The following is a 113,508-nucleotide window of genomic DNA, read 5'->3' as shown; positions in this document are numbered from 1 at the left end:
ACCGCAGTCGAGCAGCAGGTCGCACTGCTCGGGCGCCAGCCGCGCGTACCGCCAGATCCGCTCGACGGCGACGGTGGTCGCGTCGGGGCGGGCCCGGTCCTGGCGGATCCGCAGCCGCACGACGGCCCGCCGGGTGTGTGCCCGGGCCACCGCGCCGAGCGCCGCCAACCGCCGCTCACCGTCCGCCAGACCGATCACCGGCACCAGCGGTACGCCCCAGCGAGCCAGCGCGGATTCCGCCGGCTCGGGTAGCGCGCTGATGTCGACGGCCGGAACCAGGCCCGGCGGAAGCCGCGCCACGGTCGCCACGATGGAGCTGTCTAGTTCGGACAGTTGCAGGATCGGGCTGAGCATCGGGGCGAGGGCGTCGTCGAGGTGGCCGAGCGCCTCCAGTTCCCCGCGCCGTGCGGCGAGGACGGGGCGGTAGACGGGATCCTCCGCCCGGCCCCCGGGGGCGGGCATCATAATTCAATGTAGCCAGGCGATTACGCACCTCACAGGGCCTGCGGCGGCAAAATCCCCCGACCGGTGTCAGCTCTCCGACTATCGTCACGTCGGTGCCCGAACCCCCGACCCGATACCGGTCCCCCGACGAGGACAGCGCCCGCTGGCAGGGGTTCCCCCGCCGTCCGGGGGACATCGTGATCAGCACCCGTTCCAAGAGCGGGACGACCTGGGTGCAGATGATCTGCGCGCTGCTGGTGCTGCGTACGCCCGACCTGCCGGCACCCCTGACCGAGCTGTCGCCCTGGTTGGACTGGCTGGTCGAACCCCAGGAGCAGGTGTACGCGCGGCTGGCCGCCCAGCGGCACCGTCGCTTCATCAAGACCCACACTCCGCTCGACGGTGTGCCGAGCGATCCCCGGGTGCACTACGTGGTGGTGGCCCGCCATCCGCTCGACATGGCGGTGTCCCTGCACCACCAGGGCGCGAACCTCGACCGCGCTCGCGTCGCCGAGCTGACCGGCCAGCCCACGGCGCCGGACCGGGACGGGCCGTCGGTCGAGCAGGCGCTCGTACGCTGGATCGACGCGGATCCGGATCCGCGCGAGGAACTCGATTCGCTGCCCGGCGTCCTGTGGCACCTGCGTGACGCCTGGGCCCGCCGGCACCGGCCGAACGTCCACCTCGTCCACTACGACGACCTTCGGGGCGACCTGTCCGGGCAGATGCACCACCTCGCCGACCGGCTGGGCCTCGACCCGCCCGGGCCCGACCTGGTCGAGGCGGCGACCTTCGACCGCATGCGGGCCCGCGCCGACCGGCTCGCGCCGGACCCCGCCGGGGTGTTCAAGGACCGGAGCGCCTTCTTCCGCAGCGGTCGCTCCGGTCAGGGCAGCGCCCTGCTCGACGACGCCGGCCGGGCCCGCTACCGGGCGCGGGCCGCCGCGTTGGCCCCGCCCGACCTGCTCGCCTGGCTGCACCGCGACCGCTGACGCGGCCCGCCCGATGTCCGACCCGCGCCCGGTCGCAGCGACCGGCCCGGTGAAACGGCAACCCCGGCACGGCGGGGATGCCGTACCGGGGTTGCCGGTTGGGTGGGCCGTCACCCGGCCCGGGTGCGCGCGTCAGTCGTCGTACCGGTCGTCGTCGTCATCGTCATCGTCGTCGTCAACCGGCTCCTGCTCGGCCTTGACCACGGTGCCGGTCTCCCGGTCGACGTAGATCTCGTGCTCGGTGTTACCCCTGACGATCTCGACCTCCCAGACCGGCCGGCCCTTCTCCCGGTCCCGCTCGATCTCGGTGATCCGGCCGCCACCGACGTGTGCCACCGCGATCTCGCCGGCCCGCTCCAGGCTCACCGCGTCGGCCGCGGTGGCCGGCGTGCCGGCGTTGCCCGGGTCGGCCGGGGTGGCGGCGCCGGTCGGCTCGGCCGGCGTGCCCAGGGTGCCGCTGTCGTCCGGCGTGGCGTCGTCCGGGACGCCGGCCGTCGTCGGGGCACTGGTCGCGGCGGTCAGGGTCGCCTGCTCTGCCCGGCTGTTGTCCGCCGCCGCGACACCCAACAGCACCCCGGTCACCGCCAGGACCGCCGCCGCGCCGCCGGCCGACGCCAGGATCAGGGGGTTGCGCTTCATCGTCTCCACCTCTCCTCGGTTGTTGCATCGAGGATCGGTGCCGGCGCGATAGCGGCGCGCTGTCCGAACCCTAAGCCCGGGTTAAGCCCTCGCCGGGTCATGGGAATCCCGACGGTCAGGTCTTCGGCGGGCCGAGCCGGAGGATCACCTCGGCTCCACCGCCGTGCCGCTCGCCCAGCTCCAGCCGGCCGCCGCTGGCCTGGGCCGCCCGGCGGGCGATGTCCAGCCCGAGCCCGGTCGACCCGGCCTGGCTGGCCCCCCGGCGCACCGAGTCCGCCGCGATGCCGGGGCCCTCGTCGGCCACCGTCAACACCACCTGGTCGGCGACGGTGGCGAGCCGGACGGCGAAGGCGGTGCCGTCCGGAGTGTGCGCGAAGACGTTGCCGAGCAGCGCGTCCACCGCCGCGGCCAGCTCGTCGGGTGGGACCGCCACCGGCAGCGGACCGGGCGCCAGATCGAGGTCGACCGCACGGCCGGTCTCCTCCGCCAGCACCGACCAGAAGGCCACCCGGTCGGTCACCGTCGCCACGGCGTCGGTGACCACCGTGCCGTCGGCGGGGGCGCGCCAGCGGGCCTGCCGGATCAGACCGGTGACCGCCCGCTCCAGCCCGTCCACCGCGTCGGTGACCCGGGCGGCGTCCTGCGGGTCGCGCAGCGACTCGGCCTCCAGGCGTAGCGCCGTCATCGGGGTGCGCAGCCGGTGCGACAAGTCCGCCACCCGTTCCCGTTCCTGCGCCAGCAGCTCCTGGATCCGGCCGGCCAGGTGGTTGAGCGCCCCGCCCACCTCGCGCAGCTCCGCCGGCCCGGCGGGGACCACCCGCGCATCCAACTCGGCGTTGGCGAGCCGGTGCGACACCGCCGACAGCTCGCCGATGGGCCGGACCAGGGTCCGGGCCAGCCGGTCGGCGACGGCCAGGCCGATCAGCACCAGCAGCACGCCGAGCAGGGCCAGCACCAGCCAGGCCCGACCCACCCCGGCGGTCATCTCGGCGTACGGCACCACTGTCCGGATGACCGCCGTGCCGTCCGTCCGGCCCTGCACCGCGATCACCACCTCCCGGCCGTCGGCCGTCTCCGCGGTGAGGCTCTGCCCCCGGCCGGCCAGCTCCACCGCAGGCGTACGCGGCACGGCCGAGCCGAGCACGGTGCCGTCGGGCAGGAACACGCTGACCGGTCGGCCGGACTCGGCGGCGAGCTGCCCGACGGTCAACCGCACGGTCTCCACGTCGGCGGTGCCGACCACCGGGGCGAGGCTCTGTGCGTCGGCCGTGGCGCGCACCGTCGCCCGGTCCTCGGCGGCGGTACGCAGCAGCAGCGCCAGCGGCACCAGGAAGGCGATCACGATGAGCACGCTGACCGCGGCGACCAGCAGCGCCAGGCGTCTCCTCACCCGCCGACCTCCGGGGAGACCAGCCGCACCCCGACCCCACGGACCGTGTGCAGGTAGCGCGGCTGCTGGGCGCTCTCGCCGAGCTTGCGGCGCAGCCAGGACAGGTGCACGTCGACCGTCTTGTCCGCCCCGCCGTACGGGATCTGCCACACCTCGGTCAGCAGCTCCCGCTTGGTCACCACCTCGCCGACCCGGGTGGCCAGGTGCCGCAGCAGGTCGAACTCGCGCGGGGTCAGCTCGACCGGTTCGCCGTCGAGGCTGACCTGCCGGGACCGGGGGTCGATCCGGAGCCCGCCGACCACCACCGTCGGGTCCTCGTCGGCCTGCCCACCGGGTCCGCGGCGCAGCACCGCGCGTACCCGCGCGTCCAGCTGGGCGGCGGTGAACGGCTTGACTACGTAGTCGTCGGCCCCGGCGTCGAGCACCTGGACGATCTCCCGCTCGTCGTCCCGGGCGGTGGCCACGATGACCGGTACGGCGCTGACCGCCCGCAGCATCCGCAGCAACTCGCGGCCGTCAAGGTCGGGCAGCCCGAGGTCGAGCACGACCAGGTCGGGGCGGTCGTCGAGGGCGTCGCGCAGCCCGGTCATCGCGGTGGAGGCGGCCGCCACCGCATGCCCCCGCTCGCGCAGCGCCCGCACCAGCGGGGTACGGATGGTCAGGTCGTCCTCGATCAACAGCAGGCGGGCCACAGCAGGCAGGGTATCCCCGGCCACGGCCGTCGGCCGCGTTCGTTAACCCTCCCTTAGCGCTGCCCGAAGGTCGGCCCAACCGACGATCGGGGATAGTCGGGTGATGGGCCGTCGTACCTTTCTCGCCGTTGCCGGGTGGCTGGCCACCGCGGTCGCCGCCACCCTGATCGGGCTCGCCGCGATCCAGCTGGTGGGGGAGAGCCTCACCGGGACGCCGGGCGGTGTCCGCAGTCAGGAGGAGATCGCCCGGGCCCTCGCCGAACCCGCGCCGACCGGGGCCCCACCGCCCGGCACCGCGCCGCCGGGCCCGACCGCGTCGCCGGCCAGCCCGAGCGCCGAGCCGGGCAACCGGCGCAGCTTCTCTACCGCAGGGGGAAGCGCGGTCGCCGAGTGCGTGCCGGGCGGGGTGTGGCTGGAGTACTGGTCGCCGCGGCAGGGGTACCGGGTCGACGACGTCGACCGTGGCCCGGACGACGACGCCGAGGTGACGTTCGTCGGCCCGAGCGGCGAGTACGAGTTGTCGGTGCGGTGCGTGGACGGGGTGCCCGTCCAGGACCCCGACGACGATGACTGAGCACCGTGCCGACCGGAGATTCGCGCAGGTCAGCAGCATGATCACGGACGGCTTCTGTCCTTGATCGGACAGTCGTTCGCCTGGTTACCGGCGGGGAACGCGACATACGTTCGATGCACAAAGGGGGCCGATCGGCGCTGATCCCCCTTTAGCTACCACAACCAACTCAACACGCCAGGGCGGCTCGGCCGGCTGGGAAGGAGTGCAATGTCCAGCGCGAGAGCCAGGATCACAGGGGCGGCACAGCCGGTTCCGGGGGACGATGCCGCCGCCCGCGCCGACGCCGCACACACCACCTGTGCCGGTGCCGGCATGCCAATGACCGCGCGGGTGTCGTTCGCGGTGGTCAACGCCGATGGCCTCCTGGTCCGAGGGCTGGGCGCGGCGACGGCCAACCGCTTCAGCACCGGGATGTACCAGGTGGTCTTCGACCAGGACGTCACCGGGGCCAGTCTCGTCGGCACCGTCGGTCTGCCGGGCAGTTCCGGGCTCGCACCCGCCGGCCAGATCGCGGTCGCCGGTCGTACCGGCATCCCGAACGCCGTCTTCGTGACCACCTTCGACGGCGCCGGGGAGGCCGCCGACCGGGCCTTTCACCTGGCCGTGCTCTCCTGACCGCCGGCCGGGGCGCCCGGCCGGGTCGCCCAAGCCGCACGTGAGCGCGCGGCGCCGTCTGACCCGGAGGTCGAAACGTCGCCGCGCTCGGCCGTCTCCCACCGTCGCAGCCGTACGGCGGTACGTCAGCGGGGACCTGGCGTGACCGGTCATGCCGGTCCGCCCGTGTCGATCCCCGAAAGGTGCCGCGCCAAACCCTCCGGCCGTGACCAATTCCACCATCTGCGAAGCCCGGCGTGGGTCGGACCGCGGTGGGGTATAAGGGCGTACATGGAGCACTTCACTATCGCGACCGTCGCCGAGAAGAGCCCGGACTTCCGACGCGTGCTGTGGACCGGCGAGCACACCCAGTTGGTGATCATGACGATTCCGCCCGGCGGCGAGATCGGTGAGGAGGTCCACGAGGAGATCGACCAGATCCTCACCTTCGTCAGCGGCACCGGCGAGGCGCGGGTGGCCGGGGAGACGCGCGAGGTGGTGCAGGGCGACCTGGTGGTCGTACCCGCCGGCACCAGGCACAACTTCGTCAACACCGGGCCGAACCCGCTGGTGCTCTACACCGTCTACGGGCCGCCGGAGCACGCCGACCAGGCGGTCCACCGGACGAAGGAGGAGGCCGACGCCGCCGAGGCCGCCGGCGAGGACGAGCCGCCGACCTCCTGACCACCCGCCGGCCCGCACCGCCGCCAGGCGGCGGTGCGGGCGTGATGAGATCGAGGATCCGGGGTACGCCGGCCGGATGGAGCAGCCGGCGATCTCCGACTACGGGTTCCTCTCCGACTGCCGCTCGGGTGCCTTGGTGAGCCGGGCCGGCTCGATCGACTGGTGGTGCCCGAACCGGTTTGATTCGCCCTCGGTCTTCGGCCGGCTGATCGATCCCGACGGCGGTCACTGGCGGCTGGCGCCGGTCGCGACGGGGAGCCCCGGCCACCGGGTGCAGCGGGCGTACCAGGGGCAGTCGCTGGTGCTGCGCACCGTGCACCACACGCCCGAGGGAAGTGTCGCGGTCACCGACGCGCTCGCCGCCGAGGTGGGCGCCCGCGCCCACCAGTTCGGCCTGCACTCGCCGGCCGTGCTGCTGCGCGTGGTCGAGGGGCTGTCCGGCCGGGTGCGGATGGCCATGGACTTCCGGCCCCGACCGGAGTACGGCCTGCTCACCCCGTACCTGCGGGAACTCACCGATGGCGCGGTGCTGGCCGTTGCCGGCCCGATCGAGCTGGTGCTGCGCTGCGACGGGCTGCGGCTGCGGGCCGACCATGACCGGGTCCGACACACCTTCGAGGTCGACGAGGGGCAGGTGCTCGGCTTCGACCTGGCGTACGCGTCGGCGTTCGGCGGGACACCGGCGCGACTGGAGCCGGTCGGGACGCTGGCGGACACGGTGCAGGCGTGGCAGGCGTTCCGCGAGACCCACCGGTACGACGGCCGCTACCCGGAGGTGGTCCGGCACAGCGCGACCGTGCTCACCGGTCTGACGTACGCCCGCAGCGGCGCGGTCGCCGCGGCGTCGACCACGTCGCTGCCGGAGGAACTCGGCGGCGACCGCAACTACGACTACCGCTTCTCCTGGTTGCGTGACTTCGCGATGACCATGCGTGCCCTCTGGGTGGCGGCCTGCCCGACCGAGGCGTCGCGGCTGTTCGACTGGGCGGTCCGCGCGATCGGGCGGATCGGTCCCGAGCCGGTGCCCGTGCTGTTCGGGCTGGAGGGGGAGCGGGACGTCTCCGAGCACATCTGCCCCCACCTGGCCGGGTACGCCGGCAGCTGGCCGGTGCGCATCGGCAACGACGCCTGGCGGCAGCGGCAACTCGACGTGCCGGGCGAGGTCGTCTCGGCGATCTGGCGACTGCGTGACTATCTCGGCGACGAGTTCGCCGCCGAGCTGCGCGAGATGGTGCTCGGCCTCACCGAGCAGGTGGCCGCCACCTGGCAGCTACCCGACCAGGGGATCTGGGAGCCCCGCGACCGTGAGCTGCACTACCTGTCGTCCAAGGTGCTCTGCTGGGTGGCGATGGACCGGGCGGTGCGGCTGGCACCGCAGCTGGGAGAGCGGGCGGACGCCCAGCGGTGGGCCGGCATCCGGGACGAGATCCGGGCCACCGTGCTCCGCGACGGCTTCCACGAACGCCGGGGCGTCTTCACCGGTGCCTTCGGCTCGCCGGAGCTGGATGCCGCGGCGCTCTACCTGCCGGTGGTGGGCTTCCTGCCGGCCACCGACCCGCGGATGCGGGCGACCATAGAGGCGGTCGAGCGGGAGTTGGGCGGTGACGGTGGGCTGGTCCGCCGCTGGGACTCCGATCCCGCGGGCTTCCTGCTCTGCTCGTTCTGGCTGGTGGAGTGCCTGGTGCTGGCCGGCGAACGGGAGCGCGCCGCGCGGCTGTTCGAGCGGGTGACCGGGCACGCCAACGACGTCGGGCTCTTCAGCGAGCAGATCGACCTGCGCAGCGGGGCGCACCTGGGCAACACGCCCCAGGCGCTGTCGCACATCGGCCAGATCAACGCCGCCTGGCGGCTGACCGACCCCACCGCCGACTGACGCCCGCCCGCCGGTCAGCTGGGCAGGACCGGTACGCCGGCAACGTCGATCGTCTCCGGATACTTCACACCGGCCCCGGTGTTGAGCACCACCACGCGCTCACCCGCGCGGATCCACCCGCCGGCCCGCAGCTTGCGGGCGGCGGTCAGGCAGGCCGCTCCCTCCGGGCAGAGCAGCAGGCCCTCCCGGGCGGCGAAGTCCCGCAGGTCGGTCAGGATCTCGGCGTCGTCCACCGCGATCGCGGTGCCGGCGGTGGCCCGCAGCGCCGTCAGGATCAGCTCGTCGCCCAGCGGCGCGGGAACGGTGATGCCGAACGCCACCGTGTGCGCGTCGGCCCACGGCCGGGCCCGGTCCTCCCCGGCGGCGAACGCCCGGACGATCGGCGCGCAGCCGGTGGACTGCACCGCGACCAGGCGGGGCAACCGGTCCTCGACCCAGCCCAGCTCGCGTAGTTCGCCGAGTGCCTTGTGGATGCCGATCAGCCCCACCCCACCGCCGGTCGGGTAGACGATCACGTCGGGCACCTGCCAGCCCAGCTGCTCGACGATCTCGTACCCCATCGTCTTCTTGCCCTCAAGGCGGTACGGCTCGCGCAGCGTACCGGCGTCGAAGATGGTGCCCGACGAGGCCGCGACGAGCGCGGCGACCTGGCGCCCGGCGTCGCCGATCAGTCCGTCGACCAGGCGCAGGTCGGCGCCGGCGGCGACGCACTCCCGGCGGCAGATGGTCGGCGCGTCCAGCGGCATCGCGATCGTGGCGCCCATCCCCGCGCGTGCCGCGTAGGTGGCCCAGGCGGCGCCCGCGTTGCCGTTGGTCGGCATGGCGATCCGCCGGATGCCCAACTCCCGTGCCCGGCTCACGCCCACGGCGGCCCCGCGTGCCTTGAACGATCCGGTCGGGGTCAGGCCCTCGTCCTTGACCAGCAGGTCGTCGACGCCGATCTCGGCGCCGTAGGCGGGTGCGCGCAGCATCGGTGTCCAGCCCTCGCCGAGTGTGGTGACACAGGCCGGGTCGGCCACCGGCAACAGCTCCCGGTAGCGCCACAGGTCGGCCGGGCGCAGCCCGAACCGCTCCGGCTCGACCGCCCCCGCCACCGCCGCGAGGTCGTAGCGGGCCAGCAGCGGCGAGCCGCACTCGCAGAGATTCTGCGGTACGCCGGCGTCGTGTTCCCGGCCGCAGCGCGGGCACTCGAGATGGGTCAGGTACACGGTGCTCCTCGCCGTCTCAGCTCGCGTCCACGCTGCGCCACGCGCGGCTGCGCCGCCCCGGCTCGTAGACCGAGTCCAGTCGCTTCGCCACCACCCCGGGCAGCCCCTGCTCGCGGGCCGCGCGCATGGTCTCGGTACCGGCGCCGGGAAACCACGGCGGAGTCTGCCAGTGCGGCCCGGCCAGCGCCAGCGAGTCGAGCAGCTCCCGGCGCTGCGGGTACGGCAGCCCCATGCTGGTCGTCCCCTCCAACCAGAGCAGGTCGACCAGCAGGTACTGGGCGTCGGCGGTGCTCCGCCCGCCCCGCGCCGGCCGGACCCGTCCGGCCCGGTCGATGCGGACCAGCACACCGTCGAGCACGGCCTCGGTCGGGGCCAGCGCCTCGGCCATCGGCCGCAGCCACGGGTACGCCCCGGTGATCTCCTGACCGGAGTCGGAGAGCAGCCGCAACCGGCCGCCGGAGACGTACGCCACCGCGCGTATCCCGTCCCAGCGCAGCTCGTACCCCCATTCGGCCCGGTCGGTCGGGAGCCGGCCGGCCGGCGTGGCCCGCATCGGCGCGACCTGCTCCGGCATGCTGGTCCAGCCCTCCGGCGGCGGATCCGTGCGGCGCACCATCCAGTCCCGGCCGTCCCGCCCGCCGGTGGCGAACAGCACGTACCGTCCCGAGGTCCGCCCACCCCGCAACTGCACCACCACCTCGCGGTCCTGCCACTTCTCGCAGTGGTAGGTGCCCCGGTCGTGGATGGTCATCCGCCCGCCGCCGTACTCGCCGGCCGGGATCTCACCGGAGAAGTCGAGATACTCCGTCGGGTGATCCTCGGTGTGCACGGCGAGGTGGTTGCGGCCCGGCTCGCGGGGCAGCCCGCGCGGCACCGCCCAGGAGACGAGCACCCCGTCGCGCTCCAGGCGCAGATCCCAGTGCAGGCTGCGGGCGTGGTGCTGCTGGATGACGAACCGCGCCCGGTCGCCGGCCCGGCGGCGCCGGGGACGGTCGGGCGGCACCGGCTCCGGGGTACGCGCGGCGTCCCGCTTGCGCCGGTACTCCTCCAGCCGGTCAGCCACACCCCGCATTCTCCGGCACGGCGGACCGACGCGCTGGTCGGCGGCGCGTCGCGGGGCCTGATTCGGGCAGATCAAAGTGGATCTTGGTCGTCCGGGTCGGCGTAGCTGTCCCACAAGCTCTGTGCGTTGGCCATCACGCGGAGGGCTTCCACGTCCTCAGGGTCGGGGATGAGCAGCAACACGTCCTGGCCGTTTCGCACGGTGACCCGCCAGCGCTGGTCGGGCGGCACCACCAGTTCCAGGCCCGGTCCAGAGCCGGAATCGAGCCACACGGTGACCGGCTGATCCGGCGGCACGCCGTCACCAACGATCGCAACCGGCACTGACGGCAGTTGACGCGCTCGCATCCCGGCCTCCCGATGTCACTGTGCAGCCATGGCGTTGACGCTAGACCCAACCTGTTCATCCTGTCTAGTAGATGAACACCATCGACAGGTTGAGCTAGGGGGACAGGTGAAAGCCTCGGGGCATGGTCGACCCGTGGCAGCCTCGATCCTTCGCGGCCCAGGTCGCCGACGCGCTACGGGCGAAGATCGAATCTGGCGAGTGGCCGCCTGGACACAAGCTCCCGGGCGAGGTGACGTTGGCGCAGACCTACGATGTGGCACGAGGAACCGTCCGCGCGGCGCTCGACATCCTGCGCGAGGAGAGTTTGGTGGTCACCTTCACCGGGCGGGGCACCTTCGTGAAGCCGGAGACCACCTGAAGGAACCGGCACCCACCGACGCGCCCACGCGCTGGTCGGCGGCGCGTCGCCGGGCCTGATTCGGGCATGGCGGGGGTCATCGGGGGTAGAACCGTCGGTATGGACCATGCTGACCACCCCACCGCCGTTCTTCCCGGCGACGTCCGGATCCCCCTGCTCGGCTTCGGCACCTGGCAGGCCACCGGCGAGGAGGGCTTCAAGGCCGTGCTCGCCGCGCTCGACGCCGGCTACCGGCACATCGACACCGCCACGATGTACGGCAACGAGGAAGAGGTCGGCCGGGCGGTACGCGAGAGCGGGCTGCGCCGGGAGGACGTCTTCATCACCACCAAGCTCCCGCCCGAGCGGGTCGGCCGGGAACGGGAGACGATCGAGGCGAGCCTGCGGGCCCTCGGCGTCGACTACGTCGACCTGTGGCTGGCGCACTGGCCGCCCCGGGACCCGGGTGACCTGATCCCGGTCTGGCGGGAGATGCTCGCCGCCCGCGACGAGGGCCTGACCCGCGCGGTGGGGGTGAGCAACTTCAGCACCGCCCAGATCGACGAGCTGATCCAGGCGACCGAGGAGAACCCGGCGGTCAATCAGATCAAGTGGAGCCCCAGGCTGTACGACCGGCAGCGGCACGTCGAGCACCGGGATCGCGGGGTGGTGCTGGAGGGGTACAGCCCGTTCAAGACCAGCGACCTCTCCGACCCGGTGCTGACCCGGATCGCCGGCGCGCACGATGTCTCGCCCGCCCAGGTGGTGCTGCGTTGGCACATCGACCACGAGATCGTGGCGATACCCAAGTCGGTGACGCCGGAGCGGATCCGGGCCAACGCCGACATCTTCGGCTTCTCGCTGACCGCCGAGGAGATCCGCGACATCGACGCCCTCGGCAACTCCTGACCGTCACCGGTCGCCGCCCGCCGCCCGCCGCTCGCCGTCGGGCTGTTGGGCGGCGTCGGGGCGGCCGGGGCGCGGGGTGGCGTCAGGTGGCCGGCGGCGACGGCTCGGTGTGCGTCCAGCGGTGCAGGGCGTAGCGCCGCCCCTTGTCCTCGACGAAGGCCGGTTCGCCGCCGGCTGGCCGGTAGCCGACCGACCGGGCCACGGCCGCGCTGCCGGCGTTGTCCGCCTCGATGTCGAGATACACGGTCGGCAGGCCCGCCACCGAGTGGGCGTACCGGGTGATCAACCGTAGGGCGCGGCTGGCCAGGCCCTGACCCCGGTGGGCCGGCCCGACCGCGTAGCCGATGGTGCGACCGGCGAAGTTGAGCATCACCTCGCCGCGCGCCAGGTCGTCGCCGCTGGTGATGGCGAGGTAGATCCGGTGCCCGGCCTCCTGTGCCCGCCGGGCGGTGATCAGGTACGCCTCGGCGGCGGCCAGGTCGAACGGCGCGGCCACCGGCAGGCGGTAGGCCATCTCCTCGTGGTCGAAGATCGCCACCAACTGTGCCAGGTCGCGCTCCGACCACTGACGCAGGACGACCCCGTCGCCGTCGAGGCGTACGTCCTCGGCCACGCGTCCCCCCGTCGTCGAGCTTCACAGTTTCCGGCCAGCGCGGAGCGGCGGCAACCGCTAGTTGGAAAACTTCACGGGCGAACCTTCAGGTGAAGACTATCGACATCGATGGGTGTCGCGCTGTAGCGTCTCGGCCAACTATCGATGACCGTCATCGTCCGGAGGTTGTCATGGCCCCTGACCGTCCCGCCCGCCTGCGCCGCCGGGGGTTGCTCGGCGTACCGGCCCTGGTGGCCGCCGCCGCGCTGACCCTGCTCGCGCGGCCCGTCGCCGCCCACGCCGCCGACGCCGCCTCGCCGGTCGAGTGCCTGGCCGACCTGCTCCGGGAGTCCTGATGGCCACGATCCCCTGGCTGGTGGATGTGCTGCGCGGTGCCGGCGTGCAGGTGGTGGTGGAGGGCGACTGGCTCAACCGGATGCGCCCCGGCTCGTTCGACCCGATCGGGGTGCTCTGGCACCACACCGCGTCCACCTCCAGCGCCAGCAACCCGCACCCGGCGCTCAACATCTGCATCAACGGCCGCTCCGACCTGCCCGGCCCGCTCTGCCAGGCGCTGGTCGACTACCACGGCGTCTTCCACGTCATCTCCGCCGGCCGCTGCAACCACGCCGGCGCCAGCGGTGGCAGCGGGCCGATCCCGGCCGGCGACGGCAACACCCTGATGATCGGCTGGGAGATCGACTACAACGGCGTCAGTCAGGAGATGACGGCCGCGCAGTACAACGCCTCGCTGGCCGCCACGGCCGCCGTGCTCACCCGCCTCGGCCGGGACGCCAGCCATGCCCGGGGGCACCGGGAGACCAGCACCACCGGCAAGATCGATCCGTCGTTCATCGACCTGAACGTGATGCGCGCCGACGTGGCGGCGCGAATGGCCGGCGGCACCGCGTGGAGCGCGACGGTCGACAACACCACCGCCGGGCGGTTCACCGCCAGCGCCAACTGGGGCGTCTCGACGTACTCCGGCCAGCGCTACGGCGCCGACTACCGGTACGCCGACCCGGTCGCCGCCAGCGACGTCGCCTGGTACCGGTTCAACGTCCCGGCCAGCGCCAGCTACCGGGTGGAGGTCTGGTATCCGGCCGACGCCGGCTACAACAGCGCCACGCCCTACATCGTCAACACCTCGGGCGGCAACCAGACGGTGTACGTCAACCAGCGCACCGGCGGCGGACAGTGGCGCAGCCTCGGCACCTTCGCGCTGCCCGCCGGCGACGCCAACCGGGTGGCGGTGAGCCGGTGGAGTTCCGCCAGCGGCTATGTCATCGCCGACGCCGTACGCCTGACCAGGGTTTGACCGCTATAGCAGCCTCTCCGTAGACCATCCGGTGACAACATGCAACCCCTGAACGATCGGTTGACGACCGTGAACCCCTCTCATATCTTTTCGTTGATCTTCGATATCGACCAACGGGGGAGCACGTGTTCGTCGATCGATGGTGGCTGCCGGCATCCGTCTCAAGGGCATCCAGAGCATCTGCGTCAGCTGCGACATCATCGCCTGGGAGCGGGCGATCCAGTTTCCGGATCCGGCTTCGGGCCGGGTTGGCGGCGGGCGTGGCGGCGGCCGTGGCGGCATCGGTGACGGTGGTCGCCACCACCGCTCCGGCACCGGCCGCCGCACCCTCGTGCGACGGGAGCGAGAGTATCAGCGTCGGACGATCGGCCGAGAGCAAGGGCCTTACGATGTGGAGACAAACAGTTGTCTGACATACTGTGGCGACGTGCTGCGTGCTGGTGGCGTAGATGTCCCGGATACGTCTACCGGATTAGCTCGATGGCTGATAGTCAATGGGCGAAAGGTCGGGTGACTCGGCGTGAGTGGCGAAATTCGTGAGGGAAAAGGTCTGTTTGCCCTACTTCTAGGGGTAATCGGATCGCCGAAAGCGGGGCTCGAACTCGTTGAAGTGGCTGCGGAGCTGGTCGCCGAGAACGCACGGTTTAACAAGTGGGTGTTTGCCAGGAAGTCCCGCTCCTCTTCGATAGATCTTTGGAACCTGGCCGCGTTGGCAAGACGCCACGAGGAGGATTTGTCGGCCGCATGGAATGGCTACCAGTTGGCTGGCGATGAACTTCGTAACCAAAGATTTCGCGAACTGATTAATTTACTGAACGCCCAGCGAGATTCGTTGCGTGAGTGTCGAGAATATGATTCAGTTGCCTATCAAGATCCGGCAATGCCTCGGGAGCTTCTAGATTGATAATTGCCACATTTGGGTGAAGCAACTTTAGCCCAGTTGCTGCTTCTGCGACGGGGGTTGGTTGGTGGCGTGAGACGGCGTGAAGGTTGAGATCTGGGTCAAGGTCAGGGCCACCGCCCGGGCGGTGGCCCGAGGCCGCGGATGCGACCGGTGGTGGGGGGTGCGGGCTGCGCCGCGCCCCCCACCAATTACACGCTCGTCAGGAGCGGGTGCAGGCGGTGCCGTTGAGGGAGAAGCTGGTGGGGGAGGAGTACGTCCCGCTCAGCGTTCCCTGGTAGCCGAAGCTGGCCGAGCCGCCGGGGGCGATCGTGCCGTTGTGGCCGACATTGCGCGCGGTCACCGACGAGCCGCTCTGGCTGACCGTGGCGTTCCAGGCGTTGCTCACCTGCTGCCCGGAGGGCAGCGAGTAGGTCAGCGTCCAGCCGTTGATGGTGCTCGACCCGGTGTTGGAGATCCGCACGTCGGCGGTGAAGCCGTTGTTCCACGAGTTGGCGGTGTAGCTCACCGCGCAGCTGCTGCTGCCGCCCGGCGGCGGGGTGGTGGGCGGCGGGTTGGTCGGCGGGGGCGTGGTGGGCGGCGGGTTGGTGGGCGGCGGGGTCGGGTTGCCGCCGCCGTTGACCGAGGCCGAGAAGCTGTTGACGGCCAGGCCGACGCCACCCTGCCAGGGCTCGAATCCGGCCTGGATGCTGGTCAGGTACCAGGAGTTGGTGATCCCGCCGCGGCTGCGTACGTCGTTGATGAAGGCGAGCAGGTTGAGGTTCGCGCTGGTGATCGTCGACGGGGCGAGGTACGAGACGACGTTGTTGGAACCGTTGCTGCCCGTCCAGACGTCCCAGGTGCGGCCGTCGATGGTGGCGTTGCCCACCGAGGAGCCGATCGGCTGGATCGGGCCCTGCCGGTTGAACCAGATCATGATCTCCATCTGGTTCACCCCGTCCCGCCGGGGCGACGGGTCGAGCCAGATGTCGTACGCGGCGTTGTACGTGCCGCTGCTGACGTACCGGTAGTTGATGCTGCTGGTGGCGCTGCTGATCTGGCTGACCTGGATCGGCAGGTTGGTGCCGGGGGAGCAGTTGGTGTAGTGGCAGCCCAGGTAGATCGACGGGTACGCGGTGGGCGCGCCGTTGGTCGGGCTGCTGCCGTTCTGGGTGGTGATCTGGAAGCCGGTGTCGGTGACGTTGATGCACTGCTGGGCGGTGGTGCCCCAGCGGTTGTTCTGCACCACGTACCGGTTCTGGATCACGGTGGTGCCGTACTGCTCGCAGATCTGGGTGTCGGCGGAGGCGGTGCCGCCGCCGAAGGCTACGGCGACGATCGTGCCGGCGGCGAGCAGGCCGGCGGCCACGATGGCCCGCAGGGGACGTCTCATGATGCTCCTTGCGCTGCGGCGTCAGGGCGACGCCCGGGACGGATGCGGATGGAGCGGTCGGAAACGTCTACCGGTCAGGGGGAACCGGGAGCGCTCCCATGCTCATCGTCACATTTACATACATGAAACAAGGGGCGCAACCGGTGGGGGTGAATAAGGTGGATTGTGACGTGTGTCGTCGCACCGTCTGCCGCGCTCCGGATCCCCCGGGCGGACGGGTGGAAGCCGTCGGGCGGGCGGCGTCGACGTGCCGAGGGCTGTCCGCGACAGGCCGGTTGCCTCTGGTGTGCGCCGATTGCGCCGAGTAGCCTTTTGCCTTCAACGCGTGCCGCACCCTCCGGAGGCGTACACCCTCATGCGTGGCTCCCCCCTGCGCATCCTCGTCGTCGGCGCGGGCATCGCCGGACTGGCCGTGGCCCGGGCGCTGCGCCTGGCGGGTTTCCGGCCGGACCTCACCGACAAGGCGCCGCCGGGCGACCTCACCGACGCGGGTCTCTATCTCCCGGGCAACGCGGCCCGCGCGCTGCGGCGGTTGGACCTCGACGGCCCGGTCCGCCCGTACGGGCAGGTCATCCACCGGCAACGGTTCCTCGACTCGGCGGGCTCGCCGCTGTGCGAGGTGGACCTCGACACCCTCTGGGCCGGGGTCGGCGAGTGCCGCGCGCTGCCCCGCTCCGACCTGCACCGGGTGCTGCTCAGTGGGGCGGGCGGTGCCGTCCGGCACGGCGCCGAGGTGCGCACCATCGACCTGCTGCCGGCCGCGGTCGGCGTCACCTTCGTCGACGGCACCCAGACCGAGTACGACCTGGTGATCGGCGCCGACGGCCCGCGTTCGTCGATCCGTGCGCTGGCGGCTCTCGGCGGCCCGCCCCGCCCCGCCGGTCAGGTGGTCTATCGCGGCGTCGTGCGCGACGGCCCGGTCGTCGACGAGTGGACCGCGCTGCTCGGGCAGCGCAGTGGCTTCCTCGTGGTGCCGATCGGCGCCGGCCGGCTGCACTGCTACGCCGACGAGGCGGGGACCGACCTGCCGGCCGACCCGTCGGCCCGGCTGCGCGAGCTGTTCGGCGACTACGGCGGGCCGGTGCCGGAGGTGCTCGACGCGCTCGACGGGGTGCACGCCACGATCACCGACGAGGTCGAGCTGGGGCGCTGGTACCGGGGCCGGGTGCTCCTGGTCGGCGACGCCGCCCACGCCACCGCGCCGACGCTGTCGCAGGGGGCCGCGATGGCCCTGGAGGACGCGGTGGTGCTCGCCGAGTCGCTGCGCGCGGCGGGCAGCGTCGACGCGGCCCTGACCGCGTACGAGAGCCGGCGTCGGCCGCGTACCCGATGGGTGCAGGACCGGACCCGGGACCGCAACCGCACCCGCGACGTGCCGCCGGCGCTGCGCGACCCGCTGTTGCGCGGGCGGGGCGACCGCATCTTCGGCGAGCACTACCGGCTGCTCCTCGGCCCGTTGTGATCCACCCTCGGCGACCCCACGCGGCGCTGTCACCTGCCGGGGACTATCCTCCTTGCGGATGACGGCCCGCCGAGACAGCGCGTGCCGAGCGGGACAACCCAGAACCGGAGGCCACTCGTGACCACCGTCGCACCCAAGCCGGTCGTGACCCGGCCCTGGCCGGTCCGGGAGCCGGTCAAGGGGTCGGCCATCGCGCGGCTGCTGCGGACCACGGACGCGAAGCAGATCGGGATCATGTACATGGTCACCGCGTTCGTGTTCTTCATGATCGGTGGCCTGATGGCCCTGATCATGCGGGCCGAACTGGCCCGGCCGGGGCTGCAGTTCCTCTCGCCCGAGCAGTACAACCAGCTGTTCACGATGCACGGCACGATCATGCTGCTGTTCTTCGCGACGCCCATCGTGTTCGCCTTCGGCAACTACGTCGTGCCCATCCAGATCGGTGCGCCCGACGTCTCCTTCCCGCGCCTGAACAGCTTCGCCTACTGGCTGTACCTGTTCGGCGGCACCATGGCCACCGCCGGCTTCCTGACTCCGGGTGGTGCGGCGGACTTCGGCTGGACCGCGTACACCCCGCTGAGCACCGCCGAGCACGCCCCGGGCGTCGGCGCCAACCTGTGGGTGGTCGGCCTGGCCGTCTCCGGTCTGGGCACCATCCTCGGTGCGGTCAACCTGATCACCACGATCCTGACCCTGCGCGCGCCCGGCATGACGATGTTCCGGATGCCGATCTTCACCTGGAACATGCTGGTCACCAGCCTGCTGGTGATCCTGGTCTTCCCGCTGCTGGCCGCCGCGCTGTTCGCGCTCGCCGCCGACCGCCTCCTCGGTGCCCACGTGTACAGCCCCGACACCGGTGGGCCGATGCTCTGGCAGCACCTGTTCTGGTTCTTCGGTCACCCCGAGGTCTACATCATCGCGCTGCCGTTCTTCGGCATCATCAGCGAGATCATCCCGGTCTTCTCCCGCAAGCCGATCTTCGGCTACAAGGGCCTGGTCGCCGCGACCATCGCCATCGCCGGCCTGTCGATGAGCGTCTGGGCGCACCACATGTTCGCGACCGGCCAGGTGCTGCTGCCGTTCTTCAGTTTCCTGAGCTACCTGATCGCCGTACCGACCGGCATGAAGTTCTTCAACTGGATCGGCACCATGTGGCGGGGGCAGATCAGCTTCGAGTCGCCGATGCTGTTCTCCCTCGGCTTCCTGGTCACCTTCCTCTTCGGTGGCCTGACCGGTGTGCTGCTGGCCGCCCCGCCGCTGGACTTCCACCTGCACGACTCGTACTTCGTGGTGGCGCACTTCCACTACGTGCTCTTCGGCACCATCGTGTTCGCGGTCTTCGCCGGCATCTACTTCTGGTTCCCGAAGATGTTCGGCCGGATGCTCGACGAGCGGCTCGCCAAGATTCACTTCTGGCTGACGATGATCGGCTTCCACACCACGTTCCTGATCCAGCACTGGCTGGGCAACGAGGGCATGCCCCGGAGGTACGCCGACTATCTGCCCGGCGACGGCTTCACGACGCTGAACATGATCTCCACGATCGGTGCGTTCATCACCGGCATCTCGACGCTGCCGTTCCTCTACAACTGCTGGAAGTCGTACAAGGCCGGTCCGGTGGTGGAGGTCGACGACCCCTGGGGTCACGGCAACTCGCTGGAGTGGGCGACCAGCTCGCCGCCGCCGCTGCGCAACTTCGACCGGATGCCGCGGATCCGCTCCGAGCGGCCGGCCTTCGACGCGAAGTTCCCCGAGCTGGCCGCCGGGCAGACCATCGCCGGCCCGCCCGAGGGTGGCTCCAAGCCGCTGACCAGCGAGTCCGACGGCGGCGCCACCTACGCCGAGGACACCGCCAGCAACATCGACCGCCCCTGACCCACCGCACCGTACGACGGGCGCCGACCCCTGCCGGGGCGGCGCCCGTCGCGTCTCGGCCCCTGGGCGACCTCCCGGTCACCGTCGCCGGGCCGGCCGCCCATCTCGGCCCTCCATGCCGGGCGCTGCTACGGCTGTACGGGGCTACTTTGTGCAACTGAGTATCTCTCCGGCGTTCTCACTCAGCGTGATGTCACTGGTCCGCCAGTACCGACCGCTCTTTCGCCCCTTTGCTCTGCTTCAACCCACGCAATAGCTGCTGAACTGGTGAGATGCGGGCGATGTGGTGAAAGCATGCCGGCGTTGCCGATACGCACCGTAGTTTGTTGCGTCCGTTGAAGCAGAGCAAAGGGAGCACGGGAGAGGGTGGGGGGAGGGTTGATGGTTACGCACCGCAGTGGGCTGGGCGCGATCACGTGGTGGGGGTGAGGGCCGCTGCGGTGGTGTCGTCGGTGCTCGAGGTGGTGGCCGCGATGTCGGCGCGGCGGTGACGCAGCTCGATCGGCAGCACCGCCAGGGCCACCAGGGCGCCGATCGCGCCGGTGACCGCGAAGCCCCACAGCGGCGCCGAGGCGTCGATGACCGCGCCGGCCAGCGGGGCGCCCAGCGCGATGCCGACGGTGACCGCCGAGCCGTGCAGTCCCATCGCCTCGCCGCGCACGCTGGCCGGGGCGAGCCGGCTGACCGTGTCGGAGGTGGCCGCGATCGTCGGCGCGCAGAGCGCGCCCGCCGGGATCAGCGCCAGGCAGAGCAGCCACCAGTGTGAGCCGCCCAGCCCGACGGGGATGGTGCACAGGCTCAACACGCCCATCAGCGCCACCGGGGAGAACGAGCGGCGGACCGCGCCGTACGCGAAGCCGCCGACCAGCGACGCCACCGCCCAGACGGAGAGCACCGCGCCGGTGAAGGCGACGTCGCCGTTCTCCCTCAGCACGGCGATGACGGCCACGTCGGTGCCACCGAGCACCAGGGTCGCCGCGGTGCTCACCGCGAACACGGCCACCAGCCGGGAGGTGAGCCACTGCCGTCGGGCGATGCGCGGCTGCGGCCCGGTCGACGTCTCGCCGGCGCCGCGTACCGGCGGATCGAGCAGCCACAGCACGACGCCGGCGGCGACGATGCCGGCACCGACCAGGTAGAGCGTGAGGCGGGCGGAGATGGTGGTGACGCCGACCGTGGCCAGGGCGGGGCCGATCATGAATGACAGCTCGACCGACATCGAGTCCAGCGCGTAGGCCGGGCGGCGACGCTCCGGCGGTACCAGCGCGGCGATGGACTGCCGGATCACCGAGAAGATCGGCAACGCGAGCAGGCCGGCCACGAACGCGGCCGGCAGCAGCAGGGTGTACGACAGCACCGGCGCGGTGGACCAGAAGATGGCCTCGGCCACGGTGGTGAGGACCAGGACGGGGCGCAGGCCGCGACGGTCCACCAGGCGGCCGAGCAGCGGGCCGCCGATCGCCGCGCCGACGGTGATCGCGGCACCGACCAGCCCGGCGGCACCGTAGCCGTGCCCGAGATCCTGCACGACGTAGAACGTCAGCGTGATGCCGGTGGCGGTCAGCGGGATCCGCGCCAGTACCGCCACGAGCAGCAGCGACCGCAGACCGGGCAGGGCGAGCGCCTCCCGGTAAGGCTTCATGTTCACGTCGGTCCGTACCTCCGCCGACATCCTCGACGGCAGGTACGACGCTTACCAACGATTTATCGGATCATGCGTCCCTGATCACAGGTGAACCGAGCGTGGTGATCCCGGCGCCGTCGAAGGCGCGCAACGCGACATCGGTGGTGTCCGGCGCGACCGCTGCGGTCAGGTCCAGCAGCACGGTGGTGGCGAAGCCCTCCCGGGCGGAGTCCAGGGCGGTGGCCCGGACGCAGTGGTCGGTGGCGATGCCGACCACGTCGACCCGGTCCACCCCTCGCCGCCGAAGCCAGTCGGCCAGGCGCTCGCCGTCGTCGGCGTGCCCCTCGAACCCGGAGTACGCGGCGGCGTACTCGCCCTTGTGGAAGACCGCCTCGATCCGGTCGGTGGCCAGTTCCGGGTGGAACTCCGAGCCGGGTGTGCCGACGACGCAGTGTCGGGGCCAGGTGCTGACATAGTCCGGCGAATCGGCGAAGTGTGTGCCGGGGTCGACGTGGTAGTCCTTCGTCGCCACGACGTGGTCCCAGCGGTCCGGCTCGGTGGCCAGCAGCCGGGAGATCCCGGCCGCCACGCCCGCACCGCCGGCCACGGCCAGCGAGCCGCCCTCGCAGAAGTCCTGCTGTACGTCCACGATGATCAGCGCGTTGCTCACGTCCATTCCCCTCACTCGGCGGGTACCACGGTGACCGGGATGGCCGGGTCGCCCGCGGAGAGCTTGAGACCCTCCCACGGGATCGAGATCAGGCACTGCCGCAGGTGCTCCCGCGACTCGTCCAGCTTCGGCAGCTCCATCGACTCGCCGTCGACGACGTACGACCGTTGCAGCAGCCGGTCGTTGGGGCGGCGGTCCGGCACGCCCTGCGGGACGACGATCTCCTCGATGGCGGTGCCGGTCGGCTTGTGCCGCCGGACGGCGACCTTGCGGCCGCCGATGGTGGCCTTCTGCTCGGACCGCTTGACCACCGGGCGCCCCTCGACCTCGACCAGCTTGTAGACCAGGCCGGCGGTCGGCGCGCCGGAGCCGGTCACCACGGCGGTGCCGGCGCCGTACATGTCCACCGGCTCGGCGGCCAGCGCCGCGATGGCGTACTCGTCGAGGTCACCCGAAACGATGATCTTGGTTTCGGTGGCGCCGAGCGAGTCCAGCAGCTCCCGGGACTGCTGGGCGATCACGGCCAGGTCGCCGGAGTCGATCCGGATCGCCCGCAGCTCCGGCCCGGCCACCTCGATCGCCGTCCGGATGCCCTGGCTGATGTCGTACGTGTCCACCAGCAGCGTCGTCTCCCTGCCCAGCGTGGCGACCTGCGAGGCGAACGCGGCCCGCTCGTCGTCGTGCAGGAGGGTGAAGGCGTGCGCGGCGGTGCCGGCGGTGGGTATGCCGTACCGCTGGCCGGCGGCCAGGTTGGAGGTGAACCGGAACCCGGCCAGGTACGCCGCCCGGGCCGCCGCGACCGCCGCCTCCTCGTGGGCCCGCCGCGCCCCCATCTCGATCAGCGCCCGGCCCCGGGCGGCGGTGACCATCCGGGCCGCGGCGGCGGCCACCGCGCAGTCGTGGTTGAGCACCGACAGCACCAGCGTCTCCAGCACCACGCACTCGGCGAAGCTGCCGGAGACGGTCAGGATCGGCGAACCGGGGAAGAAGAGTTCGCCCTCGGCGTACCCGTCGACGTCGCCGGTGAACCGGTAGCCGGACAGCCAGTCGGCGCCCTGCTCGTCGACCACGCCGGTGCGGCGCAGGAAGTCGATGTCGGCCTGATCGAAGCGGAACTCGCGGATCAGGTCGACCAGCCGGGCGGTGCCGGCGACCACGCCGTACCGGCGGCCGGCGGGCAGCCGGCGGCTGAACACCTCGAACACGCAGCGCCGGTGCGCGGTGCCGTCCCGCAGTGCGGCACTGACCATGGTCAGCTCGTAGTGATCGGTCAGCAGCGCGGGACGAAGGGTGTGCACACCCTCAGCCTAGGGTTCAGGCCGTCGCCGTGCCGTCATGGCCAGGGATCGTGCGCAGCGCCGCCTTCAGCTCCGCCCGGCTGGTCACGCCGAGCTTGCTGTAGACGCGCTGCAGGTGGTTCTCCACCGTGCGGGCGGAGAGAAACAGCTGCTCGGCGATGGCGCGGCTGGTCCCGCCGTCCGCGGCGAGCCGGGCCACCTGCCACTCCCGGTCGGTCAACGTCGGGGCGGCCGCCAGCAGTGCCGGGGTGTGCACGATGTCACAGTAACCGAGCAGTGCGGCGAGCCGCTCCCGCGCGTGGGCCACCTCGGGCGAGCGCCGCTGCCGCAGCAGATGCACCGCGCCGGCGGCGGCCTCGGCGGCCAGGAGGGCGAGACCCCGCTCCGCGAAGCCACCGGCGGCGTTGAGCAGTTCCTCCGGCAGGCCGTCGGCCGCCGCCCGGGCATGCCGCGCCATCAGCGGCGGCAGCTCCCCGTCGACCTGTTCCGACAGTTCGGTCAGCCGTTGCGCGACCGAGCGGCGGCTGCCGTCGGAGCACCTCGGCCCGGTGGGCGCCGCGGCCTGACCCAGCCGCACCAGGTCGTGCAGGGCCAGCGCCTCGTGCCCGGCGAAGCCGTCGGCGCGCAGCCGCTCCACCAGGCCGTGCAGGTGGGCCACGGCCCCGGGCAGGTCGCCGTCGGCGGCGAGCACCGCCACCCGGGCCTGCTCCAGCCACGGGTACAGCACCCCCATGCTCGGCGAGTGGAGGCGATCGGCTTCGGCCATCGCCGCGGTCGCCTGCCGGGCGTCGCCGCGCAGCGCGGCGGCCTGCGCCCGTTCCGACTGGGCCAGCCCGGCATAGACCCGGCTGGTCGCCAGGACCGCGCAGGCGCTGAGCGCGGCCTGCAGCGCGACGTCGCTGCGCCCGCGCAGCCGCGCCGCGTACGCCCGCAGGATCGCCAGGTAGCCCGTGCCGAGGCGGAAGTCGCCCGCGTCGGCGAGGTCGGCGAACTCGTCGGCGACCAGCGTGTCGATGCCGGCCAGATCGCCGGAGAGGGCCAGTCGGGTGCCGCGGGCCAGCTCCACGGCCAGTTGCAGGTACGGCATGTCCGCCCGCCAGCTGGCCGCCTTCGCCTGCACCAGGTCCACGGCCGCGGAGCTGCGGTTCAGTTGCCCCTGCACCGCCTGGAGGTGGGCGATGGCGCAGCGGGCGAGTTCGCGGGCGGCGACGCTGGCCGCCGGCCGGTCGAGCACGCCCTGCGCGAGCCGGAGCGCGGTCGGCGCGTCCAGCCGGTGCAGGCGCATGATGGCCTCGAAGGCGCGGACCCGGGCCTGGGCGGCGGAGTCGCTCAGCTTGGCGCCCCGGGTGGCGATCTCCTCCACCGTGGACGCCTGGCTCAGCCCCCAGTAGCTCACCATGCCACGCACGGTCAGCCACCGGCTGAGCCGCTCCTCCTGGCCGGCGTCGGTGGCGACGGCATCGAGCACACCGAGCGCCTCGGCCGGCCGGTCGGCGAACATCAGGATGGTCGCCAGCAACTCGGCCGCGTCGAAGCCGCCGCCGGCGTCGAGCGCCGCGCGGGCGAGCCGGGTCGCCAGCGGTACGTCGTAGCGCGCGAACGCCTCACCGGCCGCCGCGATCAGCATCGCCGGGTCCTGAGCGGTGCCGGAGGCCAATCGCCACCTCGCCACCCGCAGCAGATCCTCCCGCCGTCGCTTGCCGACCTGCTCCAACAGGTCGGCGAGGTGCGCCTGCAACCGGCGGGTACGGCTGACGGGGCACTGCCGGCGTACCACCTCGCCGTAGAGCGGGTGGGCCAGCCGGACGTCGAGCCGCCGGTCGGACTCCACCATCGTGATCAGCCCGCGTTCCTCGGCGTACTCCACGTCGTGCTGCTCCACGGCCTGGTGGAGCAGCCGCAGACCGAGCGGCTCGCCGAACGCGACCAGCTCGACCACCGTCCGCACCCCAGGTGTGAGCTGGCCGATCCGGATGTCGATCAGCTCGGTCAGGCTGGGGGCCAGCTCCAGCCGCCCGGTCCAGGTCCAGACGCCGTACTTCTCGATGAGTTCGCCGCTGTTGTTGGCGGCGTGCACCAGCTCGCGCAGCAGCAGTGGGTTGCCGGCGCTGAGCCCACCCAGCCGGTCCGTGGAGCCGCTGTCCACCTGGCCGCCGACGATGGCGGTGAGCAGGCCGGCGGTCTCGGCCGGTGTCATCGGTCCCAGCTCGGCGCGCTCGACCAGGCCGTCCGTCCACAGTGCGCGGATCGGCAGTGGGATCTGCTCCCCGTCGCGCAGCGTGCCGACCACGCAGGCGTTCTCTACCCGGGCCACCAGGTGCACCAGCGCGGCCGACGGCGGATCGAGCAGATGCGCGTCGTCGACCGCGAGCACGATCCGCCGGCCCGCGGCCTGCTGCTGCAACACGTCGACGGCCCACCGCAGGATGCCCGCCGGGGACAGGCCCTGCGGCTGCTCGACGGGAAGCACCTGGACCAGACCGCCGAAGGCCATCGCGGCGGTGGTGGCGCTGGCCGCGATCCGCCAGACCGCGTACTCCTCGCCGGGGAGCGCGTCGACACCCTCGTGCAGCAGTCGGCTCTTGCCGATGCCCGCACTGCCGGTGAACAGGATGCCCCGCCCCTCGGTGCCGGTCACCGCCAGCCGGAGACGGTCAAGTTGCTCAGCCCGGCCCACGAAGCTCCAGCGACTCATTCGCGCAGCATATCGACGGAACTGCCGCCCGGCCGGTAGCCCGCGACGGTGAAGTTGAGTAGTCGCAGAGTTACCCGTGAGTATCGGGGTTGCCTCGTTCCCGGTGCCGGCAGCTTTAGTCTTCCGGAATCCGGGTGTCGTCACCGGAGTTCACCGCGGCCACCTACGCCGGCCGCCTTGCCTCGGAGGCCGCCGCCTGATGAAGCCGGGCCCTCTCCACGATCTCGGCACGCCCGACGACGCGGCCGGGCCGCCTGGTCACGGCCCCTTTCCGGAGCGACTCGGCGTTTCGAGCACCGGTGCGGGCGAGCCACTCGCGGTCGTCGCCGCAGGTCCCGCCGATGCCGGGCGGGCCAGTGTGCTCGCCGCGCTGCTCGACCTCGACGCCGCGATGCTCGCCGTGCCGGCGGGTAGTTGGCTGCTGGTCAGCGACGCCGCGGAACCGGCCCGGGCCGCCTACGTGCCCGGCTACCGGACGCCCCACTCGTACCGGCCGGACCTGCCGACCGCGGGACCGGCACTGGCCAGGCCGCCGCGCCGGGTCGAGCTGCGCCTGCCCCAGCCCTTGTTGAGACACTTCGCCCTGGTCGACACGCCGGACATCGCCACGTTGGGGTCGGCCGGCTCCGGCCTCCTGCGCGACGCGGTGGGTCGGGCCGGCGCACTCCTGTTCGTGATCGCGGCGGACCAGTCCTTCAGCTCCGCCGAGCTGAACCTGCTGTCCGAGATCGCCGGGACTCCGGTCCAGGTCTTCTTCGCGGTCACGCCGGGCGCCGACGGTTGGGCGGCGGGTGAGGGCACGGCGGCGGCGCAGGGTACGGGGGAGCCCGGAGGCTCGGCGGTGGACCCGGTCGCGGTCACCGTCGCGGCACACCGGGCCGCGCTGCTCGCCGCCGTGCCCGAACTGGCCGAGGCCCGCTGGTTCCCGCTGGGCTCCGGCGGCGAGGCCGACCTGAAGCGAGCGCTGGTGGGCTGGGCGTCCCACGAAGGGCTGCGTCGGGCCAGCCTCGAGCCACCGGAGTTGCCGGGCACGCACGGCCGGGTGCCGGTGCTGGCCGAGCCGGGCGAGTGGTCCGAGCAACTGGACCGGCAGGCGCGCACCGCCGCTCGGCGCATCCGCCAGCACCTCGCGCTGGAACTGGCCAACATGCACATGCGGGTGGTGCAGGAGATCGTCTTCGGCGTCGGCTGTGCCGGCCTGCCCCCGCTGCTCGACCGCGAGATGGCGGCGCTGTCGTTGCTGGCCACCGCGCAGTGCGACCACGACGCCCGCGAACTCGTCGACGGCATCGCCGGCCGACTCTTCGGTACGCCGTTGCCCGAGGGAGTCCGCCGGCGCATCGACAAGGCGGTCCGCTGGGGCCTGGTCGACGACGCCACCGGGCAGAAGCTGGAGCGGGCACTCCTCGTCACCAGTGAGGCGGGCGTGACGTCGCTGGCCGGTGCCGAGGCGATCGACATGCTGTCGGTCTATCCCACGCCGCCCCGCATGGCGGTGCTCCCGCCGGTGGCCGTGGCGCTGGCCGGCGGCTGCTGGCAGCACTGGCGTACTCCCGGCAACAACGACCCGAGCGCCGCGCGGGCCTGGGCGCAGCGGGCGCTACGGGAGATCGAACTGGAGTTGTCGCGGGAGGTGGCTCGCAGGTTCGAGGCGGTCCGCCTATCGCTGCGCACGGTGCTGTCCGATGCTGCCGACCGCGGCACCCTGCGCGCCTGACGGTTGCTCCGTCCACCCTGCCGGCCATGCCGGCGGGGCGTCCCCGCACGCCCGGCGGACGACCCGCCGTGGTGACGGTGCGGCCGTCGGTGGCGATCCGGGCCGGTCCGGCGTTCCGGTTCCTCGGTTCCGCGGATCCGGTGGCACGATGGGGGGCATGGCGGCTCCGCAGGTTGCACCGGTCGAGACCCCGGACACCGATGAGGTGCCGGCTCCCGACCGGCCGTGGGTGACGATCGTGTGGGACGACCCGGTCAACCTGATGACCTACGTGACCTGGGTGTTCCAGAAGCTCTTCGGGTACAGCCGGGAGAAGGCGGAGCAGCTCATGCTGGACGTGCACCACAAGGGCAAGGCGGTGGTCTCCAGCGGGGCCCGGGAGCGCATGGAGCACGACGCCTCGCAGCTGCACGCGTACGGCCTCTGGGCGACGGTGGACCGGTCGTGAGCGCGAGGAGTGAGCCGGGTTTGCGAGCCCCGCAGTCGCGAACAGGGATGGCACCGTGAGCGCGAGGAGTGAGCCGGGTTTGCGAGCCCCGCAGTCGCGAACAGGGATGGCACCGTGAGCATGTTCCGCCGCCGGGGTGACCGGTATGTCGCCACCTTCGCCGTGGACGAGGTGCGCGTGCTCCGAAAGGTCGCCTCCGAGGTGGTCGGCCTGCTCACCGACGGTTTCGACCACTCCGACCCGGTCGTGTGCCGGCTCTTCCCCGAGGTCTATCCGGACGACGTGGCGGGCACCGCGGAGTTTCGCAGGTACACCGAGGGCGACCTGAAGACCGCGAAGATCGACCAGGCCGGTGCGGTCCTGGCCGCGCTGCCCGGCGACAGCGGCGGGGAGGTACGCCTGGACGCCGAGGCGGCCGAGGCGTGGCTGCGGGCGCTCAACGACGCCCGGCTGGCGATGGGCGTCCGGTTGGAGATCAAGGACGGGACGGACCTGGGCGAGGAGCTCGACGACGCGGTCGCCGAGGACCCGACCTCCAGCCGGGTGTTCCAGCTTTCGGTCTACGCCTATCTCGGCTATCTCCAGGAATCCCTGCTCAACGCCCTGATCGACTGACTGTGACCGGCGCCGCCTCGCGGTCGGCCGCCGCCGGGCGCTAGGCTTGGCGGCGTGCTGAGCATCGACCGGTCGATCGTTGACGCGATCGTCGCCCACGCCCGTCGGGATCACCCCGACGAGGCCTGTGGTGTGGTCGCCGGCCCCGTCGGCAGCGACGCGCCGACCCGGCACATCCCGATGGAGAACGCCGCCCGCTCGATGACCTTCTACGAGTTCGACTCGATGGAGCAGCTGCGGGTGTGGCGGGAGATGGACGACCGGGACGAGGAGCCCGTCGTCATCTACCACTCGCACACCGCCACCGAGGCCTACCCGTCGCGGACGGACATCTCCTTCGCCGGCGAGCCCGGCGCGCACTACCTGCTCGTCTCCACCCGGGAGCCCGACACGGAGGAGATCCGCTCCTTCCGGATCTCCGACGGGGTGGTGACCGAGGAGCCGGTGCGGATCCTCGACGCGGCGGTGGATCCGCACGCCGTGCAGTCCTACATGTTCGGGCAGAGCCCGGCGACGGTCGACTACGAGTGTTCGGGTCGCTGAGCACCTCAGCCCCCTTACGCCCCTTCCCGTCACCGAGCACGAGCACACCCGATCGAGGAGTACGACACCAATGGCCATCGAGGTTCGCATCCCCACCATCCTGCGCAGCTACACCGGCGGCGCGAAGGTCGTCGAGGGCAGCGGTGACACGCTGGACGGCCTGCTCACCGACCTGGACTCCCGGCACGGCGGGCTGCGCGGTCGGCTGGTCACCGACGCCGGCGCACTGCACCGCTTCGTCAACGTCTACGTCAACGACGAGGACGTACGCTTCCTCGGCGCGCTGGACGCCAAGCTCAACGACGGCGACAGCGTGACCATCCTGCCCGCCGTGGCCGGTGGCGCGTTCGGCTTCGCCGCCGCAGCGGCGATCGCGCAACACGGCGCCGCTGCTGCGGCGATCGCCCAGCGCGGCGCCGCCATGCCGGCCGGGCGCCGGACGCCCGTCGCCGCGAGCTGAGGCTGGCGCGATGGCGCGGTACGACAGCCTGCTGGACGCCTGCGGCGGCACCCCGCTGGTCGGGCTGCCCCGACTGTCGCCGGCGGTGCCCGAGGGGGCGCCGCCGGTGCGGCTGTGGGCGAAGCTCGAGGACCGCAACCCCACCGGCAGCATCAAGGACCGGGCCGCCCTGTTCATGGTCCGGGCCGCCGAGGCGGCCGGTCAGCTCCGGCCGGGCGACACCATCCTGGAGCCGACCAGCGGCAACACCGGCATCTCCCTGGCCATGGTGGCCAAGCTGCGCGGGTACCGCCTGGTCTGCGTGATGCCGGAGAACGTCTCCGCCGAGCGGGTGCAGCTGCTCCGGATGTACGGCGCGGAGATCATCTTCTCGCCGGCGGCGGGCGGCTCCAACCAGGCGGTGGCCACCGCCAAGCAGATCGCCGGCGAGCATCCGGACTGGGTGATGCTCTTCCAGTACGGCAACGAGGCGAATGCCCGGGCGCACTACGAGACGACCGGCCCCGAGCTGCTGCACGACCTGCCGACCGTCACGCACTTCGTGGCCGGTCTGGGCACCACCGGCACGCTGATGGGCACCGGGCGCTACCTGCGGGAGAAGGTCGAGGGCATCCAGGTCATCGCCGCCGAGCCACGCTACGGCGAGCTGGTCTACGGGCTGCGCAACATCGACGAGGGGTACGTACCGGAGCTCTACGACGCCACCGTGCTCACCCGGCGGTTCTCCGTCGGCACCCGGGACGCGGTGCTGCGTACCCGGCAGTTGGTGGAGGTGGAGGGTCTCTTCGTCGGCTTCTCCACCGGAGCGGTCCTGCACGCCGCCCTGGCGGTGGCGCATGAGGCGGTGCGCGACGGCCGCCGCGCCGACGTGGCGTTCGTGGTCAGCGACGGCGGCTGGAAGTATCTCAGCACCGGGGCGTACGGCGGCACGCTCGCCGACGCCGAGGAGGCGCTGGACGGGCAGCTCTGGGCCTGACCTGCGGCGCGAGCGATATCGACGAGGGTCATCGGCGTGCTGCCGGTGGCCCTCGTCGCGTCGGTCCGTCCTGGTCGGCCACTCCGGTGATCCGGCGTCGATCGGACGGGCGAAAGCGGTGTCACGTTGGTGACAACTTCCAGCAGATCATTCTTGCCCCTGTGCAGGCGGGCGTAGGCTGCGCAGCGTGGCGTACGCGTCGGTAGTGATCATGGCCGGAGCGGCGGCCGGCACGACTGCTACCTACCGTGACAGCGAGACAACTCGATGCGACTGACCGTCCTGGGCTGTGCGGGCAGCTTCCCCGGACCCGAGTCCCCCTGCTCGGCCTATCTGGTCGAGGCCGAGGACTTCCGGCTCCTGGTCGACTTCGGCTCGGGCTCGCTGTCCACCCTCCAGCGCTACGCCGGGCTGCACGCACCGGACGCCATCCTCCTGACCCACCTGCACTGCGATCACATCCTCGACGCCGCGACCTACGTGGTGGTGCGGCGGTACGCCCCGGACGGGCCGTACCCGCCGTTGCCGGTGTACGCCCCGGCCGGCGCCCCGGACCGGCTCGCCGCCGCGTACGGGCAGGAGGACAGCACGGTCGAGGACGTCTACCAGTTCTACGCCCTGCAACCCGGCACCTTCCCGATCGGCCCGTTCACCGTCACCGTCGACCGGGTGCTGCATCCCGTGGAGACCTACGGCGTCCGGATGGAGCACGCCGGCCGGGTCCTCTGCTACTCCTCGGACACCGCACCCTGCGAGGCGCTGCTGCGCCTGGCCCAGAACGCCGACGTCTTCCTCTGCGAGGCCAGCTACCTCGACGGTGTCGACAACCCACCGGATCTGCACCTCACGGGCGGGGAGGCGGGCGAGGCGGCGGCCAAGGCCAACGTCGGGCGGCTGCTGTTGACCCATCTCGTCCCCGCCTGGGGCAGTGAGGCGCACACGGTGGCTGCGGCCTCCGCCGCGTACGCCGGCCCGATGGAAGTGGTCCGCCCCGGCGCCAGCTACGACATCTGATCCGCCCGGCCCGGGTTCGTGCCGCACTGTTCGCCGGCCGGTCAACCGGACGTCTCCTGGACCTTCGCTGTCACCCCCACGGTGAGAGGCATGCGGATCGCCATCGTGACCGAGTCGTTCCCGCCGGACGTCAACGGAGTCGCACACTCGGTCGTGCGGGCCGCCGAGCACCTCGTCGCCCGCGGGCACCAGCCGCTGGTGATCGCGCCCGCCCCGCCGGGCATGCTGCGCCGGGACACCGACCGCTACCCCTACCCGGTGGTCCGCATCCCGAGCGTGCCGCTGCCGCGCTACCAGGGCTTCCGGCTCGGCGTACCGACGAACAACCGGCTGGCCGGCGTGCTGCTGGAGCAGTCACCCGACGTGGTGCACCTGGCCAGCCCGTTCATCCTCGGCGCCCGGGCGGCCGTGCTGGCGGCCCGGCACGGGCTGCCCACCGTCGCCGTCTACCAGACCGACGTCGCCGCGTACGCCCGCGCGTACCGGGTCGGTTGGGGGGAGGCCGCGGCGTGGCGACGGCTGCGGGAGATCCACAACTCGGCGCGGCGTACGCTGGCTCCCTCGACCCGGGCCGCGGCCGATCTCGCCGCGCACGGGGTGCAGCGGGTCTGGCTGTGGCGCCGGGGCGTCGACGCCGAGCGGTTCCACCCCGACAAGCGCTGCCCGAGCCTGCGCCGGGCGCTGGCGCCCAACGGTGAGCTCCTGGTGGGCTACGTCGGGCGGCTCGCCCCGGAGAAGCGGGTCGACCTGCTCGCCGCCACCGCCCGACTGCCCGGCGTCCGGGTCGTCGTCGCCGGTGACGGCCCGGCCCGTCGGCAGCTCGAACGGGACCTCCCGGGGGTGCGTTTCCTCGGAGTCCAGCAGGGCGAGGCCCTGGCCCGCCTCTACGCCAGTCTCGACCTGTTCGTGCACACCGGCCCGCACGAGACCTTCGGCCAGACCATCCAGGAGGCGCTCGCCAGCGGCGTGCCGGTGGTGGCGCCGGCCAGCGGCGGGCCGGTCGACCTGGTCACCTCCGGCACGACCGGGATCCTGGTGCCACCCGAGGACGAGGCGGTGGTCGCCGAGGCGGTGGCCGCGCTGGCCGCCGACGGGCCGCGCCGCCGGGCGTACGGCCTCGCGGCGCGGACGGCGGTGAACGGGCGCAGCTGGGCGGCGGTCGGTGACGAACTCGTCGGGCACTACCGGGCCGCCCTGGCCGCCGCGCCGGTCGTCGACCTGCCGGCGGCGTCGTGACCGGCACCATCCCGATCGGCACCACCACCCGCAGCGCCGCGACCCGGTCGACCGGCACACCCACCCGGCCGCTGCGGATCGTCCGACTGGCGACCTTCGTGACCGGACGGTCCGGCGGACTGCGCACCGCGTTGCAGCACCTCGGCGTGGGCTACCGTGATGCCGGCCACGAGCCGGTGCTCGTCGTACCGGGTCGCCGCGACACTGACCAGCGGCACCCGTGGGGCCGGGTCGTCACCGTGGCCGGGCCGCCGCTGCCGCACAGCGGCGGCTACCGCCTGCTCACCGGCCGGCGCCGACTCTCCGGGCTGCTGACCACGCTCGCCCCCGACCGGCTGGAGGTCTCCGACCGTTCGACGCTGCGCTGGACCGGGGACTGGGCGCGGGCACACGGCGTGCCGTCCATGATGGTCTCGCACGAGTCGCTGACCGGCCTGTTCGGCGCGTGGGGCGTGCCCGGCACGCTGGGCCGGCCGCTCGCCGACCGGCTGAACGCCGACACGGCCCGCCGGTACGACCGGATCGTCTGCACCACGCGTTGGGCGGCCGAGGAGTTCGCCCGCCTCGGCGTGCCCCACGTCGACCTGGTGCCGCTCGGGGTGGATCTGGACACCTTCCACCCCGCCCGGGCCGCCCCGTCGATCCGCGAACGGTACGCCGATCCCACCGAGGTGCTGCTGGTGCACTGCGCCCGGCTGTCCGTGGAGAAGCGCCCCGAGCTGGCCATCGACGCGTTGGCGCAGCTGCGGCGGGCCGGCGTACCGGCGGTGCTGGTGATGGTCGGCGACGGCCCGCGCCGGCCGGCGCTGATGCGGCGCGCCGCCGACCTGCCGGTCACCTTCACCGGCTTCCTGCCCGACCGCGCCGCCCTCGCGGCGTTGCTGGCCAGCGCCGACGTGGTCCTGGCCCCCGGGCCGGTGGAGACCTTCGGTCTGGCCGGGCTGGAGGCGCTGGCCTGCGGGACGCCGGTGGTGGTCAACGCCGCCAGCGCGTTGCCCGAGGTGATCGGGGCGGGCGGGCTCGCCGCTGCGGGCAGCCCGTCGGCGATGGCCCGGGCCGTGCTCCGGCTCCTGGAACGTCCCGAGGCCCGACGGCGGGCGGCCGCCCGCGAGCGGGCCGAACGGTTCGGCTGGCCGGCGGCGGTCGCCGGTTTCCTCCGCGCGCACGGGTGAGCGGGACACCCCGGGTCGGTTCGATCAGCGCACCACATAGGGTGCAGGCATGGCGCGACCTGACGGGCGGCGACCCGACCAACTTCGACCGGTGACCCTGACCCGCGGCTGGAGCACCCATCCGGAGGGGTCGGTGCTGGTGGAGTTCGGCGCGACCCGGGTGCTCTGCACGGCGAGCGTCACCGAGGGCGTGCCCCGTTGGCGCCGTGGCTCCGGGCTGGGCTGGGTCACCGCCGAGTACGCGATGCTGCCCCGGGCCACCAACACCCGCTCCGACCGGGAGAGCGTCAAGGGCCGGGTCGGCGGGCGCACCCACGAGATCTCCCGGCTGGTCGGCCGCAGCCTGCGCGCGGCCATCGACCTGAAGGCGCTCGGCGAGAACTCGATCGTCCTCGACTGCGACGTGCTGCAGGCCGACGGCGGTACCCGCACCGCGGCGATCACCGGCGCGTACGTGGCCCTGCACGACGCGGTGAGCTGGCTCGCCGCGCGCAAGGCCCTGGCCGGCAGGCCGGAGAACGTGATGCACCGGTCGGTCGCCGCGATCAGCGTCGGCGTGATCGGCGACGAGCCGCGCCTGGACCTCTGTTACGACGAGGACGTGGCCGCCGAGGTCGACATGAACGTGGTCTGCACCGGCACCGGTGACTTCGTCGAGGTGCAGGGCACCGGCGAGGCCGGCGTGTTCGCCCGCGAACAGCTGGACGCGCTGCTCGACCTGGCCGTCGCCGGCTGCGGGGAACTGGCCGAAGCCCAGCGGAAGGCGCTGTCCTCATGAACAAGGTCCTGCTCGCCACCCGCAACCGCAAGAAGCTCATCGAGTTGCAGCGCATCCTGGACGGTGCGCTCGGCGCGCACCGGGTGGCCCTGATCGGGCTGGACGACGTCGAGGCGTACCCCGAGCTGCCGGAGACCGGGCTGACCTTCGGCGAGAACGCGTTGATCAAGGCGCGGGAGGGCTGCCGGCGTACCGGCCTGCCGACGATCGCCGACGACTCCGGGCTGGCCGTCGACGCACTCAACGGCATGCCGGGCGTGTTCAGCGCCCGCTGGGCCGGCCGGCATGGCGACGACCAGGCCAACCTCCAACTGGTGCTCGACCAGATCGGCGACGTGCCGGACGAGCACCGGGCGGCCTCCTTCGTCTGCACCGTCGCGCTGGTGCTGCCCGGCGGCAAGGAGCACCTGGTCGACGGCCGGCAGGCGGGCCGGCTGCTGCGCGCCCCGCGCGGCGACGGCGGCTTCGGCTACGACCCGATCTTCCTCGGCGACGGGCAGGACCGCACCAACGCCGAACTGACCCCCGAGGAGAAGGACGCCGTCAGCCACCGCGGCAAGGCCCTGCGCGAGTTGGCCGCGCTGGTCGCGAAGGTGCTCCCACCCACCGCCTGACCGGCTGGGCGAGGCACCGGAACCCTCACCGGGGCGGTTCCGCCTCCGGACCGATGAGCCAGTCCTCGACGATGGGGGGCGGTGGAGGGCCGTTACGCAGCCAGGTGTCCAGCGCCTCGATCAGTGGCCCGGGGTTCTTGCGGGAGCGGGGAAACGCCCTGCTGCTGGTGAACAGCAGACCGGGAGCTGTCGCTCCCGTCTGGATGGCCTGAAGCAGGATCGGCCGGAAATCCTTGACGTTCTCGGTCAGCAGCCAGGACTTCTCCTGCGCTGCCCAGCCAAAGACCTCGTTGTCACTCATGGATCTCAGGTCGACTCGCTCGGCGACCGCGACGACGGTGTGCCCCGACTCGCGCAGGGCACTGGCGATCGTCGGAGAGAACATCTCGTCGAGCAGGAGGCGGGAAGGGCTGCGGGAGGTCATGCGATGAGCCGCTGCTGGACACGCCAGGCACGCTCGGCCCGCAGGGAGGCATCCTCGGCCGCTTCGATCTCGGAGTCCACTTCCTCCCGGTAGTCGCCGTAGTAGTTGACCGCTGCGGTGATGCGATTGACATCGACGGCGAAGACGTCGGCGGCCGCGTTCAGGGCCTCTGGTCCGCGTTCGTCGATCTCGCGGAGGAACTTGACGATCTCCCAGACGTCCGGACCGTACGCGAGAGCCGCACGGCGCCCCGTCGGACCGTCCTTGAACAGGATGCCCGGATGGTCCGCCATCCGTAGCCCCTCGTCGACGAGGCGCTGCGCCAGCGCGGAGGTGTTCGCCCCGGTTGTCGCCTGAGCTCTGCGCCGGAGCCGAGCGAGAAGGACCTCGTCAAAGCGGATCGACGTCGGTTTCGACATGTGCTACATAGTATGCTACGTAGCACAGGACTGCCGCTAGCCGAGGGGTCCGATCTCCTGCTCGATGGCGGTCCGCAGGTCGGGCCCGGCCAGCACCGCACGGGCAGCCTCCATGAGGGGGGCGAGGAACACGTCGGGGCCGGGGGCGCCGGCCGCCCCGCCCAGCGCGGTGATCGCCGCCCGGCCGGCCGGGGACGGGGTCAGCGGGGCGCGCAACTGGAGACCGCGTACGGCGGCGAGCAGCTCCACCGCGAGCAGGCTGGTCAGGTTGTCCAGGACGGTACGCAGCTTCTTGGCCGCCGCCCAGCCCATCGAGACGTGATCCTCCTGCATGCCGCTGGTGGGCAGCGAGTCCACCGAGGCGGGAGCGGCCAGCCGCCGGTTCTCGGCGACGATGCCGGCCGCCGTGTACTGGGCGATCATCAGCCCGGAGTTGACCCCCGCGTCGGGGGAGAGGAACGCCGGCAGGTCCCGGGACCGGGTGACGTCGAGCAGCCGGTCCACCCGACGCTCGGCGATCGCGCCGACCTCGGCCGCGGCGATGGCCAGGAAGTCCGCGGCGAAGCCCAGCGGAGCGCCGTGGAAGTTGCCGGTCGACTCGACCCGGCCGTCGGGCAGCACCACCGGGTTGTCCACCACCGAGAGCAGCTCCCGGCCGGCCACCGTACGGACGAAGTCCAGCGTGTCCCGGGCCGCGCCGGCCACCTGCGGGGCGCAGCGCATCGAGTACGCGTCCTGCACCGCGTGCGCCAGGTCGTCGCGGTGCGAGTCCATCACCCGCGAATCCTGCAACAGCCGGTGGATGTTGGCCGCCGAGACGCCCTGCCCGGGGTGCGGACGGATGGCGTGCAGCTCCGGCAGGAACGGCCGCTCGGAGCCGAGCATCGCCTCGATCGCCAGCGCGGCGGTCACGTCGGCCATGGTGAACAGGTGCGCGGCGTCGTGGATCGCCAGCAGCAGCATGCCGAGCATGCCGTCGGTGCCGTTGATCAGCGCCAGCCCCTCCTTGGCGGCCAGCTCGACCGGGGCCAGGCCGGCCCGGCGCAGCGCATCGGCGGCGGGCAGCCGCTCGCCGTCCGGGCCGAGCACCCAGCCCTCGCCGAGCAGCACCAGCGCGCAGTGCGCCAGCGGGGCCAGGTCACCGGAGGCGCCCAGCGACCCGTGTTCCGGCACCCACGGAGTGACGTCGTGGTTGAGCAGGTCCACCAGCGCGGCGGCGACCAGCGGCCGGACGCCGGAGTGGCCCAGGGCCAGCGACCGGATCCGCAGCAGCATCATCGCCCGCACCACCTCCCGGGGCATCGGTGCGCCCACTCCGGCGGCGTGCGAGCGGATCAGCGCGTGTTGCAGTTCGGCACGGCGCTCCGGGGCGACGAAGGTGTTGGCGAGCGCACCGAAGCCGGTCGACACGCCGTACACGGGACGGCCGGCGGCCTCGATGCCGTCCACGATGGACCGGCTGGTGGCCATCGCGTCGACCGTGGCCGGGTCGAGGACGACCTTGGCGGCGCCGCGCGCCACGGCGAGCACGTCGGCGGGGGAGATCCCGGTGGGCTGGATGGTCACGGTCATCGCGTTACTCCGTTGTGCAGGACCTGGCGGATCAGGGGCACCCCGGGCCGGTAGGCCAGGTGCAGGTGGGACGGTGCGTCGAGGATGATCAGGTCGGCGCGGGCGCCGGGCCGCAGCACCCCGACGTCGTCGCGGCGCAGTGCCCGCGCGCCCCCGGCGGTCGCGGCCCACACGGCCTCCGCCGGGGTCATCCGCATCTCGCGTACGGCCAGCGCGATGCAGAACGGCATCGACGAGGTGTACGACGAGCCGGGGTTGCAGTCGGTGGCCAGCGCCACGGTGACGCCTGCGTCGAGCAGCCGGCGGGCGTCCGGATAGGGCGACCGGGTGGAGAACTCGGCGCCGGGCAGCAGGGTGGCGACGGTGGCGGTGTGACCACCCTCGGCGCACATGCAGTCGACCCGGGTCGAGGCCAGCGCGTCCACGTCGGCGTCGGTCAGGTGGGTGCAGTGGTCCACGCTGGCCGCGCCCACCTCCACCCCGAGCCGCACGCCGGGGCCGGGCCCGAGCTGGTTGGCGTGCACCCGCACGCCCAGGCCGGCGGCCTGCCCGCAGGTCAGGATCGCGCGGGCATGGTCGGCGTCGAAGGCGCCCCGCTCGCAGAACACGTCGATCCAGCGGGCGTACGGCGCGGCGGCGGCCAGCATCGGCCCGCACACCAGCGAGACGTACTCGTCGGGGCGGTCGGCGTACTCGGTCGGGACGACGTGGGCGCCGAGGAAGGTGGTCTCCTCGGTGACCTCGGCGGCGATCCGCAGCGACCGGGCCTCGTCGGCGACGGTGAGGCCGTACCCACTCTTGATCTCGATCGTGGTGGTGCCCTGCCGCAACGCCTCGGCGCGCAGCCGACGCACGGTGGCGCGCAGCTCGCCGTCGGCGGCGGCGCGGGTGGCACCGACCGTGGTCCGGATGCCGCCGCCGGTGTACGGCTGGCCGGCCATCCGGGCGGCGAACTCGGCCGCCCGGTCGCCGGCGAAGACCAGGTGGGCGTGGCTGTCCACGAAGCCGGGCAGCACCGCCGCGCCACCGGCGTCGACGCGCCGGTCGGCGGCCGGCGCGTCGACCGCGTTACCCACCCAGGCCACCTCGCCGTCCTCGACGAGCACGGCGGCCCGCCGCCGGATGCCCAGCGGCCCGCCCTCGCCCCGGCCGGCCTCGTTGGTGACCAGCTCGCCGATGTTGTCCACCAGCAGACTCACACCGTGCCTTCTTTCGTTCGCGACTGCGGGGCTCGCAAGACCGGCTCACTCCTCGCGCTCACGGGTTTACCTCCGCGATGGCAGTGGCCAGTTCCGTCGCCACGTCGACGGTCAGGTGGCGGCCGTCGCGGACCAGCACCCGGCCGTCCACGACGACCTGGGCGACGTCGGCCGCGCTCGCCGCGAACCAGGCGCCCGCCGGGGTCACCCCGGCCGTGCGTACGCTGTCCAGCCGCACCGTGACCAGGTCGGCGCGGTCGCCGACCGCGATCCGCCCGGCGTCGGTCCAGCCCAGCGCGGCGTGCCCGGCCGCGCTCGCCGCCGCCAGCAGCTCCGCCGGGGCGAAGTGACCGCGCCGCCGGGTCCGCAGCCGCTCGTCCAGCTCGACGGCCCGCGCCTCCTCGAACGGGTCGATCACGGCGTGGCTGTCGCTGCCCAGGCTGAGCGGGATGCCGGCGTCGGCCATCCGGCGGGCCGGCCCGATGCCGTCGGCCAGATCCCGTTCCGTGGTGGGGCAGAGGCAGACCCCGGTCCCGCTCTCGCCGAGCAGGCTCACGTCGGCGCTGGTCGGGTGGGTGGCGTGCACCGCCGTGGTGGCCCGGCCGAGCACGCCGTGCTCGGCGAGCAGGCCGGTGGGGGTGCGCCCGTGCACCGTCCGGCAGGCGTCGTTCTCGGCGGGCTGCTCCGACAGGTGCACGTGCAGCGGCGCGTCGCGGCGGTCCGCCCAGCCGGCGACCGTGGCGAGCTGCTCGGCCGGTACCGCGCGGACGGAGTGGATGGCCGCGCCGAGGCGGGCGTGCTCGCCGTCGGGGGTGAACGCGGTGACCCGCTCGGCCCAGCGCAACGCGTCGCCGTCGCCGAAGCGCTGCTGCGGCCCGACCAGCGGTTGCCCGTCCACGGTGGCGGTCAGGTAGCACGCGTCCAGCAGGGTCAGCCGGATACCGGCGTGCGCCGCCGCCTCGACCAGCGCCGCGCCCATCGCGTTCGGGTCGGCGTACGGGGTGCCGCCCGGCCCGTGGTGCAGGTAGTGGAACTCGCCCACGCAGGTGATCCCGGCCAGCGCCATCTCGGCGTAGACCGCCCGCGCCAGCGCCAGATAGGAGTCGGGGTCCAGGCGGGTGGTGACGGCGTACATCTGGTCGCGCCAGCTCCAGAAGTCGCCGCGCCCGCCGTGGGTGCGCCCGCGCAGCGCCCGGTGGAAGGCGTGCGAGTGGGCGTTGGCCAACCCGGACAGGGTCAGCCCCGGCAGCCGGACGGCGTCGGCCAGCACGTTGACGCCCGCGTCGGGCCGGCCGCCGGGCGTCAGCGGGGTGACCCCGGTGATCCGGCCGTTGACCGTCTCGATCAGCACGTCCGGGGTCGGCTCGGCGTGCTCGGGCAGCCAGGCGTACTCGGCGAGCCAGCGGGTCGAGGTCACCGGGTCAACTCCGTCAGCACCCGGGCCAGGGCGGTCACCCCGGCGGCGCAGTCGGCGTCGGTGGCCGACTCGGCGGGGGAGTGCGACACCCCGGTCGGGTTGCGGACGAAGAGCATCGCGGTGGGCACCTGCGCCGCGAGCACCCCGGCGTCGTGTCCCGCGCCGGTGGGCAGCACCGGGGCGTCGAGCAGCGCGGCCAACCGGCCGGCGAGTTCGCCGTCGAATCCCACCAGCGGCGTCACCGACTCCTCGGTCAGGGTGACCTCGGTGCCGTCGCGCCGGGCCCGCTCGGCAACCTTGGCCCGTACCGCCTCGACCAGGCCGGTCAGGGTCTCGGGCTCGGCCGCCCGGGCGTCCAGCCAGCCGGTCACCCGCGACGGGATCGCGTTGGTCGCGTTCGGCTCCACCGCCACCCGACCCACGGTGGCGTGGGCGCCGCGCAGCCGGGCCTCCTTGTTCGCCGCGAGCACCGTGAACGCGTAGGTCAGCATGGGGTCGCGGCGGTCGGCCATCCGGGTCGTACCGGCGTGGTTTCCCTCGCCGGTGACGTCGAAGCGCCAGCGACCGTGCGGCCAGATCGCGCTGGCCACCGCGACCGGCGCGTCCTGGTCGACCAGCGCGCGGCCCTGCTCGACGTGCAACTCCACGAAGGCGGCGAGCCGGCCGAGCAGCGCCGGGTCGGCGCCCGCCGGCCGGTCGCCCAGCGCCTCGGCGAAGCTCACCCCGGCCGCGTCGCACAGCAGGGCCGCGCGGTCGGCGTCGATCTGCCCGGTGAGCAGCCGCGAACCCAGGCACGGTACGCCGAACCGGGCCCCCTCCTCCTCGACGAACGCGCCGACGACCAGCGGCCGGGACGGGGTGACGCCCGCCGCGCGCAGCTCGTCCACGGCGAGCCACGCGCTGACGATGCCGAGCGGCCCGTCGTACGCCCCGCCGTGCGGGACCGAGTCGAAGTGGCTGCCGGTCAGGACCGCGTCCCCGGCGTCCGGGTCGCCCCACCAGGCGAACAGGTTGCCGTTGCCGTCGGCGGTGACCGGCATGCCGCGCAGGTCGGCCTGCTCCCGGAACCAGTCGCGCAGCCGCGACTCCGGCTCGGTGAGCGCGTAGCGCAGGTAGCCGCCGCTGCCCGCGTCCCGCCCGATCGGGGCGATCTCGTCCCACAGCTTCCGGAACCGGCCGGCCAGCTCGGTCATGATTACCCCTCCGCCATGGGGACGCGCACGCCGGTGCGCTCGGCGACCTCGCGGGCGGCGTCGTAGCCGGCGTCCACGTGCCGGATGACGCCCATCGCCGGATCGTTGGTGAGCACCCGCTCGATCTTCTGCCCGGCCAGCGCGCTGCCGTCGGCCACGCAGACCTGGCCGGCGTGGAGGGACCGGCCGATGCCCACCCCGCCGCCGTGGTGCAGCGAGACCCAGGAGGCCCCGCTGGCGGTGTTGACCAGCGCGTTGAGCAGCGGCCAGTCGGCGATGGCGTCGGAGCCGTCGGCCATCGCCTCGGTCTCCCGGTACGGGCTGGCCACGCTGCCGCAGTCCAGGTGGTCCCGGCCGATCACCATTGGCGCGCTCAGCTCACCCGAGGCGACCATCTCGTTGAACCGGACGCCCGCCCGGTCCCGCTCGCCGTAGCCCAGCCAGCAGATCCGCGCCGGCAGGCCCTGGAAGGCGACCCGCTCGCCGGCCAGCCGGATCCACCGGGCGAGGGACTCGTTCTCCGGGAACAGGTCGAGGATGGCCCGGTCGGTGGCGGCGATGTCGGCCGGGTCGCCGGAGAGTGCCGCCCACCGGAACGGGCCCTTGCCCTCGCAGAACAGCGGCCGGATGTACGCCGGCACGAAACCGGGGAAGTCGAAGGCGCGGTCGTACCCGCCGAGGCGCGCCTCGCCCCGGATCGAGTTGCCGTAGTCGAAGACCTCCGCACCGGCGTCCAGGAAGCCCACCATCGCCTCGACGTGCCGGGCCATCGACGCCCGCGCCCGGTCGGTGAACTCGGCCGGCTTGGCCGCCGCGTAGTCCCGGGCGTCGGCCAGCTCGACCCCCTCCGGCAGGTACGACAGCGGGTCGTGCGCGCTGGTCTGGTCGGTGACCACGTCGATCGGTACGCCCCGGCGCAGCAGCTCGGGGAAGACGGTGGCGGCGTTGCCCACCACCCCCACGCTCAACGCCCGACGGTCGCGCTTCGCCGCGAGGACCCGCTCGACCGCGTCGTCCAGGTTGTCGGCGACCTCGTCCAGGTAACGGTCGTGCACCCGGCGCTCCAGCCGGCTGCGGTCCACATCCACGATCAGGCAGACGCCGCCGTTCATGGTGACGGCCAGGGGCTGCGCCCCGCCCATCCCGCCGCACCCGCCGGTCAGCGTCAGCGTGCCCGCCAGGGTGCCGTTGAACCGCTTGGTGGCGACCGCGGCGAACGTCTCGTACGTGCCCTGGAGGATGCCCTGGGTGCCGATGTAGATCCACGAGCCGGCGGTCATCTGCCCGTACATGGTCAGGCCGAGCTGTTCCAGCCGGCGGAACTCGGGCCAGGTCGCCCAGTCGCCCACCAGGTTCGAGTTCGCCAGCAGCACCCGGGGCGCCCACTCGTGGGTGCGCAGTACCCCGACCGGCCGGCCCGACTGCACCAGCATCGTCTCGTCGTCGCGCAGCTCGGTCAGGGTACGCACCAGCGCGTGGTACGACGGCCAGTCCCGGGCGGCCTTCCCGGTGCCGCCGTAGACCACCAGGTCGTCGGGGCGCTCGGCCACCTCGGGGTCGAGGTTGTTCATCAGCATCCGCAGGGCGGCCTCCTGCGGCCAGCCGCGGGCGGTGCGCTGCGGGCCGCGCGCGGCCCGGATCGGCCCTTGCGTGGGTCGGGACATCTGGGACCTCCTCCTAACCGAGGAACAACTGACGACGGGCGGCCGAGGCTTCGAACGCCTCCAGCCTGCGCTGGGTCTCGGCCGGTGCGGCGTCGCAGATCGCCTGGAGCAGCACCATGGCCAGGGTCATCGGGGCGGTGTGCAGGTCGAACACGAGCTGTGCGCCGATCGCGGCGGGCAGCAGCACGTCGGCGTGCTCGGCCGCCGGGCTGACCGGCGAGTCGGTGATCGCCACCACGGTCAGCCCGGCGTCGCGGGCCTGGCGCAGCGCCTCCAGGGTCTCCCGGGGATAGCGCGGCAGCACGAACGCCAGCAGAGCCCGTGCCCCAGCCTCGGTCGCCTGCTCCAGACGGTCGACGAGCAGGCTGCCTCCGTCGTCGAGCACCCGCACGTCCGGGTGCACCTTGGCGGCGAAGTAGGCGAAGTACGCGGCCAGCGGCGCGGCGGCCCGCAGGCCGAGCACCGGCAGCGGCCGGCTGGCGGCCAGCAGCCGCCCGGTGGTGGCGACCCGCTCCCGGTCGGTGAGCTGTGCGGCCAGCCGGTCCAGGTTGCCCATCTCGGCGCGTACCGCCTGCTGGAGTTCGTTGCCGGCGGTGGCCGGCCCGGGCGCGGCGGCGGTCAGCTCGCGCAGCCGGCGGCGCAGCGCGGGATAGCCGTCGTGGCCCAGTGCCACCGCGAACCGGGTGACCGACGGCTGGCTGACCCCGGCCAGCTCGGCGACCTCGGCGGCGGAGAGGTAGCCGATCGCCGGAGCGTGCTGCACCAGGCAGTGCGCGATGCGCCGCTGCGTCGGAGTGAGCCGAACCCCGTCGAACAGGCCGACGACCCGCTCGGTCGGCGCCATGGCAGCTCCGTCATTCATTCAGCGACTCTATGCATGAAGACTTTCACGAGGCAAGCGGTCCGCCCTTCAGCTGCGGCTTCGCGGTGATCTCCGGAAGTGCGGCCACCGGTGGACAAGGTGGCGAGCGGCGGATCGGTAGGATCCGCACGGCGGTCGAGCAAGGGAGTTGCCAATGCAGCCGGAGGGCCCCTACCGGTACACGCACCTGCTCGGCGGTTCGCCGGTCGGCAAGGCGTGGGCGGCCGTCGACGGGCAGGGCCGCTTCGTCACGGTGGCCGTGCTCGACGCCACTGTGGCCGATGCTCCGGGCTGGCGCGACGCCTTCGCCGGGACCGCGAACGCGCTGGCGCAGGCCGCGGACGCGATGCCCTACACGTACGCCGACTTCTCGGTCGCCGCGCCCTGGGTGGCCTACCCGGCCGAGGCCGGACCGGGTGCGGAGAAGCTGTTCCGGGCCCTCGGCGTCGAGTACTCGCCGGTGCCGACATCCGCGTCGCCGGCCTCGGCCCCGCCGGTCTCCGGCCCGCCGCGGCCCGTGTCCGGGGCGCCCGAGCCGACCTCCGGCCCGCCGCAGCTGCCCTCGGCGGTGGCGAGCCCGATCCCCGGCCAGCCGGCCCCGCACCCGATCTCGGGCGCTCCGGCCTCGCCCGCGACGCCGGACACCGCGCTCGCCCCGTACTCCCCGGTCCCCGCCACCGCGCCGGACGACGTCGTGCTCCGCGACCCGTTCGCCTCGCCCGTCCGCCGGATCGCGCCATCCGAGCCACCCCGGCGGCGGATCGGGACGTGGATCTGGATCGGGGCCGCCGCACTGGTCCTGGTGGTGCTCGTGGGGGTCGGCGCGGTGGCCCTCCTGTCGGGCTCGGACGACGACCCCGCCGCGCCGGTGGCGTCGGCTCCCAGCACTGTGGCGCCGCCGGCACTGCCGACGGCGCCGCCCCAGTCACCCGGGATCGAGCCGCCGACGCCCGGCGCGTGGCCGACCCAGTGGCCGAGGTTCACCGAGCGGGACCAGGTGCAGACGCTGACCGATCTTGAGGGGGTCGGCTTCCCGGTCAAGCTCCCCGCGGGCTGGAAGTGCACGCCGGCCGCGCAGGCCGACGGGTACGTCCGGCACAACTGTGGCAACTCGGCGACGGGCAACGAGATGGCCGGCGGTGAGTTCATCGTGCGGGACTGCCCCGATCCGTGCAACGAGCAGTGGCAGAACGCCATGCGCGCGGTCGAGGAGGCGTGGGGCGCGCAGTGGATCCGCAGCGGCGAGTACGCCAGCTACGCGGAGCAGATCATCGAGGTCGACGGCGTGAAGCGGCACGGCCTGGTCGTGGTCGCCTACTTCCGCAGCGGCGAGGCTGGGCTGGTGGACCGCCAGGTCGTGATTCGGATGACCTCGCCCGTGCCCGAGGCGTACCAGCTGCGCCGCTTCGCCAGCTACGTCCGCGACGTCGTCGTCTTCTGATGAGCCTCGTCTCGTCCACATCGGACGCCACGACCCGGCCGCTCGCCGGCCGCACGGTCGCCCTGATCCACGAGTGGTTCGGCGCGACCGGCGGTTCCGAGCAGGTCTTCCTGAGCATGGCCGACGTCGTGCCGCACGCGGACCGGTTCGTCCTCTGGAAGGACGACGACGCCACGGTGGGCCGGGACATCAAGGAGTCCTGGCTGGCGAGGACCCCGCTGCGGCGGAGCAAGGCCCTCGCGCTTCCGGTCATGCCGCTGACCTGGCGGACGCTGACCCGTCGGACGTACGACGTGGTCATCTCGTCGAGTCACGCCTTCGCGCACACCGTCAAGATCGGCGATCCGGACCGGACCCGGCACCTGAGCTACGTGCACTCGCCCGCCCGCTACGTGTGGAGTCCGGATCTGGACCAGCGGGGTGGCAACGCCGTGCTCGCGCCGATGCGCGCCGTGCTTCGGGCCGGTGACCGCCGGCTGGGCCGGCACGTGCACAGCTACGCGGCGAACTCCCGGGAGGTGCGGGGGCGGATCCGCCGCTTCTGGGGCCGCGACGCCCGGGTGATCCACCCGCCGGTGGCGGTGGACTACTTCGGGGCGGCCCCGCCGCAGGTACGCGACCAGGACCGCCGCTATCTGCTGGGCGTCGGCCGCTGGATCCCGTACAAGAACTTCGACCTGATGATCGAGATCGCGGCGGCGGCCGGCCTGCCGCTGGTGATCGCCGGTGGTGGGCCGGAGGAGACGAACCTGCGCCGGCTCGCCGCCCGCGTCGACGTGCCGGTCGAGTTCGAGTTCCGGCCGTCGCGGGAACGGCTGCGCGAGCTGTACTGGGGCGCGCTGGCGCTGCTCTACCCGGCGCTCGAGGACTTCGGCATGATCCCCGTGGAGGCGCAGGCCTGCGGCACACCGGTCGTCGGCTGGGCCCGCGGTGGGCTGCTGGAGACCGTGCTGCCGGAGGAGACCGGCCTCCTGCTGAACGCCACCGACCCGGCCGCGTACGTGGCGCCCGTCCGGCGGGCGGCGCAGCTGTCGGGATCGGCGCCGATGACCAACGCCCAACGGTTCACTTCGGAGGCCTTCCAGGCGAACATCGTCGCCTGGTTGACCGACGAGGCGTAGCCGATGCGGGCGGCTCCGGGCCGGTGCCGACGACCGGGTGTTGGTTTCGGCCGCCGCCTCCCTTACCCTTGCGCCGGGCAGCGCACGGCGAGCTGGAGATGACTTATGGTGGCGGCCTCGGTGCCGGAGCATGCCCCACTCAGCGACGTTCCGGTGGCGAACGTGCTGATGCTGGGGACGGCCGAGTGGGACTCCCCGATCGCGACGAACCAGCACTATGTCGCGCGGGAACTCGCCCGTACCACGAACGTGACGTTCGTCGAGTCGCTGGGCCTGCGCCGACCCAAGCTCCGGCGGGACGACATCGTCCGCGTGGCCGCGCGGGTACGCCGGGCGTTCGGCGACCGGGCCGAGACTCCGACGCACCGACCCCGGCCGGCCGGGGCGCGGATCGTGTCCCCGCTCGTGCTGCCGGTGCACCGGACGCCGACACGTCCGCTCAACCGGGCACTGCTGCGCCGGGCCACCAGCCACTGGCTGGCCAGTCCACGACCGCGGGTGCTCTGGACATTCACCCCGGTGACATACGGCCTGGAGTCCGCTGCGGACGTCGTCGTCTACCACTGCGTGGACCTGCTGGCGACCTTCCCCGGCGTCGACGGGGTCGCCGTCGGTCGGGGTGAGCGCGCCCTGTCGAGGCGCACCGCCGTGGCCATCGCCACCAGCCGGGCCGTCCACGAGCACCTCGCCGCCGCCGGCTTCCCCCGGATCGAGTTGCTGCCGAACGTCGCGGACGTGTCGGTCTTCACGGCGGCGAGCAGGCCGGCGGCCGAGCGCCGCCCCGCCGTCCTCTTCTCCGGGAATCTCACCGTCCACAAGCTCGACCTGCGGCTCCTCGAATCGGTCGCCATCGCCCTGCGCGGGCGGGGTGAGCTGCTGCTGGCCGGTCCGCTCGCCGCCGGTGGGGGCAGCTTCGACGCGGAACTGCGGCGACTGGCGGAACTGGGCGCCCGACACCTCGGCGTCCTCACACCCGCCCAGCTGGCCGAGGCCGCCGGCAGCTGCGCGGTGGGGCTCATCCCGTACGCGATCAACGACTACACCCGGGGCGTCAGCCCGCTGAAGTGCTTCGAGTACCTCTCCTCAGGACTGGCGGTGCTGAGCACCGGGCTGCCCTCGGTGACCGAACTGGCCCGCGCCAACCCGCACGTGACGGTGGCCGGGGGCGACGGCTTCGCGGCCCGCCTGGTGGAACTGGTCGAGCCGGTCACCGACACGGTGCTGGCCGACCGGATGGCGAGTGCGGCGGCACACGGGTGGGAGGGCCGTGGCGCGGCGCTGCGGTCGCTGCTGAAGGGCGAGCTGGCCGGTGCACGATAGCGGAGCGCCGGCATGAGCCGGGTGCTGGTGGTCAGCGTCGAGCCGCCCTGGCCGGCGCAGCACGGCGGGCGGATCCGTACCGCCCGGGTGGCCGAGGCGCTGGGCCGGCAGGGCGAGTTGCTGGTCGCCTTCCCCGACCACGGCCGGCGGGAACCGGACCCGCCGGTGCAGACGCACCCGCTGCCCTGGTCGGCACCGTCGGCGCTGCGTACCCGGATCTCCGGCCGGCCGCACCTCGGCGGGCACTACCTGGCGCCGGTCGCCGACTCCCTCGACGCGCTCTGCGCGCGGTTCCGGCCCGACGCGGTGTACTGGTCCCACTCCTACCTGGCGGCGTGGGCGCCGCCGGCGACCCGGCGGGTGCCGAACGTCGTCGAGTTCGCCAACGTCGAGCGTCACCGCCTGCGAACCCTGACGGCCTCGACCCGGGGGTGGCAACGGATGGCCCGCGGTGCCGAGGCGGCCAAGGCCGGCTTCTGGGAGCCCCGGGTGGCCGCCCGCGCCGCCTTCTGCGTCGCGCTCTCCCGGCCGGACCAGACCGTGCTGCGCGAATGGAGCGACGCCGTCGTGCTCGCCCCGAATGGCGTAGACCGCTGGCCGTACCGTCCGTCGCCACCGGATGGTTACGTCCTCGCGCTGGCGTCGTACGACTACGAGCCGAACGTGCGGGCGCTGCGTGCGTTGATCCGCGACGTGTGGCCGCTGGTGCGCGCCGAGTCCCCCGAGGCCCGGCTGGTGATCGCCGGCCGGCGTAGCGAGGCACTGGCCCCGGAGTTCGCCACGGTTGCCGGGGTCACCGTCCTCGGCACGCTCGACGACGTGTCGGAGGCGTACGCCGCCGCCGCGGTGACCGTCGCCCCGGCCACCACCGGCGGCGGCTCGCAGCTGAAACTGACCGAGTCGCTGTCGCGGGCGCGGACCGTCGTGATGAGTCCGTTCGCCGCGTCGGGCCTGCCGGACGCCGTACGCGACGCCGGGGCCCATCGGGTCGGTGCCGAGCCGCCGTCCTTCGCGGCGGCGGTCGTCGACGCGCTGCGGAACGTCCCGGCCCGGCACGAGCGGGAGCACGCCGGATGGCGGGGCTGCGCGGCGCTCGGCTGGTCCCGGACCCTGGGCGGGATGGTCGACGCCGTGGCGGACCTCGCCAGCCGGAGGGTCGTGTCGTGATCCGGCGGGTGCACCTGATCGAGTCGGGCGGCCGGGGTGGCGTCTTCAACCACACCGTCGAGCTGGCCGCCGGCCTGGTGGGGCTCGGTGCGGACGTGGTGGTGCACACCGCTGACGACTGCGACGCGGCGCCGGCCTCGGTGCCCCTGTGCCACTGCGTCACCTGGTATCGCGCGTCGCCCCACCGGCTGGTCAGGCAGGCGGGGACGTCGGCGCGGTACCTCCTCCGGACGCTGCCGCACCTGTACCGGGCGATCGACGCGGCGGACGTCGTGCACGTGCAGGGCATGTTCGCGCTGACCCCGGAACTGCTGTCGGTGGCGCGGCGCCGCAAGGCGACCATCGTGGCCAGCCCGCACAACACGTTCGTCCGGTCCCACGCCCCCGGCGGCGGCCGGGCGCTGCGCAGCGCGCTCGGCGACGCCGACCGGGTTCTCGTCTACTCCGAGGCCGACCGGCGACGGCTGCTCGACCGCGGGGTGGCCAACGTCGCCCGGGTTCCCCTCGTGCAGTGGACCCCACCGGCCGACCCGGCCCTCGTCGAGCGCTGGCGTGCCGAGCTGGCGCCGGACGGGGCACCGCTCGCCCTGCTGCCCGGCCAGGTCCGCGACGACAAGAACCCGGAGCTGTTCGTCCGGGTGCTGGCGGAGCTGACCGGCTGGCGGGGCGCGGTGGTCGGCGAGGACCTCGGACCGGGCCGGCGGGTGGACGCGCTGATCGCGGCGACCGGCGCGGCGGTGGCGACCGCCTACCGCTACCTGGACGTCGACGAGTTCACCGCGCTGGTCGCCGCCGCCGACGTCGTCGTCGCGCCGTATGAGATCGCCAGCCAGTCCGGGGTCGTCGCGGTGGCGGCCCGGCTGGGCGTGCCGACCGCGGTGGTGCCGTGCGGCGGGCTGGGCGAGCTGGCCACCGCGGTGGCTCGGGACACCAGCATCCCGGCGGTCCGCGACGCCGTCGTGACCGCGTACGACACCGGTGCGAGGCCGCTCGACGCCGCCGGCGCCGCCGACCGCTTCCGGCACGAGTACACCGTCGCCCAGCAGAGCCGGACCAGGAGCCGGCAGTGAGGACCGCCGGGTCCACGTCGACCGTCACGGTGATCTCCGTCTCGGACACCGCCGGTGGTGCCGAGGCGCACACCGTCGCGCTCGGGCAGGGGCTGCGGCAGCGCGGCCACGACGTCATCCTGTACGGCCGCTGCCCGGGCTGGGAGGAACACGGCCTCGACCGGCGGGAGATCGCGCTCGGGCCGAAGTGGTCGCGCCGGACGATGGCCGCCGGAATCCTGCGGGTGCCTCTGGAACGGCACCGAATCCGGGAGATCGCCGACTCCTCGCTCTACTACCTGCAGTTCAAGCGGGAACAGATCGCGCTGACGGCACCGCTGGCCCGCCGCGCGCCGGTGGTCTGGACCGAGCACGGGCGATGGATGGGCGGCCCGGCCGGTCGGCTGCTCCTCGCGGGCTACGTGCGCGCCGCCGCGCACGTCGCGCGGGTGGTCTGCGTCAGCGAGGCGGTGGCCGACGACCTGGTACCGGTGATCGGCGGGAGCAAGCTCGTCGTGGTGCCCAACGCGATCGACACCCGGCGCTACACCGCCCCGCCGGCCGCGACCCGGGCGGCGTTGCGCGAGCAGCTGCTGCCGAGCCACTTCCAGGATCGCCGGGTGGCGATCCTGGCCGCCCGGCTGCACGGTGCCAAGCGCCACGACCGGGCGATCGCGGCGGCACTGGCCAGCGGCTGTGCCCTGGTCGTCGTCGGCGACGGGCCGGACCGCGAGCGGTTGGAGCGGCTCAGCGCGGGCAACGCCGATGTGCACTTCACCGGTCACCGGGAGGACGTGCCGGACCTGCTCGCCGCCGCCGACCTCTACCTCTACTGCGGGGCGGCGACCGACGGTACGCCGACCTGCGTCCTCGAAGCCGCCGCCAGTGGGCTGCCGATCGTGGCGTTCCACGGCGACCCCGGCACCGAGCTGGTGCCCCGCTGCGGTGGTCTCGTGATCGCGGATCCGGCGGACCTGACGGTCGGGACGGTGACGGCGCTGCTGGAGCTGCGGGGCAGCGGCGTAGCGTACGTCGAGCATCGGCACGGTCGGCAGGCCTGGCTGGACGCGTACGAACAGATCTTCGGGGAGTGCCGCCGGTGACCTCGCCTGGACCGACGACGGCCGAGTCGGGGGACCGGGGTGCCACCCCGGCCGGCACCGGCCCGGCGGATCCGGGCGCGGCGTCCGTCCCGGCGCAGGCATCGCGGTCGGCGCGCGGGCTCAGCATGGCGACCGGCCTCTCCCTCGGGCTGCGGCTGGTGGGCATGGTCGTGGGCATGGCGACCACCGCCGTGCTCGCCCGCTACCTGAACCCGGAGGGGTACGGCGTCTTCGCCCTCGCGCTCACCCTCGGCACGGCGGCGGCACAGGTCGCCGACATGGGCACCACGATCACCGTGAGTTCGCGGATCGCGCGGGACAGGGAGTCCGCCGGCCGGATCCTCGGCACCGGCCTGGTCATCCGCACGGCGGTGGCGCTGGCGGCGACCGTCGCCCTGCTCGTCGCGGCCGGCTTGGGGTGGTTCGGCGAGTCCAGCGCGGTGGTCAGCGTGATCGCGATCGCCACACCGCTGTCCGCGGCAGCCATCCTCACCGCCGGGGCGACCGCCCGCTTCCGCCCCGAGGTGTCGGCCATCCTCGCTCTCGTGCAGGGCGTCCTCTGGTTGACGGCGGTCGTCGTCATCGCCCGTACCGGCGGCGACGTCGTCCTGCTCGCCTGGTTCTTCGTCGGTGTCGTCATGGTGCAGACCGGCATCGGCGTGCTGATCAACCGGCGGCTGGTGCCGCTCGGCCGGCCGTCCTGGGCGGAGGCGGGTCGGATCTTCGCGCTGAGCTGGCCGCTCGCGATCAGCTCGCTCGCGGTGATGGCCTACTACCGGCTCGGCTCGGTGATCCTGTTCCATCTCCAGGGCGCCGCCGAGGTGGGCTACTACGCGGCCGCCTACAAGTTCCTGGACGTCGCCCAGCTCGGCCCGGCCATGCTGGTGGCGCCGCTGCTGCCGATCGTGGCGACCAGCCTGGCCGGGAACCCCCATCGGCGAAACCTGATCTTCAGCCTGGCGGCGCGTACCGGTGTGGTGATCGGTGCCGGCACGGCGGTCCTGCTCATCGCGCTCGCCCCCGCGCTCGTCGGGTACCTCTACGGCGACGACTACGGCCCGGCGGTCACGCCCCTGATGCTGCTCGCCGTGGCCTTCGTCGGCGTCGCCCTCGGCTACGTCGGCACCACGATCTGCTCGGCGCTCGGCCTGGTCCGGCCGATCGCGGTGCTGACCGTCTCGGTGGCGGTGGTCAACCTCGCGGCCCAGTTCTGGGCGTGCGCCCGCTGGGGGGCAACGGGCGCGGCGGCGGTCGCGGCGGGTACCGAACTGGTCATCGGCGTCTCGACCTGCCTGCTGGCCGCCCGGGTGATGACGTCCCGGCTGCCCGTACGCGAGATGGCGAGCGTCCTCGTCGCCGGGGCCGCCACGATCGCTCTGCTCTGGCTGGTCCGGCTGCCCTGGCCGGTCGAGGCGGCGATGGCCGCCGGGATGTTCGGTGTGGCGGTGCTGGCTTCCCGGGCACTCACCGTGGCGGACCTCCGGCGCGTACTCTCCCGCCGGGCGCTGTGACAAAGCCCGGCTGCGCCCCGGTCAGTACGTGGCGCCGGTGTGCAGGTTCTGCCAGACCAGCCCGGTGCACACCACCGGGCCGAGGCCGCACGGCAGCTGCGCGTTCGTGTTCGTGGCCGAGCTGCCCTCCGCCCGGACGAGCCGGCTGACGTCGACGGCGAGATCCAGCAGGTACGAGGTGACCGCACCGCCGGAGCCGACCGACACTCCCTGGGCACCGGCGGCGGTCCGCAGGGTGTTGCCCCGGACCACCGCCGCGCCCGATCTGTGCACCCTCGCCACTCCGCCGGTGGTGTCGTCGACGGTGACCCGCGACAGCAGCAGTTCGGTGCGGGTGTTCAGGTCGGCCAACCATGCCTTTCCCGTGGTCCGCACGTTGGTGAGGGCGACCCGGGGCAGCCGGTGGGTCGCCGCCCGGGCGGCGACCAGGCCCCCACCCCGGCCGGTGACACCGGCGTCCGACACGCTCGCCTGGCCCACCGTGGCGTCCGCCGCCCACTGGGGAAGCTCCAGCAGGTAGCTGTCGCCGGGGGCGGCGACGCTGACCGACCGCACGGTCAGCTCGTCCACCGCGCCAGCGACCTGCAGGACCCGGGCGCCGGCGTCCGACGCGGCGACGGTCAGCCGGTCGACCCGTAGCCGCTGGATCCGGGCCGTGGCGTCGACGGCCACGACCGGCCCGGCGCCGAGGTGGGTGACATCGACGTCCTCGACGGTCAGCTCCGCGACGGTCGCCGCGGCCAGCGGCGAGATCCGCAGCAGCGCCCCGTCCGCCCCGGGATCGGCGAAGGCCAGGCCCCGGACCAGGACGCTTCCGAGGTGGGAACCGTTGAGGTACACGACGTGCCGGCCGGGCACCGTCTCGGCGCCGACCCGCTCCACGACCAGGTCGTCGACCCGGCCGCCGGTGGTACGCCACTCGGCGGTGTCGTCGCCGACCCAGATGACGTTGTTGGCCGCGCGGCCGGCCACGTCACGGACGGTGGTCCGCAGCGCTGCCGTCTCGGGCGCTCCGCCGAGCACCTTGACCAGCGTCGCGGCCGAGACCACGTCGATGTCCTCGATGACCGTGTCGGTGACCGGGCCGGACACGTCGTCGTAGGCCCGCCAGTCGCGGGGGGTGATGGCGACCGTGTCGTCACCCGTCGCCCCTCGGATCGTGGCGATCCTGGTCCGAGCGGCCGGCCCCTGGAGGTGTACGCCGTCGGACCCCACGTCGAACGCGATCCGGGTGACGGTGGCGTCGGTGACGTCGCCGAGGGAGATGGCGTACTTGTCGCCGGAGGTCCTGACCGCCAGCCCCTGAAGCAGCAGCTGGTCCACCCGCCGGAACCGCATGGTGTGCAGGTCCGGGCCGACGCCGCCCACCCCGTCGGCCCGCACCCAGCTGCCGCCGATCACGGTGATGTCCCGGTCCCGGCCGCCGCCGGTGACCGCCCGGTTGGTCAGGAGGTTGCAGCCGCTGCCCGACGCCAGGGTGACCGTGCACTCCGCCATCATCAGCGTCGTGCCACCGTGCACCACGAGCGGGGCGCTGACCTGGTAGTGCGCGCCCGGGCGGCCGTGGACGAGGCCGCCCGCGCCGGCACGGAGGGCGGTGTTGAGCGCCGTGGTGTCGTCGCCTCCGGAGGGTGCGGGCAGCACCGTGCGCCCCGGTCGCCGGGAATCGCCGGCCAGAACCATGCCGCCGGCGACGGCGAGCAGGCTGCGGCGGGTGATCATCTTGGCTCCGGGAGTGGTCGGCAACCTCGGCGGGAGGCCGTGACGGCGCATTCGGTGGGACCGCAACACGTCGCGGGCATCGTACTGAAACCCTGGCGGCCGTGGGTTCGCCGGGCGAAACTTCCGATGGCGCTCGCCCTCGTCGGGCCTGATACTGTGAGCCCGCGACGGCCGCCGTGCCGTGATGTTCGACTCACCACAATGTCCGATCGCGCCGATCACGGTGGCGCCTCGGTCGTGGTCGTCCCGCGACTGTCACGGCAACCGGTTCGGCGTTGTTGTCAGTGGGTTCCGGGTCGGCACGGGCCGGCGGGATCCGGTCACGGGGCAGAGGCGGCAATGGGTTCCACAGGGACTTCGACTGGTTCGGGCGTCGGCGCCGAGCCCCATCTCCCCGGCCAGCCCGTGAGTTCCCCGAGGTCCGGCGCCGAGGCGGAACACGGGCCGCATCCGGTGTCCCGCGCCCTCGGTCCCGTGGTCGCCACCGTGCGGCATCCGCTCGGATGGGCGTCGTGGGTGGTGGCGGCGTTCTCCGCCGCGTACATCGCATGGGCACTGCCGGCACCGGCCGGGATCGTCCTGGCGGTCGCCCTGCCGCTGCTCGTGCTTCGTCTGCCGGTAGCTGGCATCGTGCTCGTGGCGGTGCTCGCCCAGGAGATCAAGCCCAACGAGCGCTTCGGTGAGCTGACGACGTTCGGCCACCAGTTGCTGATCAGTTCCGGGAAGATCCCCGTCGTCCTGCCGCTCGCGCTGACCGCCGCGCTCGCGGGCGCCGCCCGGTGGTGGCCCGCGGAGCGCCCTCGGCTCCGGTCCCTCGGCGGGGCGCTGCTCGGGCTCGCCGCCGCCCTCGTCGTCGTGGCCACCAGTGTCGGCCTGCTGCACGGCCAGTCGATCTTCTCGGCGGTCAACCAGAACGCCCGACCGTTCGTCCTGCTGGTCCTGGGGCTGGTCATCGGGATGAGCCTGCGGTGGCTACCCGAGGACCGGAAGTCGCTTCCCCCGACGGTCGGAGCGGCGCTGATCGGCCTGCTGGTCGCGGCGGCGATCGCCATTCCCCTCGGTGAGATCGCCGACGAACGCCTGAGCGCCTACTTCGTCTACTACGATTCGGCGTTGCCCGCGATCGCGGCGGCGGTGTTCATCGGCATGCTCGGTTCAGCCGGGTGGCGGTGGGACTGGCGGCACCTGACCGTGGCCGTCGCGGCGCCACTGCTGATCGTCATCAGCTTCCGCCGCAGCGTCTGGCTCGCGGTTCTGGTCGTCGTCACCGTCCTCCTCGTGGTCGCCTGGCCACGGTGGCGGCGGATGGTCCAGCAGCTCGCGTTCGCGGGCCTGGTGGTCGCGGCGGTGGTGTTCGCCGCGCCGGGCCTCGCCGCGGATGTCGGCCTCCGCAGTGCGGGCAGCCTCGGGCTCGGTAACGATTCCGCCCCGACCGACGCGGCGCCCGCGACGACTGCCCCGCCCGCGACCGGTGCCCCGCCTACGACGACCGCCCCGCCCGCGACGACCGCCCCGCCTGCGACCAGTGCCCCACCCGCGACGGGTGAACCAGCCGGGCCGGCCAGCGCCGCACCGCCCGCCGAGCAAGCCCCGCCGCCCGAGCCGCCGAACCCGCCCGCCGAACCCGGCCCGACGCCGCCGGTGAGCGCCGACCACCAGGCCGCGTCGACCGGCGGTCACCTGAGCGATCTCCAACTCGGGTGGGAACACGTACGCGCGAACCTCTGGACCGGGGTGGGACCGCTCGCGCCCCAGATCACCGGCATGGCCGCCGACGAGGCCGAGCGGGTCTACGTGCACAACCAACTGCTGCAGGACTGGCTGCGGTACGGTCCCGTGGCGCCGCTGCTGGTGGTGCTGTTCTTCCTGGTCGCCGGGCTGGCGGCACTGGCGCGTCTGCGCGATCCCGACAGCGATGTCGTCGTTCGCGCGGCGGCCGCGTTCTGCCTGATCGCGCCGCCGTGTCTGATGACCGCGCCGTTTCTGTCCGAGACGAGCCGGTGGCCGCTGGTGACGGGTGTCGCGGCCGGAATCCTCGCCCAGTGGGCCAGCAGCCAGCGCGGAGTCCGGCAGAGCCCGGTGTGGAGCTCCTGGTGACCGGTGCGCCGCTGCGGGACGGTGAGGCGAACCGTCAGGGTGCGGCCACCGTGTCCGTGGTGGTCCCCACCCGGAACCGGAGCCAGCTCGCCGACGGGCGAGCGCGCTGGGCCCTGGGCCAGCCGGTCGTGCGAGAGGTGATCTTCGTCGTCGACGGGAGCACCGACGACACCGTGGCCCGGCTGCGGGCCCTCGCGGGCCAGGACTCGCGGCTCCGCGTCATCGTCAACGAGCGCAACGTCGGCCCTCCGCGGGCCAAGAACATGGGGATCCGCGCCGCGACCTCGGAATGGGTGCTCGTCATCGACGACGACGACATCCCCAGCGACAATCTGGTCCCCGCGCTCCTTCGCGTCGCGCAGGAGGCGGGCGCCGACATCGTCGGCGTGCCCTGGTTCAACCTCGGCGAGGCGGAGGACGTCGAGGCGTTGGTGGCGCGGGCGCAGCGAGCGCCCGGCGGCCCGCAACTGGACCGACCCGGGCTCTTTCCGGAGACGGCCTGGGCGCCGTGCATCTGGATGCCCGCCAACGCGCTGTTCCGCCGATCGGTCTTCGACGGGGTCGCGTACGACGAGTCCTACCGCGGGAACTTCTACCGCGAGGAGACCGACCTGTACGTGTCGGCGGCGCGGGCGGGTCACCGGGTGGTGGTGACTGATCGGGGTTACACGTACATCAGGTCGCGGCGTGGCGGCGGCATCGATCGGCAGTCGACGCTCCGGTACGAGTACTCGGTGCTCCGCAACAACTGGTACTTCCTGCGCAAGCACGGTGCCTGGCTGCGCGGGCAGGGCCTGCTCCGCGGACCGGTCCAGGAGCAGACGGCGCTGCTGGTCCGGCGGATGAAACCGCTGGCCAGGGCCGCCGGACGGCGCCTCACTCGGTGGACGCGACGATGAGGGTCGCGATCGTCAGCCCGAATCCGGCGAGCAACTCCGGCGGCGTCGAGCGGTTCTGTCACACGCTCCGCGATGTCATCGGACGGCTCGGCGGCGTCGCCACCGTCGTCGGTGCCGCCGATGTCGGTAAGGTCCCGCACGACCTGTCGATCACGAACGGGATGGTCAGCCGACGCACGGCGACCCCACGGATCCACGTCTACCACGGATGCTGGGTGGACCACGTGCGGTTGGGGTCGCGGACCAACGACTACTCGCTGCCCTGGAGGACACAGTTCCTGGTCAAGGGTGCGGTGAGGGAGATCTGGGCGGGCGCCAACGCGTACCGGGTGGCCGTCTCGGCGCCGACCGCGGCCGAGGTGGCGCACTGGTACCGGCTCCGGGTCCATCGGGTGATCCCGAACGGGATCGACACCACGACGTTCGCCATCGGCGACCGTGCCGCCGCCCGCAAACAGGTGCGGGTACCCGCGGACGAGAAGCTCGCGCTCTTCGTCGGCCGGGCGGAGGCGCGCAAGCGGCCGGACATCGCGGTGGCTGCCGCGTCCCGCGCCGGCTATCGGCTGCTGACCGCCGGCTCGGGCTCGGTCGACGGCGCGACAAGCCTCGGTGTGCTGTCGCCGACGGAGCTGCGGACCTGGCTCCAGGCGGTGGACTGCGTGCTCGCGCCCAGCGACTACGAGGCGTGTTCACTGGCCATTCTGGAGGCGATGGCCAGCGGCACGGCGGTGGTGACGACCCGGGTCGGCTACGTCCGTACCCTTGTCGCGCACCTGCCGGCCTACCGCGACCTGACCGCACCGGCCGGTGACCTGGACGAGTTCGGCCGGGCGTTGACGCTGGTCCCGTCCCGGCAGCGGGCGGTTGCCGAGGCCACCGCGTTCGTACGGACGGAGAACAGCCTGGAGCGCTTCGCGCAACGCTGGTCGGCGGCGATCGACGAGGCGATGGCGAGGCGGTCGCGGCCGGCCGCTGGGTAGCGACCGGCCGCCGGCCATCCGACCGTCCCGGTCAGCGCCCGCCGGCGCGGAACACCTCCGCGACCGTACGCAGCACGACCTTCACGTCGAGCCAGAGCGACCAGTTCTCGATGTAGTAGTTGTCGAACCGGGCCCGGTCGGAGATCGGGGTGTCACCGCGCAGGCCACTGACCTGCGCGAGGCCGGTGAGCCCGACGGGAACCCGGTGGCGCGCCGCGTAGTTCGGGTACTCCGCCGAGAACTTCTCCACGAAGTACGGCCGCTCGGGGCGCGGACCGACCACGCTCATCTCGCCGCGCAGGATGTTCCACAGCTGGGGCAACTCGTCCAACGACGTGCGGCGCATGAACCGGCCGATCAGGCCCACGCGCCGGTCGTGGGCGATGGACCAGTTGGTCTGCGCCTCCTGCTCGTCCACCGGGCGCATGGTCCGAAACTTGATGACCTTGAACGGTCGGCCGTGCCGGCCGATCCGCTCCTGGCGGAAGAAGATGCCCCGGCCGCCGTCAGCGAGGGTGGCGATGGCGCAGAGCAGCAGCAGCGGGCTCAGCGTGATCAGCGCGACGGCGGAGAACAGCAGATCCGATGCCCGCTTGATGGCCCACCGTGGACCGGAGAACGTGATGTCGCTGATCTTGACGATCGGGATGGCGCCGATGTGGTCGGGATATCCGCCCTGGGAGCGGGAGCCCCACAGGCGTGGCACCGCCCACAGGTCGCAGCGGGAGCTGCGGGGCCGGAGCAGGGTCTCCATGAGGGCGGACTCCGGGCAGTCCGGATCGGCGATGATCAGGACCTCGCAGTCCACCAGCCGGATCAGGCTCTCCAGGTCGTCCAGGCTGCCCGTGAGCGGGAGCGTCCCGGTCTCCTGTCGCGATGGTGCGTCCACGCACCCGACGAACCGGAGGCCGTAGCGCGGGTAGCGGCGCAGCATCCGGGCCAGTTCGAGCCCGATGGGCCCGCTGCCGATGATGATGGCGTTGTGCTCCACCCACCGGCGCTTGCGGGTCAGGATGGTGAGGGCACGACTGAGCGCCCGACCGGCGATCACCAACAGAGCCGAGAGCGCCACGCCCCGCATGAAACCGCCGACGTACGCGACCGACGAGTGCCGCTCCGCCGCGATGATGGCCACCACCGCGGCGGAGGCGAGCAGCCGGCCGCCGAGGCCCGGCAGCTCGTCGAGGATGCTCACGTGCCGGCGGGGGCGGTAGAGCCCGCCGGCCGCGAAGATGGCCACGGTGAGCACGGCGTTGGCCAGCGTCCCGCGCCAGTAGTTCTGGCTCAGCGCCAACGGGGTGAGCAGCGCGGCGACGTCGATGGGGAGCGTCATCATCCACGCGCGCACCCAGCGTGTGCGGGACGAGGCCCGGGACCGGGCGTACGGCAGGACCGCGGTCGTCTGCAGACCGGCGCGTGCCCCGGCGACCCCGGCGGCAGCGGTCACCGGAGCGGTGGCCATGGCCGGGGCGGTCGTCGGAGCGGCGGCCATGGCCGGGGCGGCCCGCGCGGGGGCGGCCAGCTCGGCCAGGCAGGCCTGGTCAGCGGCGATGTCGTGCCGTCGCGGCGTCGCCTGCTCGGGCAGCCCACCGAACGGCCCGGCGGGCGCGGGATGGCTCATCGTCGGTTGGCCTGTCATGGTTGGCGCTCCCCCCGTGGAACCCTCGGCCGCGCAACAAGACTCAGGGCGACCGCAGGATACGGCCGGGCGATATTGACCGCCATCGTAGGAAAGCTCGGTTCACCTTCCTACTTCGCGGCGGACTGGATGTCCGGCACCGAGTCGCGGCGGACCGCGTCGAAGAGCCGCTCTGCCTTTGCCGTGTCGGCCAGCACGACACTTTCGTTGCCGATCCGGCCGGTGCCCTTGGTCGGGCAGGTGTAGAAGTCGAGGTTGCCGCCGCGCAGGTGGCGCAGCTCCATCCCGAGGTCCAACAGGGACATCGACTCGTCCACCGCCACCGCGTCCGCGGTGGCCCGGACGAACGAGTTGAGCTTCGCCGGGCTGGCGAGCGTGCCACCGGAGGCGGCCTTGTCCAGGATCGCCTTGATGACCTGCTGCTGGTGCTTGATGCGGGTGAAGTCACCGTCGGCGAAGGCGTACCGCTCGCGGGCGTAGTCCAGGGCGGCGGCCCCGTCCATGGTCTGCTTGCCCGCGGCGAACTCCCGCCGGCCGTCCGGATTGAGCGAGTGCCGCGAGGTGAAGCCCTTCTCGACGGTGATCTCGATGCCGCCGAGCGCGTCGACGATTTCCTTGAAGCCGGCGAAGTCGACCATCGTTACGTGGTCGATGCGGACGCCGGTGAACTTCTCGACCGTCTGCACCATCAGCGGCACGCCACCCCAGGCGTACGCGGCGTTGATCTTCGCATCCCGGCCGCCCCGCCCCTCGGCGGACCTCGGCACGCTCACCCAGGTGTCCCGGGGGATCGAGATGAGCTGGGCACTCGAACGGTCCTTCGGCAGGTGGGCCAGGATGATCGTGTCGGTGCGGGATCCGGAGGTGTTGTCCGGGTCGCGCGAGTCGCTGCCCAGGATCATGATGTTCATGGCGCCGGTCGCCACGACCTGGGGCCGGGACTCCTCCGGGACGCCCTCGAAGGCGTCGACCCGTTCGATACTGGACTCGACCGAGCGGTAGTACAGCCCACCGGCGACCATGCCGGCTCCGGCGAGCAGCACCACGACCAGGCCACTGATCAGCGCGATCCGCCGCCATCGACGGCGCCGCGGCGGGCTCTCGGTGGTCGGCTCCGGCGTCGACTGCTCGTCGGCGGTCGACGCCGCCGGCGGCCGGTCGAAGAGCAGCGTCTCGGTCTCGATATCCCCGTGGTGTTGGTGCATGCGAAGGATGCTACTGATTTCGGCTTCCCGCGCGCATTCCCCCATCCGTTCCATTCGTGTTTCGGCATATGCCGGGACCGGGGTGCCGGGTGGACATTGTAGAAATGCCCCGATCGACCCGTCCCCATTTGTTACCCCGGTGTTTCCCTCGGTCTGGTAGAACCCAGCGGTGGATGCCGTCAAACTGCGTCGGGCGATCGCGCGTACCCGCCTCGCCCCCGTCGCCGCCTTTCCGAAACGCCTGGTCGCCGTCGCCCGTCACGACGCCAAGGTGCTACGCACCTCGGCCCGCTGGCTGGTCGCCTCCCGGGAACATCACAACTACACGTACGAGCTGACCAAGCTCAGTCGTAGCCATCTCGCCTGGTTCGTCAGCGTCGTCTGCGAGCTGCCGGTCAAGCAGGTCCGCGAATACCTTGCGGAGATCGAGTCGGATGACGCGCTGCGGCAGCACATCACCTCGGCCGTCGCCAGCGCCGCCCGCCGCGGCCTGGCCGACCGGCAGGTCCGGTACGCCCGCCGCATCGGCTGGTACGCGATCGTCCGCGCCCGCCGGCCGGAGCACATCGTGGAGACCGGTGTCGACAAGGGGCTCGGCAGCTGCGTACTGGCCGCCGCGCTGCTGCGTAACGCCGCCGAGGGGCACCCCGGTCGGGTCAGCTCCATCGACATCAACCCCGAGGCCGGGTACCTCGCCCGCACCGCGCCCTGGTCGGACGTGATCGACCTGGTCATCGGCGACTCGGTCGAGTCGATCACCGGGTTGGACCGGCCGGTCGACCTGTTCCTGCACGACAGCGACCACAGCCGGGCGTACGAGCGGCGCGAGTTCGACGCCGTCGAGCCGAAGCTGGCCCCGGGCGCGATGCTGCTCACCGACAACGTCACCCACACCAACGTGCTGGCCGAGCACGCCGAACGCACCGGCCGGCGGTTCCTCGCCTACCGGGAGACCCCCGCGAATCACTGGTACCCGGGGGACGGTATCGGCGTGGCATGGTAGGCGGGTGCGGCTGAGCGAGATCAACACGTACCCGGTCAAGGGTTGTCACGGCCTCGGCCACGACGAGGCCGGCGTGCGACCGTGGGGGTTGGACGGCGATCGTCGCTGGATGATTGTCGACGCCGACGGGGTCGGTGTCACCCAGCGGGACGTCGCGGCGCTGGTCCGGGTGCACGCCCGGTGCGGACCGGACGGGTTGCTGCTGTGCGCGGAGGGCCATCCGGAGCTGCTGGTGCCCGAACCGGCCGGTGCCGCGCCGGTAGCGGTGCGGACCTTCCGCCGCCGGCTGCTGCGGGTTGACGCGCTACCCGCCGGCCCCGCCGCGGATGCCTGGCTCGGTGCGGTGCTCGACCGGCCGGTCCGGCTGGTCTGGCTCGCCCAGCCGGCCCGGCACATCCGGCGGGGCGACAAGGAGTATGACCCCGGTGACCAGGTCAGCTTCGCCGACGCGTACCCGGTGCTGCTGGCCAGCACCGCATCGTTGGCGGCGCTCGGCGACTGGCTCGTCGCGGCGGGCGCGGAGCCGGTGCCGATGGCCCGCTTCCGGCCCAACCTGGTCGTCGACGGCGCCCCCGCCTGGGCGGAGGACGGCTGGGCCGGGCGCGGCCTGCGGATCGGTGCGGTCCGCTTCCGCGCCGCCGGCCCGTCGGCCCGCTGCCTGGTCACCACGATCGACCAGGAGACCGGGGTACGCGACCGGGAACCGCTGCGTACCCTCGCCCGGCACCGCAACATCGACCGCAAGCTCCTGTTCGGGCTGAACCTCGTCCCGCTCCAGGCCGGCCACCTGCGGCTCGGCGACCCGCTGGAGCTGACCGACTGACCACCCGGCTCACCTCCGGCGCCGACCGGCGGGTATCGCTTGCCGTCGACGGTCGGTCGGATCGATGATGGCCGAAGGGAAGCTCGACCGAGGAGTCCGAGATGTCGGTGATCCATCATCCCCGGGTGGCGTGGGACGCGGCCCGGACGCTGGTCGGGGCGGTACCCGACGACGAACGCTTCACCAGAATCGCCGGTGAGCTGGGCGAACTCCTGGGCGACGAGATGGCGCGGTCGCTGCGCGAGACGCGTGACCGGCTGCGCGTGGCCCCGGACGACGGCCGTGACCTGGTCGAGGCCGGCGTGTGGCGGGTCCGGCTCGAGGACGCGCTGCGTGGCCGACCGGACGCGGTCGCGCCGCTGCGTCGCCTGGTCGACACCGCCGGCCGGCAGAGCTGATCTCTCTTAGCTTTCGCTTAGCTCGCTTGTCCGGCCGGCTGCCGCTCAGGCAGCATGTGTCCACGTGACCGACGGAACCGACGGCCCCGCCGGCCGGACCTCGGCCCAGCGTTCCCAGCTGGGTCGTTGGCTGGCCGGCGGGGCCGTCGCCACGCTCGCCACGGTTTTCGGGCTCAGCCTCGCGCTCCGCTCGGGCGCCGCGCCCGCCTGCGCCGCGCCGGCCCGTCCCGGCGGCGCCCTGCCGGCCGCCGGTGCGCTGCTCGCCCCGCCCGCCGCTGGCACCCTCCACAAGGGAAAGGCCACCTTCTACGACTCGAAGGGCGCGGGCGGCAACTGCTCCTATCCCGCCGCCCCCGCCGACCGGCTCTACGTCGCGCTCGGCCCCGACGGGTACGCCGACGGTGCGTCCTGCGGCGGATATCTCGACGTGACCGGGCCGAAGGGCACGGTGCGCGTCATGGTGATGGACCAATGCCCCGAGTGCGCTCCCGGTCATGTCGACCTGTCCAGGGAGGCATTCGCCCGGATCGCCGACCCGGTGCAGGGCGTCGTCGACGTCAGCTACCGCCTGCTCGCCGACCCGCCGCTGCCCGGCCCGCTCACCTTCCGGATCAAGGAGGGCGCGTCGCAGTGGTGGTTCGCCGTGCTGGTCGCCGGCCACGGCAACCCGCTGCGTTCCGTCGAGGTACGCCAGGGCAGCTCGGGTGCGTGGCGGGCGGCCGACCGGGAGAGCTACAACTACTGGGTGATCGACTCCGGTGCCGGTCCCGGCCCGTACCAGATCCGGGTCACCGACACCCGGGGCCACCGGGTCACCGCCACCGGCATCAGGATGGCTCCCGGCCAGGTGCAGCGCGGCGCCGTCCGGATGTACGGCGCCGTAGCGGCCCGACCGTCGTCTTCGCCCCGGTCGACGCCACCGCCCCGGTCGACGACTGCCGCACGGTCGCCCTCGGCCAGCCCGGAACCGGATGCCAGCGCGACGACCGCACCCCCGCCGCTCCCAGCGGCCGCGGCGCCCGCCGACCCCCCACCCCCACCCACCCCACCCCCCACCTGCGCCACCCCCACCCCCACTCACCCAAGTTGATCATGAGGTTGGCGTCGACTTCGATCTCCAAGACACTCGTCAACCTCATGATCAACGGGGTGTGGGGTGGGGTGGGGTGGGGTGGGGCTGTTACGTGTTGGTCAGGTTGAGCCACATGAGGATCTCGTCGCGGTCGTCGCCGGGGGCGACGCGTAGGGCGCGGGGCCAGCGGCCCACCTCCTGGTAACCGAGCCGCCGGTAGAAGCGGTCCAGCCCGAGCCCGTCCCGCACGGTCACGTGCAGGGCGGCCAGCCCGAGGTGACGGCCGATCCGCTCGGCTTCGCGCATCAGCGCCGCGCCGAAGCCGCGGCCCTGCGTGTCGGGGTGGACCATCACCCGGGTGAGGACCCGCAGATGCGTCTTCAGGTGGAAGCGTGGATCGGTGAAGATCGCCATGGCCACCAGCCGGTCATGGTCGTAGCCGAGCAGCAGCCGGTCCGGACCGTCCGCGATGCCGGCGAGCGTCGGGTCGGCGATCGTGCGTACCTGCTCGGCGGTGATCGGAGCAACGAAGCCGACCGCGCCGCCGGCGTTGGTCACGTCGACCCAGAGCGCGACGATCCGTTCACGCAGGTCAGGGGTCAGCTCGGGGTCGAGGACGAAACGCAGACTCACCTCGGTCATCCTCACGGTGCGGGAGAGGGGATTCGAACCCCCACGTCCTCACGGACACAGGTTCCTAAGACCTGCGCGGCTGCCTGTTACGCCACTCCCGCCAGCCTGAGAGAGTCTAGACCGTCGCCGGACAGCGGCGTCCGTCCGGCGCACTGTGGAGCTGAACCGGTTGTGCCGTCACACCGTCTGCGCGGTCGCCCCTCGGTGCGGCCCGGGTCGCGCCGTCAGTCCAGGCCGAGGTCGCGGCGCAGCTTGGCGACGTGACCGGTGGCCTTGACGTTGTAGAGCGCCCGTTCGATCTTGCCGTCCTCGTCGATGACGAACGTCGAGCGGATGACCCCGGTCACGGTGCGGCCGTACAACTGCTTCTCGCCGTACGCGCCGTACGCGGTCAGCACCACCTTGTCGGTGTCGGCGACCAGCGGGAACGTGATCGCGTCGCGCTCGCGGAACGTCGCCAGCTTCGCCGGCTTGTCCGGTGAGATGCCGACCACCTCGTAACCGGCGGCCTTCAGCGAGGCAAACGAGTCGCGGAAGTCGCAGGCCTGCTTGGTGCAGCCGGGGGTCATGGCGGCCGGGTAGGCGTACAGGATGACCTTGCGGCCGCGCAGGTCCGCCAGCGTGAGCTGCCCACCGGTGTCGGTGGGGAGGCTGAACTCGGGCGCCGGGTCACCGGGGGAGAGGCGAGCGGGTGCGGTCATGGCACGACCCTACCGCCGCCCGGCGCGGCCCCCGCGCCCGCCGCCCCGCCCCGGTACGGACGGCAAACATGATCAGGGTCGGTGTTTGCCAACTATTGGCAGGCCGTGTTTCTTGCCAGATATTGGCAACAGCGTGGTATGGGAAATAGGCTCACCCCTGCCGGCGGGCACGGGCCCGCCGACACGTGGGAGGTCGCGTGGACATTCTGGCGATGCACATCTCGAACGGGATCATCAACGGTCCCGTCGCGGCGGTCTTCGCGGCGATCGCGCTGGCGGCGATGGCGTTCTGCGTCGCGCGCGGCCGGCAGGACCTGGACGACCGGCTGGCGCCGATGGCCGGCCTCGTCGCCGCGTTCATCTTCGCGGTGCAGATGCTCAACTTCCCGATCTTCACCGCCGGGGTCAGCGGCCATCTGCTCGGCGGCGCGCTCGCCGCCATGCTGGTCGGGCCCTGGGTCGGCGCGCTCTGCGTCGCGGTGGTGCTCGTGGTGCAGGCCCTCGTCTTCGGCGACGGCGGAGTGGCCATGCTCGGTCTCAACATCACCAACATGGCCGTCATCGGCATCGCGGTGGCGTACCTGCTGATCGCGCTGCTGCTACGGGTGCTGCCGCGTACGCCGACCGGGCTGGCGGTCACCGCCTTCGTCGCCGCGCTGGTCAGCGTGGTGGTCGCGGCGATGGGCTTCGTGCTGCAGTACTGGCTCGGCGGCACCACCGACCTGGGCGGCAACCTGGCCGGTCTGGCCGGAACCATGGCCGTGTCCCACCTGTTCATCGGCATCGGCGAGGGCCTGATCACGGCCACCACTGTGGTCACCGTGGCGAAGGTCCGCCCCGACCTGGTGTACGCGCTGCGCGCCCTGAAGCCGGCCGCGCCGGCATCCGCCCCGGTCGTCGGAGGTGTCAAGTGAGGAAGCGGTCCTGGGGTTTCATCGCCGGTGGCCTGCTGGTGGCCCTGCTGCTGGCCGGCGTGGTGAGCAACTTCGCCTCGTCCCACCCCGACGGGCTGGACTCGTCGCTGCGGGAGGGCTGCACCTTCAACGCCGACGACGAGATCACCGGCGGCAGTTGCCCGGCCGAGGAGGCAAAGGAGCACGAGATCGGCGGGCCGCTGGCCGACTACGGCATCGCCGGCCTCGACAACGACTACCTCTCCACCGGGCTCTCCGGAGTGCTGGGCGTCCTGCTGACCTTCGCGGTGGCCGGCGGCGCCTTCTGGCTGGTCCGCCGGCGCGGCCCGGAGCAGGCGCCGAACGCGACCGGGTCGTCGGGCACGGCCGGGTCGTCGGACGCGGAGCGGCCGGGCGCGCCCGCCCCGAGCCAGGGGTAGCGGTCGGATGGGGGCCGGGCACGCCCACGTGCTGTACCGGGAGTCCGACTCGCCGGTGCACCGGCTGCCGCCCGAGGTCAAGATCGCGGCGATGGTGGCGTTCACCATCGCCGTGGTCGCCACCCCCCGCGAGGCGCTCTGGGCCTTCGGCGCGTACGCCCTGCTGGTCGCGGCCGTCGCGGCGCTGGCCCGGGTGACCGCCCGCTGGCTGCTCCTGCGGTCCACGATCGAGCTGCCGTTCGTGCTCTTCGCCTTCGCCCTGCCGTTCCTCGGCGCCGGCGAGCGGATGGACGTGGCCGGGCTGAGCCTCTCGGTCGACGGCCTCTATGGGGCGTGGAACATCATCGCCAAGGGGACCTTGGGCGTCTGGGCGTCGCTGCTGCTGGCGGCGACCACCACCACCCGCGACCTGATCGTCGGGCTGGACCGGCTGCGCTGCCCGCAGATCCTCACCCAGATCGCCACCTTCATGCTGCGCTACCTGGACGTGCTGGTCGGCGAGGCCGGCCGGATGCGGGTGGCCCGGATCTCCCGGGGTGACGATCCGCGCTTCGTGTGGCAGTTGCGCGGCTTCGCCGCCGGGATCGGCGCGCTGTTCCTGCGCGCCTTCGAGCGGGGCGAGCGGGTCTACCTGGCGATGCTGTCGCGCGGCTACGCCGGTCGGATGCCGGTGTGGCAGGGCGCGGGTGCGGCGACGACCGGCCAGTGGCTGATCGCCGCCACGGTGCCGATGCTGGCGGGCACCGTCGCCGCCACCGCCGCCGTCCTGACATGATCGAAGCGTGCAGCCCACCGCGCCGAGCCTGGACGTCCGTGGCGTCCGGTACGCCTACCCGGACGGCCACGTCGCGCTGCACGGCGTCGACCTGACGGTGGCGCGGGGCGAGCGGGTCGCCCTGCTCGGCCCGAACGGGGCCGGCAAGACCACGCTGGTGCTGCACCTCAACGGCATCCTGACCCCGACCGAGGGCGACATCGTCGTCGGTGGCCTGGCGGTGAACCGGGACCGGGCGCGGCTGGCGGAGATCCGTCGCCGGGTGGGCATCGTCTTCCAGGATCCGGACGACCAGCTCTTCCTGCCCACCGTCGCCGAGGACGTGGCGTTCGGGCCGGCCAACCTCGGGCTGCGCGGGGCGGAACTGACCGCCCGGGTGGACGAGGCACTGGCCGCGGTGGGCATGTCCGAGCACCGTGACCGCGCCCCGCACCACCTCTCCTTCGGGCAGCGCCGCCGGGTGGCGGTGGCCACCGTGCTCGCCATGCGCCCGGAGATCCTGGTGCTCGACGAGCCGTCGTCCAACCTCGACCCGGCGGCCCGGCGGGAACTGGCCGGCATCCTGCGCGCCCTGCCGGTGACCCTGTTGATGGTCACCCACGACCTGCCGTACGCGTTCGAACTCTGCGACCGCTCGATCATCCTCGACGGCGGGCGGATCGTGGCCGACGGCCCGACGCCGGCACTCCTCGACGACGAGGACCTGCTGGCCCGGCACCGTCTCGAACTGCCCTACCCGTTCCGTCCCACCCGGAGGTCCAGCCCGGTCAGGGACTGACGGTCGACGGCGCGCGGCGGCCGGCGGCGTGCAGGCGCAGGTACGCGGCGGCCAGCGCGCCGGCACCGGCGACGACGACGAGGAGGACCAGCACCCGGGCGGCCGTGGCCGGCCACGGCACCGGGAGCACGGCACGGGCGAACCCGGCGGCGTTGGTCACCCCGGCGAACAGCGCCAGGCATGCCCCGGCCAGCGCCACCACGAAGTTGGCGTGGGGCCGGCCGTCCGGGGCCGACGTGCCGGTCATCGCCCAACCACCGGCGACGATCGCGCCGAGGCCGGTCAGCAGGGCCCACACCGGGCCGGTCAGCAGGCCGACCAACACCCCGCCGACCCCCTCCGCTCCGGCGTCCAGCACCCGCCCGACGGCGAGCGCCACCGCCGCCACCCCGCCGACGCCGAGCAGCCCGCCGAGGCCGAGCAGCGCCCGCCGGCCCGGGACCGAGGCCGCCGGCAGCAGGCCGAGCGCGCCCACCGCCAGCGCGCCGAGCGTGGCGGCCACCCACCAGGGGTACGCGTCGGGCGGCGGCACCCAGTCCAGGGTGCCGCGGACCTCCACCGGCCCCTCCGCGTCGCGCAGCGGCACCACCCAGTCGCGTACCCGGTGCTCGCGGTCGGGTGCGGCGCGGACCGCTGCCGGCGGTTCCGGCTCACGCCACAGGGCGCGCTGGTCGTGCCAGCGGACCGTCGTCCCGCCGTCGACGCGTCGCCACTGCGGCGCGGCGGCCGGATCCACCTCGGCGGGCAGCGCGGAGTCCCCGACGATGGTGCGGTTGAGGTACGTCGCGGGCGACCGGGTGTTCTCGAAGACACCGTCCGGACCGACCCGCAGGTACGGCTCACCCGAGTAGCCGATCACCTCGACCGGCTCGCCGCCGGTGTTGGTCAGCTCCAGCCGGGCACCCGCCTCGACCACCCGTACCCGCAGCTCCGGCCGGGCGGGGGCCACCTCGGCGACCTCGACGCGGTAGTCCGTGCCGTTCGGCGCGTCCGCGCCGTGCGCGAGGGCGGGGGCGGCGGTCGCGAGGATCGCGGTGACCGTGCCGGCGAGCAGCAGCCCGGCCCGGGTCAGCAGGGTCCGGGTCACCGGCCGGCCGCCTCCACGGCGGCGGTGATGTTCTCCGGCGTCCACTCCCGTACCGGCTGCCCGTCGACCAGGATGCTCGGCGTGCCGGTGATGTTGGCGCGGCTCGCCTCGGCGGTGACGTGCGCCGTCCACGACCGGTACTTCCCGTCGCGGACACAGGTGCCGAAGGCGTCGCGGTCCAGCCCGACCCCGGCGCCGATGTCGATCAACTCGTCGTCGCTCAGCCCGGCGCCACCCTCCGGCGGCTGCCGCTCGAACAGCGCCTTGCCGAACTCGGTGAACCTGCCACCCTCGGCGGCGCAGCCGGACGCGGCCGAGGACCGGGTCGAGTACTCGGTGCTGGAGAAGCGGTTCAGGTACGCCACCGGGTGGTACACCACCCGCACCTTGCCCTCGCTGACCAACTGCTCGATGGTGCCGCCGCTGGCCTGCTCGAACTGCTTGCAGGCCGGGCAGAGGTAGTCCTCGTAGATGTCGACGGTCACCGGCCCGGAACCGACCACGATGCCGGTGCCGGCGTCGTTGGCGCCCGGCGGCGCGGTGAACTCCTCCGACTCCTGGCTCGACCAGACACTCCAGCCGATCAGGCCGGCGACGACCAGCACGACCACCGCACCGAGTGAGATCCACAGCGTCCGCTTGCGGCGCCGCTCCCGGGCCAGCTGTTCCCGGACCACCCGGGCCGCGTCCTTGCGCCCCTTACGACTACTCATCCTCGTCCTCCACCGGTTTGCCCGTCAGCACACCGTCGGCCGAGACGGCGGAGCGGGGCCAGATCAGCAGGAACCCGGCCAGCGCCAGGAAGCCGATGTCCCGGAGGATCTCCGGGAGGTAGCTGGGGCTCTGCCCGGCCGGCAGGTCGCCGCCCACGCCGAAGCAGCCGCAGTCGATCGCCAGCCCGCGCGACCAGGCCGAGGCGATGCCCGCGATGAAGACCAGCAGCAGCGCCACCGAGACCCCGGCGGCCAGCCGGGTGGCGAGCCCGAGCACCAGCAGCAGGCCCAGGGCCAACTCGACGAAGGGCAGCGCCGCGCCGACCACCATGGCCACGTCGTACGGCAGGACCTGGTAGGCGTGCACCGCGCGGCCGGAGCCGGCCAGGTCGCCGACCTTCGACCAGCCCGCGTACAGCCAGACCCCGGCCAGGCCGAGCCGGACGGCGAGCCCGAGCCACGGGCGCCAGGTGCGCAGCGGGTTCGCGTTCACCCGGCCAGCGCCTCGCCGGCCGCGTCGACCAGGTCGGCCCGGGCCCGCGCGACCCGCGACCGGATGGTGCCCACCGGCACGCCCTCCACCGCGGCGGCCTCGGCGTACGACAGGCCCAGCAGCTGGGTCAGCACGAACGCGCTGCGCCGCTCGGCGGCCAACCGGCGGACCAGGTCGGCCGCGCCGAGCTGTCCGGCCGGGTCGGGATGCGGCACGTCGGTGTACGCGTGCGCGGTGAGCCGCTGGTCGAGCCGCCGCCGCCGGACCACGGTGCGCAGGTGGTCGGCGCAGGTCCGCCGGGCGATGCCGAGCAGCCAGGTGCGGGCGCTGGAGCGCCCCTCGAAGGCGGGCAGCGCGCGCAACGCCCGCAGGTAGGTCTCCTGGGTGAGATCGTCGGCGCTGTCGGCATCGACCAGCGCCGCCGCGAACCGCCACACCTCGGCCTGGGTGGCGCGCACGAAGGCGGCCAGGGCGGCCGGGTCGCCGTCGCGGGCCGCCAGCGCCCAGCCGGTGGCCGACTCGACGGTCGGCTCCGGCGGGTACGCGCCGGTGTCGGTGTCGCGCGGGGGAGTATCGCGCGGAGCGGGGATCACGACAACCCAGGTTACGCGGCGCCACGCTGAGCAGCAGGGTCCTTCGACCCTTCCATGGGCTGCGCCACTTCGGGAACTTCTGCCGGGTTTCGGCCGACTACCCGCATATGACGCCCGGCCCCACGACTGCGCGCTCGCGCTCGATCATGGGGTATCGTCATCCATCGATGTTTGTTGCTCGCTTGAAACGGGTGTTGTCGGCGACGATGGGCGGCATGACTGCCGCCCACCGCCGATTCGCCCGGCTGGCCGCCGCTGCCGGCCTGCTGGTCACCGTCGTCGCCCTGCTGCTCGCCCCGGCCAGCCCGGCCAGCGCACACGCCGTGCTCTCCAGCAGCAGCCCCGCCGCATCCGCCGTGGTGCCCACCGGACCGGCCGAGGTGGTGCTCACCTTCAGCGAGACGGTCCGCAGGGTGCCCGACAGGATCCGGATCATCGCACCGGACGGGTCCCGCGCGGACCGGGGCGAGCCGATCTTCAACGGCGGCGTGGTCAACATCCCCGTCGACTCCTCCGGCGGCAACGGCACCTACCTGGTCACGTACCGGGTGATCTCCGCAGACAGCCACCCGGTCTCCGGCGCGTTCACCTACTCCGTCGGCGCGCCCTCCGAACCGCCCGTGGACACCGGCGACGACGGCCGGGCCGACCCGGCGGTCGGCAATGCGATCAAGGTCGCCAAGTTCGTCGGCTACGCGGGCCTGCTGCTGGTCGTCGGGCCGGCGCTGGTGCTCGCACTGCTCTGGCCGCGCCGACTGTCCCGGCGCGGACCGGCCCGGCTGGCCTGGATCGGTCTCGGGCTGGTGGCGCTCGCCACGGTCGCGGTGACACTGCTGCAGGTGCCGTACACCAACGGCGGTGGGCCGTTCGACGTCACCGGCGACGGGCTGAGGCTGGTGCTCGGCAGTGCCTTCGGCGCGGCCCACCTCGTCCGGCTGGGCATTCTGGCCGCGGCGGTGCTCCTGCTCCGACCCCTGCTGGCCGGCTCGGTGAGCCGCGCCGACCTGGTGGTCCTCGGTGTGCTCGGGGCGGGATCACTGCTCACCTGGCCGCTGTCCGGTCACCCGGCGGCCTCGCCCGCGCCGGCCGTGTCGGTGCTCGTCGACGCGGTGCACGTGGGCGCCATGGCGGTGTGGCTGGGCGGGCTGGTGATGCTCGCCGTGTTCCTGCTGCCCCGGGCGGACGAACGGGAGCTGGGCGCGATCCTGCCGATCTGGTCGCGCTGGGCCGCCCTGGCGATCTCCGCCCTGCTGCTCGCCGGCATCGTCCAGGCGCTGATCGAGGTCGGCACTCCGACGGCACTGATGAACACCTCGTACGGGCAGCTGGTGCTGGCCAAGATCGGGCTCTTCGGTGTGGTCCTCGCGGTGGCCGCGTATTCCCGGCATCTGGTGCGCACCCGGGTGGCGGCCAGCCGACCGGCCCCGGTGCGCCGCGCGATCTGGGTGGAGCTGGCGATCACCACGATCGTGCTCGGTGTGTCGGCCAGCCTGGTGCAGACCACCCCGGCCCGTAGCGTCTCGGGGGACGTGTCCGCCGCCGACAGCGGCTACTTCACCACCACGGTGGACAGCTCCCTCTACTCGATGCAGATCGAGATGTCGCCGGCCGAGCGGGGCAACAACTCCGTGCACTTCTACGCGTACACGCTCGACAACCAGCCGCAGCCGGTCGTGGAGTGGTCCGCCTCCGTCGCCCTGCCGTCGGCCGGGATCGAGCCGATCACCGTCCCGCTGCTCCCGCTTACCGACAACCACGCCACCGGGGAGATCAACCTGCCTGCGGCGGGGGAGTGGGAGCTGCGCGTCACCGCCCGTACCACCGAGATCGACCAGGCCACGGTGACCGCCACCGTGCCCATCCGTTAGAGAGGTTCCATCGATGATCCGTCACCGGCGTACCACTGCCGCCGCTGCCGCCCTGACGCTCGGCGCCGTCGCCGCGGCCGTGTTCGGCTTCGTGGCCCCCGCGTCGGCCCACGTCACCGTCAACCCGAGGGAGGCGACCCAGGGCGGCTACGGCCGGTTCGCGTTCCGGGTGCCGAACGAGAGCGACACGGCGTCGACCACCAAGCTGGAGGTCTTCCTGCCGGAGAACGCCCCGGTCGGCTCGGTGTCGACGATGCCGGTGCCCGGCTGGACGGTGGCGGTGGAGAAGCGCCAGGTCGACCCGCCGGTGCAGGTGCACGGCAGCGAGATCACCGAGGTGGTGTCCAAGGTCACCTGGACCGCCGGCGAGGGGGCCGCGATCGCGCCGGGCACCTTCCAGGAGTTCCCGGTCTCCCTGGGCCCGCTGCCCGAGGTGGACCAGATGGTCTTCAAGGCGCTGCAGACCTACTCCGACGGGGCCGTGGTGCGCTGGATCGACGAGCCGGAGCCCGGCGGCGAGGAGCCGGCCAGCCCGGCGCCGGTGCTCACCCTCACCGCCGCGGCCGCCGACGCACCGACGGCGGCACCGGAGGAGTCGCCCGCCGCAGCGGCCGGCGCGGACGACGGCGATGACGGCAACGGGCTGGCCGTCGGGCTGGGTCTCGCCGGCCTGATCGCCGGGCTCGGCGGGCTGGCGCTCGGCGGGTTGGCGTTCGCGCGTACCCGGCGCGAGAGCGACGCGGTCGAGAGCGGCGCGGCCCAGGGCGACGAGGCGGCGTCGACGTCCTGACCACCGACAGAGCTGCGGGCCCGCCGGGATCACCCGGTGGGCCCGCCCGTTTTCGACGTCCGTGCCGTGGATATCCGCTGATTGGCCGGTCGACATAGGTAAGGTCGGCCGGGTATCTGGCTACGGAGGGGGACAGGGCGGATGCGTTTCGTGTGGGCGCTGACCGGAATGCTGATGCTGACCATCGGTACCACCGCGCTGCTCGGCGCCGCCGCGCTCGGTCTGCTGACCGGCCACGCCGACCCCGGCGGGGCCTTCACCGCCCGGTTCGAGACCGTGCAGACCCCCGGGCACGCGGTGGTGGTGGCCGACCTCGACGCGCTGGTGCGGCAGGAGGTGCCGTTCGCCCGGGGCGGGCAGGCCCGGCTGCGGCTGGATGCGCGCACCCCCGACGGGCCGGCCTTCGTCGGGTTGGCCCCGGCCGAGGAGGCGCAGCGGTGGCTGACGGGGACACCGCACGCCGTGGTCCAGCGCATGGCGCTGGCCAGGGGTCCGCTGCCGGTCCGCCTGGAGCAGGTCACCCCGCCGGACGGTACGCCGCCGACCGTGCCGGCCGGGCCCGCCGCACAGACCTTCTGGGTGCGCGCCGGCGCCGGCGTCCTCGAATGGAGCCCGGGCGACCTGGCCGGTCAGCGGCTGAGCCTGGTGCTGATGCGGCCCGACGGCGGGGCCGAGGTGACCCTGGACCTGCGCGCGGAGCTACGCGCCGGGTGGATCGCCCCGGCGACCTGGGGCTCGCTCGCCGGCGGAACGCTGCTGGTGATCCTGGCCGCGCTGGTGCTGCTGCGCCCGGTTCACCCGCGCGAGGTGGTCTTCGTGGTCGAGCCGGATCAGGTGCCGCTGCTCGCCGGGCGGCTCGGGGTGAGTTCGCTCAGCGGCCTGGGTGCCCCGGCGCAGCCCGGCCCTCGCCGGCTGCCCGAGCGTCAACTCGTCTCGGTGGCCGCGGCGGTGCCCGCCACCACCCGAGCGGCGATCGGCCCCGTACCCCGCCCCGAAACCCTCGCCGACCTCCCCGCTCCCCACCTTCCTCCCCGCTCCCTCCGCCCTTCCGCCCCACCCCGCTAACCTCGCGGAGTGGGCGGCCCTCCGTGCTGCCGACGCGGAGGGCCGCCCCTTCACCGGGGGAAATCGGTGTTATCGGGGGAGATTACCGGTGGATGGGCGTCTCGGGAAGAGTGTCCGTCTTTGTGCCTCGCCGCTGCGGCACGTCGGCCTTGGGGCGCACCGGCAGGACGACCAGCAGCGCCAGGCAGAGCAGCACGTACGCGTTGCGGAGCAGGAACTCCCACGGGCTGTCGGTGGGCGAGGGCGCGACTCCCCAGTCGTAGAAGGACACCACGCCGTACACGATGATGGCGGTGGTGGCGACGGCGAGCGTCACCAGCCGGCGGCGCCGGCGCGCACCGGCGATGGTGCGCGGATCCGCGCCCAACGCCGCGTCGGCAATGATCACCACGGCGGGGATGAACCAGTAGATGTGGTGCGTCCAGGTGATCGGGCTGATCAACGCCGCGACCAACCCGGTCAGCGTCAGGCCGGTGAGCGCGTCCCCGGCCTGCGACGCCCGCACCGCCCGCCACAGCCCGTACCCGACGACGGCCGCGACCAGCGGCAACCAGACCAGCCGGCTCGGCTCCTCCGGCGCGGTGAGCCGGCTCAGCAGGCCGAACAGGGACTGGTTGCCGGTGTAGTCGGTGCGGCCGACCCGGTCGGTGGCCCACAGTTCGTGCGTCCAGAACCGCCAGGAGTCCGCGGGTGCGACCGCGGCGGCGAGCAGGGTCGCCCCGGCGGCGGTCGCCGCGGCCACCGTCGCCGCCCGCCAGCGCCGGCCGGCCAGCAGGTAGACCACGAAGATGCCCGGGAACAGCTTGAGCGCCGCCGCCAGGCCGATGCCCACGCCGGCCCAGCGACTGCCCCGGGGTACGGCGAACAGCAGGTCGGCCAGGATCAGCACCACCAGCAGCATGTTGATCTGCCCGAAGGTGATCGTCTCCCGGGTGCTCTCCACCCCGAGCACGAGCAGCATCCCGACCACGAGGGTGAACAGGTGGGGCAGGCGGTGCCGACGGATCACCGGATCGAGCAGCCACTTCGTGGTGACCACCACGCCGAGCAGGGTCAGCCCGGTGAAGATCGCCACCGTGGCGCCCAGCTTCAGCCAGGAGAACGGCAGCAGGAGCAGCGCGGCGAACGGGGGATAGGTGAAGTACAGCTCCCCCTGCACCCGATCCGGCTGCACGTAGTCGTAGAGCGGGTGGCCGGCCGCCCACCAGTCCATCGCCGACATGTAGATCTTCAGGTCGAAGAAGTTGTGGACGGTCCCCGGAAGGTAGAGCGCCGGAAGCGCCGCCGCGAGCGCCAGCGCCCCCAGAACCCGGCGCGCCATACGGTCACCAGGGCCGTCGAGGTCGACGCTGGGTGGTGTGGCGGGTTCGGCGGGCACGGGGAAGACCCTAGCGGTCGGTGACCCCGGCGGCGCGCAGCCACGAGTCTTGGGCTGCGCGTAGGCTGTCCCGGTGGCTGATCTTCTCGTCTGGATCGACTGTGAGATGACCGGGCTCGACCTCGGTGGCGACAAGCTGATCGAAGTCGCCGCGCTGGTCACCGATCCGGATCTCAACGTGCTCGGTGAGGGTGTGGACGTGGTGATCCACGCTGACGACGCCGCGCTGGACGCGATGCCGGAGATCGTCCGGACGATGCACGCCAAGTCGGGCCTCACCGACGAGGTGCGCCGCTCCACCATCACCCTGGCCGAGGCCGAGGAGCGGGTGCTCGACTACGTCACCCGCCACGTCAGGGATCCGCGGACCGCCCCGCTCTGCGGCAACTCGATCGCCACCGACCGGGGGTTCATCGCCCGGGACATGCCCCGCCTCGACGCCCACCTGCACTACCGCATGATCGATGTCTCCTCGATCAAGGAGCTGTGCCGCCGCTGGTACCCCCGGGTGTACTTCGGCCAGCCGCAGAAGGGCCTGGCGCACCGGGCCCTGGCGGACATCCGGGAGAGCATCCGGGAGCTGGAGTACTACCGGCGTACGATCTTCGTCCCGCTGCCCGGGCCCGACGTGGAGAGCGCCAAGGCGATCGCCGCCGGCCTCTGAGCGCCCGCCGGCAACCCGCTGGACGCGGTCGGCCGTGGTGGGGGTATGATTTCTCCGCACCCGCCCCGGGCAGTCGACCGGGTGCGGCGGCATGGTGGCTGTAGCTCAGTTGGCAGAGCACCGGGTTGTGGTCCCGGTTGTCGTGGGTTCAATTCCCATCAGTCACCCCACACGTCAGGCCCCCTCCCCGCGAGGGGGCCTGACCCGTTCCGTTCCGGTGTCATGTCTCTTTGTCTCTTTCTTTGCGCCACGGTGCCATGGGCCGTACCGTTGTCTCATTGATAGAGACATAAGGACAGCGATGATGATCTACGCGACGCCCGAACTGACCAGCAAAGATCGCTCGGTCCTGGGCGAGATCCACGAGATGCGGCGCACTCTCGCCGACGTTCTCCGGACGCCTCGGCGCTGGACCGGAGGCCTGCGTAAGACCATGCTCGCCCGGGCCATCCTCGGCTCGAACAGCATCGAAGGATACGTGGTGGCCGAGGACGACGCCGCCGCCGCGCTGGACGACGAGGAACCGTTGAGCGCTGACGAGCGGACGTTCGCGGAGATCCGTGGCTATCGGCAGGCGTTGGGTTACGTTCTGCAGAGCGCCGCTGATCCCTATTTCCGTTTCGACACCTCCGTCATCCGCAGCATGCACTACATGATGCTTTCGCATGATCTGTCGAAGAGCCCCGGGCAGTACCGGTCCGGACCGATCTACGTGTACGACGAGCGCACCGACCGCCGTGTGTACGAGGGTGCGGACGCGGGCGACGTACCTGGGCTGCTGGAGGAACTGGCGCGGCATCTGCGCTCTGACGAGCCTGCGGATCCACTCGTCAGGGCGGCGATGGCCCATCTGAACCTGGTCATGATCCATCCGTTTCGGGACGGCAACGGCCGCATGGCGCGTGCACTGCAGACCCTGGTGCTCTCCCGGGAGGCCATCGTCGAGCCGGCGTTCTCCAGCATCGAAGAGTGGTTGGGCAGCAATACCGAGGACTACTACCGGGTCCTCGCCATCACCGGCAGAGGGCGGTGGAGCCCCGAGGGCACGGCGGATCTCTGGGTGTCGTTCAACCTGCGCGCTCATCACATGCAGGCGCAGACGGTTGCCCGGCGATTCCAAGAGGCATCGGCGATCTGGGCCGAACTCGACGCTCTGGTGGCGCAGGAGACGCTTCCAGAGAGGGTGACGGGCCTGCTGTACGAGGCCGTCCTCGGGTACCGGGTGCGGCGTCCCCTCTACATCAAACTCGCCCAGGTCGAGGAGCGTACCGCCAGTCGCGATCTTGCTCGACTTGCCGAGCACGGCCTGCTGGAGGCGCGCGGCGAGCGGCGGGGCCGGCACTACGTTGCCGGTGCCGTACTGGAGCAGGTACGCCAACGGATTCGTCAGCAACGTGCTCCCATCGAGGATCCCTACGTCGGGATGCCCGTGGTACTCGCCACGAAGGCCGCCGCCGCGGTGGGGCCTCAGCCCTCAGCCGATCCGTGAGAAGCTCCGGCTGAGGGCTTCAGCGTCCGTGCCGGGATGGTGCGGCACGGGTTCAGGCGGTGGGGGTCTCGCTCGGCGAGAGATCCGGGTCGTCCGCGTCGTCCGCGCCGTCCTCCGCCGGCTCGTACGGCAGGGCGCTGCCCTTGACGTACTCCTCCCAGCTCACGTTCCAATCGGTCCAGCCGTTGCCGAGCTGCAGCTTGCGCTCGGTGCCCTTGACCACGATCGGGTCACCGACCTTGGTGTTGGTGAACAGCCAGGCGCCGTTGGCCATCGAGACGTTCACGCAGCCGTGCGAGACGTTGGTGGTGCCCTGCTGCCCCTCCGACCAAGGCGCGGCGTGGATGAACTCGCCGCCCCAGGTCAACCGCTGGGCGTAGTCGATCTTCGTCCGGTAGCCGTCCTCGGGGCCCAGCTCGTCGTACGTGTCGAAGACGGTCTTGCGCAGCTTCTCCATCACGATCATCGTGCCGCTGGAGGACGGGGTGCTCTTCTTGCCCAGGCTCACCGGGATGGTCTTGATCGTCGAGCCGTCCCGGGTGACCACCATCCGCTTGGTCCGGTTGTCCACCGTCATGAGCAGCTTCGGGCCGATCTTGATGTCGACGGTCAAGTCGGCCCGGCCGTACCAGCCGTCGCCCAGCGGCAGGCCGCCCGCCTGCACCCGGTACGACACCTTGCTGCCCGCCTGCCAGAACTCCTTCGGCCGGTAACGGACCTCGGTGGGGCTGACCCAGTGCCAGCTGCCCTCCTGGGCCGGCTCCGAGGTCACCGTCATCCGGCGCTGCAGGTCGGCGCGGTACTTCTCCGGAATCTCCCGGCCGAACCGCACGATCAGCGGCATGGCCACCCCGACGGTCTGGTCGTCGCCGAGGAAGCTGCTGATCCGCACCTGCTGCTGCGGCTGTGCCATCACCGTGAAGGCACTGGTGGCGGTCACCGGCCGGCCGTCGTCGCCGGTCGCGGTGACGGTGGCGGTGTACGACCCGCCGTAGTCCAGCGCCTTCGACGGCAGCCAGCTCCTGCCGTCCGCCGCCAGCTCACCGTCGACCGCCGCGCCGTCGGCGCCGGTCACCTCGACGGTGGTGTCCTCGGCCTGCTCGGTGACGAAGGTGATCGCCGTGGCGGCGGGCACGTCCTTCGCGTCGGCGGCCGGCTCGCTGATGCTCACCGACGCCTTCGCGGCCGGCTGGTCGACACCGTCCTGCCAGCCCGGCCCCTTGTCGCCGCCCTTGCCGCCGGTGCAGGCGGAGGTCAGCGCCAACGCCACGGCGAGCATTCCCGCGGCGAGCACCCCCCGCCTCCGGTTGCGCTGGTCCCGAACTCGCATGGTGTCCTCACAGTCATGGTCCGCTGCCCGTCCACATCACTGACGCACGGGAACACGTACCCGTTGCGGAAGGTGAACCGAAACACGTGGAGCGGGGGATGTCCGGATAGTGACATATCTTGCCCGGTTACAGGGCCGGACCGGCACCACCGTCCGGAACTGGCAGCGCGCTGCCCTTGACAAACTCCGACCAGCTCAGGTTCCACGCTGTCCAGCCGTTGCCGGGCGCCAGCTTGCGCTCGGTGCCGCTGATGGTGATCGGGTCACCGATCTTCGTGCGTTGGAAGAGCCAGCGGGCGTTCGCCATGGAGACGTTCACGCAGCCGTGGGACACATTCTGCCGCCCCTGGACGTGCTCCGACCAGGGTGCCGCGTGGATGTACTCGCCGCCCCAGGTGATCCGCTGGGCGAAGTCGATGTCGGTGACGTACCGGTTCGCCGGGTCGGGGTCGTCCATCGTGTCGAAGACGGTCGACTCCTTCTTCTCCATCACCACGAGGGTGCCGCTGGAGGAGGGGGTCGTCTTCTTGCCCAGGCTCACCGGCAGGGTGCGGATCAGCTGGCCGTTCTCGTACACCCGCATCTGCTTGTCGCTGTTGGTCACCTTCATCTCGAAGGCGGAGCCGATCTTGGCGGTGGCCGTGCGGTCGACGTTGCCGTACCGGCCGTTGCTCAGCGGGATGCCGGCCAGCGCGATGCGTACGGACAGTTTGGTGCCGGGCTTCCAGTACTCCGGCGCCCGGTAGTACGCCTGGGTGCCGTTGCTCACCCAGTGCCAGGCGCCCGGCTGCGGCGGGTCGGTCTGCACGAACATCCGCTTCTGCACGGCGGCCCGGTCCTTGGCCGGAATGCCCGGATGGAACTCCGCCACCACCGGCATCGCCACCCCGTAGGTTCGGTCGCTGAACAGGTAGAGGCCCGAGGTGATCATCGAGCCGGGCTTGGCCATCGTGGTGAAGGTGCTGGTGCCCTCGCCGACCGTGCCGTCGGGCCGGCTCGCGGTGACCGTGGCGGTGTAGCGCGTGGACCACTTCAGCGGCGTCGACGGAACCCAGGAGGAGCCGTCCGTACGCAGCTTGCCCTTGACCTTCTTGCCGTCCTCGGTCGTCAGCGTGACCTGCGACACCTTGCCGCCACCCGGCAGCTTCGCGGCGATCTCCACGCTGACCGGCCGGTTCTTCGCCCCATCGGCCGGGCTCAGCGCCAGCGGCGGCCCACTCGGTGTGTCCGGCGCCCCCGGTGTCGCCGAGTCGGTCACCTCGGGCTGGTCGCCCTCCACGAACTGGGCGACCTCAGATGTCGCAGTGCAACCCGAGAGTGCCAGCGACGCCACCAGGCCCACGGCGCCCAGCAGCGCCCCCGCCCGCGCGAACCTGCCCATGCCCACCCCTGTCCTTCGCGCCTGGCGGACATCGTGCCGTATCGCTGCCTCCCGGCATCACCCCGGTCCCACACTTCGTGTGACGTTCTCACCAAATGTCCGTCAAGCTCGGCCGAAGGGACGACCCGGGGAATCGGATTGGAACCCCGTTCGGAGTGCGTGCTAGTGTTCTCCCCGTTGTCAGCGAGCGCCGCTAGCTCAACTGGCAGAGCAGCGGACTCTTAATCCGCGGGTTCGGGGTTCGAGTCCCTGGCGGCGCACCACCGAGCAAGGCCCTGACCTGGTAGAACTCTGCCGGTCGGGGCCTTTTCGCGTACGACGCAGGTGGCCCTGGGTGCGCTCGGCAACCGCTGGGCCGCATTGGCGCCGGTGGGGCGCGGTGCGATGCCATGGATGCCTGCGTTGGGCATGGTTCGATCAGCCGTGGTCGGAGGTGGCCGATCGATCCGGGTGGGCGAGTCGGGCCGCTGTCTCGAACGCCATCTTCCAGGGAAAGGCGCGCTGCTGATTCTGCCCGCTGCCGGGCGGGTGTGGTTCCCAGCCGTCTTTGGGACCGAGCAGGATCCGTATGCCTTCATCGCGGAGGCCTGCCACGGCGCGGCGGAAGGGCAGGCGGGCGGCGAGTGCGGCGTTGACGAACGGGACGATGACGGTCGGCACCTGCCGTCCGATCAGTTCGGCGACCGAGGTCATGGCGTAGTTGTCGGCGAGGCCGAGGGCGATTTTGTTGATCGAGTTGTACGTCGCGGGTGCGATGATCAGGGCGTCGGTGGCGGGTAGCGAGCGGCGGTTGCCGGGGGATGCGTGGTAGCTGGATCGCACCGCGGCACCGGTCAGCCTCTCGATCGCAGGGGCGTCGATGAAGTCGACGCTGCTGGGCGTGGCGGTGACGGCGGTCGTCCAGGAGTGCGTCTGCGCGACGCTGATCAGTTGGGTCACGTCGGCGGCGGGGCCGGCGGCGCAGACGACGATCTGCAGGTGACCGCCGGTCATAGCCGGATCCCGGCCACTCGTGCGAAGTCGATGACGGCGGTGCGGGCGGAGCCCTTGGTGAGGAGCGCCAGGTCGGCGGCGATGCGTTGGACGGCAGGGCGGCAGCGGATCTCCTCGGGTGCCACTTCGTACGCCATGCTCAGCGAGGTCAGGCCGTGCTCATAGCGCCCCCACTGGGTGTAGGCGCGGGCGACGTCTACGTACAGCGAGGCTTTGCGCTCGGCGAGCGTGACCTTGTCCAGCGGTACCGTGCGAGCGATCGCGATGGCCGTTCCAGCATCGCCAAGGGCCAGGGCGATGTTGACCCGGTGCAGCAGAACATTGGTGGCACCGAAGCCGGTCCACCGGTCGTTGCCGTCGTAGCCGAGTCGGGCAGCGGCGCGGCTTGCCTCATCGAGCATCGCTTGTGCGGTGTCCCGGTCGTCGCTGCGAGCGGCGGCGACGGCACCTCGGAGGACGAGTGCGCCGTAGACGGCCACTGCTTCAGTTGACGCGAGGCGCGTGTCCCGGTCGAGTATGCCGGCCGTGCTCTCGGCGAGGGTCACCGCCTGCTCGTCGTGGCCGTTGCTCATCAGGGCGTGGGTCATGATCCGAGCGCTCGCGGCGACGGCCACCGGGTCCTCACTGGCTGCGGCGGCTTGGGTGCTGCGCTCCGCCGCTACCAGGGCCATTCCTCGGTCACCCACCTTGAGCAGGACGCTGCCGACGACGTGGTACAGGTCCGCGGCCAGGACCTCGATCTGCGTTTGCTGCTCGCTCGCGGCACCGGCCGTGGCCGACGTGAGGGCCGGCAGCAGCGTTACGAGCTGGTCGAGGACGCGTTCGTAATGGCAGGCCTGGTAGTCGATCTTTGCGGTGGCCACGGCCCGGGAAAACTGCTGAGCGGACAGCGCCACCGCGTTCGAATGGCGTGGCGAGATGAGCGCGTCGAGTAATGGCACGACGTTGGGCACGGCGGCGACGCCGATCGCCGCCCCGCGCAGGAGATTTCTTCGTCGCACGTCACCGTCCGAGCCCAAGTCGGTGTGTCCCTCACCGCCAGTATCCGCATCCGCGGCGGCATCCGGCAGTGTGGCACCCACGGTTGCGCCGCTGGTTCCCGCCGCTCGCAGGGCCTCGAAGCGTTCCCGGACGTCGGGTGTGGCTCGGGCCAACACGGTGTCCAGTGCGGCCTGCATGTCGGCGCGCGGTATGACCTTGTAGCCCTGGCTGCTCCACTTGGCCACCGTCCGCCGGGCCGCGCCCAGGTGCTCGGCGAAGGCGGTGACGCTCATCCGCAACGCCTTGCGCAGCGCGTTCGCATCCCGGCCGGTCCAGGTCGTTACCGCAGCCATCGCACGTCCTTCCGTAACGGACAGTCGCCGGCCTGGTGATCGTACCGGTACGTGGGGTGACGGCAGGTGCACCGCCAATGCACCGGCAGGACATTCCGTCGGTCTGCCATTCGAACCAGCCTGGACGTGCCGGCGCGCCGTTCCCCAGAGGCTCACCGGCTGACCAGCGGCAATCTCACGCCAGGGAGTTCCACATGGACGTGCCTATCGGCGACAGGTCGGAACGCGACCCGACGCACCGGCAAGTGCTCCCGCCGGGTACTCCGTCGACCGCACGGGTGACTCCCCGTTCGCGTACCGCCAACAGGGCTGCGTGGGCGGGTGGCCGGCGGTCCGCTCCCGGCCGCTGGTTGAACGCGGTGGGCTTGCCGGTATGCCGGCAAGCCCACCGCGCACAGGCGACGGTTCCGCGCAAGGGCCGGTCATAACCGTGTACGTCTCGCGTCACGCCACGACCGGCGAGCTACCGCGAGACCAGGGTGCTGGGGTTCGGCCGGTCGTGTGGCCAGACCCGGCTGATCCACCGTTGCTCACCTACGGGTGGCGTCAGCTGTTCGAGCGGCAGGTCCGGGACGGCGGTCGCCGATGACCGGGGATCGGGACCAGGGACCTGTTCGAGCGAGTGGTGCAGCGCTGTTCCGGCAGGAGCATCTGCCGACGCGTCCGCTGTGGCTTTGCCGGCGGTGCGGTCATCCGTGGCCCTGCGGTGCGGCGAAGCTCGCGCTCGTGGCCGAGTACCAGGACAGCCCGGTGAGCCTGTTTCTCTACCTGGCCAGCTGCCTGCACGACGCGATCGAGGATCTGCACCGGCTCGATCCCACCGAGACGGGTGGCGCCGCCTTCCTGTTCGACCGGTTCCTCGGCTGGCCCGCCCGCACTCGGGTCCACCGCGCCAATACCGCCACGGCGGTCAGAGACGAGGAGGCATCGCCGTGAGCGCCATCGGCCTTATCCATGCCCATGGCCAGCCGGCGATTGCCGGCAGGTTCCACACGCTGGATGTCCACCGACCAGGTTCTGCAACCTGGACTGCACCTAACTGCTACCTGCCCGACCGGCGGTCTCGCTCGCTGATGTCGATGTCAATCCCGACCGCGTGCGTACGGTCGATCGAGCGGCAGGACAGCGCCCACCCGGTCAGCGTCGTGTGGCGCGGCGGCGAGCCAACAAGAAGAAGTAGCCCGCCGACAGGCCGCACCCGATCGATGTTCGGGGTGGGCGTGCCCACCCCGCGTCCGGACAGGTTGAGGGAGACATGCGTACGACCACCGTGGGTGACGCGACGGTTCTCCTGCCCGACCTCGACCCGGAGGACCTCGACCAGGTCACCGACTTGTCTGACGACATCTTCGACGGCCTTGTCGACGGGGTTTCCTGGCGCGGTGCACAGATCGCAGACCTGAGCATTCGGGGTAGCCGGATCACCGCTGCGGACCTCGGTGAGATCACCTGGGAGGGTGGGGCTCTCTACGGCACCGAGATTGTGCGGACGGACCTGTCCGGGGCGACCCTCACCGGCGTCAGCATCGAGCGGTGCTCGGTCACCGGTTCGCGGTTCACCGGCACGCGGTTCACCGACGTACGCCTCAAAGACGTCCTGTTCGAGGGCTGTCGGTTCGACTACGCCACCCTGAATCGGGTCAGCGCCGTCGGCTCGGTGGCTTCATCGACTGCGTTCTCGTCCACGGCACTTGGTCATCCTGCCGGCTGCCCAGCATCGCGCTGCGCTCCTGTGACCTCAGCGACCTGGAACTGGACTCCTGCCGTCTCGACGGCGCCGACCTTCGAGGCAACCGACTGCACGGCTTGACGGCACCGCTGGACAATCTGCACGGCGTCACGCTGAGCGAGACCCAGCTCCCTGAACTCACTCGGCTGACCGTTGATGGCCTGCGCATCGCCATCCGTGCCGAGGCTGGACGAAGCGATGTGCACGGCGGTTGACCGCCTGACCGTGTGGCGTTCGCCGTGCGGGGTGGTTACTGGTACACCCTGGCCTGGAGGGCGTACAGCTCGGCGTACTGGCCGTTGGCGCGGATCAGTTCGGCGTGGCTGCCCATCTCGGCGATCCGTCCGTCGCGTACGACGATGATCTGGTCGGCCATGCGGACGGTGGAGAACCGGTGCGAGACGAGCAGGGTGATCGCGCCGGTGGTGGCGGCGACCCGACGGGACTGTTCGGCGTACCGTTCGAAGAGACCGTGCTCCGCCTCCGGGTCGAGCGCCGAGGTGGGCTCGTCGAGCACCAGCAGCAGCGGGGTCTCGCGCATCAGGGCCCGGCCGAGCGCCAGCTTCTGCCACTGACCACCGGACAGTTCCGCGCCGTCGGCGTAGCTCTTGCCGAGTTGGGTCTCCAGCCCTTCCGCCAGGTGGGTGAGCACATCGGTGCTCCGGGCGCGTTCCAGCGCCGCCCGCACGGCCGCCGCATCGTCCATCTGGGCCAGGTCGCCCACACCGACCGCCTGGCGGGCGAGCAGTTCGTAGCGGACGAAGTCCTGGAAACCGGCGGAGATCCGTTGCCGCCACGCCTCGATGGACAGCTCGCGCAGGTCCACGCCGTCCACCAGCAGTCGACCCCGGGTGGGCTGGTAGAAGCCGCAGAGGAGCTTGACCAGGGTGGTCTTTCCGGCGCCGTTCTCGCCGACGACCGCGACGACGGAGCCGGCGGGCAGGGCGAGGTCGACGCCGCGCAGCGCGGCCGCGTCGCTGGCCGGGTAGCTGAACTCGACGCCGTCGAAGACGATCCCGTCCCGCAGCCGTTGCGGCGGCAGCTGATCGGCGGAGGCCTTGCCCGGGAGGGCGACCGCGGTGCCGAGCTGCTCCATCCGGCGGTAGGCGCTGGCCATCCGGAGGAGGTCCTGCATCAGCGTGACGGCCGTGGTGACCTGCTGGTTGACCTGGGCGGCGAGGGCCACGGCGAGCACCACCGCGCCGACGCTGTGCCGGCCGGTGGTGGCGTCGCGCAGGATCAGCAGGACACCGCCCACGTACGCGGCGGCGAAGACCAGTTGCCCGGCTACCAGGGTGGCGGCGGCCGTGGTCTGGGCCCGGTGCAGTCCGGCGGTGCCGCGCTCCCACAGCTCGGCACGCCTGCGGCGAAGCTGCTCCTCCAGCCGGAAGACCCGCACCTCGCCAGCGTGACGGGAGGAGGTGGCCAGGTTGAACAGGTTGAGCGAGAGGCGGACGGGTTCGGCGGTCGCGGTCTTGGCCGCGTCGAGGCGCCGCTCGGCCAGCCGCCCGGTGTAGAGCGGGGGGATCGCGGCCAGCGGCAGCAGCAGGAGCAGTGGGTGCAGCCGGGCCAGCAGCACGGCGGTGACCACCATGGCGAGCAACAGGCTCACCCCGCCGAACAGCGCCTCCAGCCCGATGCGGAAGCGGCGCGCCTCGCGCTGCAGGACGGTCAGCGAGTCGGCCTGTTCGGCCTGCTCGTGGTGGCCGATGCCGACGGCTCCGTTGGAGAGGCCGATGAGCTTGCGGTCGAAGTCGATCTCGGCGAGTTCGGAGAGTTCGAAGTAGAGCACGTGGGCGAAGTGGCTGAACGTGAGCGTGACGATGGCCAGGACGGCGACCAGCACACCGTAGAGCGCCCCCTCGCGCCAGCTGCCCGCCACCACGGCGTCGGTCATCGCGCCGAGGCCGACGGCGAGCAGCGGTGCCGCGAGCGCACCGCAGACCATCAGGACGATCGAGCCGATCGTCCGGATGCGGTCCATCCGCCACGCGGTGGCCAGGAGCTGCCGGCAGCCGGCGAGCACGTGGGTCACGTCGCCACCTCCTCGGGCTGCGCGGCGTCGGTGAACCGGTCGGCCTGCAATCGGAACAACCGGGCGTACCGGCCGCCGAGGGCGATCAGTTCGTCGTGGCTGCCCTGCTCGGCGACCTTGCCGTCGGTCAGCACGACGACGTGGTCGGCCTGCCGGACGGTGGAGAAGCGGTGCGAGATCAGCAGGGTGGTGGCGCCCTGGGTCAGCTCGGCGAACTCGTCGAAGAACTGGGCCTCGGCGCGGACGTCGAGGCTCGCGGTGGGCTCGTCGAGGACCACGATGGGTGACCCGTGACGCAGTGCGAACAGGGCGCGGGCCAGTGCCACCCGCTGCCACTGCCCACCGGAGAGGTCGGTGCCGCCGCCGATCTGCTTGGTCAGCGGGGTGTCCAGCCCGCTGGGTAGCCGCGCCAGGTCGTCGGCCATGCCGACCGCCTGGGCGGCCTGCTCGATGCCCGAGCGGTCGTCGGCCGCGTCGATCGCGCCGTAGCCGATGTTCGCCGCCGCCGAGATCTCGTAGCGGGCGAAGTCCTGGAAGATGACGCCGAGCTTGCGGCGCCACTGGCTGACCGGATAGGTGCGGATGTCGACGCCGTCGACCCGGATCGCGCCGCCGGTGGGTTCGTAGAGCCGGGCGAGCAGCTTGACCAGGGTGGTCTTGCCGGCCCCGTTGAGGCCGACGATCGCGGTGCAGCGGCCGACCGGGATCGTCAGGTCGAGCTGGTCGAACACGAGCCGGTCCTGCCGGGGGTAGGCGAAGGAGACCTGGTCGAAGTGGATCGTGGTAACGGGGTCGGGCACGACGGTCGGCGCGACCGCCGGGGGCCGGTCAGCACCGTTGTCGCGGACCTCGGCCGGGTACGCCTCGACCCGCTGCGCGAACCGCTGGACGGCGTCGTAGGCGGTCATGCCCACGGCGATCTGGTTGTCCGCCTCGGGGTAGAACTCCGACAGCCGCAGCGCGCCGAGGCTGGCCTGCATCACCAGCGCGAAGCCGGTGAGCGTCAGCTGGCCGGCCGCGGCGCGCCCGGTGAGGGCGAAGACCATGCTGGTGAGGACCAGCCCGACCAGCGCATATCGGAAGAAGGGCCAGAGGTAGAGCCGCCGGCGGGCCACCCAGAGCGGGGCCAGCCAGGACCGGTACGCCTGTTCGAGCGTCGAGGTCAACCAGCCGGCGAGCCCGAAGACGCGGATCTCCTTGCCGGCCGGCGGCTGGATACCGAGCCCGCGCAGGTAGTCGATCTTGCGTTCGGGCCCGTCGAGGGCGTAGCGCAGCCGGGAGTAGTGACGGATACCGTTGCGCTGCCCGTAGCGGAACAGCAGCACCACCACGACCAGGGCCAACGCCGCCCACCAGGCGAACGCGAGCGCGATGATCGTGGCGTAGCCGATCAGCTGCACGTACCGGGCGCCGAGCGCGAGCAGGCCGGCGCAGGCCTGGCCAGGGCTCTGGAAGCCGTACTGCACCTCGTCGACGGCGGCCCGGAGATCCTGGAGAGCGGCCTGGTCCTCCAGGGGCGCGATGCCCCGGGGCCGCAGGGCGGCGGTCATCAGTTCGTCGAACATCTGGCCATCGACGCGTCGGGCCATCAGTTCGCCGAGCGAGCCCTGGAAGGGCGCGACGATCTGCTGGCCGACGAAGGCCGCGGCGGCCACCGCGAAGATGGCCAGCAGGGAGCGCCAGGCCGCCGAGCCGGTGCCGCCGGTGACCGCCTCGGGCACCCGGCCGAGCAGGTTGCTCGTGGCGACCACGAAGACCACCGGCAGGGCACCCAGCACGATGTTGATCGCGGCGAGGCCGACGACCAGCCGGGCGCCGGCGCGCGGCAGGATCCGGACGATGCTCCACCGCTTGCCGAACTCCGCCAGTGCGGTGTGCCACCAGCTCGTCACCGAGCCTGCTTCCGGTCCATCCGGGTGGCCTCCGGCGGCAGGTCGAGCACCGCGATCACATCGTTGATGTTGAACGGGTGAATGGTCGGAGTCGCCAGCAGCAGCGGCATGACCGGAGAGCGGTACTTCGCGTTCATGTGTTGGTAGTTGATCGTCGCGTCCGTGAGGTTCTGGCTGAAGTCCTTGGGGTGGGGGTAGTGCACGGATCTGGCGGCGCGGTCGAGCACGAAGCGTGCCCCGTCACAGTGCAGCCGGTACCCCAGGTCCAGGTCCTCACCGCCGAGGGTGCGGAAGGTCTCGTCGAAGAGGCCCACGTCGTGCAGCTGGCGGGTACGCGCCGAGACGTTGCACGTCCAGTACATGATCCACGGCGCCGGAAGGTCGGCGAACTCGTCGTTGTCGTAGCGGAGATAGAACCCCTCACGGACGTCGGAGTAGTCGCGCCGGGTGGCGAGCCGCTCGATCGTCCCGTCGGGGTCCAACGGGTCGATCAACCGTTCGAGTTCGCTGTTGTTCCCGCCGTCGAGGTCGAAGCCGTAGACGTAGCCGATCACGGCGACCGGCCCGGGCGCCGCATCGTGGCTGGCCAGGTGCGCGGCGAGCATCGTGGAGTGCGCCATGACGCCGGAGTCGAGCATCACGCAGATCTCGCCCGCCGCCCGCCGGATGCCCGCGTTGCGGGCCCGGGTGGCGCCGACGCCGTCGTGCTCCTGATAGAGGTGGTGCAGGTCGAGCCGGTCCCGGTAGCGGTCGATCACCGACGTGGTGTGGTCGGTGGACCCGTCGTCACCGATCAGGACCTCGAACTGGTCGGTCGCAAGGCTCTGCCGGGTCAGCGACTCCAGTGTGTGGCCGAGCAGTTCGGCCCGGTTGTAGGTCGGGATTACCACGCTACAGCGCCGCGAGTTGGCCATCTTGTCTCCTAGTGGTCAACGGCTACGAACGATGCGCACGGAGATCGATCGAGGCTAACAGATCTTCCAATGACCATCGTGGCTCTCACCCGCACGGTCTGCGGGTACGCGCGAAGGACGGGTCGTCCCAGCGTGTCAGGGCGATCGACGCGGGGGCATCCTCGCCCGTGCGCTCGCCGCGCCCTCTTCCAGCCGTGTCCTGCACGACCGCAATCTGGAAGATGTGGTGACCGGGCGCGGCTGACAGACTGACCGCCGGTGACCCAAACCGGAAGGGTTCCCCATGCCCCGTTCCATGCGGACCGATGCCGAGGTGTCGGTCGTCATTCCGACCTACAACCGCAGTGCGGCGCTGCGGTTGACGCTGGAGCACCTGGCCCGGCAGCGGCTGCCGGTCGAGAGGTTCGAGGTCATCGTCACCGACGACGGATCCTCCGATGACACCCGTGTGGTGGTGGAGGAAGCAGCGGGATCACTGCGCATCCGGTACCACTTCCAGCCGGACGACGGCTTCCGGGCCGGTGCCGCGCGCAACGCCGGCGCCCGCCTGGCTACCGCGCCGATGTTGTCCTTCCTGGACACCGGCACCTTCGTCGCCCCCGAATACCTGGAGCGGCTTCTCGCCGAGTACGCCGGTGGCGAACGTCTGGCGGTCATCGGCTACGCCTACGGCTACGACATCGACGGTGAGATGCCCGGCCTGGCCGAGGCGATGGAGGGGGCACTGCCCGAGGACGTCGTGGCCCGGTTCCGCGACGAGCCGGCCTTCTTCGATCCGAGGCACCGCTACTTCGCCGCGGCCGACTTCGATCTGGGCCGGCTGGCCGCGCCGTGGGTGCTGTTCTGGTCGCTGAACTGCTCCGTACGCGCCAACGACTTCTGGCGGGTCGGCGGGTTCGACGAGGAGTTCCACCGCTGGGGCATCGAGGATCTGGAACTCGCGTACCGGATGTTCAAGGACGGGGTCAACTTCCGCCTGACCCGGTCGGCGTGGGCGGTGCACGCGCCCCAGGGTCGCGACCGGGACGCGAACATGGCCGACGGCAAGGCCAACATCGCGCACTTCATCGCCCAGCATCCGGAGCCGCCGATAGAGGTGGTCTGGAAGGTGATGCAGCGGACCGAACTGCTGGATCTGGAGGAGAACTACCAGTTCCTGCTCTCCTGGGCGGACAAGGTGCGTACGGTCGACGTGGCCGACGAGGTGGAGCGGGAACTGCCCCACCTCGACGCGGCGGGCCGGACGGCCGTCCTCGGCGCCGGTGGCCGCGTACCGGCCGGGTTGTCGCCCGCGGTGCTGCTGGACTTCGACGCCGACCTGCTGACGACGGCGACCTCCGGCACCTCGCACGTGGCACACCACGCGATCGGCCTGCGCACGCCGGTGGCCGACGACGCGGTGGAGAACGTGCTCCTGACCTCCCGGCTCGCGGGACTCTGGTCTCGTTGGGGCGCGGACTTCCTGCTGGAGGCGCACCGGATCGGCCGCTCCGTCCGGCTGACCGACGAACTGGCCCGGCAGGTCCACGCCCTCAGGCGGTACTGAGCCGAGACCGGCACGACGGCAATCTGTAAGGCGTGCCAGGGGCCCGCGGTCGCCAGACTGGTTACTGGCAACCCGAACCGAAGGGTGTTCATGTCGATCTCACCCGGAAACGGCCCGCAGCTGTCGGTCATCATTCCGACCTTCAACCGCAGCGACCTGTTGAGGCAGACGCTGGGGAACCTGGCCCGGCAGCGGATGCCGACGGAGATGTTCGAGGTCATCGTCGCCGACGACGGTTCGTCGGACGACACCCGTGCGGTGGTGACCGAGGCGGCGAAGGCGCTACCCGTCCGATATCACTTCCAGCCGGACGAGGGGTTCCGGGCGGGGGCCGCGCGCAACGCCGGCGCCCGCCTGGCGACGGCCCCGATCCTGGTGTTCCTGGACACCGGTGCGCTCGTCGGACCGGACTTCCTGGACTGCCATCTCGCCGAACACGACGCCGGCGACCGCACGGCGGTGGTGGGCTACGCCTACGGATACGACCTCGCCGAGACCACACCCGGTCTCGCGGCAGCGGCCGCCGAGGCGCTGCCCGAGCAGGTCGTCGCCCGGTTCCAGGGTGTGGCGAGCTTCGCCGACGACAGACAACCGCAGCTCGTCGCCTGCGACTTCGATCTGGGCCAGCTGGCTGCCCCGTGGGTGCTGTTCTGGACGTTGAACTGCTCCCTGCGCGCCGACGACTTCTGGCGGCTGGGCGGCTTCGACGAGGACTTCCGCGGCTGGGGTCTGGAGGATTTGGAACTCGCCTACCGCCTGTTCAACGACGGGGTCGGGTTTCGCCTCGCCCGGCAGGCGTGGGTGGTGCACGCCCCGCACGGTCGGGACCGGGACGCGATCCTGGCCGACTGCATGCGCAACCTGCGCCGGCTGCTGGTGAAGCACCCGGAGCCACCGATCGAGATCGTCTGGCGGCTGATGCAACGCGCCAGCCCGCTGGACCTGGAGGTCAGCTACCAGTTTCTGCTGTCGTGGGCGGACCGGGCGCGAGGCATCGATGTGGCCGACGAGCTGGCACGGGAGGTGTCCCGCCTCGACCCGGCGGGCCGGACGGTCGTGGTCGGGGCGGGCAACCGGGTGCCACCGACCCTGCCCGCGGCGATCCTGCTGGACTTCGACGCGGACCTGCTCGCCGAGGCGACCTCCGCCACCTCGCACGTGGGGCACCACGCGATCGGTCTGCGCACCCTGCTGGAGGACGGCGCGGCCGACACCGTGCTGCTCACCTCCCGGCTCGTCGGGCTCTGGCCCCGATGGGGCCGGGCCCTGCTGACGGAGGCGCACCGCATCGGCCGGTCCGTCCGCCTCACCGACGCGTTCGCGGAGCAGATCGGGGACTCCCCACCAGGTTGAGCCCGGCCCCGCGCGGGGCGCGGTGCGGGCCTCGGCCCCCGTGTTATAGATGGATGGAAGTTTGTGGGAAACGTCACGAGGAGGAGCCACATGCCACGAATCCAGCTCGGCAGCATCCTGCTTGGCACGGCCGACGCGGAACGCCTGCGCGCCTGGTACGTCGCCGCCTTCGCCCCGGTGGAGACGCCGTCAGGGTTTCTCGACTTCGGCGGGTTCGAGATGCTGGTCGACGGCCGCGACGACGTCGGCAGCAAGAACGCCGAGCCGGGCCGCGTGATCCTCAACTTCGAGGTCGACGACGCGCGGGCGGTCGCCGCCCACCTCGACGGCATGGGGGTGACGTGGCTCGTGCCCCTGGAGGAACGCAAGGACGGGCTGTTCGGCACGCTGCTCGACCCGGACGGCAACTACGTCCAGGTCATCGAACTCAACGAGGCCTATCTTGCGGCGAAGCAGGGTGACCGGCCCGCGGGAGGGACGTTGCTGGCGCAGTCCAAGGCGTTCAACGGGTTCTCGGTGGACGACATCCCGGCCGCGAAGAGGTTCTACGGCGAGACGTTGGGGCTGACCGTCGACGAGGAGTACGGCATGCTGCACCTGCGGTTGGCCGGTGGCCGTGACGTGCTCGTGTATCCCAAGGCCGAGCACCAGCCGGCCACCTACACGATGCTCAACTTCCCGGTCGACGACATCGACGCGGCCGTGGACGAGCTGGTCGGCCGGGGCGTGCGGTTCGAGGCGTACGACAACGTCGACGCCAAGGGCATCCACCGCGGCGAGGGACCGCCGATCGCCTGGTTCCGCGATCCGGCCGGCAACATCCTCTCCGTGCTCCAGGAGTGATCGGGCGCCGTACCCGATGGCGGGATGCCATGGTGGGGCCGGTAGGTCCGGCCCTCGCCGTGGCGTCCGCCCGCGGGGGGCACGGGCGAACCCGGCCACCTGTCGACGTGCGGCGGGGCGGGCGCTAGTCGCACTCCACCAGGCCGGCCCGGATGGCGTTGATCGCGGCGGTCGTGCGGTTGGGTGAGTCCAACTTGAGCATGATGCTCGCCACCAGGCGCTTCGCACCGTGGCTGGAGATGGCGAGTCGCCGCGCGATCTGCTTGTTGCTCAACCCCTTCACCAGCAGGGTGAGCGCCTCGGTCTCCCGAGCGGTCAGGTTCACCGTGCGGGCGCGGGTGCCCGTCCCCGGCTCGTCGGCGCGGGCGAGCAGGGCACGGGTCAGCGTGGGCGGCATCGGCAGCTCGCCGCGGCGGATGCGGTGCAGGGTGTCGCTGAGCAGATCGGCGGTGAGGCGCTGCTGGGACACGAAGCCGTCCACCGGCATCGAGGCCAGCTGGGTGACGTTGGTGGTGGCCACCTCGTCGACGAGCAGGATGACGTGGGTGCTGCCGCGTACCGCCCGGCCCTCGTTCTCGAGCCAGTGCGCCTCGGGCGGCGCCACGATGAGGAAGTCGACGCCGCCGAACTGCGACAGCATCTCGTACTCCTCTCGGGAGCCGCAGCGGTGCACGGTCGAGACCTCCGGCACGCTACCGAGCACCGCCTCGATGCCCCGGCCGAACACTTCGTTATCCACCAGGACCGCAACGGTCAGCGTGCCGCGGTCGACCTCGAGCAAGCTCTGCATGTCACTACCTCCACTGTGTCGCCGGTTGTGCCGTGGTCGACGCGGACGTCGTACCCTCGTCGATCGGCTAGGCCCGATGGATGAGGCGGCGCCGCGCGGGTGCCTGGGCTAGGGTGGTAACCGCGTCGCCGCGGCGAGCCCGTCTCCGGCCCCTCCGCGCCGTTGCCATGAGACGAGGCGTGCGTCCGCCGGCCGCCGTGCGTCCGGATCGTCCGTCACGTCGACCACTTGACGGCGTGTGCCGTCTCCGCCGACCTCCATCGGCTACAGGCCCATCGTGCTATCGGCGACCGTGGCGGCTCATCTCCTGGATTGCGCGGTGGCTGACCAGCGTCTTTCTCCAGAACGGCCGCTGGGCCGCCATCGGTCGACCGATGGCGGCCCAGCGGCCGTGACGGCGTGGGTCAGACGGGTCGATCAGCGGTCGGCCATGCCGTCGAAGGCGTCCGCTGCGGTGCCGCTGCGTTCATCGACGTCTCCTCCGAGGCGGTGCGTCGCCGTCGACCGGGTGCGGACGGTGTCGGCGAGGGTCATCAGGTGGTGCCAGGAGGCGTACCCGTAGTCGTCCATCCAGTCGTGGAAGTCGACGCCGAGCCGGGCGTAGTGCAGCCCGTGCGGCGTGACCAGCCGCAGTACCGTCACCGCACCCCGGTACAGCCGCAGCTCGACGGTGCCGGTCAACGGCTCGTCCAGCTCGGCCAGGCACCGCCGGAGCGTACGCCCGAGGTGGCTGAACCAGCCGCCCTGCACCGCCGTGGTGGTCCACTCGGTGGAGAGCAGCGTCCGTACGGTGTGTTCGCGCGGGTCGAGGACGGCGTTGGCCAGCGCACGGTGGGCGGTCGTGATGACCGCTGCCGCCGGAGACTCCCGGACCTCGTGGTTCTTCACCCCGAACGCGGTGTCCTCCAGCCCGGCGTAGCGGCCCACGCCGTGCCGGCCGGCCAGCTCGTTGAGCCCGGTCACCAGGTCGCGCAGGGGCAGCGTGGTGCCGTCCAGGGCAACCGGCAGCCCCGCCGCGAAGGTCAGGCTCAGCTCGGCCGGTTCGGCGGGGCAGTCGACCGGGTGCCGGGTGAGGGTGAAGACCGACTCGTCCAGGCGGTTCTCCGGGGTCTCCAGGCTGCCGTTCTCGATCACCCGCGCCCACGGGTTCACGTCGACGCTGTGCACCGCGTCGGGCAGCACGACGCCGACCTCCGCCAGCCGGGCCTGCTTCTGCGCCCGGGTCACGTTGGAGCCCAGGAACGGCGCGACGACGTGCAGCGTCGGTGCCAACGCGACGACCGAGCGACCCAGCCGGGCCGTGCTGTTCTGCATGTACGTCGCGGTGTGCCCGATGGCGTCGCCGCCGACGTCCCGGGCCACCCGGACCGCCGCCCGAGCCATCAACGGTCGGCTCAGGGTGGACCCGACCGGGAACTGTCCCTGGTAGTAGGCGTCGGCGTGGATCGCGGCGGGCACCGCCTCGGTGAAGAACTCCTCGGTCACGTCGGCTTCCTGGTACGACGCGCCGAACCGGGCGGCCAGATCCCGGGCCTGGCCGTCGTCCGGCGCCCCGATGCGGACGTTCAGCGCGGTGATACTGACCGGCGCGTCCTTGAGCAGATGGAGCAGGTAGGTGCCATCCAGACCGCCCGAGTACAACAGCACCAGGTGCCGGGGCGGCCGGGCGATCAACTCGTCCAGCGTGGTGATGAAACGGCGCATCGGGTGCCCCTTCATCGTGCGGAGACCGAGCGGGTGACACCGGCCAGCGGCGTCGACGCCGGCGCGGTCGGCCGGTCGGCCAGGATCGTGGTCAGCGGCGCGAGCACCCGTGAGCCGGGCGGCCGGACCCCACGAGAGCGCCGCAGGTCGGCCACCGCGAAGCACCGGCGCAACCACCGGTCGGTGCCGTCGTGGCGGGCGGTGAAGCTGGTACGTCCGTGCACGGCGCGCCAGTTGTCGACCACCAGCAGACTCCCGGTGTCCAGCACGACCGAGGCCAGCGACGGGGTGAGCACGGCCTCCAACTCGTCGAGGGCCTGGCGCGCCTCGTCCGTCATCGGCTCCATGGCGTGGAAGTCCGCGGTCAGTTCCGGATCGTCCACCGGGCCGGACAGCACCGCCACCGGCTCGGAGTACCCGCTGGATCCGTGCTGGACGAACGAGCTGCTGAACCGGATCCGGAACAGCGGCCGGCGCAGGGTCGCCACACCGGATTCGGACAGCCGCGGCTGCACCCGCTGCACCGTGCCGGTCAACGTGTGCCCGCTGCGATCGTGGTCGGGGCGTAGGCAGAGCAGGCTCAGGAAATCCGGCTTGTACGGGTGGAACCCGTTCTCGGTGTGCAACTCCAGGTAGGCGGAGCCGCTGTTCTCCTGCTGGCGCTCGGCGCCGGCGATCGGGGCGACGTCCTGGACGACCCGACCGTGCTTCTCGTCGGTGTACCCGATGATGTCGCCCAGGTGGGACATGACCATCAGCTGGGCGGCCGTGGCGATGCCGACCGAGCGCCAGTCGGCCAGGTAGCCGTCGGTGGGTGTGGCGGGTAGCCGTTCGTCGACCGGCACGTTGCGCACCAGCAGAGCACCCGACGAACTGCTGGTGCACCGGAAGGACACCAGGGCCGCCACCAGGCGCTCGGGCAGCCGGCAACCGATCAGCTCCACGGTGGTCATCGCCGCCTGGGTGCTCAGGTCTGCGTCGCCGAGGGCGTTGACGGCCTCGGCGCACAGGCCGCGCATCAGCACGGCCTCGTCGTGGGTCAGGGTGACCTCTTCGAGGTTGCCGGCATCGGATTCGATCCTGCTCATCTGACTCACTCTCCGGACGAGATCGTTCAGGCATCGGCGGACCAGCAGGCCCTGATGCGTCACGTTTCCACCTTCGGTGGGTGAGCCACCCGACGGAAGCGCAGGAGGCGCGCGCGGTCGACCTGCCCAGCTGACCAGGTCGCAATGAGGAGCAGACCCGGGCGCGGCGGCCGAGGTTGACTAGCGGGGATACCGGGGTCCGTCACGCTGTGGCGCTGGCCCCGACCGCCGGACCACCGCCGGACACCGGCGGGGTCCTGTTCGCACACGAGAAGGGAGCGCAGATGGCCGGGATCGATGCTGCGCGGACCACCGCAGGGCCCGCGCCGCTGACCGCCGGAATGGTGGCGGACTACCACCGCAACGGGTTCCTGCTGCTGCCCGGGGACCACCTGCCCGCCGACCTACTGGCTGAACTGGTCGAGGCCGCCCCGCGGATCCTGGCCCAGGAGGGGCCGCAGCGGGTGCTGGAGCGCGACGGGGTGACCGTGCGATCGGTGTACGGACCGCACCGCACCGATCCGGTGGTGGCCCGGGCCAGCCGGTCGGCGGAGCTTGCCGGCGCGGCCCGGCAACTGCTCGACGACGAGGTGTACGTGCACCAGTCGAAGGTCAACCTCAAGGCCGCCTTCGCGGGCGACCAGTGGGAGTGGCACCAGGACTACATCAACTGGCGGGACCGGGACGGGATTGCGCGGCCGGACCTGGTCAACGTCACGGTGTTCCTGAACGAGGTCAACGAGTTCAACGGTCCGCTGACGTTCATCCCCGGCTCGCACCGGCACGGGCTGCTCGCCGGCACGGACACCGACGGCATGCCGGCCGGCTACGAGGACGGGCCGAACTGGATGGCGACGCTCACCGCCACCGAGAAGTTCCAGGTAGACCGGGCCGTCATCCGTCGGCTGGCCGAGGAGGGCGGGCTGGTCAGTCCCAAGGGGCCGGCCGGCTCCGTGCTGATGTTCCACCCGAACGTGCTGCACGCCTCGTCGCCCAACCTGTCGCCGTTCGACCGGGGCATGCTGTTGATGGTCTACAACGGCGTCCGCAACGCGCCCCGGCCGGTGGCGAGTCCACGCCCGGACTTCCTCGCCGAGCGTGAGGTCGCCCCCATCCCGCTGGCCGCCTGAGGGCGGGCCGGCCGGCGTCCACCGCCCGTGCCCGACTGGGGCGCGGGCGGTGGCCCGATCGCATTCCGGCGGGCGGCGGGGCTGCCCGCTCGGCCCCCTGCGGTGGGCGGTCAGAACGCCGGGGTGGCGCCGTCGGCGCTGAGCACGACCTTGAACGCGTCCTGCCGGTCGAAGAGTCGATACGCCGCACCGGCCTCGCCCAGCGGCAGCCGGTGCGTGACGATCCGGCTCGGATCCAGCCGGCCGGACCGGATCAGCGCCAGCACCGGTTCGCGCATCCGGATCGGGTCACCGACGGCGAACCGCACGGTCAACTCGCGGGCGAACGCGAGCCCGGTGGGGAAGGGCATCGCGGTGGAATGGTGTGCGCCCACCGCGCAGACCGTGGCGTGTGCGGCGGCTGCCCGTAGCGCGCAGGCCAGCGCCGCGTCGCTGCCCACCGCCTCGACGACCGCGTCCGCGCCGCGGCCACCGTCGTCGCGTACCGCCTCGTCGAGCTGTTCCGGGGTGACAGCGGTGAACCCGAAGCCGGCCGCCCGCTCCCGCCGTGCCGGCGTCGGGTCGGCGATCACCACCCGCGCGGCGCCGGCCGTCACCGCGCAGAGCCCGGCGAGCAGACCGAGCGGGCCCGCGCCGACCACCGCGACCAGGGCACCGGGAGTCACCCGCGCCCCGTGCACCGCGGCCAGCCCGGTCGTCAGTACGTCGCCGGCGAAGAGTGCCTGCTCGTCGGTGACGTCGTCCGGGGTGGCGGCGAGCACCACGTCGGCGAAGGGCACCCGGACGAACTCGGCCTGCCCACCGGGCAGCGGCGCCCCCACCACGTCGGCGTACCCGAAGAGGGTCACCGAAGGGCACTGGTAGTGCCAGCCGCGTGCGCACGCCGCGCAGCGCCCGCAGGCGACCACGTCGGAGGCGAAGACCCTGGTGCCGACGGCGAACGGGGCCTGCGACCCCGCCTCGTGGACGGTGCCGGCGAACTCGTGCCCCAGCACCGTGCCGGGCGCGAATCCCGGCAGCTCTCCCCGGTACGGGTGCAGGTCGGTACCGCACACGGCGGTACGGGTGACCCGCACGATCACGTCACGCGGATGCTGGATCCGGGGCAGCTCCACCTCGTCGACGCGTACCGACCCCGGGCCGTGATAGACGACCGCCCGCATGGTCGGGCTCCCACCGCGTCCGGGCTCCGTGGCCCGCGTTCCTGGCATGGTCATCGGCGCACCTTCACGACTGGGCCGGCACGGGGCACCGCGCCGGCAGTTGGTGGGGTCGCTGCGATCCTGGGCCAGCCGGACCGCCGCCGACCAACCGCCGACGGCCGCCGATCCGCCCTGCCCCGACGGTTCACCCGGGCGCCCTGGCGCGACGGTCGGCCGGTCGGCCGCCGTCCGGGCCCCGCCTGGCCATGGCCGATCGAGGGCTGAAGAGAGGGGTACGCGGGCCCGCCACCGACGCGAAGACTGGGCAGGCGGCGACCTGACGACGACAACGGAATGAGGTGGCGTACGGTGCCCGATCCTGGACAGGCCGGCCCGGATCCGTGCTGGTGGTCGGCACGGCAGGTGGCCGACGCGATCGCCGCCCGTCGAATCTCGGCCCGGGAGTATCTCGACACCCAGCTCGCCCGGATCGAGCAGCTCAACGCCGGGCTGGGGCTGGTCGTCACCCTCGACGAGCGGGCGCGTGAGTACGCCCGGCAGGCCGACGAGGCGACTGTCCGGGGCGACCGCCGGGGGCCGCTGCACGGCGTGGCCATGACGATCAAGGACTGTCTCGCCACCGCTGGCCTGCGTACCACCGGCGGCCTGACCGAGCTGCGGACGTATCAGCCCCGGGAGGACGCCACGGCGGTGGCCGCGCTGCGCGGCGCCGGGGTGGTCGTGTTCGGCAAGACCAACGTGCCGTCGGGCTCGGGCGACCTACAGTCCTACAACGAGCTGTTCGGCGTGGCCCGCAATCCGTGGCACCCGGACTACACCACCAGCGGGTCCTCCGGCGGCGCGGCCGGTGCCGTCGCCGCCGGTTTCACCCCGCTCGAACTCGGCTCCGACGTGGCCGGCTCGATCCGGTTGCCGGCCGGCGCCTGCGGCGTGTTCGGCCACAAACCCAGCTACCGCGCGGTGCCGATGGTCGGTCACGTGCCGCCCTACCCGTTCAAGCCCCGCGAGGCGGACATCGCCGTGGTCGGCCCGATCGCCCGCACCGTGGCGGATCTGGAGACCGCTCTGGCGGCGATCGCCGTGGCGCACCCCTGGGACGCGCCGGCCTGGCGGTTGTCACTGCCGCCGCCGCGCCCGGTGCGCCGCGTGGCGACGTGGTTCGACGACCCGTACTGCCCGGTCGACGTCGAGGTCCGGGCCGCGCTGCGCGACGCCGCGGACCGGCTCGCCGACAGCGGTGTCCTCGTCGAGGAGGCCCGCCCCTCCGGGGTGCGGCTCGCCGCCAGCGACGGCGTCTTCCGGCGGCTGTTGGCGTCGGTGGCGATGCCCGAACACACCGCCGACGACATCGACGAGATCGCCGCCGGACGGCGTCCGCCCCGCGCGGTCCTGGGCGGCGAGTACGTCGCCCAGCGCTACCGCGACTGGGTGGAGGCCGACGACCAGCGGAACCGGCTGCGGACCCGGTGGCGGCAGTTCTTCGCCGGCTACGACGCGATCCTGCTGCCGGTGGCGCCGAACCTGGCCGCCCGGCACGACCACCGGCCGTTCCGGGACCGCACCGTCACCGTCGACGGGGTGCAGCGCCCGTACTGGGACCAGATCGTCTGGGCGGGCCTGACCGGGGTCAGCTACCTGCCGTCCACGGTGGTGCCGGTCCGCACCGACTCGCGGGGCCTGCCGATCGGCATCGCGGTGGCCGGTGACTATCTCCAGGACCGGACGACGCTGGCGGTGGCCCGCCAGCTCGCCGGGGTCCTGCCACCCATCGGCCACCCCGAGCTGACCGTGGCGGCCACCGACGAGCTGCCGGCAGGGCAGCCCTGACCGGGAAGGTCCGCATGACAGAGCCGATCGACGTCGTCGTGCCCAACGTGGGCGAGTTCAACACCCGCAACCCGGCCGTCTCCCTGGGGCCGGCCGTCACCGACGTCGTCACCCGCCTGGCCGGGCACCTCGGCGACTACGCGGCCTACTGGAGCAGCCGGCCGCGGGTGCTGGTGCTGCCCGCGGGCCACGACCCGCACTGGTACGCCGACGTGCACCGACTGCTGGACGAGCCGGCGCCGCCGGTCGTCTCGCCGGCCCCGGTCAGCGGGATGGTGGCGAGGGACCTGCTGGGCGACGGCGCGGCACTGGCCCGGCTCCGTGCCCTGTTGACCGGCCACGACGAGGTCCGGCTGGTCACCTGGGGGGCGACTCCGGAGGTCTTCCTGCTCGCGGCGACCCTGCGCGGTTGGGGCCTGGCGGTACGCCTCGACGGGGTGCCGGAGCGGGACTACTGGGTCAGCCGATACCTGGATTCGAAGCTGAGCTGCCTCGACCTGGCCCGCGAGGTGCCCGGGGTACGCGTGCCGCCCGGCCTGTTGGTGGTCGACAACACCGAGTTGCGGGGCGCGGTCGAGCACCTGTTGACCCGGCACGAGCGGGTCATCGTGCGCAGCCCGTACGGCGTCGGTGGGGACGGCTCGGTGGTGCTGCACCACGACGCCCGGGGCATCGGGGCGCTGTGGACCGCCGTGGAGCGGGATCCCTTCCTGCGGACCTTCCCACTGCTCGTGCAGCAGTTCGTGGCGCACCGGCCGGGAGTCGGCTGCCCGGCGGTGGACCTGCGGGTCGACGATGACGGAGTGCGGGAGATCGTGCCCACCGCGATGGCGGTGGACGTCTCCCGGGTCCGGGGCGTACACGTCGGAACCGCCTCGGTGCCCCCGGCCGAGGCGGAACGGATGACCCGGATCGGCCGCGGCATCGGGGTCGCCGCGCACGCCCGGGGCTTCCGTGGCTGGATGTGCGTGGACTTCGTCCTCGCCGACGACGGCGCCTACCACGTGACCGAGATCAACGCCCGGCGCAGCGGTGCCATGGCGGCGATCGCCATGCTGCACCGCTGGGGCTCCGCCGACCAGGTGGTCTTCTCGCACGACGGGGTCACGCTCGGCGCCCGCGGGCCGCTGTCCTACCTCGACGACGTGCGACCCGTGCTCGCCCGGCTCTGGGCCGACGGGGTGCGGATCTATCCGACGTCGGTCCGCGGGCTGGACTTCCGGCAGCCGGTGCTCTCCCTGATGGCCCCGGGCGCCGACGTGGCGCAGGCGCAACGGGTCGTCGAGGACGCCGCCCGGGAGCTGACCGCCGCGGTCGGCGGCGGTGGCCGGGCCCGCCGGCCGATCGCCGCCGCCGTGCCGTCGGCCGGTTGACGCGTCATGGGCCGGGGGAGCGGATTCCCCGGCCCATGACGGTGTGCGGGATCAGCGGCCGATCACGCCGCCGTCGCGGCGGCGGATCGCCACGGTCGCCGAGCGGGGGCGCCCGTCCGGGTCGGCGTCGGGCCAGTTGCTCACCGACCGTGGGTTCGCCGGCGTGGGCCGTTCCAGGGTGGGCACCGCCTCACCCGGGTGTTGCACATTGATGAACATGGTCCGGTGGTCCGGGGTGAAGGTGATCCCGGTCAGCTCGCAGCCGCGCGGACCGACCGCGAACCGGCGGACCTCGCCGGTGACCGGGTCGGCCGCCAACAGCGCGTTGTTGCCCAGGTTGACGTAGTACGTCTGGGGGTTGTTCAGCGACGAGTTGGAGATGTCGCTCTGGATCCACAGTCGTCCGTCGGCGTCGAAGGCGAGGCCGTCCGGTGAGCCGAACTTCCCCGCCGCGTCGAGCGGCACGCTCGGGTCGAAGTCGGGATCGCCCGCCAGGAGGAAGATGTCCCACTCGAAGGAGGTGGCGGTGGCGTCGCCGTGCCGCTCACGCCACCGGACGATGTGGCCGAACGGGTTGGGCTGCCGAGGATTGGCCGCATTCGGGAAGCCGGGTCCGTTGCTCAGCGTGACGTACACCTCCTTGGTGTGTGGGTGCACCGCGATCCACTCCGGCCGGTCCATCGGCGTGGCGCCGACCGCGTCGGCGGCCTGCCGGGTCCGCAGCAGCACGTCGGCCTGGTCGCGCCAGCCGTTGGCCTTGGTCAGCGGGCCGGTGCCGTGGGTGAGCGGCAACCAGCGACCGGTGCCGTCGTCGTCGAAGCGGGCGACGTAGAGGGTGCCGTGGTCCAGCGGGTGCCGGCCGGTCGCCCGCATGACCCGCCACTTGCCGGCGCTGACGAACTTGTAGATGTACTCGCCGACCTGGTCGTCGCCGGTGTAGACCACCACCCGTCCCCGGGACTCGGTCACCGTGGCCGTCTCGTGCTTGATCCGCCCCAGGGCGGTGCGCTTCACCGGTTTGCTGGTGGGGTCACGCGGGTCGATCTCCACCACCCACCCGAACCGGTTGGGCTCGTTGGGGGTCACCGCGAGATCGAAGCGCGGATCACCATGGTGCCACCGGTACCCGTAGCCGTACCGGGTCACGCCGTACCGGGCCTGCTCCGGCGTGGGCTCCCAGGCCGGGTCCTCGGTCGCGAAGTACTCGTTCCAGTTCTCCTCGCAGGTCAGGTAGGTGCCCCACGGGGTGGCGCCGCACGAACAGTTGTTCAGCGTCCCGCGCGCCTCGGCCCCGGTTTGCAACGAGGGATGGTTGCCCGCGAGCGGGCCGGCGAAACGGACCGGGGTGGCCGTGGTGATCCGACGGTTGAACCGGGAGTCCACCAGTTGCCACCGCCCCCGGCGCAGCGCGACCTCCACCACGCTCACCCCGTGCGCCGCCAGCGACTTGGCCACCTTCTCCGGGGTCATCACCGCGTCGCCGTCGCGGAAGAGCAGCACCTGGTCGGCGTACTCGTGGTTGAGGACCAGCAGGCCACGGTCGGGGCCCAGCGGGAAGAACTGCATGCCGTCGTGGCCCATGCCGATCTGCTTGGCCTGCTCGGCCGCGGTGTTCGAGGCGTCCCGGCGCCAGGCCGGCCCGTTCGCGCGGATCGGGGTGCCCCAGGGGATGAGGACCTGCGCGGTGTAGCCGTCGGCGACGGTGAGGGTGTCCGCGGAGCTGATCTCGACGGCCGGGAAGTTCAGCAACCGTCGGCGGTGCCGCGCCCCGGCGGTGGCCGCCGCCCCGCCGCCGGCCACGCCCGCGCCCAGGAAGCCGGCGGCCGCCACGACGCCGCCGGTCAGCGCGGTCCGGCGGGAGAGCCGGGCGGCGACGACGTCATGGAAGAGACGGTTTCCCGAAGGGTTGGAGCTGATGTCGTCCGACTCCGGTTGCGGCAGCGGACCGGACGAGGTGACTGGGCTGGACATGGTTGACCTCCAGGAGGGATAGGGTTCAGGGCCGTCGCGCGGTATGGGTGATCTTGATGTTGGTGTACTCCAACAGCCCCCAGTGCCCGTACTCCACGCCTCTGCCGGACTCCCGGAGCCCACCGAAGGGGACGTCGTGGCGCAGGTCGCCGTGGGTGTTGACCCAGGCGGTGCCGCACTCGAGGCGGGCGGCGAAGTCCCGGGCGGCAGCCGGCTCGCCCCAGACCGAACCGCCCAGGGCGAAGCGGGTGCCGTTGGCCCGGGCCAACGCCTCGTCGAGGTCGTCGTAGCCGATGACCGGCACCACCGGCCCGAACTGCTCGTCCTGCTCCAGGTCCGTGCCCGGGGGCAGGTCACTCACCACGGTCGGCGGATAGAAGTGCCCGACCCCCGGCAGCGCCGCCCCACCGGTCACCACCCGGGCGCCGGCCCGCGCCGCCGATTCCACCAACCCGTGTACGTGCGCGAGCTGGGCCTGGCTGACCAGCGGGCCGAGATCGGTCCGGGGGTCACGCCCGTCGCCGACGATCGCCGCCTCCGCCTCGGCGCGCAGCGCCTCGGTCAGCTCGGCCGCCTGGCCCGCCGGCACGTACACCCGCTTGATCGCCGCGCAGAACTGCCCACTGTTGACGGTGGCGCGCCGGAAGATCTCCCCGGCGACCCGGTCGATCTGCGTGCCGGGCAGCAGGACGCACGGGTCGTTACCGCCGAGTTCCAGGACCACTCGCTTGAACGAGTCGGCCGCGCAGCGCGCGATGGCCTGCCCGGAGCGGATCGAGCCGGTGAAGGAGACCATCCGGATCGCCGGGTGCGCCACCAGCGCCGGTCCGAGGTCCCCGTCCCCGCTGACCGTGCTGAGCACGCCCGGCGGCAGCACCTCGGCCAGCACCTGCCCCATCCGCAGGCTGGCGAGTGGGGTGACCGGTGACGGCTTGAGCACCACCGTGTTGCCGGCCAGTAGCGCCGGTGCGATCTTGGTGACGGCCAGGATGATCGGGTAGTTGCTGGGGGCGATCGCCGCGACCGGTCCCACCGGCGTCCGGTCCATCGTGACCTCGACGGCCTCCTCGGTGACCAGCTCCTGCCGGGGCAACGACAGCTCGGCGGTGTGGCCGAACCAGTCGGCCGCGAGCGCCACCTCCGCCCGCGCCTGACGCAGCGGTTTGCCCTGCTCGGCGGTGAGCAGCTCGGCCACCTCGTCGCCCGCCCGCGCCAGCGCCGATCCGCAGGCCAGGAGTGCCGCCCGCCGCGAGTCCGCAGCCGAGCGGGACCAGCGGTCGAAGGCGGCGACGGCACCCAGGACCGCGTCGTCGAGCTGCGCGGCCGTGCACCGTGGCACCTCGGCGAACAGCTCGGCGGTGGCCGGGTTCTCCACCGGCATCCGATCGGGGGAGCGCGCCGAACGTCCCGCGATGGTCATCGGCATGATCATGAGCACTCTCCCCACTGGCCTGGTCCGTCCGGACAACGGACCAGGCCAGTCTTCGCGTCGATCACAGGGCCCAGAACCCCCGCTTGCGGGCATGCTCGTCCGGTCAGGGGCTTGGTGCGCCCGTCGGCGGCTTTCCGGTGCACCCGGTGCACGGGAGGGTCAGTGACGCACGGCGGCCCCGGCCCGGAGCCGCCGTCCCGGCCCGGGGTCGCCGAACGTCGGACGGGCCGACATCGGCGGAAGGGGGTCAGGTGACGTCCATCGAGGCGGTGCACACGTACCTGCCACCGAACCGCGTGTCGGTGGGCGAGTGCCTGGCCGAGTACGGGTTCTCGGCGGCGCAGATCCGGATGCACGAGCGGTTCTACGGGCTTCGCGAGATTCGACTCGACCCGCAGGGCAGCCTGGCCGATCTGCTGGTTGCCGGGGGCGCCGGGATGGCCGCGCTGGCCGGCCGGGAGCACCTGGTCCGCTACGTGCTGCACGCCCGGACGATGCCGGTGGTGGCGCCCTACCCGGTCAACCCGGTGCGAGAGGCCGCCCGCCGGCTGGGCCTGGCCCACGCCACCACGTTCACCGTCAGTCAGCACGCCTGCGCGTCCGGCCTGCTCGCCGTCGACCTCGCCGGCACGCTGCTGGCCGACGACCCCGATCCCGCGGCGCTGGCGCTGGTGCTCACCGGAGAGAAGGCCTTCACGGCCTCCGCCCAGGTCATCTCCGGCACCGGGGTGATGGGGGAGAGCTGTTCGGCGGTGCTGGTCAGCGCGCACGGCCAGCGCGACCGAATGCTCTCCTACGCGGCCGGCACCTACGGCCGGTTCTCCGCCGGACCGTGGATGTCGGAGGCGGACGCGGCGGCCTTCCGGGACGACTACCCGGTCATGCTCGCCGAGGTGGTGCGGGCCGCCGTCGAGGAGTCCGGTCTGGACCTGGACCGGATCGGGACGATCCTGCCGCACAACGTCAACCGGTTGTCCTGGCTGCGGGTGCTCCGACTGCTGAACATCCGCAGCGCCGGGCGGCTGGTCCTGGACAACCTCCCGCGTACCGGGCACTGCTTCGCCGCGGACTCCTTCGCCGCCTACGAGCTGGCCCGCGACCAGGGCCGGCTGGCGCCCGGCGACCCGTACCTGATGACGTCGGTGGGGCTCGGCGCCACCGTCTCCGCCATGGTCCTCGTCCACTGAACCCCGAGCCTGGAGCGACCCGTGCACACGCACACACTCAGCGGTGATGTCCTGGCGCTGTTGCGTACCGCGCTGACCGGTTCCGCCGACCGTCCCCTCGTGCTGCTCGGCAACTTCGAGGTCGAGGAGCACTGGGCGCAGGGCGAAGCGGGCCTGCCCGGGATCGTCATGCCGGCCAGCCGGGTCATCGTGAACCGGATGGACGAATGCGCGTTGCTGCTCGCCGGCGCGGACGACCACGTCGTCCTCAAGGCTCCACCCGACGAGGAGTACCTGCGCTACCTCGGCGACCTGGGGCTGGCGCTGCCCCGGATCCTGACCGTCGCGAACCAGCAGCCGCAGCGCACGGTGAGCGAGGACGCGGTGGCCGATCCGCAACTGGTCGCCGCGCTCGGCCGGTTGGTCGACACCGGGGCGCAACTGTGGCCGCACGGCGTGTCGGTGGTCGAGGAACGTCTGGCGGAACTCACCGGGCTGCCCCTGGCCACACCGGCGGCCACCGTCTGCAAGCGGGTCAACAGCAAGATCTACAGCCGGTTGCTCGCCGACGAGGTGGGGCTGCCGCAACCGGAGGGCATGGTCTGCCGCGACATCGACGAGCTGGATCAGGCCGTACGCCGGGCCGGCGCCTGGCTCGACGCCGGGCGGCCGGTCGTGCTCAAGGACGCCTTCGGTGTCTCCGGCCGGGGCATCGTGGTGGTCCGGGACACCCGACGACTCGCGCAACTGCACGCGCTGATCGCCCGCCGGGCCCGTCGCGGCGCCGGCCGGGTCGGCGTGGTCATGGAGGAGTGGCTGCCCAAACGCCACGACCTCAACTACCAGATGACCGTCGACCGCGCCGGCGACGTGCACTTCGACGTGATCAAGGAGGCGATCACCAGCGATGGCGTGCACCAGGGTCATCGCATGCCGGCGCCCCTGACGGGACCGCAGCACCGGCAGGTGCGCTCCGCCGCCGCCGCGATCGGCCGCCGGCTCGCTGCCGACGGGTACTTCGGGGTGGTCGGGGTGGACGCCCTGACCACCACCGACGGCCGGCTCTACCCGATCATCGAGATCAACGCGCGCAACAACATGTCCACCTATCAGGAGCGGCTGCGTCGGACCTGGTTCGGCCCGGAAACGGTCGCACTGGCCCGGCAGTACCCCCTGCGGCTGACCAGAGCGCTGCCCTTCGGCGAGCTGCGGGCACTGCTGGACGGCGTGCTCGCCGACCGACCGGACCGGCCCGGCCTGGTGATCAACAACTTCGCCACCGTGAACGCCGCCAGCGGCGACGGCGCCGGCTTCGGCGGCCGGCTCTACGGCGTGGTGGCCGCTGACTCCGCCCGACAGGTCGCCGCCATCGACCAGGAGGTCACCGAACGGCTGCGGAACTGCTCCGCGACCGTCGCGCAACCCTAGCCGCCAGACGATCGGCCTCCGGCCGATCGACCCCCGCCGTAACCCGGCCGACGCGCCCCGCATCGGTCCACACCACCGGCCCGCCCGCTCGGCGGGGACCGCGACCAGACAGGGAGACGACATGAGTGACGCGACCACCGGTGCTGCTCCGCCGGCTGCCGCCAGCGACATCACCGGAGTGGTGGTCGGTGCCCTCGGGCAGATGCTGGGCCGCGACCCGGAGGGCATCTCCGCACAGCTGCGGCTCTTCGAGGACCTCTCCTTCGACTCCACCAGCGTGCTGGAGCTGCTCATCCAACTGGAGGCGGAGCTGGGTGTCGAGTTCGACACCGACACGCTGGAACCGACCGACTTCGAGACCGTCGGCGCGCTCATCACCTATGTGGCCGGCCAGGTCGAGGAGAACGCCTGATGTACGTCACCGCGCCGGGGCGTCGGTCGCGGACCGGCACCCCGGCGGGGGAAACCGCACCGCTCGGCCTGGCCCGGGCGGTGCACCAGGTGTTCGGCCCCGGCGGGCCGTTTGGCAACGACGACCACATCTACTACCCGGACCTGATGCGCTCCTATGGCACGACCTGCCCACCCGGCGCGTTCGAGGGGCGGCGCAACTCCTTCACCGACATGGTCACCGCGGTGCTGCCCCGCCTGCGTCCCCACGCCGACGGGTTCGACCTGGCGGTCCTCGCCGCCACCACCCCCGACTCGCAGCCGGGGTTCCCGATGTGTCACCTGAGCACCCTGGTGCCCGACGCCGGGCTCGCCTTCGCCGTACTCGACCAGGGCCTGGTCACCGCGTTCACGGCGCTACAGGTGCTGGCCAACCGGGCCCGTCGCGACGGCGCCGGCCGGCTGTTGCTCATCGCGGCCGACCAGACCGCGTTGCTGCACGACCTGCCGGTGCCGTACCGGCTGCGGGTCGAGCGCGACGTGGTAGTGGTGCTGGCGTTCGACCCGGCGGCCGACGGCGGCCGGCTGTACCCGCCGCGCAGCGTGCCGACCGCGTCCCGGACGCCGGAGGTGGCCCTCGCCGAAGCGCTGGCCGACGAGAAACCGCAGGTGCTGGTGACGGGGACGGGCCTGGCCGGGCGGATGCCCGCGGTGCCGGCCGGCACGCTGGTGCTGCCGGCGCCGCACGGGCAGCCGGTCACCGGAGTGTGGCAGGAGGTGGCCACCCGGCTGCCCCGGTGGCAGGTCGACGGGGCGCGGGTCCTGATCGCCGACCACGACTCCGACCAGGAACGGCTCGCCATCTGCCGGCTCGACGTCCCGGCTGCGGGGCGACGATGACCATCGACACCCTGGCCCGCTGGACCGCACCGTACGACACCGCCCGGTCGGCCGGTGTCGAGGCGGCCCTCGCCGACCTCTACGACCGGGTCGCCACCCGGTCACTGGTCGCCGGACCCACCGGGCAGGCCCTGGCACCCGGCCCCGTCGGCCGCGCCGCCGAGTGGGTGTGGCCCGGCGGGATACCGCTGCGCGGGCTCGCCGGTGTCGCCACGGTCCCGCTGCCCGGGCCGGTGCGCGACGCCGGCCTGATGGCCTTCCGTGGACTGCCCGGCCCGGACGGAGCCGGATGGGCGCCGTACCGGACCTGGCTGCTCGGCCTGGCCTGGCTGCGGCTGGGCACCTCGGCGGGGCTGCTGGACCAGATCCGCGCGCACCTGGCCGGCCGGCGAGCCGCCGACGGGCCGCTGTTGCGCCAGCAACTCGTGCGGGCCACCCTCGCCGAGGCGGTCACCGACCAGCTCACCGTCCAGGCGTTGCTGACCGACGTGGACCCGGTCGCCGACCCCGTCGCCGACCTGGTGCAGGCGCACCACCAACTGACCGCCTCGGATCACGCGCTGCTGCCGGTCCTCGGCGCCGCCGGGTTCACCGAGGACGGTCCCGGGCGGGAGGTGTACCTGTCCCACCTGCTCGCCGACGTCTATCTGCCGGCCCACTGCGACGTGCGGGTGCCGGCGTGAGGAGGTGACCAGCCGTGCCCGAGCTGGACCACCGGCTGCGGTTGCTGCGCCGGCACGCCCGTGGCTGGGCAGCCGAGTTGCGCCCGTACGCCCTGGACCTGGACCGCGATCCCGACGTGGTGCTGCGGCTGCTGGACGCGCCCGCGGTCAGCTGCGCGGCCCGCCTGCAGATCCCCGCCGCGTTCAACCCGGCGCCGTTGGTCCTGGCTGGTGAGCGCTTCCTGCTCACCTCGGCCCTGGAGCGGGTGGTGTTCTGCGAGGAGATCGCCGGCGGCGACCTGGGCATGATGCTGGCGCTGCCCGGCGCGTCGATGTCCGGCGTCCTGGTCGCCGCCATCGGCGACCGCAGCCAGCAGGAGTGGTTCTACGGCCGGCTCCTGGAGCGGCCCACCTGGACCTTCTTCGCCCTCACCGAGCCCGAGGGCGGCACCGACGCCGGCGGTCTGCGTACCCGCGCCACCGAGTTGGCCGACGGCGCCGGGTGGAGCCTGACCGGGCGCAAGCGCTACATCAGCAACGCCCTACGCGCCTCCATGGGGGTGGTGTTTCATCGCACCGGCGACGGTCCGCTCGACCTCGGCGCGGCGCTGGTCGACACCGCCGCCCCCGGTTTCACCGCCGCCCCGGTGCCCACTCTCGGTGTGCGCGGCGCCCAGCTCGGCGCGCTCCGCCTCGACGCGGTGCCGATCACCGCCGAGCAGCTGCTCGGGCGGCACCTCTCACCGATGCGCCGGGGCAGTTGGGGCTGGCAGCGGACGTTCAACCTGCTGCGCCCGACGGTGGCGGCGATGGCCGTGGGGCTGGCTCGGGCCGCCTGCGACTACGTCCGGGAGCACCGCCGCGCGCTGCGCCCGGACGAGCGCGACGTGCTGGCCCGGGTCGAGGGGGAGATCGAGGGGGTACGCCGGCTGACCCGCCGGGCGGCCGTGGCGGTCGACTCGGACAGCGGCAGCGGGCACCTCGCCTCGGCCGCGAAGTTGCGGGCCACCCGGCTGGCCATCGAGGTGACGCGCTGGGCGCTGGGCAGCTTCGGGCCGGGCGCCCGACTGGACCAGCCGCTGCTGGACAAGTTCGCGCGGGACGCCGGGGCGCTGGAGTACATGGAGGGCACCGGCAACGTGCAACGCCTGGCGGTGGCCGCCGCCATGGACCGTGGCGCCTTCGACGGGTACCCCGCCGTCAGCGCCACGACGGCGACCGCAGGTGGCCGGTGATCGCTCCCGACGTGGCACACGTCTGGCGTCTCGGGCTGGACCTGACGCCGCAGCTGGCGCAGGTCTTCGACGACGTGCTGAGCCCGGCCGAACGGGCCCGCCGGGACGGCTACGCCGACCGGACCGTGCGGCGCCGCTTCCTGGCCGTGTACGGGTCGTTGCGCGTCATCCTCGGGGCCTATCGGGGGGAGCCGCCGTCGCGGGTGCCGCTGCGTACCGGGCGGTGGGGCAAGCCGCTGCTCGGCGACGACGGGTTGCGCTTCAACATCTCGCACTCCGGACGGTGCGCCCTGCTGGCGGTGAGCGCCGAACGCGACATCGGCGTCGACGTCGAGCGGGCCCGCCGCGACCGATCAGTCGAGGCGTTCGCCCGGCGCTACTTCCCGCCGGCCGAGGCGCGGTTGGTCGCCGCCGCCCCACCGGCCGAGCGGACCGCCCTCCACCTGACGCTCTGGACCCGCAAGGAGGCGTGCGTCAAGGCCGCCGGGGACCGCCTGTTGAACGGGCTCGACCTACCGGTGGCGGGCCCGGACGGGCTGCTCGTGCACCGGCCCGGCGGCCGGATCCCGGGCCCGTGGCGGGTACGCGACCTGCGGGTCCCACCCGGCTACCGGGGTAGCGTCGCGCTGGCCGGGACCGAGCCGTTCGACGTCGAGTACCGGCACTGCCGCCCGGTGGACCTCGCCCGGGCGCTGACCGGTGCGAGCGGCCGGTCGACCCGGGCCCTGCCGTCAGCGGCTTGGTAGCACCTGCCGGGCCCGGAGCGCACCCGGTAGGTGCTGGCGGCGCATCATGTCCTCGGGGCGGTCGCGCTCCCGCACCAGGAACGGTCGTCCATCGTGGACCAGCACCTCCGCGGGATAGCCGTGGCTGAGGAACTGCACCGGTGAGGCGGTCGGCCCGTACGCTCCGGAGCGGAGCACACCGAGCAGGTCGCCGGTGCGCAGCGGCGGCAGCAGGACGTTCTTGCCGAGCGTGTCGTTGGGCGTGCAGAGTGGCCCGGTCACCTGCCACGGCTCCGCCGCTCCGGTGGCCGTACGCAGCAGTCGGATCGGGAAGTTGCGTTTGACGTAGGAGCCGATGCCGACGGCCGCCATGTGCTGGTGGGTGCC

The 113,508-nt window shown here is 72.5% G+C and carries 105 protein-coding genes, 3 tRNA genes and 3 pseudogenes (2 of these 111 cut by a window edge); 65 read left to right on the top strand and 46 right to left on the bottom strand.

Annotation, left to right across the window (positions count from 1 at the left end; genetic code table 11):
* Positions 1-462, bottom strand: the beginning of a protein-coding gene (locus O7615_RS03355) for a hypothetical protein (protein ID WP_278175718.1). Its footprint begins 636 nt before the window's first position; 462 of the gene's 1,098 nt are visible here — the first part of the coding sequence; the start codon lies at positions 460-462; its stop codon lies beyond the left edge, outside the window.
* A gap of 95 nt (positions 463-557) precedes the next feature.
* On the opposite strand from O7615_RS03355, the gene O7615_RS03350 reads away from it, so the two are divergent.
* Positions 558-1,436, top strand: a complete 879-nt coding sequence (locus O7615_RS03350; RefSeq protein WP_278175717.1) for a sulfotransferase domain-containing protein — start codon at positions 558-560, stop codon at positions 1,434-1,436.
* A 132-nt stretch (positions 1,437-1,568) separates the two neighbouring features.
* Here the strand turns inward: O7615_RS03350 and O7615_RS03345 are convergent, their stop codons facing one another.
* From O7615_RS03345 to O7615_RS03335, 3 genes are all read right to left on the bottom strand, one after another.
* On the bottom strand, positions 1,569-2,075 hold the full coding sequence (locus O7615_RS03345; protein WP_278175716.1) for a PepSY domain-containing protein: 507 nt from the start codon (positions 2,073-2,075) through the stop codon (positions 1,569-1,571).
* A gap of 115 nt (positions 2,076-2,190) precedes the next feature.
* The gene (locus O7615_RS03340; protein ID WP_278175715.1) at positions 2,191-3,465 is read right to left on the bottom strand and encodes a HAMP domain-containing sensor histidine kinase; all 1,275 of its coding nucleotides are present in this window, start codon (positions 3,463-3,465) and stop codon (positions 2,191-2,193) included.
* Positions 3,462-4,157, bottom strand: coding sequence for a response regulator transcription factor (locus O7615_RS03335; RefSeq protein ID WP_278175713.1), 696 nt, complete (start codon positions 4,155-4,157; stop codon positions 3,462-3,464). The genes O7615_RS03340 and O7615_RS03335 overlap by 4 nt, the downstream gene beginning before the upstream one ends.
* A gap of 103 nt (positions 4,158-4,260) precedes the next feature.
* Between O7615_RS03335 and O7615_RS03330 the strand changes: the two genes are divergently transcribed.
* The 4 genes from O7615_RS03330 (at position 4,261) to O7615_RS03315 (ending at position 7,882) form a co-directional block, all read left to right on the top strand.
* Complete coding sequence (locus O7615_RS03330; RefSeq protein ID WP_278175712.1) at positions 4,261-4,731, top strand: septum formation initiator; 471 nt, start codon at positions 4,261-4,263, stop codon at positions 4,729-4,731.
* A 207-nt stretch (positions 4,732-4,938) separates the two neighbouring features.
* Positions 4,939-5,346 carry a hypothetical protein gene (locus O7615_RS03325; protein WP_278175711.1) on the top strand — a complete coding sequence of 136 codons (408 nt, stop codon included), beginning with the start codon at positions 4,939-4,941 and terminating at the stop codon, positions 5,344-5,346.
* A 270-nt stretch (positions 5,347-5,616) separates the two neighbouring features.
* Complete coding sequence (locus O7615_RS03320) at positions 5,617-6,009, top strand: cupin domain-containing protein (protein WP_278175710.1); 393 nt, start codon at positions 5,617-5,619, stop codon at positions 6,007-6,009.
* 76 nt (positions 6,010-6,085) lie between these two features.
* Positions 6,086-7,882, top strand: a complete 1,797-nt coding sequence (locus tag O7615_RS03315; protein WP_278175709.1) for a glycoside hydrolase family 15 protein — start codon at positions 6,086-6,088, stop codon at positions 7,880-7,882.
* 14 nt (positions 7,883-7,896) lie between these two features.
* Here O7615_RS03315 and O7615_RS03310 read toward each other — a convergent pair whose 3' ends face one another.
* The 3 genes from O7615_RS03310 to O7615_RS03300 form a co-directional block, all read right to left on the bottom strand.
* A complete protein-coding gene (locus O7615_RS03310; RefSeq protein WP_278175708.1) occupies positions 7,897-9,090 on the bottom strand; it encodes a threonine synthase in 1,194 nt (397 codons plus the stop codon).
* A 16-nt stretch (positions 9,091-9,106) separates the two neighbouring features.
* On the bottom strand, positions 9,107-10,153 hold the full coding sequence (locus O7615_RS03305) for a DNA polymerase ligase N-terminal domain-containing protein (protein WP_278175706.1): 1,047 nt from the start codon (positions 10,151-10,153) through the stop codon (positions 9,107-9,109).
* Positions 10,154-10,224: 71 nt separating this feature from the next.
* Positions 10,225-10,476: a hypothetical protein gene (locus O7615_RS03300; protein WP_278175705.1), complete on the bottom strand. Its 252-nt coding sequence runs from the start codon at positions 10,474-10,476 to the stop codon at positions 10,225-10,227.
* Positions 10,477-10,622: 146 nt separating this feature from the next.
* Between O7615_RS03300 and O7615_RS03295 the strand changes: the two genes are divergently transcribed.
* Together O7615_RS03295 and O7615_RS03290 are read left to right on the top strand one after the other, a co-directional pair.
* Entirely contained in the window at positions 10,623-10,859 is a 237-nt protein-coding gene (locus O7615_RS03295) for a GntR family transcriptional regulator (protein ID WP_278175704.1), read from the top strand.
* Positions 10,860-10,958: 99 nt separating this feature from the next.
* The gene (locus O7615_RS03290; protein ID WP_278175703.1) at positions 10,959-11,747 is read left to right on the top strand and encodes an aldo/keto reductase; all 789 of its coding nucleotides are present in this window, start codon (positions 10,959-10,961) and stop codon (positions 11,745-11,747) included.
* A gap of 82 nt (positions 11,748-11,829) precedes the next feature.
* On the opposite strand, the gene O7615_RS03285 is transcribed toward O7615_RS03290, so the two are convergent.
* Positions 11,830-12,360: a GNAT family N-acetyltransferase gene (locus O7615_RS03285; RefSeq protein ID WP_278175702.1), complete on the bottom strand. Its 531-nt coding sequence runs from the start codon at positions 12,358-12,360 to the stop codon at positions 11,830-11,832.
* A gap of 170 nt (positions 12,361-12,530) precedes the next feature.
* On the opposite strand from O7615_RS03285, the gene O7615_RS03280 reads away from it, so the two are divergent.
* From O7615_RS03280 to O7615_RS03270, 3 genes are all read left to right on the top strand, one after another.
* Entirely contained in the window at positions 12,531-12,695 is a 165-nt protein-coding gene (locus tag O7615_RS03280; RefSeq protein WP_278175701.1) for a hypothetical protein, read from the top strand.
* Positions 12,695-13,657, top strand: a complete 963-nt coding sequence (locus O7615_RS03275; RefSeq protein ID WP_278175700.1) for an N-acetylmuramoyl-L-alanine amidase — start codon at positions 12,695-12,697, stop codon at positions 13,655-13,657. Before O7615_RS03280 ends, O7615_RS03275 begins: the two co-directional genes overlap by 1 nt.
* Before the next feature lie 520 nt (positions 13,658-14,177).
* Positions 14,178-14,561 carry a hypothetical protein gene (locus O7615_RS03270; RefSeq protein ID WP_278175699.1) on the top strand — a complete coding sequence of 128 codons (384 nt, stop codon included), beginning with the start codon at positions 14,178-14,180 and terminating at the stop codon, positions 14,559-14,561.
* 199 nt (positions 14,562-14,760) lie between these two features.
* On the opposite strand, the gene O7615_RS03265 is transcribed toward O7615_RS03270, so the two are convergent.
* The gene (locus O7615_RS03265; protein ID WP_278175698.1) at positions 14,761-15,930 is read right to left on the bottom strand and encodes a cellulose binding domain-containing protein; all 1,170 of its coding nucleotides are present in this window, start codon (positions 15,928-15,930) and stop codon (positions 14,761-14,763) included.
* 355 nt (positions 15,931-16,285) lie between these two features.
* Between O7615_RS03265 and O7615_RS03260 the strand changes: the two genes are divergently transcribed.
* Both O7615_RS03260 and ctaD read left to right on the top strand, forming a co-directional pair.
* Complete coding sequence (locus O7615_RS03260) at positions 16,286-17,392, top strand: FAD-dependent monooxygenase (protein WP_278181964.1); 1,107 nt, start codon at positions 16,286-16,288, stop codon at positions 17,390-17,392.
* Between the two features lie 117 nt (positions 17,393-17,509).
* Positions 17,510-19,267, top strand: a complete 1,758-nt coding sequence (gene ctaD, locus O7615_RS03255; protein WP_278175696.1) for a cytochrome c oxidase subunit I — start codon at positions 17,510-17,512, stop codon at positions 19,265-19,267.
* Between the two features lie 412 nt (positions 19,268-19,679).
* Here ctaD and O7615_RS03250 read toward each other — a convergent pair whose 3' ends face one another.
* The 4 genes from O7615_RS03250 to O7615_RS03235 are packed head-to-tail and all read right to left on the bottom strand — an operon-like array spanning position 19,680 to position 25,554.
* Positions 19,680-20,939, bottom strand: coding sequence for an MFS transporter (locus O7615_RS03250; RefSeq protein ID WP_278175695.1), 1,260 nt, complete (start codon positions 20,937-20,939; stop codon positions 19,680-19,682).
* Between the two features lie 40 nt (positions 20,940-20,979).
* On the bottom strand, positions 20,980-21,561 hold the full coding sequence (locus O7615_RS03245) for an isochorismatase family protein (protein ID WP_278175693.1): 582 nt from the start codon (positions 21,559-21,561) through the stop codon (positions 20,980-20,982).
* An 11-nt stretch (positions 21,562-21,572) separates the two neighbouring features.
* Entirely contained in the window at positions 21,573-22,859 is a 1,287-nt protein-coding gene (locus O7615_RS03240) for a nicotinate phosphoribosyltransferase (protein WP_278175692.1), read from the bottom strand.
* 16 nt (positions 22,860-22,875) lie between these two features.
* Positions 22,876-25,554, bottom strand: a complete 2,679-nt coding sequence (locus O7615_RS03235) for a LuxR family transcriptional regulator (protein ID WP_278175691.1) — start codon at positions 25,552-25,554, stop codon at positions 22,876-22,878.
* Between the two features lie 199 nt (positions 25,555-25,753).
* Between O7615_RS03235 and O7615_RS03230 the strand changes: the two genes are divergently transcribed.
* The 11 genes from O7615_RS03230 to rdgB all read left to right on the top strand — a co-directional run bounded on the left by O7615_RS03230 (position 25,754) and on the right by rdgB (position 35,127).
* Entirely contained in the window at positions 25,754-27,271 is a 1,518-nt protein-coding gene (locus tag O7615_RS03230) for a hypothetical protein (RefSeq protein WP_278175690.1), read from the top strand.
* Positions 27,272-27,428: 157 nt separating this feature from the next.
* Complete coding sequence (gene clpS, locus O7615_RS03225; RefSeq protein WP_111215002.1) at positions 27,429-27,719, top strand: ATP-dependent Clp protease adapter ClpS; 291 nt, start codon at positions 27,429-27,431, stop codon at positions 27,717-27,719.
* A gap of 120 nt (positions 27,720-27,839) precedes the next feature.
* Positions 27,840-28,334 (top strand): DUF2017 domain-containing protein, encoded by a 495-nt coding sequence (locus tag O7615_RS03220; RefSeq protein WP_278181963.1) that lies wholly within the window; start codon positions 27,840-27,842, stop codon positions 28,332-28,334.
* 54 nt (positions 28,335-28,388) lie between these two features.
* A complete protein-coding gene (locus O7615_RS03215) occupies positions 28,389-28,877 on the top strand; it encodes a M67 family metallopeptidase (RefSeq protein ID WP_278175689.1) in 489 nt (162 codons plus the stop codon).
* Between the two features lie 70 nt (positions 28,878-28,947).
* On the top strand, positions 28,948-29,337 hold the full coding sequence (locus tag O7615_RS03210) for a MoaD/ThiS family protein (protein WP_278175688.1): 390 nt from the start codon (positions 28,948-28,950) through the stop codon (positions 29,335-29,337).
* Positions 29,338-29,347: 10 nt separating this feature from the next.
* Positions 29,348-30,313 (top strand): pyridoxal-phosphate dependent enzyme, encoded by a 966-nt coding sequence (locus O7615_RS03205; RefSeq protein ID WP_278175687.1) that lies wholly within the window; start codon positions 29,348-29,350, stop codon positions 30,311-30,313.
* A 267-nt stretch (positions 30,314-30,580) separates the two neighbouring features.
* Entirely contained in the window at positions 30,581-31,327 is a 747-nt protein-coding gene (locus tag O7615_RS03200) for an MBL fold metallo-hydrolase (RefSeq protein ID WP_278175686.1), read from the top strand.
* A gap of 90 nt (positions 31,328-31,417) precedes the next feature.
* A complete protein-coding gene (locus tag O7615_RS03195; protein ID WP_278175685.1) occupies positions 31,418-32,563 on the top strand; it encodes a glycosyltransferase family 1 protein in 1,146 nt (381 codons plus the stop codon).
* 71 nt (positions 32,564-32,634) lie between these two features.
* Positions 32,635-33,735, top strand: coding sequence for a glycosyltransferase (locus O7615_RS03190; protein ID WP_278181962.1), 1,101 nt, complete (start codon positions 32,635-32,637; stop codon positions 33,733-33,735).
* Positions 33,736-33,784: 49 nt separating this feature from the next.
* Complete coding sequence (gene rph, locus O7615_RS03185) at positions 33,785-34,513, top strand: ribonuclease PH (protein WP_278175683.1); 729 nt, start codon at positions 33,785-33,787, stop codon at positions 34,511-34,513.
* Positions 34,510-35,127, top strand: a complete 618-nt coding sequence (gene rdgB, locus O7615_RS03180) for an RdgB/HAM1 family non-canonical purine NTP pyrophosphatase (RefSeq protein WP_278175682.1) — start codon at positions 34,510-34,512, stop codon at positions 35,125-35,127. Before rph ends, rdgB begins: the two co-directional genes overlap by 4 nt.
* 25 nt (positions 35,128-35,152) lie before the next feature.
* Here rdgB and O7615_RS03175 read toward each other — a convergent pair whose 3' ends face one another.
* Genes O7615_RS03175 through O7615_RS03140 form a run of 8 tightly spaced genes read right to left on the bottom strand, consistent with a single transcriptional unit; the run spans position 35,153 to position 43,877 of the window.
* On the bottom strand, positions 35,153-35,551 hold the full coding sequence (locus O7615_RS03175; RefSeq protein WP_278175681.1) for a DUF5615 family PIN-like protein: 399 nt from the start codon (positions 35,549-35,551) through the stop codon (positions 35,153-35,155).
* Positions 35,548-35,970, bottom strand: coding sequence for a hypothetical protein (locus O7615_RS03170; protein WP_278175680.1), 423 nt, complete (start codon positions 35,968-35,970; stop codon positions 35,548-35,550). The genes O7615_RS03175 and O7615_RS03170 overlap by 4 nt, the downstream gene beginning before the upstream one ends.
* Before the next feature lie 36 nt (positions 35,971-36,006).
* Positions 36,007-37,542 (bottom strand): histidine ammonia-lyase, encoded by a 1,536-nt coding sequence (hutH, locus tag O7615_RS03165; RefSeq protein WP_278175679.1) that lies wholly within the window; start codon positions 37,540-37,542, stop codon positions 36,007-36,009.
* Positions 37,539-38,741, bottom strand: coding sequence for an imidazolonepropionase (hutI, locus tag O7615_RS03160; RefSeq protein ID WP_278175677.1), 1,203 nt, complete (start codon positions 38,739-38,741; stop codon positions 37,539-37,541). Before hutI ends, hutH begins: the two co-directional genes overlap by 4 nt.
* A gap of 58 nt (positions 38,742-38,799) precedes the next feature.
* The gene (locus tag O7615_RS03155) at positions 38,800-40,158 is read right to left on the bottom strand and encodes a formimidoylglutamate deiminase (RefSeq protein WP_278175676.1); all 1,359 of its coding nucleotides are present in this window, start codon (positions 40,156-40,158) and stop codon (positions 38,800-38,802) included.
* On the bottom strand, positions 40,155-41,351 hold the full coding sequence (locus O7615_RS03150; protein WP_278175675.1) for an allantoate amidohydrolase: 1,197 nt from the start codon (positions 41,349-41,351) through the stop codon (positions 40,155-40,157). The genes O7615_RS03155 and O7615_RS03150 overlap by 4 nt, the downstream gene beginning before the upstream one ends.
* Positions 41,352-41,353: 2 nt before the next feature.
* Positions 41,354-43,015, bottom strand: coding sequence for a urocanate hydratase (gene hutU / locus O7615_RS03145; protein ID WP_278175674.1), 1,662 nt, complete (start codon positions 43,013-43,015; stop codon positions 41,354-41,356).
* Positions 43,016-43,028: 13 nt separating this feature from the next.
* Positions 43,029-43,877 carry a MurR/RpiR family transcriptional regulator gene (locus O7615_RS03140; protein WP_278175673.1) on the bottom strand — a complete coding sequence of 283 codons (849 nt, stop codon included), beginning with the start codon at positions 43,875-43,877 and terminating at the stop codon, positions 43,029-43,031.
* A 154-nt stretch (positions 43,878-44,031) separates the two neighbouring features.
* Between O7615_RS03140 and O7615_RS03135 the strand changes: the two genes are divergently transcribed.
* The 7 genes from O7615_RS03135 (at position 44,032) to O7615_RS03105 (ending at position 52,589) form a co-directional block, all read left to right on the top strand.
* Complete coding sequence (locus O7615_RS03135) at positions 44,032-45,318, top strand: hypothetical protein (protein WP_278175672.1); 1,287 nt, start codon at positions 44,032-44,034, stop codon at positions 45,316-45,318.
* On the top strand, positions 45,318-46,439 hold the full coding sequence (locus tag O7615_RS03130) for a glycosyltransferase (RefSeq protein WP_278175671.1): 1,122 nt from the start codon (positions 45,318-45,320) through the stop codon (positions 46,437-46,439). The genes O7615_RS03135 and O7615_RS03130 overlap by 1 nt, the downstream gene beginning before the upstream one ends.
* 120 nt (positions 46,440-46,559) lie before the next feature.
* On the top strand, positions 46,560-47,759 hold the full coding sequence (locus O7615_RS03125; protein ID WP_278175669.1) for a glycosyl transferase family 1: 1,200 nt from the start codon (positions 46,560-46,562) through the stop codon (positions 47,757-47,759).
* Between the two features lie 12 nt (positions 47,760-47,771).
* On the top strand, positions 47,772-48,926 hold the full coding sequence (locus O7615_RS03120) for a glycosyltransferase (protein ID WP_278175668.1): 1,155 nt from the start codon (positions 47,772-47,774) through the stop codon (positions 48,924-48,926).
* Positions 48,923-49,996 carry a glycosyltransferase gene (locus O7615_RS03115; RefSeq protein ID WP_278175667.1) on the top strand — a complete coding sequence of 358 codons (1,074 nt, stop codon included), beginning with the start codon at positions 48,923-48,925 and terminating at the stop codon, positions 49,994-49,996. The genes O7615_RS03120 and O7615_RS03115 overlap by 4 nt, the downstream gene beginning before the upstream one ends.
* Complete coding sequence (locus O7615_RS03110) at positions 49,993-51,078, top strand: glycosyltransferase family 4 protein (RefSeq protein WP_278175666.1); 1,086 nt, start codon at positions 49,993-49,995, stop codon at positions 51,076-51,078. The genes O7615_RS03115 and O7615_RS03110 overlap by 4 nt, the downstream gene beginning before the upstream one ends.
* Entirely contained in the window at positions 51,075-52,589 is a 1,515-nt protein-coding gene (locus O7615_RS03105) for a flippase (protein ID WP_278175665.1), read from the top strand. The genes O7615_RS03110 and O7615_RS03105 overlap by 4 nt, the downstream gene beginning before the upstream one ends.
* Before the next feature lie 21 nt (positions 52,590-52,610).
* Here the strand turns inward: O7615_RS03105 and O7615_RS03100 are convergent, their stop codons facing one another.
* Entirely contained in the window at positions 52,611-54,311 is a 1,701-nt protein-coding gene (locus O7615_RS03100) for a hypothetical protein (RefSeq protein ID WP_278175664.1), read from the bottom strand.
* Between the two features lie 405 nt (positions 54,312-54,716).
* Between O7615_RS03100 and O7615_RS03095 the strand changes: the two genes are divergently transcribed.
* From O7615_RS03095 to O7615_RS03085, 3 genes are read left to right on the top strand one after another with little or no spacing between them, the layout of a single operon-like run.
* Positions 54,717-56,408 carry an O-antigen ligase family protein gene (locus O7615_RS03095; RefSeq protein ID WP_278175663.1) on the top strand — a complete coding sequence of 564 codons (1,692 nt, stop codon included), beginning with the start codon at positions 54,717-54,719 and terminating at the stop codon, positions 56,406-56,408.
* Entirely contained in the window at positions 56,405-57,307 is a 903-nt protein-coding gene (locus O7615_RS03090) for a glycosyltransferase family 2 protein (protein WP_278175662.1), read from the top strand. The genes O7615_RS03095 and O7615_RS03090 overlap by 4 nt, the downstream gene beginning before the upstream one ends.
* The gene (locus O7615_RS03085) at positions 57,304-58,287 is read left to right on the top strand and encodes a glycosyltransferase family 4 protein (protein WP_278175661.1); all 984 of its coding nucleotides are present in this window, start codon (positions 57,304-57,306) and stop codon (positions 58,285-58,287) included. The genes O7615_RS03090 and O7615_RS03085 overlap by 4 nt, the downstream gene beginning before the upstream one ends.
* A 31-nt stretch (positions 58,288-58,318) precedes the next feature.
* Here O7615_RS03085 and O7615_RS03080 read toward each other — a convergent pair whose 3' ends face one another.
* Together O7615_RS03080 and O7615_RS03075 are read right to left on the bottom strand one after the other, a co-directional pair.
* The gene (locus O7615_RS03080; protein ID WP_278175660.1) at positions 58,319-59,926 is read right to left on the bottom strand and encodes a sugar transferase; all 1,608 of its coding nucleotides are present in this window, start codon (positions 59,924-59,926) and stop codon (positions 58,319-58,321) included.
* Between the two features lie 110 nt (positions 59,927-60,036).
* Entirely contained in the window at positions 60,037-60,948 is a 912-nt protein-coding gene (locus O7615_RS03075) for an LCP family protein (protein WP_278181961.1), read from the bottom strand.
* A 352-nt stretch (positions 60,949-61,300) separates the two neighbouring features.
* Between O7615_RS03075 and O7615_RS03070 the strand changes: the two genes are divergently transcribed.
* The 4 genes from O7615_RS03070 (at position 61,301) to O7615_RS03055 (ending at position 64,445) form a co-directional block, all read left to right on the top strand.
* A complete protein-coding gene (locus O7615_RS03070; RefSeq protein WP_278175659.1) occupies positions 61,301-62,134 on the top strand; it encodes a class I SAM-dependent methyltransferase in 834 nt (277 codons plus the stop codon).
* A gap of 4 nt (positions 62,135-62,138) precedes the next feature.
* Positions 62,139-62,957: an MOSC N-terminal beta barrel domain-containing protein gene (locus O7615_RS03065; RefSeq protein ID WP_278175657.1), complete on the top strand. Its 819-nt coding sequence runs from the start codon at positions 62,139-62,141 to the stop codon at positions 62,955-62,957.
* A gap of 101 nt (positions 62,958-63,058) precedes the next feature.
* Positions 63,059-63,355, top strand: coding sequence for a hypothetical protein (locus O7615_RS03060; RefSeq protein WP_278175656.1), 297 nt, complete (start codon positions 63,059-63,061; stop codon positions 63,353-63,355).
* 64 nt (positions 63,356-63,419) lie between these two features.
* The gene (locus tag O7615_RS03055) at positions 63,420-64,445 is read left to right on the top strand and encodes an expansin EXLX1 family cellulose-binding protein (RefSeq protein ID WP_278175655.1); all 1,026 of its coding nucleotides are present in this window, start codon (positions 63,420-63,422) and stop codon (positions 64,443-64,445) included.
* 90 nt (positions 64,446-64,535) lie between these two features.
* Here the strand turns inward: O7615_RS03055 and O7615_RS03050 are convergent, their stop codons facing one another.
* The 3 genes from O7615_RS03050 to bcp form a co-directional block, all read right to left on the bottom strand.
* A complete protein-coding gene (locus O7615_RS03050; protein WP_278181960.1) occupies positions 64,536-65,060 on the bottom strand; it encodes a GNAT family N-acetyltransferase in 525 nt (174 codons plus the stop codon).
* 17 nt (positions 65,061-65,077) lie between these two features.
* Positions 65,078-65,161, bottom strand: a tRNA-Leu gene (locus O7615_RS03045).
* Between the two features lie 123 nt (positions 65,162-65,284).
* The gene (bcp, locus tag O7615_RS03040; protein ID WP_278175654.1) at positions 65,285-65,761 is read right to left on the bottom strand and encodes a thioredoxin-dependent thiol peroxidase; all 477 of its coding nucleotides are present in this window, start codon (positions 65,759-65,761) and stop codon (positions 65,285-65,287) included.
* 197 nt (positions 65,762-65,958) lie between these two features.
* Between bcp and O7615_RS03035 the strand changes: the two genes are divergently transcribed.
* From O7615_RS03035 to O7615_RS03020, 4 genes are read left to right on the top strand one after another with little or no spacing between them, the layout of a single operon-like run.
* Positions 65,959-66,675, top strand: a complete 717-nt coding sequence (locus O7615_RS03035; RefSeq protein ID WP_278175653.1) for an energy-coupling factor ABC transporter permease — start codon at positions 65,959-65,961, stop codon at positions 66,673-66,675.
* Positions 66,672-67,094, top strand: a complete 423-nt coding sequence (locus O7615_RS03030; protein WP_278175652.1) for a PDGLE domain-containing protein — start codon at positions 66,672-66,674, stop codon at positions 67,092-67,094. Before O7615_RS03035 ends, O7615_RS03030 begins: the two co-directional genes overlap by 4 nt.
* A gap of 7 nt (positions 67,095-67,101) precedes the next feature.
* Positions 67,102-67,869 carry a cobalt ECF transporter T component CbiQ gene (cbiQ, locus tag O7615_RS03025; protein WP_278175650.1) on the top strand — a complete coding sequence of 256 codons (768 nt, stop codon included), beginning with the start codon at positions 67,102-67,104 and terminating at the stop codon, positions 67,867-67,869.
* Between the two features lie 7 nt (positions 67,870-67,876).
* The gene (locus tag O7615_RS03020) at positions 67,877-68,647 is read left to right on the top strand and encodes an ABC transporter ATP-binding protein (RefSeq protein WP_278175649.1); all 771 of its coding nucleotides are present in this window, start codon (positions 67,877-67,879) and stop codon (positions 68,645-68,647) included.
* Here the strand turns inward: O7615_RS03020 and O7615_RS03015 are convergent.
* Genes O7615_RS03015 through O7615_RS03000 form a run of 4 tightly spaced genes read right to left on the bottom strand, consistent with a single transcriptional unit; the run spans position 68,637 to position 71,440 of the window.
* Entirely contained in the window at positions 68,637-69,734 is a 1,098-nt protein-coding gene (locus O7615_RS03015) for a hypothetical protein (protein ID WP_278175647.1), read from the bottom strand. The two genes, O7615_RS03020 and O7615_RS03015, sit on opposite strands and share 11 nt — an antisense overlap.
* A complete protein-coding gene (locus O7615_RS03010) occupies positions 69,731-70,447 on the bottom strand; it encodes a thioredoxin domain-containing protein (protein WP_278175645.1) in 717 nt (238 codons plus the stop codon). Before O7615_RS03010 ends, O7615_RS03015 begins: the two co-directional genes overlap by 4 nt.
* Positions 70,440-70,940: a MauE/DoxX family redox-associated membrane protein gene (locus O7615_RS03005; RefSeq protein ID WP_278175644.1), complete on the bottom strand. Its 501-nt coding sequence runs from the start codon at positions 70,938-70,940 to the stop codon at positions 70,440-70,442. Before O7615_RS03005 ends, O7615_RS03010 begins: the two co-directional genes overlap by 8 nt.
* Positions 70,937-71,440 (bottom strand): sigma-70 family RNA polymerase sigma factor, encoded by a 504-nt coding sequence (locus O7615_RS03000; RefSeq protein WP_278181959.1) that lies wholly within the window; start codon positions 71,438-71,440, stop codon positions 70,937-70,939. Before O7615_RS03000 ends, O7615_RS03005 begins: the two co-directional genes overlap by 4 nt.
* 299 nt (positions 71,441-71,739) lie before the next feature.
* On the opposite strand from O7615_RS03000, the gene O7615_RS02995 reads away from it, so the two are divergent.
* From O7615_RS02995 to O7615_RS02985, 3 genes and pseudogenes are all read left to right on the top strand, one after another.
* A complete protein-coding gene (locus O7615_RS02995) occupies positions 71,740-73,401 on the top strand; it encodes a copper resistance protein CopC (RefSeq protein ID WP_278181958.1) in 1,662 nt (553 codons plus the stop codon).
* 13 nt (positions 73,402-73,414) lie between these two features.
* Positions 73,415-74,191, top strand: coding sequence for a YcnI family protein (locus O7615_RS02990; RefSeq protein WP_278175643.1), 777 nt, complete (start codon positions 73,415-73,417; stop codon positions 74,189-74,191).
* Positions 74,192-74,857: 666 nt separating this feature from the next.
* Positions 74,858-75,256: pseudogene (locus O7615_RS02985) on the top strand (hypothetical protein); the annotation flags it as partial.
* An 82-nt stretch (positions 75,257-75,338) separates the two neighbouring features.
* On the opposite strand, the gene O7615_RS02980 reads toward O7615_RS02985, so the two are convergent.
* On the bottom strand, positions 75,339-76,634 hold the full coding sequence (locus O7615_RS02980) for a glycosyltransferase family 87 protein (RefSeq protein WP_278175642.1): 1,296 nt from the start codon (positions 76,632-76,634) through the stop codon (positions 75,339-75,341).
* Positions 76,635-76,707: 73 nt separating this feature from the next.
* On the opposite strand from O7615_RS02980, the gene orn reads away from it, so the two are divergent.
* The 3 genes from orn (at position 76,708) to O7615_RS02965 (ending at position 78,787) form a co-directional block, all read left to right on the top strand.
* A complete protein-coding gene (gene orn / locus O7615_RS02975) occupies positions 76,708-77,298 on the top strand; it encodes an oligoribonuclease (RefSeq protein ID WP_278175641.1) in 591 nt (196 codons plus the stop codon).
* 94 nt (positions 77,299-77,392) lie between these two features.
* A tRNA-His gene (locus tag O7615_RS02970) sits at positions 77,393-77,468 on the top strand.
* Positions 77,469-77,599: 131 nt separating this feature from the next.
* Complete coding sequence (locus tag O7615_RS02965; RefSeq protein WP_278175640.1) at positions 77,600-78,787, top strand: Fic family protein; 1,188 nt, start codon at positions 77,600-77,602, stop codon at positions 78,785-78,787.
* 52 nt (positions 78,788-78,839) lie between these two features.
* On the opposite strand, the gene O7615_RS02960 is transcribed toward O7615_RS02965, so the two are convergent.
* Together O7615_RS02960 and O7615_RS02955 are read right to left on the bottom strand one after the other, a co-directional pair.
* Positions 78,840-80,117 carry an Ig-like domain-containing protein gene (locus O7615_RS02960; protein WP_278175639.1) on the bottom strand — a complete coding sequence of 426 codons (1,278 nt, stop codon included), beginning with the start codon at positions 80,115-80,117 and terminating at the stop codon, positions 78,840-78,842.
* Positions 80,118-80,244: 127 nt separating this feature from the next.
* Positions 80,245-81,498, bottom strand: coding sequence for an Ig-like domain-containing protein (locus O7615_RS02955; RefSeq protein WP_278175638.1), 1,254 nt, complete (start codon positions 81,496-81,498; stop codon positions 80,245-80,247).
* Positions 81,499-81,685: 187 nt separating this feature from the next.
* On the opposite strand from O7615_RS02955, the gene O7615_RS02950 reads away from it, so the two are divergent.
* Positions 81,686-81,761 (top strand) — tRNA-Lys (locus O7615_RS02950).
* A gap of 154 nt (positions 81,762-81,915) precedes the next feature.
* Here the strand turns inward: O7615_RS02950 and O7615_RS02945 are convergent.
* Positions 81,916-82,491: a flavoprotein gene (locus O7615_RS02945; RefSeq protein WP_278175637.1), complete on the bottom strand. Its 576-nt coding sequence runs from the start codon at positions 82,489-82,491 to the stop codon at positions 81,916-81,918.
* A complete protein-coding gene (locus tag O7615_RS02940) occupies positions 82,488-83,825 on the bottom strand; it encodes a hypothetical protein (protein WP_278175636.1) in 1,338 nt (445 codons plus the stop codon). The genes O7615_RS02945 and O7615_RS02940 overlap by 4 nt, the downstream gene beginning before the upstream one ends.
* 424 nt (positions 83,826-84,249) lie before the next feature.
* Between O7615_RS02940 and amcA the strand changes: the two genes are divergently transcribed.
* The 4 genes and pseudogenes from amcA (at position 84,250) to O7615_RS02930 (ending at position 85,769) form a co-directional block, all read left to right on the top strand.
* Positions 84,250-84,414, top strand: a complete 165-nt coding sequence (gene amcA, locus O7615_RS34285; protein WP_347405118.1) for a multiple cyclophane-containing RiPP AmcA — start codon at positions 84,250-84,252, stop codon at positions 84,412-84,414.
* The gene (locus tag O7615_RS02935; protein WP_278175634.1) at positions 84,411-84,761 is read left to right on the top strand and encodes a hypothetical protein; all 351 of its coding nucleotides are present in this window, start codon (positions 84,411-84,413) and stop codon (positions 84,759-84,761) included. Before amcA ends, O7615_RS02935 begins: the two co-directional genes overlap by 4 nt.
* Positions 84,758-84,994: pseudogene (locus O7615_RS34280) on the top strand (radical SAM protein); the annotation flags it as partial. The gene O7615_RS02935 and the pseudogene O7615_RS34280, both read left to right, overlap by 4 nt.
* 86 nt (positions 84,995-85,080) lie before the next feature.
* Positions 85,081-85,769: pseudogene (locus tag O7615_RS02930) on the top strand (pentapeptide repeat-containing protein).
* A 35-nt stretch (positions 85,770-85,804) separates the two neighbouring features.
* On the opposite strand, the gene O7615_RS02925 reads toward O7615_RS02930, so the two are convergent.
* From O7615_RS02925 to O7615_RS02915, 3 genes are read right to left on the bottom strand one after another with little or no spacing between them, the layout of a single operon-like run.
* Complete coding sequence (locus tag O7615_RS02925; protein ID WP_278175632.1) at positions 85,805-87,589, bottom strand: ABC transporter ATP-binding protein; 1,785 nt, start codon at positions 87,587-87,589, stop codon at positions 85,805-85,807.
* Positions 87,586-89,481: an ABC transporter ATP-binding protein gene (locus tag O7615_RS02920; protein ID WP_278175631.1), complete on the bottom strand. Its 1,896-nt coding sequence runs from the start codon at positions 89,479-89,481 to the stop codon at positions 87,586-87,588. Before O7615_RS02920 ends, O7615_RS02925 begins: the two co-directional genes overlap by 4 nt.
* A complete protein-coding gene (locus O7615_RS02915) occupies positions 89,478-90,395 on the bottom strand; it encodes a glycosyltransferase (RefSeq protein WP_278175629.1) in 918 nt (305 codons plus the stop codon). The genes O7615_RS02920 and O7615_RS02915 overlap by 4 nt, the downstream gene beginning before the upstream one ends.
* Positions 90,396-90,678: 283 nt before the next feature.
* On the opposite strand from O7615_RS02915, the gene O7615_RS02910 reads away from it, so the two are divergent.
* The 3 genes from O7615_RS02910 (at position 90,679) to O7615_RS02900 (ending at position 94,137) form a co-directional block, all read left to right on the top strand.
* A complete protein-coding gene (locus tag O7615_RS02910) occupies positions 90,679-91,941 on the top strand; it encodes a glycosyltransferase (RefSeq protein WP_278175628.1) in 1,263 nt (420 codons plus the stop codon).
* A 90-nt stretch (positions 91,942-92,031) separates the two neighbouring features.
* Positions 92,032-93,294 carry a glycosyltransferase gene (locus tag O7615_RS02905; RefSeq protein ID WP_278175627.1) on the top strand — a complete coding sequence of 421 codons (1,263 nt, stop codon included), beginning with the start codon at positions 92,032-92,034 and terminating at the stop codon, positions 93,292-93,294.
* Positions 93,295-93,384: 90 nt separating this feature from the next.
* Positions 93,385-94,137 carry a VOC family protein gene (locus O7615_RS02900; protein WP_278175626.1) on the top strand — a complete coding sequence of 251 codons (753 nt, stop codon included), beginning with the start codon at positions 93,385-93,387 and terminating at the stop codon, positions 94,135-94,137.
* 124 nt (positions 94,138-94,261) lie between these two features.
* Here the strand turns inward: O7615_RS02900 and O7615_RS02895 are convergent, their stop codons facing one another.
* The 3 genes from O7615_RS02895 to O7615_RS02885 form a co-directional block, all read right to left on the bottom strand.
* Positions 94,262-94,927 carry a LuxR C-terminal-related transcriptional regulator gene (locus tag O7615_RS02895; RefSeq protein ID WP_278175625.1) on the bottom strand — a complete coding sequence of 222 codons (666 nt, stop codon included), beginning with the start codon at positions 94,925-94,927 and terminating at the stop codon, positions 94,262-94,264.
* A gap of 417 nt (positions 94,928-95,344) precedes the next feature.
* Positions 95,345-96,631: an argininosuccinate synthase domain-containing protein gene (locus O7615_RS02890; RefSeq protein WP_278175624.1), complete on the bottom strand. Its 1,287-nt coding sequence runs from the start codon at positions 96,629-96,631 to the stop codon at positions 95,345-95,347.
* An 11-nt stretch (positions 96,632-96,642) separates the two neighbouring features.
* Entirely contained in the window at positions 96,643-97,719 is a 1,077-nt protein-coding gene (locus tag O7615_RS02885; RefSeq protein WP_278175623.1) for a TauD/TfdA family dioxygenase, read from the bottom strand.
* Between the two features lie 284 nt (positions 97,720-98,003).
* Here O7615_RS02885 and O7615_RS02880 point away from each other — a divergent pair, with 284 nt between their 5' ends.
* A complete protein-coding gene (locus O7615_RS02880; protein WP_278175622.1) occupies positions 98,004-98,849 on the top strand; it encodes a phytanoyl-CoA dioxygenase family protein in 846 nt (281 codons plus the stop codon).
* Positions 98,850-98,959: 110 nt separating this feature from the next.
* Here the strand turns inward: O7615_RS02880 and O7615_RS02875 are convergent, their stop codons facing one another.
* Positions 98,960-100,066: an alcohol dehydrogenase catalytic domain-containing protein gene (locus O7615_RS02875; protein ID WP_278175621.1), complete on the bottom strand. Its 1,107-nt coding sequence runs from the start codon at positions 100,064-100,066 to the stop codon at positions 98,960-98,962.
* Between the two features lie 294 nt (positions 100,067-100,360).
* On the opposite strand from O7615_RS02875, the gene O7615_RS02870 reads away from it, so the two are divergent.
* Entirely contained in the window at positions 100,361-101,839 is a 1,479-nt protein-coding gene (locus O7615_RS02870) for an amidase family protein (RefSeq protein ID WP_278175620.1), read from the top strand.
* 14 nt (positions 101,840-101,853) lie between these two features.
* Entirely contained in the window at positions 101,854-103,212 is a 1,359-nt protein-coding gene (locus O7615_RS02865) for a hypothetical protein (RefSeq protein ID WP_278175619.1), read from the top strand.
* A 51-nt stretch (positions 103,213-103,263) separates the two neighbouring features.
* Here O7615_RS02865 and O7615_RS02860 read toward each other — a convergent pair whose 3' ends face one another.
* Together O7615_RS02860 and O7615_RS02855 are read right to left on the bottom strand one after the other, a co-directional pair.
* Positions 103,264-105,183, bottom strand: a complete 1,920-nt coding sequence (locus O7615_RS02860; protein ID WP_278175618.1) for a PhoX family phosphatase — start codon at positions 105,181-105,183, stop codon at positions 103,264-103,266.
* Between the two features lie 25 nt (positions 105,184-105,208).
* Entirely contained in the window at positions 105,209-106,603 is a 1,395-nt protein-coding gene (locus tag O7615_RS02855; protein WP_278175617.1) for an aldehyde dehydrogenase family protein, read from the bottom strand.
* Between the two features lie 263 nt (positions 106,604-106,866).
* On the opposite strand from O7615_RS02855, the gene O7615_RS02850 reads away from it, so the two are divergent.
* The 7 genes from O7615_RS02850 (at position 106,867) to O7615_RS02820 (ending at position 113,142) form a co-directional block, all read left to right on the top strand.
* Positions 106,867-107,802 carry a 3-oxoacyl-[acyl-carrier-protein] synthase III C-terminal domain-containing protein gene (locus tag O7615_RS02850; protein ID WP_278175616.1) on the top strand — a complete coding sequence of 312 codons (936 nt, stop codon included), beginning with the start codon at positions 106,867-106,869 and terminating at the stop codon, positions 107,800-107,802.
* A gap of 21 nt (positions 107,803-107,823) precedes the next feature.
* Positions 107,824-109,209 carry an ATP-grasp domain-containing protein gene (locus O7615_RS02845; protein ID WP_278175615.1) on the top strand — a complete coding sequence of 462 codons (1,386 nt, stop codon included), beginning with the start codon at positions 107,824-107,826 and terminating at the stop codon, positions 109,207-109,209.
* 121 nt (positions 109,210-109,330) lie between these two features.
* Positions 109,331-109,621 carry a phosphopantetheine-binding protein gene (locus O7615_RS02840; RefSeq protein WP_278175614.1) on the top strand — a complete coding sequence of 97 codons (291 nt, stop codon included), beginning with the start codon at positions 109,331-109,333 and terminating at the stop codon, positions 109,619-109,621.
* Positions 109,621-110,499: a hypothetical protein gene (locus O7615_RS02835; RefSeq protein WP_278175613.1), complete on the top strand. Its 879-nt coding sequence runs from the start codon at positions 109,621-109,623 to the stop codon at positions 110,497-110,499. Before O7615_RS02840 ends, O7615_RS02835 begins: the two co-directional genes overlap by 1 nt.
* Positions 110,496-111,182, top strand: a complete 687-nt coding sequence (locus O7615_RS02830; RefSeq protein ID WP_278175612.1) for a hypothetical protein — start codon at positions 110,496-110,498, stop codon at positions 111,180-111,182. Before O7615_RS02835 ends, O7615_RS02830 begins: the two co-directional genes overlap by 4 nt.
* A 14-nt stretch (positions 111,183-111,196) precedes the next feature.
* Positions 111,197-112,396: an acyl-CoA dehydrogenase family protein gene (locus O7615_RS02825; RefSeq protein ID WP_278175611.1), complete on the top strand. Its 1,200-nt coding sequence runs from the start codon at positions 111,197-111,199 to the stop codon at positions 112,394-112,396.
* Positions 112,393-113,142 (top strand): 4'-phosphopantetheinyl transferase superfamily protein, encoded by a 750-nt coding sequence (locus tag O7615_RS02820; protein ID WP_278175610.1) that lies wholly within the window; start codon positions 112,393-112,395, stop codon positions 113,140-113,142. Before O7615_RS02825 ends, O7615_RS02820 begins: the two co-directional genes overlap by 4 nt.
* Here the strand turns inward: O7615_RS02820 and O7615_RS02815 are convergent.
* On the bottom strand, positions 113,128-113,508 hold the end of the coding sequence (locus O7615_RS02815; protein WP_278175609.1) for a type III PLP-dependent enzyme. It continues 912 nt past the right edge of the window; only the last 381 of its 1,293 coding nucleotides appear in the window; its start codon lies beyond the right edge, outside the window — the gene reads right to left on this strand; the stop codon is at positions 113,128-113,130. The genes O7615_RS02820 and O7615_RS02815 overlap by 15 nt on opposite strands.

Source organism: Micromonospora sp. WMMD1082, from assembly GCF_029626175.1.
Classification (GTDB): domain Bacteria; phylum Actinomycetota; class Actinomycetes; order Mycobacteriales; family Micromonosporaceae; genus Micromonospora.
The sequence above is the reverse complement of the archived record's forward strand: the minus strand, read 5'-3'. Positions and strand labels throughout refer to the sequence as shown.

Bases quoted from the DNA above. Each gene is read 5' to 3' on its own strand.
- O7615_RS03330 (WP_278175712.1), top strand. From the start codon at position 4,261: ATGGGCCGTCGTACCTTTCTCGCCGTTGCCGGGTGGCTGGCCACCGCG.
- O7615_RS03080 (WP_278175660.1), bottom strand. From the start codon at position 59,926: ATGACAGGCCAACCGACGATGAGCCATCCCGCGCCCGCCGGGCCGTTC.
- O7615_RS03275 (WP_278175700.1), top strand. From the start codon at position 12,695: ATGGCCACGATCCCCTGGCTGGTGGATGTGCTGCGCGGTGCCGGCGTG.
- O7615_RS02905 (WP_278175627.1), top strand. From the start codon at position 92,032: ATGTCGATCTCACCCGGAAACGGCCCGCAGCTGTCGGTCATCATTCCG.
- O7615_RS02990 (WP_278175643.1), top strand. From the start codon at position 73,415: ATGATCCGTCACCGGCGTACCACTGCCGCCGCTGCCGCCCTGACGCTC.
- O7615_RS03140 (WP_278175673.1), bottom strand. From the start codon at position 43,877: ATGAATGACGGAGCTGCCATGGCGCCGACCGAGCGGGTCGTCGGCCTG.
- O7615_RS03100 (WP_278175664.1), bottom strand. From the start codon at position 54,311: ATGATCACCCGCCGCAGCCTGCTCGCCGTCGCCGGCGGCATGGTTCTG.
- O7615_RS02860 (WP_278175618.1), bottom strand. From the start codon at position 105,183: ATGTCCAGCCCAGTCACCTCGTCCGGTCCGCTGCCGCAACCGGAGTCG.
- O7615_RS03085 (WP_278175661.1), top strand. From the start codon at position 57,304: ATGAGGGTCGCGATCGTCAGCCCGAATCCGGCGAGCAACTCCGGCGGC.
- O7615_RS02965 (WP_278175640.1), top strand. From the start codon at position 77,600: ATGATGATCTACGCGACGCCCGAACTGACCAGCAAAGATCGCTCGGTC.
- O7615_RS03280 (WP_278175701.1), top strand. From the start codon at position 12,531: ATGGCCCCTGACCGTCCCGCCCGCCTGCGCCGCCGGGGGTTGCTCGGC.
- rdgB (WP_278175682.1), top strand. From the start codon at position 34,510: ATGAACAAGGTCCTGCTCGCCACCCGCAACCGCAAGAAGCTCATCGAG.
- O7615_RS02875 (WP_278175621.1), bottom strand. From the start codon at position 100,066: ATGACCATGCCAGGAACGCGGGCCACGGAGCCCGGACGCGGTGGGAGC.
- O7615_RS02955 (WP_278175638.1), bottom strand. From the start codon at position 81,498: ATGGGCAGGTTCGCGCGGGCGGGGGCGCTGCTGGGCGCCGTGGGCCTG.
- O7615_RS03295 (WP_278175704.1), top strand. From the start codon at position 10,623: ATGGTCGACCCGTGGCAGCCTCGATCCTTCGCGGCCCAGGTCGCCGAC.
- O7615_RS03260 (WP_278181964.1), top strand. From the start codon at position 16,286: ATGCGTGGCTCCCCCCTGCGCATCCTCGTCGTCGGCGCGGGCATCGCC.
- O7615_RS02895 (WP_278175625.1), bottom strand. From the start codon at position 94,927: ATGCAGAGCTTGCTCGAGGTCGACCGCGGCACGCTGACCGTTGCGGTC.
- hutU (WP_278175674.1), bottom strand. From the start codon at position 43,015: ATGTCCCGACCCACGCAAGGGCCGATCCGGGCCGCGCGCGGCCCGCAG.
- O7615_RS02960 (WP_278175639.1), bottom strand. From the start codon at position 80,117: ATGCGAGTTCGGGACCAGCGCAACCGGAGGCGGGGGGTGCTCGCCGCG.
- O7615_RS03195 (WP_278175685.1), top strand. From the start codon at position 31,418: ATGCGGATCGCCATCGTGACCGAGTCGTTCCCGCCGGACGTCAACGGA.
- O7615_RS02900 (WP_278175626.1), top strand. From the start codon at position 93,385: ATGCCACGAATCCAGCTCGGCAGCATCCTGCTTGGCACGGCCGACGCG.
- rph (WP_278175683.1), top strand. From the start codon at position 33,785: ATGGCGCGACCTGACGGGCGGCGACCCGACCAACTTCGACCGGTGACC.
- O7615_RS02915 (WP_278175629.1), bottom strand. From the start codon at position 90,395: ATGGCCAACTCGCGGCGCTGTAGCGTGGTAATCCCGACCTACAACCGG.
- O7615_RS03205 (WP_278175687.1), top strand. From the start codon at position 29,348: ATGGCGCGGTACGACAGCCTGCTGGACGCCTGCGGCGGCACCCCGCTG.
- O7615_RS03265 (WP_278175698.1), bottom strand. From the start codon at position 15,930: ATGAGACGTCCCCTGCGGGCCATCGTGGCCGCCGGCCTGCTCGCCGCC.
- O7615_RS02855 (WP_278175617.1), bottom strand. From the start codon at position 106,603: ATGACCATCGCGGGACGTTCGGCGCGCTCCCCCGATCGGATGCCGGTG.
- O7615_RS03210 (WP_278175688.1), top strand. From the start codon at position 28,948: ATGGCCATCGAGGTTCGCATCCCCACCATCCTGCGCAGCTACACCGGC.
- O7615_RS03220 (WP_278181963.1), top strand. From the start codon at position 27,840: ATGTTCCGCCGCCGGGGTGACCGGTATGTCGCCACCTTCGCCGTGGAC.
- O7615_RS03130 (WP_278175671.1), top strand. From the start codon at position 45,318: ATGAGCCTCGTCTCGTCCACATCGGACGCCACGACCCGGCCGCTCGCC.
- O7615_RS03290 (WP_278175703.1), top strand. From the start codon at position 10,959: ATGGACCATGCTGACCACCCCACCGCCGTTCTTCCCGGCGACGTCCGG.
- O7615_RS02945 (WP_278175637.1), bottom strand. From the start codon at position 82,491: ATGACCGGCGGTCACCTGCAGATCGTCGTCTGCGCCGCCGGCCCCGCC.
- O7615_RS03175 (WP_278175681.1), bottom strand. From the start codon at position 35,551: ATGACCTCCCGCAGCCCTTCCCGCCTCCTGCTCGACGAGATGTTCTCT.
- O7615_RS03325 (WP_278175711.1), top strand. From the start codon at position 4,939: ATGTCCAGCGCGAGAGCCAGGATCACAGGGGCGGCACAGCCGGTTCCG.
- O7615_RS03010 (WP_278175645.1), bottom strand. From the start codon at position 70,447: ATGAGTAGTCGTAAGGGGCGCAAGGACGCGGCCCGGGTGGTCCGGGAA.
- O7615_RS02995 (WP_278181958.1), top strand. From the start codon at position 71,740: ATGGGCGGCATGACTGCCGCCCACCGCCGATTCGCCCGGCTGGCCGCC.
- O7615_RS02840 (WP_278175614.1), top strand. From the start codon at position 109,331: ATGAGTGACGCGACCACCGGTGCTGCTCCGCCGGCTGCCGCCAGCGAC.
- O7615_RS02910 (WP_278175628.1), top strand. From the start codon at position 90,679: ATGCCCCGTTCCATGCGGACCGATGCCGAGGTGTCGGTCGTCATTCCG.
- O7615_RS02885 (WP_278175623.1), bottom strand. From the start codon at position 97,719: ATGAGCAGGATCGAATCCGATGCCGGCAACCTCGAAGAGGTCACCCTG.
- O7615_RS03170 (WP_278175680.1), bottom strand. From the start codon at position 35,970: ATGTCGAAACCGACGTCGATCCGCTTTGACGAGGTCCTTCTCGCTCGG.
- O7615_RS02835 (WP_278175613.1), top strand. From the start codon at position 109,621: ATGTACGTCACCGCGCCGGGGCGTCGGTCGCGGACCGGCACCCCGGCG.
- O7615_RS03135 (WP_278175672.1), top strand. From the start codon at position 44,032: ATGCAGCCGGAGGGCCCCTACCGGTACACGCACCTGCTCGGCGGTTCG.
- cbiQ (WP_278175650.1), top strand. From the start codon at position 67,102: ATGGGGGCCGGGCACGCCCACGTGCTGTACCGGGAGTCCGACTCGCCG.
- O7615_RS03120 (WP_278175668.1), top strand. From the start codon at position 47,772: ATGAGCCGGGTGCTGGTGGTCAGCGTCGAGCCGCCCTGGCCGGCGCAG.
- O7615_RS02865 (WP_278175619.1), top strand. From the start codon at position 101,854: ATGACAGAGCCGATCGACGTCGTCGTGCCCAACGTGGGCGAGTTCAAC.
- O7615_RS02830 (WP_278175612.1), top strand. From the start codon at position 110,496: ATGACCATCGACACCCTGGCCCGCTGGACCGCACCGTACGACACCGCC.
- O7615_RS02935 (WP_278175634.1), top strand. From the start codon at position 84,411: ATGACCGGGGATCGGGACCAGGGACCTGTTCGAGCGAGTGGTGCAGCG.
- O7615_RS03235 (WP_278175691.1), bottom strand. From the start codon at position 25,554: ATGAGTCGCTGGAGCTTCGTGGGCCGGGCTGAGCAACTTGACCGTCTC.
- O7615_RS03315 (WP_278175709.1), top strand. From the start codon at position 6,086: ATGGAGCAGCCGGCGATCTCCGACTACGGGTTCCTCTCCGACTGCCGC.
- O7615_RS03345 (WP_278175716.1), bottom strand. From the start codon at position 2,075: ATGAAGCGCAACCCCCTGATCCTGGCGTCGGCCGGCGGCGCGGCGGCG.
- clpS (WP_111215002.1), top strand. From the start codon at position 27,429: ATGGCGGCTCCGCAGGTTGCACCGGTCGAGACCCCGGACACCGATGAG.
- O7615_RS02890 (WP_278175624.1), bottom strand. From the start codon at position 96,631: ATGCGCCGTTTCATCACCACGCTGGACGAGTTGATCGCCCGGCCGCCC.
- O7615_RS03320 (WP_278175710.1), top strand. From the start codon at position 5,617: ATGGAGCACTTCACTATCGCGACCGTCGCCGAGAAGAGCCCGGACTTC.
- O7615_RS03075 (WP_278181961.1), bottom strand. From the start codon at position 60,948: ATGGTCGCCGGTGGGCTGTACTACCGCTCGGTCGAGTCCAGTATCGAA.
- O7615_RS03150 (WP_278175675.1), bottom strand. From the start codon at position 41,351: ATGACCGAGCTGGCCGGCCGGTTCCGGAAGCTGTGGGACGAGATCGCC.
- O7615_RS03200 (WP_278175686.1), top strand. From the start codon at position 30,581: ATGCGACTGACCGTCCTGGGCTGTGCGGGCAGCTTCCCCGGACCCGAG.
- O7615_RS02940 (WP_278175636.1), bottom strand. From the start codon at position 83,825: ATGGCTGCGGTAACGACCTGGACCGGCCGGGATGCGAACGCGCTGCGC.
- bcp (WP_278175654.1), bottom strand. From the start codon at position 65,761: ATGACCGCACCCGCTCGCCTCTCCCCCGGTGACCCGGCGCCCGAGTTC.
- O7615_RS03060 (WP_278175656.1), top strand. From the start codon at position 63,059: ATGTCGGTGATCCATCATCCCCGGGTGGCGTGGGACGCGGCCCGGACG.
- O7615_RS03250 (WP_278175695.1), bottom strand. From the start codon at position 20,939: ATGTCGGCGGAGGTACGGACCGACGTGAACATGAAGCCTTACCGGGAG.
- O7615_RS02880 (WP_278175622.1), top strand. From the start codon at position 98,004: ATGGCCGGGATCGATGCTGCGCGGACCACCGCAGGGCCCGCGCCGCTG.
- O7615_RS03230 (WP_278175690.1), top strand. From the start codon at position 25,754: ATGAAGCCGGGCCCTCTCCACGATCTCGGCACGCCCGACGACGCGGCC.
- hutH (WP_278175679.1), bottom strand. From the start codon at position 37,542: ATGACCGTGACCATCCAGCCCACCGGGATCTCCCCCGCCGACGTGCTC.